This is a genomic window from Methylobacterium sp. P3_A11, from assembly GCF_056403155.1.
In genome coordinates, this window is the sequence record NZ_JBFUGA010000013.1 from 1 (window position 1) to 83,079 (window position 83,079).

General features: G+C 69.9%; 86 protein-coding genes and 2 pseudogenes. 41 read left to right on the top strand and 47 right to left on the bottom strand.

Annotated features, from left to right (window positions below):
• Positions 1 to 212 (top strand): annotated as a pseudogene (locus AC1DXK_RS06220) (IS481 family transposase); the annotation flags it as partial.
• Here the strand turns inward: AC1DXK_RS06220 and AC1DXK_RS06225 are convergent.
• On the bottom strand, positions 209 to 5,053 hold the full coding sequence (locus AC1DXK_RS06225; RefSeq protein WP_477297193.1) for an NAD-glutamate dehydrogenase: 4,845 nt from the start codon (positions 5,051 to 5,053) through the stop codon (positions 209 to 211). The pseudogene AC1DXK_RS06220 and the gene AC1DXK_RS06225 overlap by 4 nt on opposite strands.
• A gap of 242 nt (positions 5,054 to 5,295) precedes the next feature.
• Here AC1DXK_RS06225 and AC1DXK_RS06230 point away from each other — a divergent pair, with 242 nt between their 5' ends.
• The 4 genes from AC1DXK_RS06230 to AC1DXK_RS06245 all read left to right on the top strand — a co-directional run bounded on the left by AC1DXK_RS06230 (position 5,296) and on the right by AC1DXK_RS06245 (position 8,934).
• A complete protein-coding gene (locus tag AC1DXK_RS06230; RefSeq protein WP_457105082.1) occupies positions 5,296 to 5,652 on the top strand; it encodes a MarR family winged helix-turn-helix transcriptional regulator in 357 nt (118 codons plus the stop codon).
• Between the two features lie 37 nt (positions 5,653 to 5,689).
• Positions 5,690 to 6,976, top strand: coding sequence for an MFS transporter (locus tag AC1DXK_RS06235; protein ID WP_457105081.1), 1,287 nt, complete (start codon positions 5,690 to 5,692; stop codon positions 6,974 to 6,976).
• A 192-nt stretch (positions 6,977 to 7,168) separates the two neighbouring features.
• Complete coding sequence (locus AC1DXK_RS06240) at positions 7,169 to 8,335, top strand: multidrug effflux MFS transporter (protein ID WP_457105093.1); 1,167 nt, start codon at positions 7,169 to 7,171, stop codon at positions 8,333 to 8,335.
• A gap of 74 nt (positions 8,336 to 8,409) precedes the next feature.
• Positions 8,410 to 8,934 (top strand): DoxX family membrane protein, encoded by a 525-nt coding sequence (locus tag AC1DXK_RS06245; RefSeq protein WP_457105080.1) that lies wholly within the window; start codon positions 8,410 to 8,412, stop codon positions 8,932 to 8,934.
• Here the strand turns inward: AC1DXK_RS06245 and AC1DXK_RS06250 are convergent, their stop codons facing one another.
• Positions 8,935 to 10,380, bottom strand: coding sequence for an MFS transporter (locus AC1DXK_RS06250; RefSeq protein ID WP_457105079.1), 1,446 nt, complete (start codon positions 10,378 to 10,380; stop codon positions 8,935 to 8,937).
• Between the two features lie 207 nt (positions 10,381 to 10,587).
• On the opposite strand from AC1DXK_RS06250, the gene AC1DXK_RS06255 reads away from it, so the two are divergent.
• From AC1DXK_RS06255 to panE, 3 genes are all read left to right on the top strand, one after another.
• A complete protein-coding gene (locus AC1DXK_RS06255) occupies positions 10,588 to 11,478 on the top strand; it encodes a DUF3313 domain-containing protein (protein ID WP_477297196.1) in 891 nt (296 codons plus the stop codon).
• 192 nt (positions 11,479 to 11,670) lie between these two features.
• Positions 11,671 to 13,164 (top strand): IMP dehydrogenase, encoded by a 1,494-nt coding sequence (gene guaB, locus AC1DXK_RS06260; protein WP_457105077.1) that lies wholly within the window; start codon positions 11,671 to 11,673, stop codon positions 13,162 to 13,164.
• 8 nt (positions 13,165 to 13,172) lie between these two features.
• Positions 13,173 to 14,117, top strand: a complete 945-nt coding sequence (gene panE / locus AC1DXK_RS06265) for a 2-dehydropantoate 2-reductase (RefSeq protein WP_457105076.1) — start codon at positions 13,173 to 13,175, stop codon at positions 14,115 to 14,117.
• A 22-nt stretch (positions 14,118 to 14,139) separates the two neighbouring features.
• Here panE and AC1DXK_RS06270 read toward each other — a convergent pair whose 3' ends face one another.
• Entirely contained in the window at positions 14,140 to 14,316 is a 177-nt protein-coding gene (locus AC1DXK_RS06270; RefSeq protein WP_457105075.1) for a hypothetical protein, read from the bottom strand.
• A 213-nt stretch (positions 14,317 to 14,529) separates the two neighbouring features.
• Between AC1DXK_RS06270 and AC1DXK_RS06275 the strand changes: the two genes are divergently transcribed.
• Positions 14,530 to 15,831 carry an RsmB/NOP family class I SAM-dependent RNA methyltransferase gene (locus AC1DXK_RS06275; RefSeq protein WP_457105092.1) on the top strand — a complete coding sequence of 434 codons (1,302 nt, stop codon included), beginning with the start codon at positions 14,530 to 14,532 and terminating at the stop codon, positions 15,829 to 15,831.
• Positions 15,832 to 15,947: 116 nt separating this feature from the next.
• Positions 15,948 to 16,960 (top strand): annotated as a pseudogene (locus tag AC1DXK_RS06280) (alpha/beta hydrolase).
• A gap of 4 nt (positions 16,961 to 16,964) precedes the next feature.
• On the opposite strand, the gene AC1DXK_RS06285 reads toward AC1DXK_RS06280, so the two are convergent.
• The 4 genes from AC1DXK_RS06285 to AC1DXK_RS06300 all read right to left on the bottom strand — a co-directional run bounded on the left by AC1DXK_RS06285 (position 16,965) and on the right by AC1DXK_RS06300 (position 20,598).
• Positions 16,965 to 18,203, bottom strand: coding sequence for a peptide ABC transporter permease (locus AC1DXK_RS06285; protein ID WP_457105074.1), 1,239 nt, complete (start codon positions 18,201 to 18,203; stop codon positions 16,965 to 16,967).
• Between the two features lie 107 nt (positions 18,204 to 18,310).
• Positions 18,311 to 18,835, bottom strand: a complete 525-nt coding sequence (locus AC1DXK_RS06290; protein ID WP_457105073.1) for a DUF2937 family protein — start codon at positions 18,833 to 18,835, stop codon at positions 18,311 to 18,313.
• A gap of 78 nt (positions 18,836 to 18,913) precedes the next feature.
• Positions 18,914 to 19,927, bottom strand: coding sequence for a WD40 repeat domain-containing protein (locus AC1DXK_RS06295; protein WP_457105072.1), 1,014 nt, complete (start codon positions 19,925 to 19,927; stop codon positions 18,914 to 18,916).
• Entirely contained in the window at positions 19,924 to 20,598 is a 675-nt protein-coding gene (locus tag AC1DXK_RS06300; protein ID WP_457105071.1) for a YoaK family protein, read from the bottom strand. Before AC1DXK_RS06300 ends, AC1DXK_RS06295 begins: the two co-directional genes overlap by 4 nt.
• 207 nt (positions 20,599 to 20,805) lie before the next feature.
• On the opposite strand from AC1DXK_RS06300, the gene AC1DXK_RS06305 reads away from it, so the two are divergent.
• Together AC1DXK_RS06305 and AC1DXK_RS06310 are read left to right on the top strand one after the other, a co-directional pair.
• Positions 20,806 to 21,237, top strand: a complete 432-nt coding sequence (locus tag AC1DXK_RS06305) for a response regulator (protein WP_457105070.1) — start codon at positions 20,806 to 20,808, stop codon at positions 21,235 to 21,237.
• 25 nt (positions 21,238 to 21,262) lie between these two features.
• Positions 21,263 to 21,628 (top strand): photosystem reaction center subunit H, encoded by a 366-nt coding sequence (locus tag AC1DXK_RS06310; RefSeq protein ID WP_457105069.1) that lies wholly within the window; start codon positions 21,263 to 21,265, stop codon positions 21,626 to 21,628.
• 84 nt (positions 21,629 to 21,712) lie between these two features.
• On the opposite strand, the gene AC1DXK_RS06315 is transcribed toward AC1DXK_RS06310, so the two are convergent.
• The 17 genes from AC1DXK_RS06315 to AC1DXK_RS06395 all read right to left on the bottom strand — a co-directional run bounded on the left by AC1DXK_RS06315 (position 21,713) and on the right by AC1DXK_RS06395 (position 36,360).
• Complete coding sequence (locus AC1DXK_RS06315) at positions 21,713 to 22,342, bottom strand: DUF2939 domain-containing protein (protein WP_457105068.1); 630 nt, start codon at positions 22,340 to 22,342, stop codon at positions 21,713 to 21,715.
• Positions 22,343 to 22,366: 24 nt separating this feature from the next.
• On the bottom strand, positions 22,367 to 22,921 hold the full coding sequence (locus AC1DXK_RS06320; RefSeq protein ID WP_457105067.1) for an RNA pyrophosphohydrolase: 555 nt from the start codon (positions 22,919 to 22,921) through the stop codon (positions 22,367 to 22,369).
• Positions 22,922 to 23,015: 94 nt separating this feature from the next.
• Positions 23,016 to 24,254: a divergent polysaccharide deacetylase family protein gene (locus tag AC1DXK_RS06325; RefSeq protein ID WP_457105066.1), complete on the bottom strand. Its 1,239-nt coding sequence runs from the start codon at positions 24,252 to 24,254 to the stop codon at positions 23,016 to 23,018.
• A gap of 173 nt (positions 24,255 to 24,427) precedes the next feature.
• Positions 24,428 to 25,768 carry a S41 family peptidase gene (locus AC1DXK_RS06330; protein WP_457105065.1) on the bottom strand — a complete coding sequence of 447 codons (1,341 nt, stop codon included), beginning with the start codon at positions 25,766 to 25,768 and terminating at the stop codon, positions 24,428 to 24,430.
• On the bottom strand, positions 25,768 to 27,135 hold the full coding sequence (locus AC1DXK_RS06335; protein ID WP_457105064.1) for a murein hydrolase activator EnvC family protein: 1,368 nt from the start codon (positions 27,133 to 27,135) through the stop codon (positions 25,768 to 25,770). Before AC1DXK_RS06335 ends, AC1DXK_RS06330 begins: the two co-directional genes overlap by 1 nt.
• A gap of 6 nt (positions 27,136 to 27,141) precedes the next feature.
• Complete coding sequence (gene rlmH, locus AC1DXK_RS06340; RefSeq protein ID WP_457105063.1) at positions 27,142 to 27,636, bottom strand: 23S rRNA (pseudouridine(1915)-N(3))-methyltransferase RlmH; 495 nt, start codon at positions 27,634 to 27,636, stop codon at positions 27,142 to 27,144.
• 13 nt (positions 27,637 to 27,649) lie between these two features.
• The gene (gene rsfS / locus AC1DXK_RS06345; RefSeq protein WP_457105091.1) at positions 27,650 to 28,036 is read right to left on the bottom strand and encodes a ribosome silencing factor; all 387 of its coding nucleotides are present in this window, start codon (positions 28,034 to 28,036) and stop codon (positions 27,650 to 27,652) included.
• Between the two features lie 59 nt (positions 28,037 to 28,095).
• Positions 28,096 to 28,770 carry a nicotinate-nucleotide adenylyltransferase gene (locus AC1DXK_RS06350; RefSeq protein WP_457105062.1) on the bottom strand — a complete coding sequence of 225 codons (675 nt, stop codon included), beginning with the start codon at positions 28,768 to 28,770 and terminating at the stop codon, positions 28,096 to 28,098.
• 19 nt (positions 28,771 to 28,789) lie between these two features.
• Positions 28,790 to 30,088, bottom strand: a complete 1,299-nt coding sequence (locus AC1DXK_RS06355; RefSeq protein ID WP_457105061.1) for a glutamate-5-semialdehyde dehydrogenase — start codon at positions 30,086 to 30,088, stop codon at positions 28,790 to 28,792.
• 159 nt (positions 30,089 to 30,247) lie between these two features.
• Positions 30,248 to 31,363 carry a glutamate 5-kinase gene (proB, locus tag AC1DXK_RS06360; RefSeq protein ID WP_457105060.1) on the bottom strand — a complete coding sequence of 372 codons (1,116 nt, stop codon included), beginning with the start codon at positions 31,361 to 31,363 and terminating at the stop codon, positions 30,248 to 30,250.
• A 169-nt stretch (positions 31,364 to 31,532) separates the two neighbouring features.
• Complete coding sequence (gene obgE / locus AC1DXK_RS06365; protein ID WP_457105059.1) at positions 31,533 to 32,561, bottom strand: GTPase ObgE; 1,029 nt, start codon at positions 32,559 to 32,561, stop codon at positions 31,533 to 31,535.
• An 89-nt stretch (positions 32,562 to 32,650) separates the two neighbouring features.
• Positions 32,651 to 33,271, bottom strand: a complete 621-nt coding sequence (locus AC1DXK_RS06370; protein WP_457105058.1) for a GNAT family N-acetyltransferase — start codon at positions 33,269 to 33,271, stop codon at positions 32,651 to 32,653.
• Between the two features lie 185 nt (positions 33,272 to 33,456).
• On the bottom strand, positions 33,457 to 33,723 hold the full coding sequence (rpmA, locus tag AC1DXK_RS06375; RefSeq protein ID WP_457105057.1) for a 50S ribosomal protein L27: 267 nt from the start codon (positions 33,721 to 33,723) through the stop codon (positions 33,457 to 33,459).
• Positions 33,724 to 33,808: 85 nt separating this feature from the next.
• Positions 33,809 to 34,123, bottom strand: a complete 315-nt coding sequence (gene rplU, locus AC1DXK_RS06380) for a 50S ribosomal protein L21 (protein ID WP_238286425.1) — start codon at positions 34,121 to 34,123, stop codon at positions 33,809 to 33,811.
• A gap of 209 nt (positions 34,124 to 34,332) precedes the next feature.
• Complete coding sequence (locus AC1DXK_RS06385) at positions 34,333 to 34,731, bottom strand: hypothetical protein (RefSeq protein ID WP_457105056.1); 399 nt, start codon at positions 34,729 to 34,731, stop codon at positions 34,333 to 34,335.
• A gap of 3 nt (positions 34,732 to 34,734) precedes the next feature.
• Positions 34,735 to 35,661 carry an N-carbamoyl-D-amino-acid hydrolase gene (locus AC1DXK_RS06390; RefSeq protein ID WP_457105055.1) on the bottom strand — a complete coding sequence of 309 codons (927 nt, stop codon included), beginning with the start codon at positions 35,659 to 35,661 and terminating at the stop codon, positions 34,735 to 34,737.
• A 75-nt stretch (positions 35,662 to 35,736) separates the two neighbouring features.
• Positions 35,737 to 36,360, bottom strand: coding sequence for a YceI family protein (locus AC1DXK_RS06395; RefSeq protein ID WP_457105054.1), 624 nt, complete (start codon positions 36,358 to 36,360; stop codon positions 35,737 to 35,739).
• Between the two features lie 133 nt (positions 36,361 to 36,493).
• On the opposite strand from AC1DXK_RS06395, the gene ruvA reads away from it, so the two are divergent.
• The 8 genes from ruvA (at position 36,494) to AC1DXK_RS06435 (ending at position 41,643) form a co-directional block, all read left to right on the top strand.
• Complete coding sequence (gene ruvA, locus AC1DXK_RS06400; protein WP_457105053.1) at positions 36,494 to 37,111, top strand: Holliday junction branch migration protein RuvA; 618 nt, start codon at positions 36,494 to 36,496, stop codon at positions 37,109 to 37,111.
• A gap of 192 nt (positions 37,112 to 37,303) precedes the next feature.
• Positions 37,304 to 37,576, top strand: coding sequence for a (2Fe-2S)-binding protein (locus AC1DXK_RS06405; protein ID WP_457105090.1), 273 nt, complete (start codon positions 37,304 to 37,306; stop codon positions 37,574 to 37,576).
• A 44-nt stretch (positions 37,577 to 37,620) separates the two neighbouring features.
• Positions 37,621 to 38,118 carry a bacterioferritin gene (gene bfr / locus AC1DXK_RS06410; RefSeq protein ID WP_043380322.1) on the top strand — a complete coding sequence of 166 codons (498 nt, stop codon included), beginning with the start codon at positions 37,621 to 37,623 and terminating at the stop codon, positions 38,116 to 38,118.
• 113 nt (positions 38,119 to 38,231) lie between these two features.
• Positions 38,232 to 39,029, top strand: coding sequence for a 4-hydroxy-tetrahydrodipicolinate reductase (gene dapB / locus AC1DXK_RS06415; protein WP_457105089.1), 798 nt, complete (start codon positions 38,232 to 38,234; stop codon positions 39,027 to 39,029).
• Positions 39,030 to 39,037: 8 nt separating this feature from the next.
• Complete coding sequence (locus tag AC1DXK_RS06420) at positions 39,038 to 39,685, top strand: 2,3-bisphosphoglycerate-dependent phosphoglycerate mutase (protein ID WP_457105088.1); 648 nt, start codon at positions 39,038 to 39,040, stop codon at positions 39,683 to 39,685.
• Positions 39,686 to 40,333 carry an alpha-ketoglutarate-dependent dioxygenase AlkB gene (locus tag AC1DXK_RS06425; protein ID WP_477297205.1) on the top strand — a complete coding sequence of 216 codons (648 nt, stop codon included), beginning with the start codon at positions 39,686 to 39,688 and terminating at the stop codon, positions 40,331 to 40,333.
• Complete coding sequence (locus tag AC1DXK_RS06430; protein ID WP_457105051.1) at positions 40,330 to 40,599, top strand: DUF2809 domain-containing protein; 270 nt, start codon at positions 40,330 to 40,332, stop codon at positions 40,597 to 40,599. Before AC1DXK_RS06425 ends, AC1DXK_RS06430 begins: the two co-directional genes overlap by 4 nt.
• A gap of 75 nt (positions 40,600 to 40,674) precedes the next feature.
• A complete protein-coding gene (locus AC1DXK_RS06435) occupies positions 40,675 to 41,643 on the top strand; it encodes a hypothetical protein (protein WP_457105050.1) in 969 nt (322 codons plus the stop codon).
• Between the two features lie 4 nt (positions 41,644 to 41,647).
• On the opposite strand, the gene AC1DXK_RS06440 is transcribed toward AC1DXK_RS06435, so the two are convergent.
• From AC1DXK_RS06440 to AC1DXK_RS06450, 3 genes are all read right to left on the bottom strand, one after another.
• Complete coding sequence (locus AC1DXK_RS06440; RefSeq protein WP_457105049.1) at positions 41,648 to 43,267, bottom strand: gamma-glutamyltransferase family protein; 1,620 nt, start codon at positions 43,265 to 43,267, stop codon at positions 41,648 to 41,650.
• A gap of 156 nt (positions 43,268 to 43,423) precedes the next feature.
• Positions 43,424 to 43,846, bottom strand: a complete 423-nt coding sequence (locus tag AC1DXK_RS06445; protein ID WP_457105048.1) for a hypothetical protein — start codon at positions 43,844 to 43,846, stop codon at positions 43,424 to 43,426.
• 136 nt (positions 43,847 to 43,982) lie between these two features.
• The gene (locus tag AC1DXK_RS06450; protein WP_477297208.1) at positions 43,983 to 44,804 is read right to left on the bottom strand and encodes a hypothetical protein; all 822 of its coding nucleotides are present in this window, start codon (positions 44,802 to 44,804) and stop codon (positions 43,983 to 43,985) included.
• 320 nt (positions 44,805 to 45,124) lie between these two features.
• Between AC1DXK_RS06450 and AC1DXK_RS06455 the strand changes: the two genes are divergently transcribed.
• Together AC1DXK_RS06455 and AC1DXK_RS06460 are read left to right on the top strand one after the other, a co-directional pair.
• Positions 45,125 to 46,162 (top strand): aspartate-semialdehyde dehydrogenase, encoded by a 1,038-nt coding sequence (locus AC1DXK_RS06455; RefSeq protein WP_457105046.1) that lies wholly within the window; start codon positions 45,125 to 45,127, stop codon positions 46,160 to 46,162.
• 121 nt (positions 46,163 to 46,283) lie between these two features.
• Positions 46,284 to 48,116, top strand: a complete 1,833-nt coding sequence (locus AC1DXK_RS06460; protein ID WP_457105045.1) for an alkaline phosphatase family protein — start codon at positions 46,284 to 46,286, stop codon at positions 48,114 to 48,116.
• A 221-nt stretch (positions 48,117 to 48,337) separates the two neighbouring features.
• On the opposite strand, the gene AC1DXK_RS06465 is transcribed toward AC1DXK_RS06460, so the two are convergent.
• From AC1DXK_RS06465 to AC1DXK_RS06475, 3 genes are all read right to left on the bottom strand, one after another.
• Complete coding sequence (locus tag AC1DXK_RS06465; protein WP_091714535.1) at positions 48,338 to 48,619, bottom strand: DUF2312 domain-containing protein; 282 nt, start codon at positions 48,617 to 48,619, stop codon at positions 48,338 to 48,340.
• Positions 48,620 to 48,733: 114 nt separating this feature from the next.
• Positions 48,734 to 49,042, bottom strand: coding sequence for a DUF1244 domain-containing protein (locus AC1DXK_RS06470; RefSeq protein WP_457105044.1), 309 nt, complete (start codon positions 49,040 to 49,042; stop codon positions 48,734 to 48,736).
• Positions 49,043 to 49,104: 62 nt separating this feature from the next.
• Positions 49,105 to 49,869: an N-formylglutamate amidohydrolase gene (locus AC1DXK_RS06475; protein WP_477297210.1), complete on the bottom strand. Its 765-nt coding sequence runs from the start codon at positions 49,867 to 49,869 to the stop codon at positions 49,105 to 49,107.
• A 178-nt stretch (positions 49,870 to 50,047) separates the two neighbouring features.
• Between AC1DXK_RS06475 and AC1DXK_RS06480 the strand changes: the two genes are divergently transcribed.
• From AC1DXK_RS06480 to pyk, 3 genes are all read left to right on the top strand, one after another.
• Positions 50,048 to 51,379: a glycerate kinase type-2 family protein gene (locus tag AC1DXK_RS06480; RefSeq protein WP_457105042.1), complete on the top strand. Its 1,332-nt coding sequence runs from the start codon at positions 50,048 to 50,050 to the stop codon at positions 51,377 to 51,379.
• Positions 51,345 to 51,827, top strand: coding sequence for a DUF1036 domain-containing protein (locus tag AC1DXK_RS06485; RefSeq protein WP_457105041.1), 483 nt, complete (start codon positions 51,345 to 51,347; stop codon positions 51,825 to 51,827). The genes AC1DXK_RS06480 and AC1DXK_RS06485 overlap by 35 nt, the downstream gene beginning before the upstream one ends.
• A 113-nt stretch (positions 51,828 to 51,940) precedes the next feature.
• On the top strand, positions 51,941 to 53,377 hold the full coding sequence (pyk, locus tag AC1DXK_RS06490) for a pyruvate kinase (RefSeq protein ID WP_457105040.1): 1,437 nt from the start codon (positions 51,941 to 51,943) through the stop codon (positions 53,375 to 53,377).
• 59 nt (positions 53,378 to 53,436) lie between these two features.
• Here the strand turns inward: pyk and AC1DXK_RS06495 are convergent, their stop codons facing one another.
• The 6 genes from AC1DXK_RS06495 to ubiG form a co-directional block, all read right to left on the bottom strand.
• Positions 53,437 to 54,456 (bottom strand): alpha/beta fold hydrolase, encoded by a 1,020-nt coding sequence (locus AC1DXK_RS06495; protein ID WP_477297213.1) that lies wholly within the window; start codon positions 54,454 to 54,456, stop codon positions 53,437 to 53,439.
• Positions 54,453 to 55,064 carry a tetratricopeptide repeat protein gene (locus tag AC1DXK_RS06500; protein ID WP_457105038.1) on the bottom strand — a complete coding sequence of 204 codons (612 nt, stop codon included), beginning with the start codon at positions 55,062 to 55,064 and terminating at the stop codon, positions 54,453 to 54,455. Before AC1DXK_RS06500 ends, AC1DXK_RS06495 begins: the two co-directional genes overlap by 4 nt.
• A gap of 141 nt (positions 55,065 to 55,205) precedes the next feature.
• Positions 55,206 to 55,331, bottom strand: a complete 126-nt coding sequence (gene ykgO, locus AC1DXK_RS06505) for a type B 50S ribosomal protein L36 (RefSeq protein WP_003601867.1) — start codon at positions 55,329 to 55,331, stop codon at positions 55,206 to 55,208.
• A gap of 165 nt (positions 55,332 to 55,496) precedes the next feature.
• Positions 55,497 to 56,156 (bottom strand): PAS domain-containing protein, encoded by a 660-nt coding sequence (locus AC1DXK_RS06510; RefSeq protein WP_477297219.1) that lies wholly within the window; start codon positions 56,154 to 56,156, stop codon positions 55,497 to 55,499.
• A gap of 94 nt (positions 56,157 to 56,250) precedes the next feature.
• A complete protein-coding gene (locus AC1DXK_RS06515; RefSeq protein WP_457105036.1) occupies positions 56,251 to 56,823 on the bottom strand; it encodes a YbhB/YbcL family Raf kinase inhibitor-like protein in 573 nt (190 codons plus the stop codon).
• Positions 56,824 to 56,869: 46 nt separating this feature from the next.
• On the bottom strand, positions 56,870 to 57,631 hold the full coding sequence (gene ubiG, locus AC1DXK_RS06520; RefSeq protein ID WP_457105035.1) for a bifunctional 2-polyprenyl-6-hydroxyphenol methylase/3-demethylubiquinol 3-O-methyltransferase UbiG: 762 nt from the start codon (positions 57,629 to 57,631) through the stop codon (positions 56,870 to 56,872).
• Positions 57,632 to 57,821: 190 nt separating this feature from the next.
• Between ubiG and AC1DXK_RS06525 the strand changes: the two genes are divergently transcribed.
• The 5 genes from AC1DXK_RS06525 (at position 57,822) to AC1DXK_RS06545 (ending at position 65,227) form a co-directional block, all read left to right on the top strand.
• Positions 57,822 to 59,057, top strand: a complete 1,236-nt coding sequence (locus AC1DXK_RS06525; RefSeq protein ID WP_457105034.1) for an aspartate kinase — start codon at positions 57,822 to 57,824, stop codon at positions 59,055 to 59,057.
• A 189-nt stretch (positions 59,058 to 59,246) separates the two neighbouring features.
• A complete protein-coding gene (gene ptsP / locus AC1DXK_RS06530) occupies positions 59,247 to 61,508 on the top strand; it encodes a phosphoenolpyruvate--protein phosphotransferase (protein WP_457105033.1) in 2,262 nt (753 codons plus the stop codon).
• Positions 61,509 to 61,724: 216 nt separating this feature from the next.
• Positions 61,725 to 62,810, top strand: a complete 1,086-nt coding sequence (prfA, locus tag AC1DXK_RS06535) for a peptide chain release factor 1 (protein WP_457105032.1) — start codon at positions 61,725 to 61,727, stop codon at positions 62,808 to 62,810.
• A gap of 8 nt (positions 62,811 to 62,818) precedes the next feature.
• A complete protein-coding gene (gene prmC / locus AC1DXK_RS06540) occupies positions 62,819 to 63,724 on the top strand; it encodes a peptide chain release factor N(5)-glutamine methyltransferase (RefSeq protein ID WP_457105031.1) in 906 nt (301 codons plus the stop codon).
• 420 nt (positions 63,725 to 64,144) lie between these two features.
• The gene (locus AC1DXK_RS06545) at positions 64,145 to 65,227 is read left to right on the top strand and encodes a DUF4167 domain-containing protein (RefSeq protein WP_457105030.1); all 1,083 of its coding nucleotides are present in this window, start codon (positions 64,145 to 64,147) and stop codon (positions 65,225 to 65,227) included.
• A 73-nt stretch (positions 65,228 to 65,300) separates the two neighbouring features.
• On the opposite strand, the gene AC1DXK_RS06550 is transcribed toward AC1DXK_RS06545, so the two are convergent.
• The 4 genes from AC1DXK_RS06550 to AC1DXK_RS06565 form a co-directional block, all read right to left on the bottom strand.
• Positions 65,301 to 66,053 carry a hypothetical protein gene (locus tag AC1DXK_RS06550; RefSeq protein WP_457105029.1) on the bottom strand — a complete coding sequence of 251 codons (753 nt, stop codon included), beginning with the start codon at positions 66,051 to 66,053 and terminating at the stop codon, positions 65,301 to 65,303.
• Positions 66,054 to 66,064: 11 nt separating this feature from the next.
• Complete coding sequence (locus AC1DXK_RS06555; protein ID WP_477297224.1) at positions 66,065 to 66,790, bottom strand: RlmE family RNA methyltransferase; 726 nt, start codon at positions 66,788 to 66,790, stop codon at positions 66,065 to 66,067.
• Between the two features lie 10 nt (positions 66,791 to 66,800).
• Entirely contained in the window at positions 66,801 to 67,883 is a 1,083-nt protein-coding gene (locus AC1DXK_RS06560) for a Ppx/GppA phosphatase family protein (protein ID WP_457105027.1), read from the bottom strand.
• Between the two features lie 110 nt (positions 67,884 to 67,993).
• The gene (locus AC1DXK_RS06565) at positions 67,994 to 68,467 is read right to left on the bottom strand and encodes a response regulator (protein WP_012317168.1); all 474 of its coding nucleotides are present in this window, start codon (positions 68,465 to 68,467) and stop codon (positions 67,994 to 67,996) included.
• 314 nt (positions 68,468 to 68,781) lie between these two features.
• Here AC1DXK_RS06565 and AC1DXK_RS06570 point away from each other — a divergent pair, with 314 nt between their 5' ends.
• The 6 genes from AC1DXK_RS06570 (at position 68,782) to adh (ending at position 74,163) form a co-directional block, all read left to right on the top strand.
• Positions 68,782 to 69,600 carry a cold-shock protein gene (locus AC1DXK_RS06570; RefSeq protein ID WP_457105026.1) on the top strand — a complete coding sequence of 273 codons (819 nt, stop codon included), beginning with the start codon at positions 68,782 to 68,784 and terminating at the stop codon, positions 69,598 to 69,600.
• Between the two features lie 99 nt (positions 69,601 to 69,699).
• Positions 69,700 to 69,963 carry a hypothetical protein gene (locus tag AC1DXK_RS06575; RefSeq protein WP_457105025.1) on the top strand — a complete coding sequence of 88 codons (264 nt, stop codon included), beginning with the start codon at positions 69,700 to 69,702 and terminating at the stop codon, positions 69,961 to 69,963.
• Between the two features lie 159 nt (positions 69,964 to 70,122).
• The gene (locus AC1DXK_RS06580; protein WP_457105024.1) at positions 70,123 to 70,434 is read left to right on the top strand and encodes an iron transporter; all 312 of its coding nucleotides are present in this window, start codon (positions 70,123 to 70,125) and stop codon (positions 70,432 to 70,434) included.
• 26 nt (positions 70,435 to 70,460) lie between these two features.
• Positions 70,461 to 71,954, top strand: a complete 1,494-nt coding sequence (locus tag AC1DXK_RS06585; protein WP_477297237.1) for a PepSY-associated TM helix domain-containing protein — start codon at positions 70,461 to 70,463, stop codon at positions 71,952 to 71,954.
• Complete coding sequence (locus AC1DXK_RS06590) at positions 71,951 to 72,295, top strand: DUF3325 domain-containing protein (protein ID WP_457105023.1); 345 nt, start codon at positions 71,951 to 71,953, stop codon at positions 72,293 to 72,295. The genes AC1DXK_RS06585 and AC1DXK_RS06590 overlap by 4 nt, the downstream gene beginning before the upstream one ends.
• Before the next feature lie 344 nt (positions 72,296 to 72,639).
• On the top strand, positions 72,640 to 74,163 hold the full coding sequence (adh, locus tag AC1DXK_RS06595; RefSeq protein ID WP_457105022.1) for an aldehyde dehydrogenase: 1,524 nt from the start codon (positions 72,640 to 72,642) through the stop codon (positions 74,161 to 74,163).
• Between the two features lie 84 nt (positions 74,164 to 74,247).
• Here the strand turns inward: adh and AC1DXK_RS06600 are convergent, their stop codons facing one another.
• The gene (locus AC1DXK_RS06600; protein ID WP_457105021.1) at positions 74,248 to 74,535 is read right to left on the bottom strand and encodes a hypothetical protein; all 288 of its coding nucleotides are present in this window, start codon (positions 74,533 to 74,535) and stop codon (positions 74,248 to 74,250) included.
• A 152-nt stretch (positions 74,536 to 74,687) separates the two neighbouring features.
• Here AC1DXK_RS06600 and AC1DXK_RS06605 point away from each other — a divergent pair, with 152 nt between their 5' ends.
• Genes AC1DXK_RS06605 through AC1DXK_RS06615 form a run of 3 tightly spaced genes read left to right on the top strand, consistent with a single transcriptional unit; the run spans position 74,688 to position 75,977 of the window.
• Complete coding sequence (locus AC1DXK_RS06605; RefSeq protein ID WP_457105020.1) at positions 74,688 to 75,113, top strand: DUF779 domain-containing protein; 426 nt, start codon at positions 74,688 to 74,690, stop codon at positions 75,111 to 75,113.
• A 13-nt stretch (positions 75,114 to 75,126) separates the two neighbouring features.
• Positions 75,127 to 75,540 carry a carboxymuconolactone decarboxylase family protein gene (locus tag AC1DXK_RS06610; RefSeq protein ID WP_457105019.1) on the top strand — a complete coding sequence of 138 codons (414 nt, stop codon included), beginning with the start codon at positions 75,127 to 75,129 and terminating at the stop codon, positions 75,538 to 75,540.
• Entirely contained in the window at positions 75,537 to 75,977 is a 441-nt protein-coding gene (locus AC1DXK_RS06615) for a cupin domain-containing protein (RefSeq protein ID WP_457105018.1), read from the top strand. Before AC1DXK_RS06610 ends, AC1DXK_RS06615 begins: the two co-directional genes overlap by 4 nt.
• A gap of 239 nt (positions 75,978 to 76,216) precedes the next feature.
• On the opposite strand, the gene AC1DXK_RS06620 is transcribed toward AC1DXK_RS06615, so the two are convergent.
• The 6 genes from AC1DXK_RS06620 to gap all read right to left on the bottom strand — a co-directional run bounded on the left by AC1DXK_RS06620 (position 76,217) and on the right by gap (position 82,072).
• Positions 76,217 to 77,254, bottom strand: a complete 1,038-nt coding sequence (locus AC1DXK_RS06620) for a tetratricopeptide repeat protein (protein ID WP_457105017.1) — start codon at positions 77,252 to 77,254, stop codon at positions 76,217 to 76,219.
• Positions 77,251 to 77,895 (bottom strand): thiamine phosphate synthase, encoded by a 645-nt coding sequence (locus tag AC1DXK_RS06625; protein WP_477297229.1) that lies wholly within the window; start codon positions 77,893 to 77,895, stop codon positions 77,251 to 77,253. Before AC1DXK_RS06625 ends, AC1DXK_RS06620 begins: the two co-directional genes overlap by 4 nt.
• Positions 77,896 to 77,914: 19 nt before the next feature.
• A complete protein-coding gene (gene fba / locus AC1DXK_RS06630; protein WP_457105015.1) occupies positions 77,915 to 78,985 on the bottom strand; it encodes a class II fructose-bisphosphate aldolase in 1,071 nt (356 codons plus the stop codon).
• 297 nt (positions 78,986 to 79,282) lie between these two features.
• Positions 79,283 to 80,485: a phosphoglycerate kinase gene (locus tag AC1DXK_RS06635; protein WP_457105014.1), complete on the bottom strand. Its 1,203-nt coding sequence runs from the start codon at positions 80,483 to 80,485 to the stop codon at positions 79,283 to 79,285.
• A gap of 25 nt (positions 80,486 to 80,510) precedes the next feature.
• Complete coding sequence (locus AC1DXK_RS06640; protein ID WP_457105013.1) at positions 80,511 to 80,978, bottom strand: hypothetical protein; 468 nt, start codon at positions 80,976 to 80,978, stop codon at positions 80,511 to 80,513.
• A gap of 89 nt (positions 80,979 to 81,067) precedes the next feature.
• Positions 81,068 to 82,072, bottom strand: coding sequence for a type I glyceraldehyde-3-phosphate dehydrogenase (gene gap / locus AC1DXK_RS06645; RefSeq protein WP_457105012.1), 1,005 nt, complete (start codon positions 82,070 to 82,072; stop codon positions 81,068 to 81,070).
• Between the two features lie 442 nt (positions 82,073 to 82,514).
• Here gap and AC1DXK_RS06650 point away from each other — a divergent pair, with 442 nt between their 5' ends.
• The gene (locus tag AC1DXK_RS06650; protein WP_457105011.1) at positions 82,515 to 82,799 is read left to right on the top strand and encodes a DUF4164 family protein; all 285 of its coding nucleotides are present in this window, start codon (positions 82,515 to 82,517) and stop codon (positions 82,797 to 82,799) included.
• 42 nt (positions 82,800 to 82,841) lie between these two features.
• A partial coding sequence (locus AC1DXK_RS06655; protein WP_477297233.1) for a cell division protein ZapA occupies positions 82,842 to 83,079 on the top strand: 238 nt, incomplete at its 3' end.

Here is an 83,079-nt window from a genome sequence, read left to right on the forward strand (position 1 = left end):
TCAAGGACGCGACCGTCAAGCGCTACCACTACGACAGCCACGACCAACTGCGGGAACACCTCGCCGCTTTCCTGGATGCCTACAACTTCGCCCGGCGGCTCAAGACCCTACGCGGCCTCACGCCATACGAAGCGACCTGCCGAGCCTGGGCAGACGACCCAGGCCGGTTCAGATACGACCCAACCCATCTCACCTCGGGACTGAACACCTAGTCGGCCCGGACCAGATCCCCCAGCAGGCTCGCCGCCACAGTGACCTTCGAGACCGTCAGGCTCGACGCGCCGATGGCATCCACCGCCTCGCGAATCCGGACGAGCGACGCACCGCGGGCCTTCGCCCAAGCCTCCACCGCCTCCGGGCCGGCGCCCAGGTCGGCCACCACCTCGGCGGTCAACTTGCGATGCGCCGCCGCAATACCGGCGACGGCGCGCTCCAGCGCGACGCGGTCGAACGTATCGGTCACCGGAACGGTCCGCGCTGCAGCGGCGAGGGCGTCGAGGTTGAAGGCGTGCTCCAGGGCGAAATGCGTGGCCGCCACGTCCTCGATCGGACGACCGCTGGCCTCGGCGACCCGGACGATGTCCGGGGCGGAGACGAGCGCGGACAGCGAGGCCAGACGCCGCGCCTGGGCAGCGGCCATGCCGAGGGCGGTGAGTTCCGCCGTGCGCTCCCCGATCGCCGCCAATGCCTCGTCGCCGAGGACCTTCGGCAACGCCGCCTCGACGGCAGCGACGCCGTCCCGGTAGCGGGCGACGACCGGGCCGAGACTGCCGCTCAGGTCGAGGTTGCGGATGAACCAGACGATGCGGTTCGTCAGCAGATCCTGCACCTCCGCATAGAGGCCGAGCTGCCCTTGGCCCGAGATGCGGCCTGCGAGCCCGTCGATGGCGAGGTTGAGCTCCATCAGCCCGAAGGCGTCGCGGGTCACCGCGTAGGCCTTGGCGATGGTCGCGCCGTCGGCGCCGGTGCCGTCGACGAGGCTAGTCACGAGGGATGGGCCGCCGCGGTTGACGATGATGTTGGCGAGCGCCGTGGCGATGATCTCGCGGCGGAGGCGGTGCGTTTTCACCGCGTCCGGGAATCGGTCCCGGAGGGCCTTCGGAAAGTAGCGCTGCAATTCCCGGTCGAAATAGGCGTCGTTCGGCACGGCGCTGTCGAGGATCGCGTCATGGAGCGACAGCTTCGCATAGGCGAGGAGGACCGCGTATTCCGGCCGTGTCAGGCCCTCGTTCCGGCGCATGCGCTCGGAGAGCGTCCCGTCGTCGGGCAGGAACTCCACCGCGCGGTCGAGGCGACCCTCGGCCTCCAGAGCCTGCATGGTCCGCATGGCGAAGCCGGTCTCGCCGAGGCCGCCGCGCTGGGCGAGTGAGAGGGCGAGAGTCTGCAACGCGTTGTTGCGGAGAACCAAGTGGCCCACCTCGTCGGTCATGGCGGCGAGGAGGGCGTTGCGTGCCTCGTAGCTCAGACGTCCGTCCCGCTCCGGCGTCATCAGGGCGATCTTGATGTTCACCTCGACGTCCGAGGTGTTCACGCCCGCCGAATTGTCGATGGCGTCGGTATTGAGCCGAACGCCTGCGCGCGCCGCCTCGATGCGACCGCGTTGCGTCAGGCCGAGGTTGGCACCCTCTCCGACCACCTTGGCGCGCAGCTCCGGCCCGGTGATGCGGACGGCGTCGTTGGCGCGGTCGCCGGCATCCTCGTCGGTCTCGGTGGTGGCGCGGACATAGGTGCCGATGCCGCCGAACCAGAGCAGGTCGGCGGGTGCCTTCAGGATCGCCTGCATGAGCTCGGTGGGCGTCGCCTCGTGGCGGTCGAAGCCCAGGGCGGCGCGGACCGGCCCGGAGAGCGGCACGGTCTTCAGGCTGCGGGAGAAGATGCCGCCGCCCTCCGAGATCAGCGACCGGTCGTAATCGGCCCACGAGGAACGGCCGAGATCGAACAACCGTCGCCGCTCGACGAAGCTCGCGGCCGCATCCGGGTTCGGATCGAGGAAGATGTCCCGATGGTCGAAGGCGGCGATCAGCCGGATGCTCTCCGATAGCAACATGCCGTTGCCGAAGACGTCGCCCGACATGTCGCCGACCCCGACCGTCGTGATCGGGTCCCGCTGCACGTCGACGTCGATCTCGCGGAAATGCCGCCGGACCGCCTCCCAGGCGCCGCGGGCGGTGATGCCCATGCCCTTGTGGTCGTAGCCCTGGCTGCCGCCCGACGCGAAGGCGTCGCCGAGCCAGTGGCCCTTCTCGAGGGACAGCGCGTTGGCGATGTCCGAGAAGGTGGCAGTACCCTTGTCGGCGGCGACCACGAGATAGGCGTCGTCCGGGTCGTGCCGCACCGTGTCGGGCGGCGGCACGATGGCGTCGTCGACGATGTTGTCAGTCAGTTCCAGAAGCGTGCGGATGAAGATCCGGTAGCTCTCGGTGCCCTCCTGCATCCAGGCGGCGCGGTCGGAGGCCGGCGGCAGGCGCTTGGGAAAGAAGCCGCCCTTGGCGCCSACCGGRACGATCACGGCGTTCTTGACCTGTTGGGCCTTCACSAGGCCCAGGATCTCGGTGCGGAAATCCTCKGSCCGGTCSGACCAGCGCAGGCCGCCGCGGGCGACGTAGCCGAAGCGCAGGTGGACGCCCTCGACCCGGGGCGAATACACGAAGATCTCGAAGAACGGCCGCGGCAGCGGCATCGCCGTCACCTTGGCGCAGGCGAACTTGAAGCTGATCGTCTCCCGCGGTTGCCCGTCCGCGCCGGTCTGAAAGAAATTCGTCCGCACTGCCGCTTCGACGAGATTGACGAACCGGCGCAGAATCCGGTCGTCGTCGAGGCTGATGACGTCGGCGAGCGCGGTCTCGATTCCGGCGCGGATCTCTGCCTCTCGGGCGGTCCGGTCCCCCGTCAGCGCCGGATCGAACCGGGCGCGGAACAGGGCGACGACGCTTCGGGCGATGCCGGCATGCCGGCTCAGCGTGCCGGCGAGGTAATCCTGCCCGTAGCGGATGCGCAGCTGGCGCAGATAGCGCCCGAGCGCCCGGAGCAGGGCCGCCTCCCGCCAGGGGAGGGCGGCCTCCAGGACGAGCCGATTGTAGCCGTCGGATTCGGCGACACCGTCCGCGATAGCCAGCATCGCGGATTCCAGCGGGCGCTCCAAGGCGTTCAGGTCGATCGGAGCGCCGGTTGCGCGTTCGATCAGCATGTCGTGCACCCAGATCCGGGCCGCCTCGTCCGCCCCCGCAGGCACGATCCGGTAGGTGCGCTCGTTGATGACGCGGAAGCCGAGATTCTCCAGCCCCGGAACCCGGTCCGACAAGCTGATGGCAGTGCCGCGGGAGAAGACCTTCAGGCGGACCTGAGCCGCCGCATCACTCTGCCGGCGCCCGAGATGGACGGCGCGCGGCTGGCTGTCGTCGAGGCGGTCGAGGATCGCTACGTCGGCGACGGCCATCTCGGGCTGGAATGCGTCCCGGTAGGCGGCCGAGAACGCGTCGCCGTAGCGGGTGGCGAGCTGGCGCGCCCGGTCGCCGCCCTGGGTCTCGGTCAGGGCAGCCCGCAGGGCGTCGCCCCAGGTGCGGACCAGGGCGGCGATGCCGGCTTCCAGGAGCGACGGGTCCTGCTCCGGGCTGCCCTGGTCGGGCAGGCCGATGATGTAGTGGATGCGGGCGAGGGGGCCGTCCGGATAATCGGGATAGGCGGCGCTCAGCCGTCCGCCATAGGTCTCTGCGAGGTAGGCGCCGATCCGGCCGCGCACCGTGGAATCGTAGCGGTCCTTGGGAACGTAGACGAGGAGCGAGACGAAGCGGCCGAACCGGTCCGGGCGCGAGAGCACGCGCACCCGCGGCCGGTCGGCCAGGGCGGCGATGGCCAGGGTAAACCGGTAGAGCCGCTCGATGCCGATCTGGAACAGTTCGTCGCGCGGATAGCTCTCCAGGACCGCGAGGAGGCTGCGGCCGGCATGGCTCGTCGGGTCCAGACCCGCGCGCTGGACGACGGCCTCGACCTTGCGGCGCAGAACCGGCACCTCGCGGGCGGGGCTTGTATACGCCGAGGCCGTGAACAGGCCGACGATCCGCACCTCACCCGAAAGCTTGCCGAGGCCGGAGAACAGCTTCACGCCAATATAGTCGAGGTAGGCCGATCGGTGGACCCGGGACTTCACGCTCGCCTTGGTGATGATCAGCGGCTGCGGCTCCTCCAGGAAGGCGAGGATCTCCGGCGTGTAGTCCACCGGGGTCCGTCCCCGGCGCAGGGGTGTGGCGCCGGGATCGCGCAGTACGCCGAGGCTCGACCCGTCGACCAGGGGATGGGCCTCGCCGTCGATGCCGTGCTGCTGCATGCCGAGGAGCAGAAACTGGCCGTCCTTCAGCCACCCGAGGAAGGCGCGTGCTTCCTCGGTCTCGCTCTCTGGCACCGGGGTAGGCGCCCGGCCGAGATCCTCGGCGAGGTCGGTGAGGCGCGCCAGCATGGCGTCGTGATCGTCGCTCGCCAGGGCGACGTCGCGATAGACCGCCGCGAGGGAGTCCAGCAACCGCGCGCCGACCTCGTCCGAGAGGCGGTCGAGATGGATGTGAATGAAGCTCTCGCGCGCCAGGCTGCCATGGGCATCCGCGGTCGTCTCACCGACCACGCGGATCAGCCCACCCCCGCCATCCCGTTCCACGCCCAGGATCGGATGGGCGACGAGGTGCGGGGAGAGGCCCTGCTCGGTGAGTTCGGCGAGGGTGGAGTCCAGCAGGAACGGCCGGTTGTCGTTGACGACCTCGAGGATCGTCACCTCGCGCGCCCGTCCGTCGCGGAACAGCTCGCCTTCGCCGAGGCGCATTCGGGCCGGGTCGCTGGGCCGGCGCGGTTCGGAGAGGAAGGCACGGGCGCGGGCGGCGAGGTCGGCCAGGATCGCGGCGTCGTAGGAGGCCAGATCCTCCGGGGTGACGCGCCCGAACAGGTCGCGGACGAAGCCGCCGGGTCCACCCTGGTCGGTCACGATGTCGGCGGCCGCCTCGATCAGCCCGGTGCGGGCCGTCTTCTGCTCCGAGGAGGACAACGCCGTCGCGGTTTCGAGTGTCATCGCGCTTCTCCCGAACCGGGTCACTCGCCCAACCGATAGCAGCGTGATCCGCCGTGTCGATGACACCCCCGACCGTTTGCCCGTCCGCGAGTATCGATCGGGGCGAAGCGTCAGGCGCACGCCCCGCTTGGGTTGCTCAGGCCGAGAAACGTGCATATACACGCATCGTGCCCGACGATCCTGCCGTTCCCGCTCCCGAAGAGCCCTGCACCTGCTCCGCGCTGCGCCGGGCGACGCGCGCCGTGACGACGGCCTATGATTCGGCCCTGCGCCCGACGGGCCTGCGGGTGACGCAGTTCGCGATCCTGCGCCTTCTGGAGCGGCTGGGTCCGACGCCCGTGACGCGGCTCGCCGCCGAGGCTGCGCTCGAGCGCACCACGATGGCGCGCAACCTCGATCCGCTGGAGCGGCGCGGCCTCGTCCGGATCGCCGCCGACGCCGACGATGCCCGCACGCGCATGGTCATCCTGACCGACGCCGGCCGCGGTGCCATGGCCACCGCGATGCCCTACTGGCGGGACGCGCAGACCCGCATCAACGCCCAAGTCGAGCCCGGGGCCGTGGCGGCCCTGGCGAACGCCCTGATTTCCGCCACCTGAGCATCGCCTCAGGCCCGCCCGCCGCCGGAGACCGTTCATGCCCGCCATCACCGAGACGCGCCCCGGGGCGCGCCTGCATTATGCCTGGGTCATCGCGGCCGTCACGTTCCTGGTGCTCCTCGTGGGGGCCGGCGTTCGCGCGACCCCGAGCGTGCTGATCGTACCCTGGGAGCGGGAATTCGGCTGGACCGCGGCCACGATCGGCGTCGGCATCGCCCTCAACATCTTCCTGTACGGCATGATCGGACCCTTCGCGGTGGCGATCATCGAGCGGTTCGGCCTCCGGCGCTCCGTCTGCGCGGCGCTCCTGATCCTGGCGATCGGCACCGCCGCCACGAGCCTGATGACAGCGCCGTGGCAGATGGTGCTGCTCTGGGGCATCGTCGTCGGCTCCGGCTCCGGCATGGTCGCCAACGTCCTCGGGGCGACCGTAGCGGGGCGCTGGTTCGCCAAGCGCCGCGGGCTCGTCCTCGGCCTGTTGACCGCGAGCAGCGCCACCGGTCAGCTCGTCTTCCTGCCGATGCTGGCCTCCCTGGCGGTCGGGCAGGGATGGCGCTCGGTCTCCCTCGTGGTGGCGGCGGCGACCCTCGCGTTGATCCCGTTGGCCGCCCTGCTGTTGCGCGACCGCCCGGCCGATATCGGTCTGCCGCGTTATGGCGAGGATGCGGTCACGCCGACGCCGGTCCTGACCGAGAACCCCGCCGTGCGGGCGCTGCGCGGCCTGCGCATCGGCCTGCGCTCCCGCGACTTCTGGCTGCTCGCCGGCACCTTCTTCATCTGCGGCGCCTCCACCAACGGACTGATCGGGACGCACCTGATCCCGGCCTGCATCGACCACGGCATCGCCGAGGTGACCGCCGCGGGCCTGCTCGCGCTGATGGGCATCTGCGACCTGATCGGCACCACCGCGTCGGGGTGGCTGACGGACCGGTTCGACTCGCGCAAGCTCCTCGCGTGGTATTACGGCCTGCGCGGGCTCTCGCTGATCTTCCTGCCCTATTCGTTCGACTACAGCTTCTACGGCCTGTCGCTGTTCGCGGTGTTCTACGGGCTCGACTGGATCGCCACGGTGCCGCCCACCGTCCAGCTCGCCGGAAAAACCTTCGGCGAGGAGAACGCCGCGCTGATGTTCGGCTGGATCGCGGCCGCCCACCAGATCGGTGCGGCCTCGGCGGCGTGGCTCGCCGGCATGGTCCGGACCGACACCGGAACCTATCTCGGCGCCTTCGTCTCGGCCGGCCTGCTCTGCCTCGTGGCGGCACTCATGGCGGCCTTCGTGGGCCGCAACCCCGCCGAGCCCGCCCTGCGCCCGCTGCCGGCCTGAACTGCGCGCGGCGGGCGCGGTCGTCACACGTGTGCCGCGAAGGACGAGCCCTCATCTGCCCGTCCCCGCGCATCCCGAGAGCCCGCCTTGACCATCGCGATCCGGCCCGAGCCGCCGGTCCAGAACGTTCCCGCCCCACGGCCCTGGTCGGGTCCGGGCTTCGTCGAGTTCGTCGCCATCATCGCCCTGATGATGGCGGTGACGGCGATCTCCATCGACAACCTGCTGCCGGCCTTCCCGGCGATCGAGGCGCGATTCGCCGTGGCCGATCCGAACCGGCTGCAGCTCCTCGTCTACGTCTACATGATCGGCTTCGGCTTCGCGCAGATCGTCTACGGACCGGTCTCCGACGCCCTTGGACGGCGCCCGGTCCTGCTCGCCAGCCTCGCCATCTACGTTGTCGGCTGCGGCCTTGCCATGGTGGCGCCGAGCTTCGGCTGGCTGCTGGCCGCGCGGATCATCCAGGGCATGGGCGCCGCCGGCGGGCGCGTGCTCTCGGTGGCGATCGTGCGCGACCGCTTCGCCGGCCGCGAGATGGCGAGCGTCATGTCGCTCACCATGATGGTGTTCCTGATCGTTCCGATGATCGCGCCGGCGATCGGCGGCCTGATGCTGGCGCTGGGCTCCTGGGTCTACGTCTTCGTCTCGATGCTGGTCCTGGCCTTCTGGCTGGCCCTCTGGTTCTCCCTGCGGATGCCCGAGACGCTGCACCCGGAATACCGCCGGCCGCTCTCGCCCGCCGCGACCTGGGAGGCGATCCGCCTGACCCTCCGGACCCGCGTCGCCGTCGGCTACGCCACGGCGCTCGGCCTGATGACCGGCTGCATCATGGGCTATGTGGGCTCGGCCCAGCAGGTATTCGACACCGGCCTCTACCACCTCGGCCCGCTCTTCTCCCTGGCCTTCGGGCTGGTAGCGGGCGCGATGGGCGCGGCGACGCTGATCAACGCCCGGGTGGTCCGCCGGCTCGGGATGCGGGCGCTGTCGCACAGCGGCGTCATCGCGTTCACGCTGGTCGGGTTGGTGCAGGTCGGGGCCGGGCTTGCCTATCACGGCCATCCGCCCCTCGCCCTGTTCCTGGCGATCCTGGCGATGAACCAGTTCCTGATCAGCTTCGCGATGCCGAACTTCAACGCGCTGGCGCTGGAGCCCCTCGGCGCCATCGCCGGCACGGCCTCGTCGTTCCTCGGGTTCTACACGACGATCCTGGGCGCGTTCTGCGGCTTCCTGATCGGCCAAGCCTTCGACGGCACCGTGCTGCCCGTGGCGATCGGCTATGCGAGCCTCGGCGCGATGGCGCTCCTCGTCGTGGCCTGGACGGAGCGTGGCCGGCTGTTCCGGGGCGGCGTCGGCGGCTGAGCGCGGCGGCTTAACGCGGTCTTCAGCGAGACCCCTCAAGCTCGGGTCTTCATCCCAGCCGACCGGACCCGCCCATGATCGCCCGCGCCCAGGACGGAACCCTCTTCGCTGCGCGTCTTCTGCTCGCCGCCGCGCTCCTGCCCACCGGGATCGCCCGGGCGCTCAACGTTTCGGGCTTCGCCCTCACCCTGGCCGGCAACGGCATGCCGTTCCCCAACAGCGTCGCAACCGCGGCGGTGGTGGTTCAGGTATTCGGCCCGCTGGCGCTGATCCTCGGCGTGCTGCCGCGGCTGACCGGGCTGGCTCTGGCCGCCTTCGCCGCCGTGACGGCCTTCGTGCTGCACCCGTTCTGGCACTATGTCGGCCCGGCTGCGGTCGCCGAGCGTACGCTGATGCTGGCCGATCTCGGCCTGGCCGGCGGATTTCTCATGTATGCCTTGGCCGGTCCGGGCGCCCTGAGCTGGCAGGGCTGGCGCGCCGGCACGATGGGGGCGGCCCCCGCTGCCAAGCCGATCGCCGCGAAGGGCTCGGGCAAGGGCGCCGCGCGGGGCGGAAGCAAGCGGCCCGCCGGACGGGCGCCCGCCCGCGCGGCCGCCTGATCAGCCGTGCCGCGGCCTCATTTCGGCGGCCGGCGGCGAGGCCTTGACCATCGCGCGGCCGGAGATCTCCGACCCGGCATCCAGCGACAGGCGGCGGAAGGCCAGGACGGAAGCCGCCGAGATCACCGCCACCGCGAAGAAGGCCGGTCCGAAATCGCCGGCCGCGATCTGCGTCCGTCCGTGCCATCCGGCCGTTCCCTCCAGGGCCAGAGCCCCGAGCGTCACGCCGAGGCTCAGCGACAGCTGCTGGCAGACGCTGGCGAAGCTCGTGGCCGCGCTCATCTCGCGGGATTCGAGATCGGCATACGCAATGGCGTTGACGCAGGTGAACTGGATCGAGCGCGAGCAGCCGCCGACGAACAGCAGGGCCACCATGATCCAGTGCGGGGTCTCCCCGGTGTAGAAGCCATTCACCGCCAGGAAGGCCGAGGCGAGCAACGCATTCCAGACCATCAACGTCCGGAACCCGGTGCGGCGCAGGATCTTGGGCGCCAGCGTCTTCACGAACATCGCCCCGGCCGCCGCCGCGAAGGTGATGAGCCCGGAATGCAGGGCATCCAGGCCGAAGCCGACCTGCAGCATCAGCGGCAGCAGGAATGGGATCGCTCCGGTACCGATCCGGAACAGGCTGCCGCCGATCACGGCGACCCTGAAGGTCGGCCGCTCCATCAGGTCGAGCCGCACGATCGGGTGGGCGGCCCGGCGGGCATGCGCCCAATAGAGCGGCAGGAGGAAAGCGCCCGCGGCGAGGCAGCCCCAGGACACAGCAGCCGGCAGCAGGTGGCGGCCCAGGGAGGCGAGGCCGAGCATCAGCGCCGCCAACCCGGTGCCGAGCAGCACGAATCCGACGAGGTCGAGGGGCGGCCGCTCCGGCTCGCGCACGTCCTCGAAGTACAGGCTGGCCAGCACGATCCCCGCGCATCCGATCGGCAGGTTGATGAAGAAGATCCACCGCCAGTCGAACCACGTCGTGATCAGTCCGCCAACAGGCGGACCCATCACCGGGCCGACGAGGGCCGGGAAGGTCAGGTAGGCGAGCGCGGTCACGAGCTGCGACTTCGGCACGCTGCGCAGCACCACGAGACGCCCGACCGGCACCATCATGGCGCCGCCCATGCCCTGGAGGAACCGCGCGGCGACGAACCATGCGAGGCCGTTGGCGGCCGCGCAGGCCAGCGAGCCGGCCATGAACACCACCAGGGCGGCGCGGAACACCGTGCGCGAGCCGTAGCGGTCGGCCATCCAGCCGCTGACCGGGATGAAGATCGCGAGGCTGACCAGATAGGAGGTCAGCGCAAGCTTCAGCGCGATCGGGTCCTCGTTCAGGCTGGCCGCGATGCTCGGCAGCGCCGTGGCGATCACCGTCGAGTCGGTGTTCTCCATGAACAGAGCGGTGGCGACCGTCAGGGGGACGATCCAGAACGGTCTTTGCTGAGTTGCGGCCATCGGACAGCAGACGCGTGTCGCGCCGGGGCGGTTGCACGGCGGCGTGGCCACCTCGCACCCTCGTGTTTCGCGCATGTATCCATCCTGCAACAGAGGTTGAGCGCCGACGCGAAGCCACCTTTTTTACGGGTGCTCCCATGGCTACGTTTCCCTCACGCGCCCGTGAGGTCGCCCAAGCCGGCCAGGGGCCGGCCCACGAGGAACCCGATGCACCCCAGCCCCAGCAAGGTCCGCTCCCTGCCGCGGATCGCCGCCGGTGTCGCCCTTCTCTCGATGGTGGCCGCCTGCGGCACCGTCCTGCTAAACGATCGCGGATCCCTGACGCGCTATGACCGCTTGAAGTCCAGCGACCAGGTCGCTTCGGCCTCGCGGATCTACGTGGACCGGCCGGCCCTCGCCAAAGCGCAGACGGTCCGCATCATTCCGACCGCCTTCCACGCCGATGTGGCGGGAGCCGCGCCGCTGACCCAGGCCGAGCGGCGCCTCATCGCCAACGCCGCCGACCGGGCGCTGTGCTACGATCTGTCGCTGAAATACGACATCGTGACGAGCCGCGATGCCGACCTGACCGTGCGGGCGCAGGTCACCCGCGTCGACCCCACGGACCTCCTCGGCGCCGGCGCCACCATCGCGGGTTCGGCCGGCGTGACGGTCGCCTCGCAGCTGGGCCTGAGCGTCGCCGAGGGCGTCGGCCGCGTTCCGATCCCGCGCGTGCCGATCGGGCTCGGGAGCCTCACGGTGGAGGCCGAGGCGCTGGACCGGCGGCGCGAGCAGCGGGCCGCCATGGTCTGGGGCGGGGCGRCCAATTCCTTCACCAGCCAGCCGCGCTTCTCCAAGGCCAGCGACGCCTACGATCTCGCGGGCGAGTTCGGGCAGGATTTCGGCTACATGGTGGCGACCGGCGACGACCCGTTCACCGCCCCCAACACGCTCCCGACCTGGGACCGCATCCGCATCACCACCCTCGGCGAGGCCCCGCTCGACCCCGATTGCGAGGCCTTCGGCCGGGCGCCGGGCATCGACGGCATGCTGGGCGACTATATCGGCCTGCCGCCCGAATACACCGACAAGGGTCCCCGCGCGCCGGCGATGCGGTAGGGCTGCGGCTGGGCCGCGACGCGACAAGGCAGGGAGCCGCGGCCGTGGACAAGCCGCGAGCCATGCGCGTTTTCGCGTTGCGACGCATCACGGGTGCATTGGCGCCGTCGTAGAGCCCGTGATACTGGCACTTGCCAACCCGATCCCGCAGCGCGCTCCCCCCGCGCGCCGCCGTCCGAGGAAAGTTGGCACATGGCCCGAGTAGAAACCGCATCGATCATCGAGGGCCTCACCTTCGACGATGTGCTCCTGCGGCCCGCCGCCTCCTCGGTGATGCCCACCGAAGTGAACGTCGCCTCCCGGCTGACCCGCACGATCCCCCTGAACCTGCCGATCGTGGCCTCGGCCATGGACACGGTGACCGAGGCCCCGATGGCCATCGCCATGGCGGCCAACGGCGGTATGGGCGTCATCCACCGCAACCTCGAGCCGCCGGAGCAGGCCGAGCAGGTCCGCCTCGTCAAGAAGTACGAGTCCGGCATGGTGATGAACCCGATCACCATCCACCCGGACGAGACGCTGGCCGACGCCTTCGAGGTGATGAAGCGCAACCGGATCTCCGGGATCCCGGTGGTGGAGCGCGGCCCCAACGGCTCCCGCGGCAAGCTCGTCGGCATCCTGACCAACCGCGACGTGCGCTTCGCCACCAACTCCGCCCAGCCGGTCGCCGAGCTGATGACCCGCGACCGCCTGATCACGGTCCGCGAGGGCGTGACCCAGGACGAGGCCAAGCGGCTGCTCCACCAGTTCCGGATCGAGAAGCTGCTCGTGGTCGACGACCATTACCGCTGCATCGGCCTGATCACCGTCAAGGACATCGAGAAGCGCGTCGCCTACCCGAACGCCGTCAAGGACGAGCAGGGTCGCCTGCGCGTCGCCGCCGCCACGACGACGGGTGACAGCGGCTTCGAGCGGGCCGAGCGCCTGATCGATGCCGGCTGCGACGTGATCGTGGTCGACACGGCCCACGGCCACTCCATCAAGGTGCTCGACGCGGTCGCCCGCGTGAAGCAGCTCTCGAACGCCGTGCAGGTCATCGCCGGCAACGTCGCGACCCGGGACGGTGCGCGGGCGTTGATCGATGCCGGTGCCGACGCCATCAAGGTCGGCATCGGCCCGGGCTCGATCTGCACGACCCGCATCGTGGCGGGCGTCGGCGTGCCGCAGCTGACCGCGCTGATGGAGGCCGTCGAGGCCGCCGGGGAGGCCGGCATCCCGGTCATCGCCGACGGCGGCATCAAGTATTCCGGCGATCTCGCCAAGGCGATCGCGGCGGGCGCCTCGGTGGCGATGCTCGGCTCGCTCCTCGCCGGCACCGACGAGGCCCCCGGTGATGTGTTCCTCTACCAGGGCCGCTCGTACAAGTCGTACCGCGGTATGGGCTCGGTGGGCGCCATGGCCCGCGGCTCGGCTGACCGCTACTTCCAGGCTGAGGTGAACGACACCCACAAGCTCGTGCCGGAGGGCATCGAGGGTCAGGTGCCGTACAAGGGTCCGGTGGGCAACGTCCTGCACCAGCTCGCCGGCGGTCTGCGCGCCGCCATGGGCTACGTCGGCGGCGCCACGATCCCCGAGTTCCAAGAGCGGGCGCAGTTCATCCGCATCACCAATGCCGGCCTGCGCGAGAGTCACGTGCACGACGTGACGATCACCCGCGAGAGCCCGAACTATCCCTCGCGAACCTGAGGAAGCTCATGCGCACGCTGATCGTCGGGGCCGGCGCGACCGGTGGCTATTACGGGGCGCGCCTCGCCGAGGCCGGCGCCGATGTCACGTTCTTGGTCCGGCCGGCCCGCGCGGCCAAGCTGGCCGCGGCGGGATTGAACGTCAGAAGCCCCCTCGGCGACCTGCATCTGCCCGATCCGCCCACCGTGACGGCCGACCGTCTGGCCGGGGCGGGGCGGTTCGACCTGATCATTCTGTCCTGCAAGGCCTACGACCTCGACAGCGCCATCGCCGATCTGGCGCCAGCGGTGGACGAGGGCACTGCGATCCTGCCGGTGCTGAACGGGATGTCGCATCTCGACGCCCTCGACGCCCGGTTCGGGGCCGAGCGCGTGCTCGGCGGAGCCTGCGCGATCGCCGCAACGCTCGCGCCGGACGGCGCCATCCGCCACATGAGCGAGCTGTGCAGCATCACCTATGGCGAGCGCGACGGTTCACGCTCCGCCCGGATCGAGGCGGTCGACGACTTGATGCGCGGCCTCAAGTTCCAGCCGCGGCTGAGCGACGTGATTCTGCAGGAGATGTGGGAGAAGTGGGTGTTCCTCGCGACCCTCGCCGGGGCGACCACGCTGATGCGGGCTGCGGTCGGCGACATCGTGGCGGCGCCCGGCGGGACCGCGCTCGTCGCGGCACTTCATGCCGAATGCACCGCCGTGGCCGCCGCGAGCGGGTTCGAGCCGCGGCCGGTCGTGGCCGAGCGGGCGCGGGCACAATTGACGGCCGCGGGCTCCACCTTCACGGCCTCGATGCTGCGTGACATCGAGAACAAGGGCCGGATCGAGGCCGATCACGTGATCGGCGACCTGATCGCCCGGGGCGAGCGGCTTGCGCCCGAGACGACCTTCCCGGTCCTGACCGCGGTCTATGCCGGGCTGAAGGCCTACGAGGCCCGGCGGGCGCGGGAGACGGCCTGAACCGTCCCCCCGCGCCGACGTCTCAGTAGCGGGCGGGCGGCGGCGGCGGGGGCGGGTTGCCGTATTCGAGCTGCGTCTTGGCATCGACCGGCCGGCGGGGCGGCGGGGAGAAGTCAGGCTGGGCTGCGGGAGCACTGGCGCAGGCGGCGAGCGAGGCCGCGACGAGGGCCGCGAGGGCGACGCGAACGGTTGACGTCATGAACTGAGGTACTCCCGGGATGCGACCGGCGACGGACCGCTCTGGTCCGGAACGGGCGGATGCCATACGACACGCGACGGCCCGCATTGCGGACCATCCGCGTGACGGTCTGCGCCGCGAACGTGCAGGAAGCTCGGCCGTATCGTGGCGGCATCGTGGGCCAAGCGTGGCCGTTTCACGTCGTCGTTGACGCTTTCCGAAAGGATCCGACCGCTGACCCCCGCCGCTCGCTGCTCCGCCGCCATCGAAGTCTTGACCGATATCGCCGTGCATCGCCGGCCCGCCGCCGACGCCCTGAAGGATTGGGGTCTCGCCCATCGCTTCGCCGGGTCCGGTGACCGGGCAGGCATCGCCAGCCTCGTGTACGACGCCCTGCGGCGGCGGGCCTCGGCGGCCTGGATCATGGGCTCGGACACGCCGCGCGCCATCCTGATCGGCGCGTTGCGCCTCCAACAGGGGCTCGCGGCCGGCTCGGTGGCCGCGCTGTTCTCGGGCGAGCGCTTCGCACCGGAACCGCTCAGCGACGACGAGCGCGCGCGCCTCGAAGGCGGCACGCTGGAGGATGCCCCGCCCGAAGTCGCCGGGGACGCGCCCGCCTTCGTGCTTGCTGACCTCGCCGCGACGCTCGGCGACGACCTCGTTCCGGAACTGAAGGCGCTCGCCCGACGGGCGCCCCTCGATATCCGGGTCAACGCCCTGCGCGGCAGCCGCGACGCGGTGATGCCGGCGCTCGCCGCCTTCGACGCCGCCCCGACGCCCCACGCCCCCTTCGGCCTGCGCATCCCGATCGGCGCCGACGGACGCGGGCCGGCGCTCCATGTCGAGTCCGAGTTCCTGGAGGGCTGGTACGAGATCCAGGACGAGGGCTCGCAGCTCGCCGCGCTCCTAGCGGCGCCGCGCGCCGGGGAGACCATCGTCGACCTCTGCGCCGGTGGCGGCGGCAAGACCCTGGCCCTCGCAGCCGAGACCGGAAATCAGGCCCGCCTGATCGCTACCGACGGCGACCCGCGTCGCCTCGCGCCGATCCACGAACGCCTGCGCCGCTCCGGCGCCGAGGCCGAGGTGCGGACTCCGCGCAGCGGCAAGGCACGGGCCGACGTGCTGGAGGATCTCGACGGCAAGGTCGATCGGGTGGTGGTCGACGCGCCGTGCACGGGGTCCGGAACCTGGCGACGCAATCCCGACGCGAAATGGCGGCTGCGGCCCGGGAGTCTCGCGCTCCGCACGGCCGAGCAGGTCCAGGTCCTCGATCGGGCGGCCAAGCTGGTGAAACCCGGGGGCCGGATCGTCTACATCACCTGCTCGCTCCTGTCCGCGGAGAACGACGCGGCCGTGGCCGGATTGCTCTCGCGCTGGCGGGGCCGGTTCGACGTGGTCGCCCCGCAGGACGTGCTCGCGGCGGGACCGGATTCCCTCCGCACGGCGGTGCGCACCACCGTCCATGGGGTGCAGATGAGCCCGCTCCGCACCGGTACCGACGGGTTCTACGTGTCCGTCATCGCGCGACGCGGCTGAGGCTCACCGCCGAGACGGAACCCGCATCGCCACCCGCGGCGTTGGACCGGCGCTCCCGTGGGAGCCGGGACGGGCCGCAGGCGGTTCCGAGATCAGCTCCAGTCCGGGAGATGCCGTTGCGCCTCGACCGCCGCTTCCTGCTTGCCGGTCTCGGCACCGCTATCGGGCTTCGCAGGGCTCAGGCGGAGATCGATGTGCCCACGGCACCGGCTCCGGCCCCGCACGAGGCGGTCCACGCTCTGCCGCGCTCCCTGCCCGGTGCGGAGCTGCAGGTCATCGACCTCTGGCCGGACGAGCCGCCCGGCGGCGGCACCGGGCCGGCCGCGGACGGCTATCGGTACGTCGAGGGCATGTTCGGCGATGTCACCCGGGTTGCGCGGCCCTGTCTCCTGGTCATGCGGCCGGCCCATCCCAACGGTGCAGCGATGATCGTCGCCGCCGGGGCGGGTATGAGTTCATCGCCCTCGGCAACGAGGGCGTCCCCGTCGGCCGTGTGCTGAACGCGGCCGGCGTCACGGTCTTCCTGCTGGTCTACCGTCTGCCCGCCGAGGGCTGGGGCTCCGGGCCGGATGCTCCCCGGCAGGACGCGCAGCGTGCCCTGAGGCTGATTCGGTCGCGCGGTCCGGAATTCGGCATCGATCCCCTTCGCGTCGGCGTCCTCGGCTTCTCGGCCGGCGGCCATCTAATGGGTGAGACCGCGGTCGGCAGCGCCCGCGATCTCTACGCGGCCGTCGATGCCGCCGACGCCCAGCCCATCCGGCCGGGGCTCGCCGGGCTGATCTACCCGGTCATCACCATGTGCAAGCCGTTCGACCGGACCCACACGCGCCGCATCCTGGTGGGCGACGAGGTGACGCCCGACGAGATGAAGACCTATTCGGTCGATCTCCAGGTCGGGCCGGAGACGCCACCCACGTTTCTGGTCCAGGCGATCGACGATCCCGTCGCCGTAGCGGATCATCCGTTGCTGATGTTCTCGGCCCTGCGCAAGGCGCATGTCCCGGCCGAGCTGCATCTGTTCGAGCGCGGCGGTCACGGTTTCGGCCTCGGCGCGCCCGGAACGCCCGCGGCGGCCTGGCCCGGTCTGTTCCTGGCCTGGATCCGCCTGCACGGCTTCCTGCGGTCCTGACCGCTCAGCCTTCGCGGGTCTGCAGGCGGTGCAGTTTGGCCACCTTCGGCCGGCTGGTGCGGAACTGGCCGCGCTCCACCGCCACGAAGACCACGATGGCGATCGCGACGGTCGAGAGCCACCATATCGCGGTGAGCCCGACGCTGAGGCAGGCCACCGTGAAGGTGGCGGCGAAACAGCCCATCGCACCCGGAACCAGCGCCGGTCCGTCCCGCCCGGCCCGGCGGACCGAGGCGTAGAGCGCGAAGGCGGCAGCGAGCGCTCCGACGATGCCGAGTTCGTACCAGAATTCGAACAGCGCAGTGGTCGGCGCATTCACCGGTAGCAGCCCGACGAGGCGGCCTCGCAGGGCCGTCTCGAAACCGTGACCGGTGATGAGCCGCACCGGGTCGGCGGTCACCACCTTCTGCCAGCTCTTCAGCGACAGCACTGCCGGCGCGAGGGGTCCCAGGATGGCGGCGCCTACAGGCCGCGCGAGAAAGGGCAGCAGCGGCGCGACAGCGAGTAGGCCGGCCGACAGGGTGGCGGTGAGCATCACGCCGAGGCGCGTGCGGTAGCTCGTCACCGCGAAGGCGAGGGCGCCGACGGACAGCGCGGCGATCTGGGTTCCGTCGGGCTGGACCGTGAGGGCGAGGGCGACCAGAAGGGCGAGCCCGAGGGCTTCGCGGTCGCGGCGCCGGGACCGGAGCCACGCGAGCGCCGGCCAGAGCAGCAGGATCAGGAGCACCAGGCCGCGATCCAGCGCGCCGTCATCCGCGGTCCCGGAGGACGCCATGTGGGCACCGAACAGCCCGAGCATGATCGCCACGATGGCCCCCGCCACGACACCGAGGGGCAGCAGGTAGAGATTCGCCGAGCGCATTCGATCGGGAAGGGCGAGATAGCCGAGAAGCGCCAGCCCAATCGTGGCGCCCAGGTTGGCCAACCGCTCCAGGGCCGGGCCCAGGAACGGCGTCCAGGTCAGCGACAGGGCCGACCACAGCACCACCAGCATGCTGGCCAGGAAGGCCGGCGATGTGAGCAGCCGCTGGGTTGCCGGGCGAACCGGACGCTGGCGACGATCGATGACGCTGGCGATGATCAGCAGGATGACGGCGATCGGGGCGAGTATCACGGAGGCGCGGCGGGCGACCTGCGCCAGAACCGGCAGCACCACGAACAGGCCGAAGAAGCCGATGCGCCGCAGGAGCGCGGCGGCGTCGAGCGCCGGATCGATGGTGGTTGAGTTCGACGCGCGCGGCATCTTGCGCTTTCTCCCGGACCGGGACGGCCGGATCCCTGCTCGATACGCAAGGCTCGCGCAAGCCGCTGTAGACGTTGCGCCACACTCCCGGCCGCGTTGAACTGGTCTCAGGCCACGGTGGCGGTCTCGCGGGGCCGCCGGCGCACGGCCCGCCGGCCGACATCCGATGCGACCCGCCACCCGCCCCAGGCCACGAAGAACCCGATCAGACCCGCGGCGAGTCCATCGGCGCTGGTGGGAACGGCCGGGCTGAATTCGCGATAGGCGGCCTCCGCGACGGGCAGATCGGGATCGTGTAGCATGGCGACGACTCGCCCCAGGGGGCTCGTCGCCGTCGCCAGAGCCTCCTGCTGGGCATTCAGCCGGGCGAGGCGCGCGATATCGGCTCGGGCGGCCTCGCCGCGGCGGGCCACCAGCTGGTCTGGATTTGTGCGCAGCCGATCGACAGCGCCGTCACGGGTGGTCCCCGACGCCTCGGCGTCCGATTGCAGCACCGCCACTTGGCGGCGCAGTTCGTCCGCGGCGCCGCCGAGCCGCTGGGCATATTGCTGGGCGAATTCGGGGGCCTGGGCGGCGACCACGCCGCCGAGCAGGCCGAGCGCGAGACCGAAGGTGCGGAACACGCGGAACATGTCAGGCCTCCGGTATGGGAATCGACCACCGACAAAGAGCACGCGGCCGGACGGGGTTCCAGCCAGGCTCGACGGGGCTCAGCCCGGCAGGGTCAGCAGGCCGGCCTTGCCGTCGGTGCAGCCGAACAGCAGCCGGCCGCCGCGACCATCCCAGGCGAGCGCCGTCACGCCGCTGCCCTGAACGGCCGGACGAACGAGCAATTCCGCCGCGTCGTTGAAGCGGACGAGCAGGATGCAGCCGTCCTCGTAGCCCATGGCCAGCACCGGCGCCTTCGGGTGGAAAGCCACGCGTGAGACCCGGGCCGGGCGGACGCCGCATTCCCGCGGCGCCTTCCCGGTCGGCCCTTCCTTCGTGTCGAACGGCCACACGATGGCCGCCTCGGCGCCGCTGGTGGCGAGCCAGTGCCCGTCTGAGGACCACGACATCGAGCGGACCTTGCCGGGATACCCCGACATCCGCATGTGGCCGCGATCGGGCTGCAGGCGCCAGCCGTGCAGGGAATTCTCCTGCATGGTCGAGACCACGAAACGCCCGTCCGGTGACCACGTCACGTCGATATGCGAACCCTTCCAGCTGACGACCTCGGCGGGCGTTTCCAGGTTCGGGTACCAAAGGCTGACGCCGTTGTAGTGAGCGACGCCGAGCCGGTAACCCTTGGGTGCGAAGACGAGGCCCCGGGCGGTCGAGGGCGCCTCGAACGCCTTCTCGCGGCCCTTGGCATCCCGCGCCACGACGGTGCGGCCCGCCGACCACGCCACGGCCCCATCCGGGTGGATCGCGAGGGCATCGATCCAGGCGCCGCCCTTCGCGAGGCCCAGCTGCGCCACGCTTCCGTCGGCGCGGATGGCGACGACACGGCCATCGTCACCGCCGGCGAGCAGGTGATCGCCGCCGCCGGCCGCGACGAGGATGCCGCCGTCCGGATGGGCCGTGATCCGGGTCAGGGCCGGCTCATGGGCGAGGACGACGGTCCCGTCGCTGAGGGCCAGCACCGGGACGTCCTTCAGGAAGTGCGCTGCCACGACGTGGGCGCCGGGCTCCAGGGCGGCGACGTGGCTGGTGAGGGACGGATTGCTGACGGGGCTGTTCATGTCGGGGGAACCTTCGCGGCGGGCTGACCCGCGCGCAAGACCAGAAAGGCTGTAAATAGCGCCAGGCCGCCGGAGATCGCGGCGGGTACGATCAGCGCGTACAGGGCGACGCGCTGATAGGCATGCGCGCCCAGAAAGGCACCGACCAGCAGCGACACCCAAACCAGGCCGTCGCCGATCCAGCCCAGGGGGGCCCCGGTGCGGGTCAGCGCCTGCGCGATCTTCTGCCCGAGGCTGAACAGGGCACCGGTCACGAACGTGGTGCCGGCCCTGAACCCCCTCACCTGGGCCAGAACAGCGTTCTGGGAACCCATCGCCACCGCGACGAAGAAGGCCGCAAGGCCGAGTTCGGGCGATTCGAGGCCGAGGCCCATCCCGCCCAGGATCAGCAAGGATTCGTAGCCGAGCACCGCGGGCGTCGTCCATGGACTCGGCACGAGGATCGCCAGGCCGCTGCCGAGAACCGACCCGGTGAGGAAGGCGAAGAGCAGGATCGCCGGAAGGATCATGCGGTGCGGATCGGCCTCGGCGCCGAAGACGGCCAGCTGCGTGGTGTTGCCGCTCATGAACGACGTGTAGAGGCCACCGAGGCGGACGAAGCCGAGGGCATCGACATATCCGGCGAGGCCGGTGAGGAGGAGCCCGACGCCGAGCTGCCAGCGGCGGTTCATGCTTCGGCCCCCGCGCCGGATCGCGGTAACCCTCTGTTAACCATTCGGGCGACTTCGTTCAGGGCAGCCGGGCCGCGGTTAACGCACCGCTCACCAAACCCGAGCAATTCGATGCAATCACGGTGAACGCCGCGTCGGGAGGGGCCGTTGCCCCTACGATCCGGTCCGGGGCCGTCGGGCCCCCGCCGGGTGAGTGGGAGTTGCGTCATGGTTCCGTTCGCCGCCGCTTTCGTCTGCCCGTCCATCCCCGTCCCGGACCAGGCCTTGGCCACGATCCTCGTGGTCGAGGATGAGCCTACCGTGTGCGAGCTGGCTGCCGAGGCGCTGCTCGGCGAAGGCTATCGGGTGCTCACCGCGGCCGATGCCTGGGAGGCCGAGACGATCCTGGTCCGGGAGAGCGTCGATCTGCTCTTCACCGATATCGATCTGGCCCGCAACACGGACGGCCTGTCCCTGGCGCGTCGGGCGCGCCGGCTCTGTCCCGAACTCCCGGTGGTTTACACCTCCGGCGGTCGGGCCTGTCTTCCGGCGTGCGAGGCCGTTCCGGGCTCGGTGTTCGTGCCGAAGCCCTATCGCCCGAGCCAGCTCGTGTCCCTCGCGCAGGATGTCCTGCGCGCCACCCTCCTGCACGCCGTCTGAACCGGAACTCCGAGGACAATTCGCCATGTGGCGCACCCTTCCAGCAATCGCCCTGGCTCTTGCCGTCGCGGCCGCAGCATCGCCCGCCCGGGCCGCCTGTGACGTGAAGGGCGCGCAGATCGAGGAGGCGATCGCCAAGAAGAGCGCGCTGCGCGAGGATGCCAACGCCCAGATGGTGCGCGACCTGCGGACTCTCCGGGATGCCGCGATCGTTCTCGAGACGTACAAGTTCCCCGGCGAGTGCGAAGTCCTTCTCGGGATCGTGCGGTCGCTTCTGGCCAACCCGAGCAAGACCATCGAGCAGGGCGGGGACACCGACGAGGAGAAGGCCGAGGACCTGATCGAGGCGCGCGAGCCCAAGGACGCCGCCGGCAGCCCGAAGGCCAAGTGACCCGCGACGCACGACCCGCGCACGCGGCTGCCGGCCCGGCGCCGAAGCGGTCGGTCGCGCGCCTGCGCGCCGGCGCCGTGCCCGTCAGCGCTCCTCGCCGGCACTCGCCCCGATCTTGGCGCGCGCCAGTGCCCGGCTGAGCTTGGCGGCGATCTGGTCGCGCAGCACATCGGCCATCTCGATATCCACGAGGCGCCAGCTCAGGCCGCGCAGACGCAGCCGGATGCGCGTGCGCTCGGCCCGTGAGCCCTCGGGCGGGATCGGGATCACCACGGCGCGGAACCCGCGCATCTCCAGTGCGCCGTAATAGGGCATGAGCCGTGCGAGGCTGCGGATCGCCAGTCCTTCCGGGCGCGCGCCAGCGGGCCGCTCCACGTCGAGCTTGTCGGGCCAACCGTTGGCGAGGAGATCCATCACCGTGTCGGGCGTCACCATCGTCTCGGCCAGGGCCAGGGCGAGGCCGTAGGCGGCGTCGTTGAGGCGCTGGCGGTCGCGGGGTTCCAGATCCGGATCGGTCTCGGATGCGATGCGCATCGCTGCCGTGATCTGACGGACCAGAGAGAGACGCAGCGTCCGAAAGTTGACGTGGCTCTCGACATAGGCGGCGTCGTGACGGCGCACCGCCTGCGCGAGGTCGTAGAGCGACCAGAGCGGGCTCATCGTGAAGACGAGCCACGCGAGGGCGAGGGCGAGGGGGACCGCGAGCCAGCGCACGGCCTCAGAGCCCCGTCCGCGCGCTCATGGCCGGGTCGCCCACCGATCGAGGTCGGAGAACGCCGCAACCACGCCCTCGTAGACCGGCCGCTTGAACGGGACGATGAGATCGGGGAGTTCCGAGAACCGCGCCCAGCGCCACGCGTCGAATTCCGCCTTGTGGGCGCCGCCGCCGGGGCTGAGCACGTCGATCAGGTCTTCGCTGCCCAGAAAGCCGTAGGCGAACCATTTCTGCGTCTGCCCGCGATACCGGCCCTTCCAGGCCTGCTTCATCACCGCGGGCGGCAGGTCGTAGGCGAGCCAGTCCGGAAGTTCGGCGAGGAGCTTCACCGCCTCGGGGGGCACGTTGGTCTCTTCGTAGAGTTCGCGGCGCGCAGCCGCCTCGGCCTCCTCGCCGGGATCGATGCCACCCTGTGGCATCTGCCACATGTGCGGCCCGGCAACGTGCTCGGGGCCGGCATCCTTGCTGCGACGCCCGACGAACACGCCGCCGGACGGCGCGATCAGGGTGATGCCCACGCAGGGCCGATAGGGCAGGGTGCCGTCCGGATCCGAATCCATCGTCATCGGAACGACCATAGGTCAGCCCTGGTCGATGCGGCAACGGCGCGCAAGTCTTCGGCGGTCAGGCCGCCCTCGGATCGACTCGGACGAACTCCAGGCACGCCTGCTCTCAATCCGCCGTTGAAACCCGCTTGTCGCGGGCGCCGCGGAGCGCCACGCTCGCCGGCACGAGGCGAAGACCGCGCCCGTCGATCTCCTTCGCCCAACGCGCGATCCGGTCGACGCTGAGCATCGTGCCGCTCGCCGAGACGAGGACGAAGCCGCTGGCGCGTGCTTTCGACTCCGCCTGCGCGAGGGCCGCGTCGATGGCATCCGCGCGCGGCGTCGCGTCGAGGACGATCTCGGCGCGGGCGATGGGCGTCCGGCTCTTGTTGGCCGGAGCCGTCGCGGCTTTCGGCGCCGTGCCGTCGTCGAGGAAACCCAGGCCCCGTGCGCCGATCTCGCGCAGGATCGGCTCGAAGGCGGCATCGGCCATCAGCTTGGAGCCCATGAAATTCGCGACGCCGACATAGCCCGGAAAGCGGGTCATCGCCCAGGCGAGGCGATCGGAATTCTCCGGACCCTTGAGGGCCGTCAGCAGGGTTTGCGGCCCCGGATCGCTATCCGGATAGTCGAACGGCTCCATCGGCAGCTGCAGGAAAATCTCGTGGCCGGCATCCCGGGCGCGCGCAGCCGCGCGCTCGGCCTCTCCGCCGTAGGGGAGGAAGGCGAGGCTCACGGCGGCGGGCAGGCGTGCGGTGGCGCCGGCGGTGGCAGACTGGCCAACACCCAGGCCGGTTACGACGATGGCAATGCGTGGGCCGGAGCCGGTCTCCTCGGGTCGGGCGTAGACGTCGAGGGCGCGCACGCGGCCTTCGCCGAGCTTCGGCATGAGACCGTGACGACCCGTTTCGCTGATACGCGGGTCCGGAGCGGGCGCGAGACGGGGTGCGGTGGGCCGCGGCACGCGGATCACGACCGCCTCGCTCGGTCCGCTGCCGGGCGGCCGTACCACCGTCACGCCGGATGCGGTTTCGATCTCCTCGGCGCTGCGTTGAAGCGCTGCCGTGCCCGGTGTTGTGGTGACGATCTGCGCCTGCGGGGCGGGCGGCGCCTGAACGGTCGGCCGCATCGCGGGCTCGCGCACCGCGATCGCGACTTGAACCCGGGGCTCGCCGCCCTGGGGATCGCCGAGGACAAGGACCAAACCGGTGGCCGCCGCAAAGCCGGCGGCGATCGCGGCGGCCGCCACCCGGGGCCGCCGGACAGTCGCGATCAGCCGCCCGAACCGGCCCTTGGGCTGCTCCGGCGCCTCCGCCTCCGGCACCCCGAGGGGGCGCGTGAGGATATCGTCGGTGGACTCGGTCAAGCGGATCTCGATGCGGGATCACGGCTGCCGCGCCTCCTGACGCGGCGCCGTCTCCCGGGACCATTGCTGGCCGGTATGGTTAACGTTCCGCTAACGCCCGGACCGGGAAAGAAAAATCCCGCCCGGTGGGAGGCCGGACGGGATCGGGTCGCATCTGCCGCGCGTCCGCGCGATCAGTTCGGAAGGCTGGGCTTCTGCTGCTGCGCGGCGGGCGACCCGTTGGCGGCGCCCTTCTGGATGCCGTGCAGGAAGTCGACGGCCGAGATCAACTGCTTGTCCTTGGCCGGATCCGGCGGGACGTAGGCGGAGGAACCGCCGCGCTCGTCGGTGTCCTTCTGCTTCAGGTGGCCCTTCAACCCGGCCTCGCCCTTGGTCTCGTCCTTGCCCTTCAGCTCGTCGGGAACGTCCTGCATTACCTCAACGTCCGGCTCGATGCCCTTCGCCTGGATCGAGCGGCCCGACGGGGTGTAGTAGCGCGCCGTGGTGAGCCGAAGCGCACCGGAGCCGCCGAGCGGGATGATCGACTGCACCGAGCCCTTGCCGAAGGAGCGCGTCCCCATGATGGTCGCGCGCTTGTGATCCTGCAGGGCGCCGGCCACGATCTCCGAGGCCGAGGCCGAGCCGCCGTTCACCAGAACCACGACCGGCTTGCCCTTGGTCAGGTCGCCGGCCTTGGCCGAGAAGCGCTGCGTCTCGTCCGGATTGCGGCCGCGGGTGGATACGATCTCGCCGCGGTCGAGGAACGCGTCCGACACCATCACGGCTTGGTCGAGCAGGCCGCCCGGGTTGTTGCGCAGGTCGATGACGTAGCCCTTGATCTTGTCGGCGCCGATGTCGCTCGACAGCTTGTCGATCGCCGCCCGCATGCCGTCGAAGGTCTGCTCGTTGAACTGGGTCAGGCGGATGTAGGCGACATCGCCACCCTCCACCTTCGAGCGCACCGGCTTGATCTTGATCACGTCACGGGTGAGCGTGACGTCGATCGGATCCTTCGACTCCTTGCGGGAGATCTTGAGCTTCACGCTCGAGTTCACTGGGCCGCGCATCTTGTCGACCGCCTGGTTCAGGGTCAGGCCCTGCACTTGGTCGTCGTCGATCTGCGTGATGACGTCGTTGGCGAGCAGGCCGGCCTTGGCGGCCGGCGTGTCGTCAATCGGCGTGACGACCTTGATCAGGCCGTCCTCCATGGTGACCTCGATGCCGAGCCCGCCGAACTCGCCGCGGGTGGTGGTCTGCATGTCGCGGAACGCCTTGGCGTCCATGTAGCTCGAATGCGGATCGAGGGAGGTCAGCATGCCGTTGACGGCCGCCTCGATCATCTTCGATTCGTCCGGCTTCTCCACGTAGTCGGTGCGGACCTTCTCGAAGACGTCGCCGAACAGGCTGAGCTGGCGATAGGTCTCGGCCGACGCGGCGACGGCCCGCGAACCCGACAGGAAGTCGGTCTGGGTGGCCACCATGGAAGTGCCGGCACCCAGGAAGGCGCCGAGCATGATCAGGGAAGTCTTGCGCATCAGCCGCGAACCTTCTCGCCAAGTACCGTATTGTTCGGGCTCTTCGCCCACCACGGCTCCGGATCGATGGAGCCGCCGTCCTTCTTGAACTCGACGTACAGGGTTGGATCGCCCTCGGACCCCGCGGAGCCCGCGCCCTTGTCGCCCATGCCGCCGACCGGTTCGCCCGCAAGCACGAACTGGCCGACCTCGACGCTGATCTGATCCATCCCCGCCAGCAAAAGATAGTAGCCGTCGCCAGCGTTGATGATCAAGAGTTGCCCGTAGGACCGGAACGGCCCCGCGAACTGCACCCACCCGTCCGCCGGCGAGGACACGGACGCCTTCGGACGGGTCGTAAACGACACCCCGCGGGTCGTCCCGCCATTGCCGTCGGGCTGATTGAAGCCGCGCGCCACGCGTCCGCTCACCGGGCGCGGCACTTCGCCCCGCGCCTCGGCAAAATGCACTTTCGGGGCCAGACGGGCCGGATCGCGGAACCCGGCCGCGGCGAAGCGTTCCTGGGTGACCCGTGCTTCCCGCTCGGCCGCCGCCTTGGCCTCCTCGGCGCTGCGCTTGGCGGCGACGACCTCGGCTTCCGTCCGGTCGAGCAGGTCCTTCAGGCTCTTGGCCTGCGCGCCGAGTTCGGCGGCGCGGCGGCGCTCGGCGGTGAGCCCGCTCTCGACCTCGGCCTGCCGCGCCCGGCGGGCCGCGACCAGCGCCTGGAGCCGCTGCTGCTCCCGCGCCCAGCCCGCGAGGTCGTTGGACAGGCCTTCCTTGTCCTGCGCGATCAAACCGCGCAGCCTGATCATTTCCGCGAGATCAGCCGCCAGCGTGTCCACCTCGCCGCGCAGTTCCGGCACCACCGCACCGAGCAGCATCGAGGTCCGGATCGCGGCGAGCACGTCCTCGGGGCTCACCAGCACGGCCGGCGGCGGCCGCCGGCCCATGCGCTGGAGAGCGGCCAGGATCTCCGCGACGATTCCACGCCGGCCTTGGAGCGAGTGGCGGATCGCGGCTTCGCTCTCACTCATCGCCTTCAGGCGCTCTTCCAGGCGGCTGAGCCGGTCCTCCGTGGCCTGCGCCTGCCGGCCGGCATCCAGAAGCGCGGCGTCGAGCTTGGCCCGGTCGGACCCGATGGCGGCGATTTCGGCCTCGAACTGGGTCCGCTGGCCGGCGCTGGCGGCGAGCGCATCCTGCACTCGTTTCAGGTTCTCGGCCCGCCGCACCCGTTCCTCGTCGGCGCGCTGGATGGCTGCGGCATCCGTCGGCGGCGGGGTTTCGGCCCGCGCGACCGAACCGAACGCGACGAGGGTCAGCAGGGCGAGGGCCGGGAGCGCCCGCCGGGGCGCCGGGTCCGCGGCGGAACCGATGTCGAGGATCGCCACGGCGGCTCAGCCCGCTTCGCCGCGATGATACGGGTGCCCGGCCAGGATCGTCAGAGAGCGGTAGAGCTGTTCGAAGGCGAGCACGCGCACGAGTCCGTGGGGCAGGGTGGCGGCCCCGAACGACAGGATCAGCTCCGCCTTCGTCCGAATTGAGGCGTCCAGACCGTCCGGGCCACCGATCATCACCACCAGCGCCGGACGGGCGGCATCGCGCCACGTCGCGATCCGGTCTGCGAGCGCCTCGCTCCCCAGGTCGGCGCGACCGCGCTCGTCGTAGGCGATCAGGACGCCGCCGGGCGCCAGGTGAGCCGTGATCGCGGCCGCCTCCTCGGCGCACCGGTCGACGGCCCGGCGCGCGCGGGATTCCGGGACTTCGACGCTGTCGCAGGCCGGAAAGCCGAGGCCGCGTCCGAGTTGTGCGGCGCGGTCGCGATAACGTGACGCGAGTTCGCGCTCCGGTCCGGCCTTCAGTCGCCCGACCGCCGCGAGGATCAGGCGCACGGGCGGCTCGAACCTAGCTCGCCGCGATCCCCACCGGGCGATCGGCGCCCCACATCTTCTCGAGATTGTAGAAGCCGCGAACCTCGGGGCGGAAGATGTGAACGAGCACGTCGCCGGCATCGATCAGCACCCAGTCGCAGGCCGGAAGGCCCTCGACCCGCGCGTTGCCGAAGCCGCGCGTCTTCATCTCCTGGACGATCTTGTCGGCGATCGAGCCGACGTGTCGCTGCGAGCGGCCCGACGTAATGATCATCGTATCGGCGAGCGACGTCTTGCCGGCCAGATCGATCGCGATCGTCTCCTCGGCCTTCATGTCGTCGAGGCATCCGAGGGCGAGCGCCTTCAGGTCGTCCGAACGCGCCTGACCGGGTTCGGCCGGGGTGTGGACTGGAGTGCGGATCGTCTCCGTGCGGCTGGTCTCGGGCAGAGTCCTGGTTCCTCGTTTGCCGCGCAGCGACGTCAGGCCTCGCGGGAGACCATGAAATTGGCGGTATCGGGCCTCGATTGCAACCGCGCCGCCGCGGGTCGACCCATGCTTCCGCGCATGCCCTCGCGAATCTGGGTCGACGACAGCGGCGAGCGGGGACCGTGCAGGAATACCCAGGCGGGCGGCGGCCGCAGCGCGAGGGTCGGGGCCGCCACCTCAGGAATCCGGGCGCCGACGAGGCGTCGTGCGGCCCGCGCGCTCAGCGGCGTCATGGTGAAGCCGGGCCGGTCGATGACGGCGATCGGCATCAGCCGCGCGATCTCGGAGAAGCCCTTCCAGCGGTGGAAGGTGGCGAGCGAATCGGCTCCCATGATCCAGACGAAGTGAACGCCCGGGTGCCGGCGCGTGAGGAAGCGCAGGGTCTGGACCGTGAAGCGGACGCCCAGGACCGCCTCGAAGCCGGTCACGGCGATCCGCGGATGCCGGGCGAGGCGCCGCGCCTGGGCGCAGCGCTCCGCCACGGAGGGAAGGGCGTTCCGGCTCTTCAGCGGGTTTCCGGGACTGACCAGCCACCAGACCCTATCGAGGCCGAGCCGACGCAGCGCCGAGAGGGTGACGTGCCGGTGTCCGAGATGGGCGGGGTTGAAGGATCCGCCGTAGAGGCCGATCCGCATGCCGGCGGCGGACGGCGGCAGGATCAGCCGCACGCCGGACCTTCAGCGCGGTTCACGGGCGGATCTGACCGTTGCCGTGGACGCGGTACTTGAACGTGGTCAGCTGCTCGACGCCCACCGGCCCGCGCGCGTGCATCCGCCCGGTGGCGATGCCGATCTCGGCGCCGAAACCGAATTCGCCGCCATCGGCGAACTGCGTGGAGGCGTTGTGGGTCACGATCGCCGAATCGACTTCGGCCAGGAAGCGGGTCGCCTCGGCATCGTCCTCGGTGATGATCGCGTCGGTGTGATGCGAGCCGTAGGTCTCGATATGCTCGATCGCCGCAGCGATCCCGTCGACCACGCGCACCGCAATGATCGCGTCGAGATACTCGGTATGCCAATCCTCCTCGGAGGCGGCGGTCACCCGCGGGTCGACGGCGCGCGTCTCGGCATCGCCGCGGACGGCGCAGCCGGCGTCGAGCAGCGCGTGGACCAGCGGCGCAAGATGCGTCGCCGCGCAGGCGCGGTCGACCAGCAGGGTCTCGGCGGCGCCGCAGACGCTGGTGCGCCGCATCTTGCTGTTCAGCAGAACGGTGCGCGCCATGTCGAGGTCGGCCGCCGCGGCGACGTAGACGTGGTTGATGCCGTCCAGATGGGCGAAGACCGGCACGCGCGCTTCCGCCTGGACGCGCTCCACGAGGCCACGGCCGCCCCGGGGCACGATCACGTCGACGCATCCATCGAGGCCGGCGAGCATCAGCCCGACGGCAGCGCGGTCACGGGTCGGAACCAGCTGGATCGCGTCCTCCGGAAGGCCGGCATCTGCGAGGCCGCGGCTCATGGCCCGCGCGATCGCCATGGCGCTGCGATGGCTGTCGGAGCCGGCCCGCAGGATCGCGGCATTGCCGGCCTTGAGGCACAGCGCGCCGGCATCGGCGGTCACGTTTGGGCGCGCCTCGAAGATCACGCCCACGACGCCGAGCGGCACGGCGATGCGCTCGATCAGCAATCCGTTGGGGCGCTCGATCGCGGCGAGCTGGCGCCCGACCGGATCGGCCAGCGAGCCGACCTTCTCCACCGCATCCGCGATCCCGGCGAGGCGCCCGGCATCGAGGGTGAGGCGGTCGATCAGCGCGGCGCTCTGGCCGGCGGCGCGAGCGGCGGCGACGTCCCGGGCGTTCTCGCTCAGGATCTCCTCACGGCTCGCCCGGATTCGTTCGGCGATCAGCTTGAGGGCCACGTCCTTTGTTCGCGCCGAGGCGAGCGCCATCCGGCGGGCCGCAGCGCGGGCGCGGCGGCCGATGGCGGCCATCTGCTCCGGCAGTGCGTCGGCCTCGGCGAAGTCCGATCTCAGGTTCAGGACGGGCACGCTGGCGTCCTCGCTTCGCGGCGGCCTCGACAGAGCCGCCATGGGTTCAGCGCCGTCTTTGCATATCGGGCGCCGTCCCGACAAGGGTGCCGAAGCACCGGTGGGGACAATGCTCGGATCTATGAAGATTGTAGATCCGCATAAACAGGAGGATGATTTCTAGAACAATGCCAAATCATCCCGGTGCACCATCCAGGCGCGGCCGGGATAGTTCAACAGTTCCGGGATGCGCGCGCTCGGATGACCGATGATCAGTGCGGCTTCGGCGCTGTCATACGCGACCAGACCGCGCCCGAGGATCCGCCCCTCAGGATCCCGGATCATCACGGCGTCGCCGCGCGAGAAGTTGCCCTCGATCGCCCGGACACCGACCGGGAGCAGGCTGGCTCCGCTGCGCAGGGCCTGCAGGGCGCCCGTGTCGATCGTGAGGGTGCCCCGCGGCTCCAGCGAGCCCGCGATCCAGGTCTTCCGGGCCGCTGTGGGGGTGGAGCCGGACAGGAACCACGTGCAGCGCGCGCCCTCCCGCACGGCCTTCAGCGGGTTCTTTCCGCGTCCGTCGGCGATCACGAGGTGCGTGCCTCCGGAGGCCGCGATCTTGGCCGCCTCGACCTTGGTGCGCATGCCACCCCGCGACAGCTCGGAGGCCGGGCCGCCGGCCATGGCCTCGATCTCGGGCGTGATGCGCTCGACTACGGCGAGGTGGCGGGCCTCCGGATCGCTCTGAGGCGGCGCTGTGTAAAGTCCGTCGATGTCCGAGAAAAGGACCAGTACGTCGGCGTCGATCATGGTGGCGACCCGCGCGGCGAGCCGGTCGTTGTCGCCGTAGCGGATCTCGGAGGTCGCCACCGTGTCGTTCTCGTTGACCACCGGCACTGCGCGCATCTCGAGGAGCTTCAGGACGGTCGCCCGGGCGTTGAGGTAGCGGCGGCGCTCTTCGGTGTCCTGGGGCGTCACCAGGATCTGCCCGGCGACGATCCCGTGATGGCCTAGCGCTTCGGCCCAGTGTCGCGCCAGGGTGATCTGACCCACCGAGGCCGCGCCCTGGCTCTCCTCCAGGCGCAGGGCGCCGGGCGGCAGCCCGAGCACCGTCCGGCCCAGGGCGATGCTTCCCGATGACACGACGAGAACATCGACGCCGCGCGCGTGCAGCTCGGCGATGTCTTCGGCCAGGGCCGCGAGCCAGGCGTGCCGCAAGCGGCCGGCGGCTCGGTCCACCAAGAGGGCCGAGCCGACCTTGATGACCACGCGGCGGAATTCTTCGAGGGCAGGGATCATGTTTCTAGCAGAGGCGCGCCGACAGGAGCGGTTTGAACGAAGAGCAGACCCTTGAACAGCCGCCCGGACACACGGGTGCAGGCCGCGATCTCGCGCCGGCCGGCCTCGAAGCCGCGGACGTCTCAGCGACCTCGAACGCGCGCCTGACGCCCCGGCAGAGGCATCCTGGTCACGGTTGCCAAGCCGCCACCGGCTGCCGCTCCGCCTCCGCGCTGGCGTCGATTTCGGCCTGGAGCGCCCGAAGCGCCTCTGGCACGCCCTTGCGGCTCGCCGAGGACAGGACCAGCGGCGCGCGACCGGCCGCGCGCTTCAGCTTGGCCACCTGACTCTTGAGCGTCTCGGCATCGAGGGCATCGGCCTTGGAGAGTGCCACGACCTCGGGCTTCTCGGCGAGACCGTTGCCGTAGGCCTCGATCTCGCCGCGGACCAGCTTGTAGGTCTTGCCGGAATGCTCGCTCGTGCCGTCCACGAGATGCAGCAGCACGCGGCAGCGCTCGACATGGGCGAGGAATCGGTCTCCGAGCCCGACGCCCTCATGGGCGCCCTCGATCAGACCGGGGATATCGGCGAGTACGAATTCGCGCCCATCCGAGCGCACGACCCCGAGGCCGGGGTGCAGGGTCGTGAACGGATAGTCGGCGATCTTGGGCTTGGCCGCCGTGACGCTCGCCAGGAAGGTCGATTTGCCGGCGTTCGGCAACCCGACAAGGCCGGCATCGGCGATCAGCTTGAGCCGCAGCCAGATCCACATCTCCTGGCCTTCCAGGCCGGGATTGGCGTGCTTCGGGGCGCGGTTGGTCGAGGTCGTGAAATAGGCGTTGCCGAAGCCGCCGTTGCCGCCCTTCGCGAGGCGGATCCTCTGTCCGACCTCGGTCAGGTCGGCGAGCAGGGTCTCGCCATCTTCGGCGAAGATCTGCGTGCCGGCAGGAACCTTCAAAACCGTGTCGGAGCCGTTGGCGCCGTGGCAGTTCGAGCCCATGCCGTGCTCGCCCTTCTTGGCCTTGAAGTGCTGCTGGTAGCGGTAGTCGATCAGGGTGTTGAGCCCCTCGACGCACTCCACCCAGACATCGCCGCCGCGTCCGCCGTCGCCGCCGTTCGGGCCGCCGAACTCGATGAACTTTTCCCGCCGGAACGAGACGCAGCCGGGACCGCCGTCACCGGAGCGGACATAGACCTTGGCTTCGTCGAGGAACTTCACGGCTCGAATCCCTAATCGGGTGCGGATCCGCGACCCGCACCATCATCCAGTCGGCGGTCGCCGGCAACCGCCGGCCCCGCCTGACCGCCTCAGGCGGCCCGTGTCATGGCTTCTGTCATGGCCGGCGTCTCAGCCGGCTCGGAAACCGACATCAGCCACTGTCGCCGCTCCAGTCGGAACAGATCCACGGGCAATGCCTCGCCTCGCGCCGGAAAATCCCGGGTCCCCGTGCCGGACTGCTGGAAACCGCACGCCTCCAGAACGCGCCGGGATGCCGGATTGACGGTCCGCGCCGACGCGGCGAGCTCCTCTCCGCCGGCGTATGCGAAGAACGCGTGGCAGAGCGCTGAGACCCCCTCGCGCATCAGCCCGTTGCCCCAGAAGGGCTGACCGAGCCAATAGCCGAGTTCGGGCACCGCGCCGATCCCATCGTGGATGCTGACGATTCCGATCAACTTCGCCGGCGCTGCGCGCAGCGCCAGGGCGAGGGTCAGGCCGGTTCCGGCGGCGTTCCCGGCACGGGCCTGGAGCAGGAAGGCATCCACAACCGGGGCTGGGAGCGGGTTCGGAACCCGTGCCAGCATCGCGGCGACGGAGGGATCGCCGGCGAGATTCAGGATCGCGGCCCGGTCCTTGGCAGTGGGCCAACGCAGCCACAGCCGCCGGGTCTCGATGCGGAAGACGTCATCACGGGTCAGATCGGGGAACATCGTGCCCTCGCAGGGCGGCGTTCCCGGCTCCGGGGCACCGCCTCAAGACGACGAAGGGGAGGATGGCGTCCCATCCTCCCCGGTGTTCCGTCCGAACCGGCCCGTCAGGGGCTCGGGAACGACGTCTCCGGTCCGGTGTGGGACACCGGGCGGGACGCCAGCTTCGCCGCTTGGGCGCCCGCCTGTTATTCCGCGGCCTCGGCCAGCGGCGCTACGGCCACGAAGGCGCGCCCGCGGCGCGTCTCGAAGCGGACATGGCCCGGTACCAGCGCGAAGAGCGTGTGGTCCTTACCCATGCCGACATTGGCGCCGGGATGCCATTTGGTGCCGCGCTGACGCACGATAATGTTGCCCGGAATCACAGCTTCCGCGCCGAACTTCTTAACGCCGAGGCGCCGGCCTTCCGAATCGCGACCGTTGCGGGACGAGCCGCCTGCCTTTTTGTGTGCCATGGGATGAACTCCGAATTCTGATGGGTTTGATGCGGTCGCGGATCAGGTCCTCAGGGACCCTGACGCGCCCAGCGTCTGACGTGCGTCAGGCCGAAATGCCGGTGATGCGCACGACCGTGTGGTCCTGCCGGTGGCCGCGCTTCCGGCGCGAGTTCTGCCGGCGGCGCTTCTTGAAGGCGATGACCTTCTTGTCGCGGCCGTGGCGCACGATCTCGCCGGTGACGCTGATGCCCGACAGGGTCGGGGCACCGACCTGGGTCGCGCCTGCGCCGTCGGCGAACAGGAGGACCTCGCCGAAGGTCACGGCCTCGCCGGCCTCGCCCGCCAGAGTGGCGATGGTGATGGTGTCGTTGGCGGCGACGCGGTACTGCTTACCACCCGTCTTAATGACTGCGAACATCGTTCTCTCGTGTTCTCGAACGGCCTCCGGGGCGGCTGCCCCTGGACCGGCTTCTTGTTTGAAGTCATTGCACGGGCTGGAGCCCGGACAACGCGAAACGCGCGGACCCCGAATGAGGCCGCGCGCCATGCGGGGTCACTACGGGGGTGGCTGCATCCTGTCAATCCTTGAGGCCGTGCGGCGCGGGCGAGCAGTGGTGCGCGGCCGGATCATCGGATCGGCGCGCCGGTCGCCAGGATTCCCTTGGCGACGGTACCCTCCGGGCCGAACGACGCCAGCGCCGCGGTGCACCAGGCCTCGCGGCCGTCCGCCGCGAGCTGCTGGCGCACCTGCGTGGCGCGGGTCCGCAGCTTCTCCTGCAACATGGGTTCCTGGCTGGCATTCACGCGCGCGGCGAGACGGAGCGTGGTGAGCTGTCCGGCCCGCACCTGGACGCCGGGACACGCCTGCTCGGCGATGATGGTGGTGGCCGCCGCCGCCGCGTAATTGTCCAGGGGCGAGGTCGCGGCCGCAGGCGCGGTCGGCTGGGCCGGCGCCGGAGCCTGGGCGCAGACCGACCCGGTGACGGCCAGGGCCAGGATCGTCCCGAGGACACTGGGCTTCCGCACGGCTCAAACCTCCACGGTGGTGCCGACCTGCGCGGTGATGCGCCCGTAATGCTCGGGGCGGCGATGCCGGGCGAAGTCGAAGATCGTGCTCTTGCCGAATGCGCAGGCGGCAAAGTCGCAGGACGCCGTGATCAGCTCGTCGTCCTCCGTCTCGGCCCTGGCGATCACGACGCCGTCGGGATCGACGATGATCGAGCCCCCCATCAGCGGATGTCCGTCCTCGAGGCCGGCCTTCGCGACCCCGATCACGTAGGTCGCGTTCTGGTAGGCGCCCGCCTGGAGCGACAGGTCGGAGTGAAACAGGCGTTTCGCCAGCCCCTCGGCGCCGTTCTGGCTGTTCACCGACGGAGTGTTGTAGCCGATCATGACCAGCTCGACGCCCTGCAGACCGAGGCACCGATAGGTCTCGGGCCAGCGCCGATCGTTGCAGATCGCCATGCCCATCACGACGCCCTCGTTGCGCCAGACCGGGAAGCCGAGATCGCCGGGCTCGAAGTAGCGCTTCTCCAGGTGCTGGTGCGTCCGCTCCGGATCGTAGTCGCTGTGCCCCGGCAGGTGGATCTTCCGGTAGGTGCCGATGATCCGGCCCGCCCGGTCGGTCAGGATCGCGGTGTTGAAGCGCCGGCCCTCCGGCGTCAGCTCGGCGTAGCCGAAGGAGATCGCGATCCGCAGGTCCCGTGCCCGGTCGAAGAGGGGAGCCGTGGCGGCATTCGGCATGGCGCGCTCGAAGTACCGGTCGGCCTCGGCGAGATCCGCCATGTACCAGCGCGGGAAGAAGGTGGTCAGCGCCAGCTCGGGATACACCAGCATCTCGACGCCCGCGGCCGCGGCCCGCTCAAGCAGGGCGATCATCCGGGCGACGACGGCGTCGCGGCCGTCGCCCCGCTGGATCGGACCCATCTGGGCGCCGCCGACGACGAGCTTGGTCATGCCTGGCCATCCTTCTGCTGCGGTGCCGCGACGGCGGCTGGCGACACCCGGCTTTGCAGGGCGTCACCGGTTCGGTCAGGGCGCGGCCTTGAACTCGCCCTCGATGCGCAGGCTCACCTCGTCACCGAGCTGCGGCAGATAGGCGTTGATGCCGAATTCGGAGCGCTTGATGACCGCCCGTCCGTCAAAGCCCACCGTATAGCGCTGATCCACCGGATGGATGCCGGCCTGATTGAAGGTCGCGTCGATCGCGAAGGGCCGGACGGCGCCGCGCAGGTTCAGATCGCCCGTGATCCGAGCCGTGGTCGGGCTGGTGGGTTCGACCTTGGTGGCCGTGAACGTAGCGGTCGGAAACTTGACCGTATCGAAGAAGTCGGGCGCCGCAAGGTGCTCGTTCAGCCGCTGGCTGCCGGTGATCACGCCGCCCAGGGGCACGCTCACCTCCAGTCGGCTCTTCTCGGGGGCCTTCGGATCGAGCTCGAGTTTGCCCGCCACGCCGGTGAACTGACCGTAATAGGTCGAGTAGCCGAGATGCGAGACCGACCACGTGATCTTCCCGTGATCCGGATCGAGCACGTAGGTGCCCGGCCGCACCTGGGTCGGGTCTGCACTGGGCGCCACCGAAGCGGCCGGATCGTCCGCCGCCCGGGCTGAACCGACGCTCAGCAGGCCGATCAGGGCGAGAAGTGGCGCGCGCATGGTCATCCCCCAAGGCCCGGCCAAGCTCGGCCGACGCAGCGCCCGTAGTTTCATGAACGTCCCGCGCGCTCAAGCATGTCTGGCGGAGGGCGCCGCGCTTCTGTAGGCATCCCGCGACAGCGGCAGGCGTGGCATGATCGGCAAGCTCAGGGGCGTCGTGGATTCGTTCGGCGAGGACTTCGTGATCCTCGACGTCTCCGGGGTCGGCTACATCGCGCATTGCTCGGCGCGGACGCTGCAGCGCATGCCCAAGGTCGGCGAGCCCGCAGAGCTGTCGATCGAGACGCATGTCCGCGAGGATATGATCCGGCTCTACGGTTTCCGCTCGGATGCCGAGCGGGAGTGGTTCCGCCTGCTCCAGACCGTGCAGGGCGTCGGCGCACGGGTCGCGCTCGGCGTGCTGTCGGTGCTGGAACCCGACGCCTTGGCGGGCGCGATCGCCACCGGCGACAAGGGCGCGATCAGCCGGGCTCCCGGCGTCGGACCGCGGCTGGCGGCTCGGCTGGCGGCCGAGCTGAAGGACAAGGCTCCGGCCTTCGCGCCGCTCGATCCGGCGCTGGTCGCGCTGGCGGGCGCCGTCGCAGAGGGCGCGGCGCCTCAGCCAGTGGCCGACGCCGTCTCGGCCCTGATCAATCTCGGCTACCCGCAGGTCCAGGCGGCCGCCGCCATCACCGCGGCCGTCAAGGCCGCAGGGGAGGGCGCCGAGGCCAAAGTGCTGATCCGGCTCGGCCTGCGCGAACTCGCCCGCTGACACCCAACAAAACAGTTGGGGCACGGTTGAATCGGCTGCCCTTGACCCGCGAAGGCCGCGGTGCCATGTCGACCGCGGCCAATAAAGCATTGAAAAGCCAGCTAGTTTTCAATTCTTCTAAACTGCCGCGAGTACCCAGAGGGGTCATAGACGACCCTTCTGGACGCGGGGATGACGGGATTTGCGGCGCGCATGATCGTCTGTTCTTGTAACGTCTTATCGGACGGCGCTGTCCGCAGCTGCCTTGCGCCCGGTCCCGGATGCCCCAGGACCCCCGCCCAGGTTTATGCTTGCCTGGGCTGCAGCCCGAAATGCGGGCGCTGCGCCCGGACGATCCGTTCGATCATGCAGAATGCCCTGGGCGAAGCGTCGCATGTGGAGGGCAGCCATGCCTGCACGACGACTTGCGCGAGCGCCTGCAGTTTGGTGAAGTTCCAGATTGCGGATGAGGGAGTCGCGGCCTGATGCTTCTGCCCCCCGCCTGAAAACACGGTAAGGAGTACGGGGGCATGAAGGGCGACACCAAGGTCATCGAGTATCTCAACCGCGGCTTGCGCAGCGAGTTGACGGCGGTCAGCCAGTACTGGCTGCATTTCCGCATGCTCAATGACTGGGGCTACGTCGAGCTGGCGAAGTTCTGGCGCAAGGAATCGATCGAGGAGATGAACCACGCCGACCGGTTCATCGACCGGATCCTGTTCCTCGACGGGTTCCCGAACCTGCAGGAGCTCGACCCGCTGCGGATCGGCCAGAACGTGCAGGAGATCCTCGATTCCGATCTCGCCGCCGAGAACGAGGCCCGCAGCCTCTACCTCGAGGCCGCGAAGTACTGCGATTCGATCAACGACCGCGTCTCGAAGCGCCTGTTCGAGGATCTGGCCGAGGACGAGGAAGGTCACATCGATTTCCTCGAGACGCAGCTTGAACTGATCAAGCAGATCGGCCTGCCGCTCTACGCCCAGAAGCACATCGGTGGCCTTGAGCAGATTGCTCCGGAGAAGGAGTAACGTCGATCGGGCTCCCGCCTCCCCGGCGGACCGGGAGCCCGGCAGGCAGCGTGGACGAGCCCGGCCGTCGCGGCCGGGTATTCACTGACAGCGGGATGGGACTGGGAACCGGAATGCGGCTGGTCGTGGTCGGCGCTGACGGGCGCATGGGGCGGATGCTGATCCGCGCGGTGGCGCAATCCGAAGGCTGTACGCTCTCCGCGGCGATCGAGCGCGCGGGCTCGCCGGCCCTCGGACAGGATGCCGGCACGCTCGCCGGTCTGTCGCCCCTCGACGTGCCGGTGACCGACGATGCGCTCACGGCCTTCGCGGCTGCCGACGGCGTCCTCGATTTCACGGCGCCGGCTGCAACGGTGGCGTTTGCGGAACTCGCCGCTCAGGCCCGCATCGTTCACGTCGTCGGCACGACCGGCCTGTCCGAGGAGGATTTCGCGAAGCTGAAAGCCGCCTCCTACCACGCGCGGATCGTGCAGTCGGGCAACATGTCCCTCGGCATCAACCTGATGAGCGAACTGGTCCGACGGGTCGCCAAGTCCCTCGGCGACGAGTTCGACATCGAGATCTGCGAGATGCACCACCGCATGAAGGTGGATGCCCCGTCCGGCACGGCGCTGATGCTGGGCGAGGCGGCCGCGGAGGGCCGCGGTGTCGACCTCAAGACGGTCCGCGTCTCGACCCGTGACGGTCACACCGGCGCCCGCCGGCCCGGTGACATCGGCTTCGCCACGCTCCGGGGCGGCAGCGTCGTCGGCGATCACAGCGTCATCTTCGCCGGTGCCGGTGAGAGCCTGACGATCACCCATCACGCCGCCGACCGCGGCCTGTTCGCCGCGGGCGCCGTCAAGGCGGCGTTGTGGGCCCATCCCAAGCCGCCGGGGCTCTACGCCATGGCGGACGTGCTCGGCCTGTGAGCGCCCCGATGGGGACCCGGGAGCGCCTCTTGGTGCTCGTTCGGCACGGCCAGAGCGAATGGAACCTGAAGAACGTCTTCACGGGCTGGCGCGACCCGGACCTGACCGACCAGGGTGTGGCCGAGGCCCGCGCGGCCGGCCGGGGCCTCAAGGGGAAGGGCTACGGCTTCGACGCGGCGTTCACGTCGGAACTCGTTCGGGCGCAGCGGACCTGCTCGCTGATCCTGGAGGAGATTGGCGGCGAGGCCATTCCGGTCCTTCGCGATCGCGCGCTCAACGAGCGTGACTACGGTGACCTCTCGGGGCTCAACAAGGACGATGCCCGCGCCCGCTGGGGGGATGCGCAGGTCCACGCTTGGCGGCGGTCCTACGACGTGCGGCCGCCCGGCGGCGAGAGCCTGAAGGATACCGCCGCGCGGGTGCTCCCCTTCTTCATCACGGCGATCCTGCCCCGGGTGATGGCCGGCCAGCGGGTCCTGGTGGCCGCGCACGGGAATTCGCTGCGCGCCCTGGTGATGGTTCTCGACCGTCTCGACGAGACGCAGGTGCCGGATCTCCAGATCCGTACCGGAGTGCCGCTGGTCTACCGCCTGAACGACGAGACCACGGTCGCGTCGAAGACCGTACTGGAGCAGGATGCCGACGGGGCACGCTGAGTGGCGACGGAACTCGCCCCGGGGCTGATCCACCATCCCGGCTTCCTCGACGCGGCCGCCCGTACCCGGCTCGCCGGCGAGATCGCTGCGGTCCTCGCCGAGGCGCCGCCCGTCACGCCGAAGATGCCCCGCACCAACAAGCCGTTCTCGGTGCGGATGTCCAATGCCGGATCCCTGGGCTGGGTCTCGGACGTCGCGGGCTACCGCTACCAGCCGGACCATCCCGAGACCGGGCGGCCCTGGCCGGCCCTGCCGCCGACCGCCCGTGCGGCCTGGGCGGCGCTCGCGGCCTATTCGGCGCCGCCGGAAGCCTGCCTCATCAACCTCTACGCGCCGGGCACCCGCATGGGCCTCCACCAGGATCGCGACGAGGCGGATCTGACCGCGCCGGTGCTGTCGCTGTCCCTCGGCGCGGCGGCCCTGTTCCGTTATGGCGGCCTGAGCCGGTCGGACCCGACCCGCTCGGTCCGGCTGCAGCCCGGCGACGCCCTGGTGATGGGTGGCGCCTCGCGACTGATCTTCCACGGCATCGACCGGCTCTACCCGGACGGCGACCTTCTGGCGGCGGCGGACGAACCCGCTTTCCTGCCGCCGGGCGGCCGCTGCAATCTCACGCTGCGGCGCGTCACGGTGCCGGCCTCGCCATGACGCCCGAACGGGACCCGGACCGGGATCCGGCCGCGTTCTTGGACGAGCGCGGCGGCGCAGTGGCGATCCCCGGCTTCGTTGCGGCCGCCGCGCTCATCGTGGGCAGCCGGCTCGTCCACACCCGGGATCTGGACGCCTTCCGGACGACCCTGCCGGGCCAAGACTTCCTCGGCTCCACCGTCTCGTTGTGGAATCTCCGCGCCTACGCCGCCGGGCTCGCGGCTTCCCTTCATCGTGAACGCAGGCGCGCCGCGTTACCGGCTTGACAGAACAGGTCGCCGGGCAGACCCATCGCGTTCGCGCCAACCCCAAGTTGGGGCCACGAGGAGAACCGGTTTTCGATGCTGATGCGCACCCTGACGCCGCGTCTCGGACGGGTTCTCTGCGCAGCCGCGCTGGTGGCCAGCCTCGGTTCCTTCGCCCGTGCCGACGATCCCGTCTTCCCCCCGGGCTCGCGTTTCGGCTTCGATCCGCCCGCCGACATGTCGGTGTCCCGCCGCTTCTCGGGCTTCGAACGGAAGGAGGGCGGTGCGACGCTGTCGGTGGTGGAGCTGCCGCCCAATGCCTTCGCGGAACTGGTCAGCGGATTCACCGACGCCAACCTTCTGAGCCAGGGCTTCGCGGTCGAGAAGCGTGAGGAGATCAAGATCGGCGACAACGAGGGCATGCTCTTCACCGGCGAGCAGCCCGCCGATCCCAACACTTCCGCCCCGGCCGTTCGGAAGTGGATCCTGGTGGTCGGCGCGCCGAGCGTGACCGGGCTGATCATTGCCCAGGCTCTGCCCGACGCGGAGACCGAGGCGACGATGCGCAAGATGGTGACCGGCGTCACCCTCCGCCCCGCCCTGAGCCTGACCGAGCAGGTGGACGCCCTGCCGTTCCGCATCGCCGACATGGCCGGCTTCCGGCCGGTGCGCGTCCTGGCCGGCAACTCGGTCCTGCTCACCAAAGGCCCTAAGGACCAGATGCAGAATCTGGAGCAGCCGATCCTCGTGCTCGCGCAGGCGGTGCAGCAGCCGCCCTCGGCCGATCAACGCGACGGTTTCGCCCGCGCCGCCCTCGCGTCGAACCAGACGTTGAAGGACTTCGTCATCGAGCGGGCACAGAGCTATCGGTCGAACGGCGTCGACTGGCACGAGATCGTGGCCCGCGCCGTCGATCAGCCGACCAACGTGCCGGTGGTGGTCTCGCAGACCATCCGCTTCGCGCCGGACGGCTATCTGCGCGCCCTGGGTGTCGTCCGCCAGGATCAGCGGGAGGGCGTCCTGTCCAAGTTCCGCTCGATCGTGGACAGCATCCAGGTAAAGTAGCGTCTCACCACACGACCGCCTGTCCGTCGCGGCGCGGATCGCTGGCCGCGACGTAGCCCTCGATGGCGGGGTCGCCCATCCGCCAGATGAACTGGCCGGCGCCGAAATCCTGGTAGCTGTCCTCGATCACGTCCAGCTGGTGGCCGAGCGCCTTCAGCCGATCGACGGTGGCGGCAGGCATCGACGCCTCGACGTTGATGTCGAGGCCCTCGTTGACCCGCCACCGCGGCGCATCGCAGGCCGCCTGCGGATTCTGCCCGTGATCGAGCATCCGGACGAGCGTCTGGACATGCCCCTGCGGCTGCATGTTGCCGCCCATCACCCCGAAGCTCATCACGGGCGCGCCGTCCTTCGTGAGGAAGCCCGGAATGATGGTGTGGAACGGGCGCTTGCCCGGCGCGACGACGTTGGGGCTCTCCGGATCGAGCACGAAGCCGTAGCCGCGGTTCTGCAGGGAGATCCCCCAACCCGGCACGACGACGCCCGAGCCGAAGCCCATGAAGTTCGATTGGATGAAGCTCACCATCATGCCGGATTCGTCGGCCGCGGTGAGGTAGATCGTGCCGCCGGCGGGCGGCTTGCCGGGGCCGAAGACCTGGGCACGGTTCGGGTCGATCAGCCTGGCGCGATCCGCGAGGTAGGCGGGATCGAGCATCGACTCCGGCGTTACCGCCATGCCGCGGGGGTCAGCCACGTAACGGTAGGTGTCACTGAAGGCCAGCTTCATCGCCTCGATCTGGAGGTGCTGCGCCTCCGGCCCGTCCACCGGCAGGTTGCCGAGGTCGAACTGCTCCAGGATGCCCAGGGCGATCTGCGCCGCGATGCCCTGCCCGTTCGGCGGGATCTCGTGCAGCGTATAGCCGTGATAGTCCTTGGCGGTCGGCGTCACCCATTCGGGGCGGTATGCGGCGAGGTCGGCCGCCGTCATGGCGCCGCCATGGGCCTGCGCGTGGGCGGCGATCGCCTCGGCGATCTCGCCCCGGTAGAAGGCCTCGCCTTTGGTCTCGCCGATCAGCCGCAGGGTCTTCTCGGCACCCCGGAAGGTCACCAGTTCGCCGACGTCGGGTGCTCGGCCTCGGGGCAGGAAGAAGTCCGCGAAGCCCGGCTGGCGCGTGATCGCTTCGATGCGGGCGGCAGCCGCCCATTTCTGCTGCACGACCACCGGCGCGAGATACCCCCGCTCGGCGATGCGGATGGCCGGCTGCATCAGGTCGGCGAAGGGAAGGCGGCCGAAGCGTTCGCTCAGCGCGGCCCACGCGGCGACGGCGCCGGGCACGGTGACGGAATCCCAGCCGCGCATCGGCGGCCGCTCGGCCGGGCCGTATTTCCGGAGGAAGTAGTCCGGCGTCCAGGCGACGGGTGCTCCGCCCGAGGCGTTGAGGCCGTGCAGTGCCTTACCGTCCCACAGGATGCAGAACGCGTCCGAGCCCAGGCCGTTGCTGCACGGTTCGGTCACCGTCTTGGCGGCCGCCGTGGCGATCGCCGCATCCACCGCGTTTCCGCCCGCCTGGAGCATCTGGATGCCAGCCTGGGCCGCCAGCGCGTGCGAGGTCGCCACGCAGTTGCGTCCGAACATCGGCATGCGCAGCGACGGATAACCGGTGACCCAGTCGAACGACGTCATGGAACAGAGCCCGGCCTCGGCAGCCCGCGCGCCACCGCGTCGCTTGGCATACAGGATTACGCACGCGGGTGAAGGTCGGGGCAGGACGCCGGGCAAACGAAAAGCGCGGACCCGAAGGCCCGCGTTCTACGACGGTCTCGCATTCGAAAGTGGCGCTTAGTAGGGGCGCCCGTACAGCGGCGACGTCGGATCCAGTCGGTCGACGAAGGAGAGATCGACGTTGCGGATCGCCGACGAGCGGGCGCCAATGAATGGTCCGTTCGTGATCGGGTCCGGGAGGATCCCGCGGCCGTAGCGATCGGACGGGCCGTAGGGCGGGGTCAGCTGGTTGGAGGCGGCGATCATGTAGGGGTTCAGGGCCGGATTGCGCGAGCCGCCGGCGCCCGGAACATTCGAGGTCAGCGGCACGTTGCCGGCGTCCAGCCAGCTGCGCGGGCGAACGCGGATCGGCAGGGGACGGCTGACCCGGTAGATCGGGCCGGGGACGTAGCCATCCTGCGCCACGGCAGGCGCGGAAGCCAGAGCGCCGAGACCGGTTGCGGCGACGATGCCGAGAAGGGCGATCTTAAGCGAGCGCATGACCAACCTTGTCTGTGAGTGCCATCAGTATGGCGACCGAAACTTAACAGTTCGCCGCCTTTGACGAGAAGACGCTTGGGCGAGGCTGTTGTTCCGCCCTTATGGCTGAGCTTGTGCGATTTGCCACACTGTGGCCTCATTTTTTATTTCGCGATCGTGGGATTACCGATCCTGTCCGGCCGGAGGTCTCGACCCTGCCGGTCGACGACGGGCATGCGTTCGCCTGGCTCGGGGGATCCGCGAACGCCGCCGTCGTATCCGGGTCGGCCAGGTCGACGAGTCTCAGTCCGTCGAGCATGCACCCCAGAGTCTGGGCTTCCGGCGGGTGCCCCAGGGGGGCGCAGAGCCAGCCATCGAGCCGGTACGGTGCGTCCCGGGTGACGAAACCCAGACAGGTCCGCGGCGTCTGGCCGCCGAACGTCACTTCCAGGGTCTCGACCGCGCCGAGCTTGGTGCGGATCTGGCCGCGTGATCCGGTCCGCACGATCGAGAGAGCCGGTCGGTCGAGTGCCGGGCCGTTCGCGGCGCGCCGGGCCATCAGGACGAAGAGCGTTGGCTCCACGCCCGAGATGGTCCCGCGCGTAAGGGTCACGCGCAGCGCGGGTGCCTCGATCGCCGCGACGTCGCCGCGGCTCAGCGTATCTTCCCGCAGACCTGTGCGGGCATCGACATGAGCGGCGGCGTGGACCGGCTCGGGTCCGCCCGTCGAAAGATCGAACAGGGCAATGTGAGCCGCTGGCGCCGCCGGCGAGGCCGGCATCGAAGGCACGAAGGCGGCTTCGGCGGCGACGCCGGTTCCGGGGATCTTGGCCGGCAGACGGGCGCAGACACACAGCAGCGCGATCACGGCCGAGGCGAGCGCAAGGCGCAGGCCGAGGGCGCCGGGCGACCGGGCCAGCCGGCCGATCGGCATGTCGGCTCCGATCCGATCAACGGCGTGTGCGGTTCCGGTCAGCATCGTGCTCCATCTGGACGGCGAACCTCGAAGGGGCTCTGCCATCGTCGCGGAGGAGGATTGAATTCCCTTATCCCGTCGGCGGTTCGCCCGCGGATTCCACCGCGCAGGGTGAATCGATCGTTGCGCCGCCGCCGGCCTTGACAGCACGCGCCCAGGCGCGCCTTGCTCGACGCGGCCGCCATGCCCACCTCCGGTGAGGACGGGTTCTGAGGCCGCGCCCGTCCGTCGGGCGCAGTCCGGTACGAAGGATCCTTCGGCCGATTTTGCTGGCAGGAGCGCGGCACCCGGATCGGTCGGGGTTTTCCGCGCGGAGACGAGAGATGGGTTACAAGGTCGCCGTCGTCGGCGCCACGGGCAACGTGGGCCGCGAAATGCTCGATATCCTGGCCGAGCGGGCATTCCCCGCCGACGAGGTCGTGGCGCTGGCTTCGCGCCGCAGCCAGGGTCAGGAAGTGTCCTACGGCGACAAGACGCTCAAGGTCAAAACGCTCGACACCTACGACTTCTCCGACACCGACATCTGCCTGATGTCGGCCGGCGGCGAGGCGTCGAAGGAGTGGTCGCCGCGCATCGCCCAGCAGGGCTGCGTCGTGATCGATAACTCGTCGGCGTTCCGCTACGACGCCGACGTGCCGCTGATCGTGCCTGAAGTGAATGCCGACGCGGTCGTGGGCTTCACCAAGCGCAACATCATCGCCAACCCGAACTGCTCGACCGCGCAGCTGGTCGTCGCGCTGAAGCCGCTCCACGAGGCGGCGACCATCAAGCGCGTCGTGGTCTCGACCTACCAGTCGGTCTCCGGCGCCGGCAAGGAGGCAATGGACGAGCTGTTCCAGCAGACCCGCGCGGTCTTCACCGCCGGTGAGATCAAGCAGGGCGGCAAGTTCACCAAGCGCATCGCCTTCAATGTCATCCCCCACATCGACGTGTTCATGGAGGATGGCTACACGAAGGAAGAATGGAAGATGGTCGCCGAGACCAAGAAGATGCTCGATCCAAAGATCAAGCTGACCGCCACTGCCGTGCGCGTTCCGGTGTTCATCGGGCATGCGGAGGCGGTCAACGTCGAGTTCGAGCGTCCGCTCTCAGCGGAGAAGGCCACCGAGATCCTGCGCTCCGCACCGGGCGTGCTGGTGATCGATAAGCGGGAGAACGGCGGCTACATGACGCCCCACGAGGCCGCCGGCGAGGACGCGACCTACATCTCGCGCATCCGTGAGGACGCGACCATCGAGAACGGCCTGAACTTCTGGTGCGTGTCGGACAATCTGCGCAAGGGCGCCGCGCTGAATGCCGTGCAGATCGCCGAGGTTCTCGTGAACCGGAAGCTCCTGAACCGGTCCAAGCGCGCCGCCTGAAATCCTGCGCCGCTCCGCATCGGAGAGGCGCAGGTTGCCACGGGGCGACTACGTTCGTCGCCATCACACGATTGTAACGTTCCAGGTTCACGCCGCGTCTTGGATCACTTGGAGATTCGGGATGCGGCGTCTCATTGTTTCCTGTCTGGTCGGGTTCGTCCTCGCCAGCTCGGCCAAGGCCGAGCCGCGACCGCGCAACGTCGTCCTGTTCGTGGCCGACGGCCTGCGCGACGGGATGGTGAACGCGGCGAACGCGCCCGCCATGGATCGGCTCATGAAGGCCGGCGTGCGCTTCACCAACACGCATTCCCTGTTCCCGACCTTCACGATGCCCAACGCCACCGCGATGGCCACCGGGCATCTGCTCGGCGACACCGGCCAGTTCGGCAACACGATCTACACCGCGTTCCCCGTGCCGGGCGCGGGCGAGAGCCTGACCCCGTTTCTCGAGAGCGACCCGGTCCTCGGCGACGTCGATGCGCACTTCGCCGGCAACTACCTCAACGAGGAGACGATTCTGCGCGCGGCCCACGCCAAGGGGTTGTCTACGGCAAGCATCGGCAAGCTGGGGCCGTCGCTGGTCTTCGACCACACGGCACGATCGGGCCTGGACACCATCCTGATCGACGACAGCACGGGACGGGCGGGCGGCGTGCCGCTCGACGACGGCCTTCGTGCCCGCCTATCCGAAGCGGGGCTTCCGGCTCAGGCGCCGAGCCGCGGCGCCAATGGACAGGCCGGGACCGCGGCCACGGCGGGCACGGTCGTGGCCAACGTCGAGCAACAGACCTACTTCACGGCCGTGGCGACCCGGGCCGTGCTGCCGCTGTTCAAAGCCCGCGGGAAGCCGTTCGTGCTGGTGTTCTGGTCGCGAGACCCGGATGGGACGCAGCATAACCAGGGCGACAGCCTCGGCCAGCTGGTTCCCGGCATCAACGGGCCGACGAGCCTTGCGGCCATCCGCAATGCCGATGCGAACCTCGCGGCCCTGCTCGCCGCCCTTCAGGAGCAGGGACTGGCGGACACGACCGACGTGATCCTCACGTCGGATCATGGCTTCTCCACCATCTCGAAGGAGAGCGCGACGAGCTTCTCGGCGAAGCAGGCCTACAAGGGCGTCCCGAGCCGCCAGCTGCCGCCGGGCTTCCTCGCCATCGACCTCGCCCACGACCTCGGCCTGAGCCTGTTCGATCCGGACGCGAAGGGCGCCAAGCTCGGTCCCGACGACGTCCCGAGCCGGGCCAACGGCCTGATCGGTTCGGATCCGGCGAGGCCCGACGTGGTGGTGGCAGCCAATGGCGGCTCCGACCTCGTCTATCTGCCGAGTGGCGACCCGGCCCTGGCGCGGAAGGTGGTGGGAGCCCTCGCCCGCCAGGATTATGTCAGCGGCCTGTTCGTCAGCGCGGCCCTGGGATCGATCCCCGGCACCCTGCCGCTCTCCAGCATTGCCCTCGACGGATCGGCCCTGACGCCGATGCCGGCGATCGTGGTGAATTTCCGGAGCTTCTCCACCGGGTGCGTGGATCCGACCACCTGCGGGGTCGAGGTCGCCGACACAGGGCTGCAGCAGGGGCAGGGCATGCACGGCAGCTTCTCCCGCGCCGACACCCGCAACGTCATGGGTGCCGCCGGTCCCAGCTTCCGCGCCGGACTTGAGAGCCCGGTGCCCGCGAGCAATGCCGATCTCGGTCAAACGATCGCGCGAGTTCTCGACCTGACCATTCCGGCCAAGGGCAAGCTCGTCGGCCGCGTCCTGACCGAGGCGCTGGCGAATGGCAGCACGCCGGCCTTCGAGGTCCGGATGGAGCGGTCGGAACCGGATTCGGCCGGACAGGTCACGGTCTTGAGATATCAGACCGTCGAAGGCGCCCGCTATTTCGACGCCGCCGGCTATCCCGGACGCACCCTCGGCCTGACCGACCCGAACCGATCGGCCTCGGCCGAGCCGCACTGAAGGCGCGGCGGGCCGGGGCGCGTGACCCCGGCCAAGCTGCGACGGTCGACCCTGCAGGCGGGCGGGGCGTCGTGAAAAGAAACGATCCCACGCGCCCCCGCTATGTGCGCCCTTGTCCGCACGGGGAGGGGCGCGCCAAGGCGCGGCACGGTCGGAGGCTGTCCCGGGGGCCGCGACCGGAGCGGAGGTCCTCAACCGCGCGACGTCGCGCGGCTTGGGGCCTACGCCATGCCGAGGGCCTGCATGTAGAGCTCGAGGATCGCCTCCTGCTCCTGCCGCTCGCTGTGATCCTGCTTGCGGATCCGCAGGATCGTCCGAACCGCCTTGGCGTCGAAGCCCCGGCCCTTCAGTTCGGCGAACACCTCCTTGATGTCGCCCATGATGCCGGCCTTCTCCTCCTCCAGGCGCTCCAGGCGCTCGATGAACTGTTTCAGTTCGTCGGCGGCCACGCCTTCGGCCGACGAAACGTCGCCGCCGGGCCGCTGGGCTGCGGCGGTGGGCATCGAGTGGGCGTTCATGGGGCTCTCCGGATTGCACGGCGCGGTCGCGCCCTGGCCCGTGGTTAAGGGGCCGGCCTTACTGGAAGCTTAGCCGATTCTCCCGGCGTCGGCGGACGCTCAGTGATCCTTGGCCTGCGCGGCCGCGAAGTCCGCCACCTGAGCCGGGCTGGCTTCGGTCTGGTAGCGGTCCTTCCAGGTCGCGTACGGCATCCCGTAGACGCTCTCGCGGCTCTCGTCCTTGGTCAGCGGCACGCCCTTTTCGTCGGCCGCGTCCTTCAGCCAGTTCGACAGGCAGTTCCGGCAAAACCCCGCGAGGTTCATCAGGTCGATGTTCTGAACATCGGTCCGGTTGCGCAGATGCGCCACCAGCCGTCGGAAGACCGCGGCTTCGAGTTCGGTCTGGGTTCGCGGATCGATCTCGCTCATCGGTGGCAACTCACTTCGGGTCGGGCGGCGCGATACCGATTTCGGGTCTGGGCGGACGGAGATCAAGCCGCGAGCAGCGGGCGCAGGATGCGGGCGAAGCGCGCGGCCCACTCGGCCTGGCCATCCTCGCCGGCGATCAGGTCCTGGCGGATCTCCACCAGGGCGTTGGCGAGGCCCCGCGCCGTGGCGTGTCGGTCGATCGTGTCGCCCGGCAGACCGCCGCCGTAGGGCTCGTTGTCGCCGACAATCAGCCCGGCGGGATCGTCCGCCAGGGCGCGGATGAGGGGACGGGCGAAGCGCTCGTCTCGGTCGTACAGGATCCCGACCTGCCAGGGCCGCGCGATGCCGCGCCAGTAGGGCGTGAAGCTGTGCAGGGTCAGGAGAACGGGGGGCCGGCCTGCCGTCCGGGCGGCGTCGATCGCGGCGTCGATGGCCGCGTCGAACGGTGCGTAGAAGCGGGCGATCCGGGCCTGCTTGCCGGCCTCGTCGATCCGGGCGTTGCCCGGCACCACGGCGCCGTCCGACAGGCGCATCACCAGGGTCGGGTCGGCGCGGCCGCGGTTGGGGTCGATGATGAGCCGGGAGAAATTCGTGAGGATCGCGGGCGCGTCGAGCTGCGCCGCGAGGCGGCGCGTCACGGCGGCCGCGCCGATATCGTAGGCGATGTGCCGCGCGAATTCGGAGGCCGGGACGCCGAGGTCCATGTCCGGCGGGACGTAGTTCGAGGCGTGGTCGCAAGCGATGACGAGGCCGCAGGCGGGATCACCGGGCAGGATCTCGCAGGGATGAGCGGGCTGGGCGGCCGTTTCTGTCTCCGGACGGGTCACGGGACTCCGAGGTCTTCAGATCTGTGCGGGGGCACCGATGGCGCTTGCCGTCGCGCGGCCGCTCGGGCAGATCACCTATCAAGGATCGTGCGCTCACGGCAAGAAACGGGCCCGCCGCCCACGGAAGAAACGGGCGGGGACCGCACGACGCGATCGAGAGAGGAGCCCGTTCGACGCCATGACTGAAACCGTCCCGCCCGTCGCCGAGTCGGCCATCCGCGAGCAGCGGGCGCTGCTCGATACGATCCTCACGGCCGCGATCCGGGCCGCCCACCCTGACCTCGCCCTGCCGCCGCACCTGCCGCCGCACCTGCCGCCGCCGAGTTCGGGCCGGCTGATCATCCTGGCCGCCGGCAAGGCCGCAGGCAGCATGAGCGCGGTGGCGAGCCGGTTCTACCGCCAGCAGCACGGGCTGGGCGACGACCGGATCGTCGGCCTCGCGGTCGCCCGGCACGGGTACGGTCAGGAGGCGCCGGGAATCCACATGGTGGAAGCGGGACATCCCGTTCCCGACGAAGCCGGCATCGCGGCCACCAAGGAGGCCCTGCGCCTCGCCACCGAGGCCGGACCGGAGGACGAGGTTCTGGTTCTGCTCTCGGGTGGCGGATCGGCCAACTGGATCGCCCCGGCCGGCGACCTGACGCTCGTCGAGAAACAGGCGATCACCCGGGCGATGCTGCGTTCCGGCGCGCCGATCGGTGAAATCAACACGGTCCGCAAGCACATCTCGCGGATCAAAGGGGGCCGACTCGCGCTCGCCGCCCGCAACGCCCGGCGCATCCTGACGCTGGCGATCTCGGACGTGCCCTTCGACGATCCGGCCGTGATCGCCTCGGGCCCGACGGTCCCCGATCCGTCGACGCTGGCCGAGGCCCGCGCGATCTGCGAGCGCCGCGGCATCCCGCTGCCCGAGGAGGCGGTGCGTCTGCTCAACGATCCCAACAACGAGACGCCGAAGGCCGGCGATCCCGCCTTCGCCCGGGCCGAGTACCGGATCATCGCCCGGCCGATCGATGCCCTGAATGCTGCGGCCGAGGCGGCCCGCGCCGCCGGCTACGAGCCGGTCATGCTGGGCGCCGATCTGGAGGGCGAGGCCCGAGAGGTGGCGGCCGAGCACGCAGTGGAGGCGAAGCGCCACAAGGCGGCGGGGCGGCGCGTCGCCCTCATCTCGGGGGGCGAACTCACCGTCACCATCCGGGGCGAGGGCAATGGCGGCCCGAATCAGGAATACGCGATGGCGCTTGCCGTGGCGCTCGCGGGAGAGCCCGGCATCTCGGGCATCAGCGCCGACACCGACGGCACCGACGGCGGCCGGGGCCTCGCCACCGATCCGGCCGGCGGCCTGATCGACCCCACGACCCTGGAGCGGGCGCGGGCTGCCGGCCTCGACCCGGCCGCGATGCTGGAGCAGAACGACTCCACCGCGTTCTTCGCGGCCCTCGGCGACCTCGTGAACCCCGGTCCGACCTGTACCAATGTCAACGATTGCCGCATCATCCTCGTCAATTAGGTTTCGCGTCTCGGCGGCTCAGCGCATCGCGGCTCTCACGGTACTCGGCCTCGCGCTGTTCGGTGCGAGCCCCGCGAAGGCGGATCTGCGGCTCTGCAATCAGACTGGCAGCAAGGTCGGAATCTCCCTGGGCTACCGCGACCCGCAGGGCTGGGTCACGGAAGGCTGGTGGGATCTGGCGCCGAAAGCCTGCGAGACCCTGCTGAAGGGAGCGCTGGCGGCACGGTTCTATTATGTCTTCGCGGTCGACTACACCCGCGGCGGCGAATGGAGCGGGCGCTCGCTGATGTGCACGCGCGATTCGGAGTTCACCATCCGGGGGATCGAGGACTGCCTCGCCCGCGGCTACGACCGCAACGGCTTCTTCGAGGTCGATACCGGCGAGCAGAAGAGCTGGACCATCCAGCTCACCGATTCCAACCGGGCGGATGCACCGGCGAAACCGTAACGTGAAGGGCATGCCCTTGACGCTGTTGGGCGCCGGATGCTCACACCCGTTGCCAAGCCCCTGAACCGACGTCGCCTGAAGCGATGCGGCCCAAAAGACCCGGAGGATCCCGCTTGAAACGCTCGCGCCGCACGAAGATCGTCGCCACCCTGGGCCCGGCCTCCGACTCGCCGGAGATGATCGAGCGGCTGTTCCGGGCGGGCGTGGACGTGTTCCGGCTCAACATGAGCCATCTCCCGCGCGAGAAGCTGCCGGAGAAGGTCGAGGCGATCCGGACGATCGAGCGCGAGGCCAAGCGGCCGATCGGCATCCTCGTCGACCTCCAGGGGCCGAAGCTCCGGCTCGGGACCTTTGCCGAGGGTGCCGTGATGATCGCGACCGGCGCGACCTTCGTGCTCGACGGCGATCCGACGCCCGGCGATGCCAGCCGCTGCCACCTGCCGCATCCGGAGATCCTGGAAGCCCTTGAGGCCGGCCACGCGATCCTGCTGGACGACGGCAAGCTGCGGCTCTCCGTGCTCGAAACCTCGGCGGACCGGGCTGTGACTCGGGTCGAGGTCGGCGGAAAGATCTCGAATCGCAAGGGCGTGTCGCTGCCCCATACGGTGATCCCGGTGCCGGCGATGACCGAGAAGGACCGCGCCGACCTCGATGCGGGCCTCAACGCCGGCGCCGACTGGATCGCCGTGTCGTTCGTCCAGCGGCCGGAGGACGTGGCCGAGGTCAAGAAGGTCTGCGCCGGCCGTGCCCTGGTGATGGCCAAGATCGAGAAGCCGCAGGCCCTGACCCGCCTCGACGAGATCATCGAGATCTCGGACGGCCTGATGGTCGCCCGCGGCGATCTCGGTGTGGAGATGCCGCTGGAGCAGGTTCCCGGCGTGCAGAAGCGGATCACCCGCAGCGCGCGCCGGTTCGGCAAGCCCGTGGTGGTGGCGACCCAGATGCTCGAATCGATGATCACCGCGCCGGTCCCGACCCGCGCCGAGGTCTCCGACGTCGCCACCGCGGTCTACGAGGGCGCGGATGCCGTGATGCTCTCGGCCGAGAGCGCGTCGGGCGCCTTTCCGGTCGGCGCCGTGGAGACCATGAACCGTATCGCCGAGCAGGTGGAGCGCGATGCGCTCTACTGGTCGATCATCCGGGCGCAGCACGCGACCCCGGACGAGACCGCCGCCGATGCCATCGCGGCGGCGGCCCACCAGATGGTCGATGCCCTGAACCTCGATGCGATCATGGCCTGGACCAATTCCGGCTCGACCGCCCTGCGCCTCTCGCGCGAGCGCCCGAACGCCACGGTGATCGCTCTGACACCTCGGCGCGAGACCGCGCGGCGCCTCGCCATGGCCTGGGGCACGCACCCGATCGTCACCAAGGACGCCAGCGACGTGGACGACATGTCGTTCCGCGCCGCCAAGTTCGCGGTGCGCGAGAAGTTCGCCGCCGTGGGCGACCGGGTGATCGTCGTGGCCGGCCTGCCCTTCGGGACGCCCGGCGCCACCAACCTCGTCCGCCTGGCCTTCATCACCCGCGAGCACGCCGAGAAGGCGTGACGGACCGCGGCAAGGAACCCCGATAGGCGCCGGTCGGATCGGCGCCGTCGTCCCGGTGTTCAGCGCGTGACGGCCGGCAACGGCATCGCCCGCGCCCGCGCTTCAGTCGAGAGCCGGGCGATCTCCGCCGTCACCCGTTCAACGGCCACGTACTGGAGCATGTGCCCCATGCCGGGCAGGAGCACGAGGCGGGCTCCGGGGATCGCACGCGCGAGCGGCACGGCCTGCAGATCGCTGCGCACGATCGGATCCGCCTCGCCCGAGATCACGAGAGTCGGGACGCGGATATCACCGTAGCGCGGCCCCTGCTCGGCGAGGGCGCGCGAGAGACCGAGGAGGTCCTGCACGTTGGCGAGCAGGGTCCCGGGCCGCAGGACCAGATCGGACCGCGCCAGGGCCGGGTAGTCTGGTCGCGCTGGCTGCGGCTGGAACACCCGGCGCGCCGCCTCGGGCAGGAAATGCTGCGCCAACGGCGGTCCGATGGTCCAGCTGAGCAGCCATGTGACGGGCGGGGTCGCCGCGATGCGCCAATACCACGGCAGGTCCGGGATCCGGTCCGGCATCGGCATCGCCACGGGCGCGGCCAGGGCGAGGGCGGAAACTCGGTCCGGATGATCCAGGGCCAGGGCGAGGGCGAGGGCGCCAGCCCAGGAATGGCCGAACACGAGTGCCGGACCGACGCCCATGCGTTGAAGCGCCTGGGCGATCAGCCGGGCCTGGACCGCGGGCGCCGCGGCCTCGGCGCCGGCAATCCGGTCGCTCCAGCCGAAGCCGGGCCGGTCGAAGGCGATGACCCGGAAGCCCTGCGCAGCCAGCCGTCGACCGATGCCCTCCATCGGGTCCGACGCGTTGGCCGAGGCCCCGTGCAGGAGCACGATGGGGGGGCCGTCGGCCGGTCCGTCCTGCAGGGTCGCAAGGCGTCCGCCGGGAATATCGACGAAGGGGCCGGCGGGCGGGTCGGCGGCGGCGACACGGAGGGAGATCACGAGGCTCGACGCCGCGCCGACTGCCAGGACGAGCCCGGCGATGGCGAGGGGCAGCGCCAGGATCGTCAGCAGAACGGCGATCACCCGGATCACAGGTCGCGGCCGTCGACCTCCGGAGCCAGGCGGTCGATCGCCTCTCCGATCTTCTCCATCTGCGGATAGAGCGTCCGCGCCCGCCGGAAGGCCGCCAGGGCATGTGGCTTGTCGTCGAGCGATTCGTAGATCCGGCCCATGGCGGCCCAGGCCTCGAAGTGGCGCGGCTCCAGGACCAGCGCCCGCTGCAGGTCCGCCAGCGCGTCGTCCTTGTCGGAAAGGAGCCAGAACACGGTCGCCCGCCGGTTCCAGCCCTCAGGCCAGTTCGGTTCCAGCACGGTGACGCGGTCCATCAATTCGGCCGCGAGGGGAAAGTCGTGGCTGGTAACGGCCTGCCGGGCGCGGTCGGTGAGCAGATCGGCGGTCGGGCTGCCCGACCCGGCGAAGCGTCGCTCGATCAGACGGGCAATGCCCTTGGCCTCGGCCGGGTCTTCGCTGGCACGCAGGCGCGCGAACAGGTCGTCGAGGCTCGGCGGCTTCGGCGCCGCCTTCGCGTCAGGCGCAGCACGGCCGGCACGGTTGGCATCCGGACGCGCCAGCGCCGCCGGCGATCCGACGGCGACGGCCGACAGGCAGACCAGGGCGGCGAGGAGACGGGTCGGCATCATGCCGGCAGACTGTGCGTCACCCCCGCATCCGTCAACGTGCCGCGGTGCCGCGCATGCGGAAACGGCCGCATCCGGGTGGATACGGCCGTTTCCCGATCAACTAAGCGCGTTCGTGACCGGTTTGGACCGGGCAGAACAGCCTCAGCCCTGACGGGCTTTGAAGCGCTTCTGGGTCTTGTTGATGACGTAGACCCGGCCCTTGCGGCGAACCAGCTGGTTGTCGCGGTGGCGGCCGCGCAGGGACTTGAGCGAATTGCGGATTTTCATCGGTCTCTCGAGCCCGGAGGGCCGTCCATCGGTAAGGTATCGGGAATGTGACCACGATGCAGGACGCGCCGTCGCGTCCGGCGATCACGGTTCACGCATCGCAAGATGGCGCGGCCATATCAGGATTCGCCCTCACTAGGCAAGGCGCTCCCGAGAGGGTGCCGATCAGTGGACGCTGTCGAGATCCGGCACCGGCGGTGCAACCGCGAGCTGCCGCCCGATCTCCCGCAACAGCAGGTCGAGCTGGGGCTTCAAGCGCTCGAAACCCGGCCGCGGGAGGCCTGCTTCGGCCGCCGCGTACAGGGCCAGGGCCATCTCAGCGACCCTGTCGATACTGGCGGCAGCCACATCCGTGGCGCAGAAGGTGGATTCGTCCAGGGATCCGTCCCGGCTGCTCTCGGTCACGTCGACGACGATCCCGTGGGCCTCGCTCACGAGACCCGACGTGTCCCGGTTGAACCGCCCACGCGCCAGAACCCAGCGGATTTCGCCGGTTTCCAAAACCGTCCGATACTGCGCGACGTAGAGCCCGCCCCGCCGGCGGAGGTCGTCGATGATCGCGCCGATCCGGCGTCGATCCTCAGGATGGATGCATTCCAGGAACACCGCGAAGGTCGTCGCACGATCCCGTGGCGCCCACGGGAGCCCCAGCATGGACGCCGCGACGCCGTCGCATCGGAGAACATCGTCCGCGACCTGCCAAGCCCAGGTCCCGACCTCCGAGGCTGCAAGCGCCCGTGCCGCATCCGCGTCCCCCCGCCGCTTCGTCCGCGCATCGACGCCCACAGGCCCGGTCTCCAGTCCGATCCGGCCGTTCCAGCGCACAGCCCCTCTGGTCGACACAATACGGAGCCGAGGGAGGGGGCACAACGCGCGGTGTCGACGTTTCGGGGCCGATGTCCGGCTCCGCGGCCTCGCATCAGGACCGATGATAGGTTCCGGTCAGCACGCCCTTCGCGAGAACTTGCCCGCGCATGGCGTCGAGAAGAGCGCCGCGGCCCGGCGACTCCGACAAGGCCAGGGCCTTCCGGAGCGCATAGATCTGGAAGACGTATTCGTGCGAACCGTGTCCGGTCGGCGGGTCCGGCGGCAGCCACGCCGCGCGGAGGAAGCTGTTCCGGCCGAGTGCCGTGTCGTTCCCGGGATGTCCGGGGCTCGGCAGCGCGCCTTCCCCGATCTCCGAAATATCCGCCGGCACGGACCAGAGGATCAGGTGGACGAGGGGTTGCGGGGTCGGGCTTCCGGCATCCTCCACGAGGACGACGAGGGCAGTGGTGCCGGCGGGGAGGTTGCTCCACGCCAGGGGCGGGGAGAGCCCTTCGCCATCGGCCGTGAAGCGCGCAGGCAGCTCCGCCCCTTCGGCGAAAGCTGGACTGGTCAGGACCAGGCTCGCCGGAACGTCGGCAAATGTCGCGTGGCAGGCCGTCTTCTCGCGTCCGGCCTTCAACCCGGAGAGGGCCTCGCCGACCGCACCGGGGATCTTCTCGAGCATCGCCGCACCCTCCGCCGCGACCTCAACGACCCCGGTCGCATCCGGTTCAGGCCGGGCGCTCGGCCGCGACCATATAGTTCACCGCCGTGTCGCGGCCGGTGCGCCAGCCGTCGGTCAACGGATTGTAGACGACGCCCACGGTGTCGGTGACATCGAGCCCCCCGGCGCGGATCGCGCGGGCCAGCTCGTCGGGCGTGACGAACTTCTCCCAGTCATGCGTGCCCCTCGGCAGCCAGCCCAGCACGTATTCGGCTCCGACGATGGCCAGCGCGAAGGAGCGCAGCGTCCGGTTGAGGGTGGCGGCGAACAGCGAACCGCCCGGCTTCACGGCCGCGCCGGCGGTGCGCACGAAGGCCGGCATGTCCGACACGTGCTCCACCACCTCCATGATCAGCACGGCATCGAAGCGCTCGCCGGCAGCGACCACCGCCTCGATGGTCGCACCGCGATAATCGACCGGTACGCCGGCCGACTCGGCATGGGCGCGCGCCACGGCGATGTTCTGGGCGGCCGGATCGAGCCCCGTCACCCGGGCGCCGAGCCGGGCGATCGGCTCGGAGAGCACGCCGCCGCCGCAGCCGACGTCGCAGATCGTCAGCCCGTCGAGCGGGAAGGGCGCGCGCGGGTCGCGCCCGAACCGCCGGCAGAGCGCGTCACGGATATAGGCGACCCGCACGGGGTTGAATCGGTGCAGGACCCGCATCGGGCCGCTCTCGTCCCACCAAGTGGCGGCGAGCGCGTCGAAGCGCGCAACCTCGCCCTGGTCGACAAAACCCTCCGTGACCCGGTCCGTGGCTGCCCTGTCCATGCGCGTTCCGTCCTCGCGGTTTCAGCGCGCGCCTTAGCATGGCGATCCCGCGTAAGTCGCCGCGGCGCGCGGGCGCCATGCTTGGCCGGTTGTTGACACTCTACCGAGCCGCTTGTACCCGCCGGGCACCGTCCGGACCGGGCTGCAGCGGTCCGTCCAATCGCCACCGGGAACCCGCGACCGAGAGACCATGCCCCGTCTGGTGATGAAATTCGGCGGCACCTCCGTCGCCAACGTCGACCGCATCCGCAACGTCGCGCGCCACGTCGCCCGCGAGGCCGCAGCCGGTTACGACGTGGCGGTCGTCGTCTCGGCCATGTCGGGGAAGACCAACGAGCTGGTCGACTGGGTCAAGGACGCCAATCCGCTCTACGATCCGCGGGAATACGATGCCGTGGTCGCCTCGGGCGAGTTGATCACCGCCGGCCTTCTGGCGATCGCTCTGCAGAAGGACGGGGTCAAGGCCAGGTCCTGGCAGGGCTGGCAGATTCCGGTCGTGACCTCGGACGCGCACGGCTCGGCCCGCATCGCCGAGATCGATCCGAAGAATCTCGAGGCGAGCTTCGCCAAGGGCGAGGTCGCGGTCATCGCCGGCTTCCAAGGCATCCACGCCGAGACCGGCCGGGTGACCACGCTGGGTCGCGGAGGGTCCGACACCTCGGCGGTGGCCGTGGCTGCGGCCATCGGCGCCGAGCGGTGCGACATCTACACGGACGTGGACGGCGTCTACACCACCGACCCGCGCATCGTCCCGAAGGCCCGCCGCATGGAGCGGGTGACCTTCGAGGAGATGCTGGAGATGGCCTCGCTGGGCGCCAAGGTGCTGCAGGTCCGGTCGGTGGAACTCGCCATGGTCCACCGGGTCCCGACCACGGTCCGGTCCTCCTTCGATCCGCCGGACGCCGCGCGTCCGGGCACCCTCATCTGCGACGAGGACGACATCGTGGAACAGCAGATCATTACCGGGATCGCCTTCTCGCGGGACGAGGCGCAGATCACCCTGCGCAAGGTCAAGGACAGCCCCGGCGTGGCCGCCGCCATCTTCGGGCCGCTGGCCGATGCCAACATCAACGTCGACATGATCATCCAGACCGTGTCGGGCGACCAGTCGACCACCGACATGACCTTCACGGTTCCGGCCGCGGAGTATCAGCGCTCCCGCGCGATCCTCGACGAGGCCCGCACCCAGATCGGCTATGCCCAGATCGAGGGCGCCACCGACGTCGTGAAGGTGTCGGCGATCGGCGTCGGGATGCGCAGCCATGCCGGCGTGGCGGCCAAGGCGTTTCGGGCGCTGGCCGAGAAGGGAATCAACATCCGGGCGATCACCACCTCGGAGATCAAGTTCTCCGTCCTGATCGACGCTGCCTATACGGAGCTTGCCGTGCGCACGCTTCACTCGCTATACGGCCTGGATCAGGCCTGAGCCTGGGACGACGCGGGTTCGAGCGGGTCGCGTGGTGTGAACTGAACGGTCACGGGCCGATCCGCCGATCCCAGAGCGATTCTGGGACGAGTGGCGCGGCCCATCCGACGCCTGCCACCCCCGGTTTGGCGTCAAGGTTGCAGGGTGGTCGACGCCACGGCCACTCACCGACGCTGGAACGACGAACCGATGCCCGCTGCGCCCGGAGGCCCGCGCCTGCTGCTGCGCCGCCTCCGCGAAGCGATGGCGGAGCCGGTCAGCCCTCAGGCGCGACTCGACCGCATCGTCGTTCTGATCGCCGCCAACGTGGTGGCCGAGGTCTGCTCGGTCTACGTGCTTCGGGATGACAACACCCTCGAACTGTTTGCGACCGAAGGCCTGAACCGCGAGGCGGTGCACCAGACCCGCATGCGGACCGATGAGGGCCTCGTCGGCCTCATCGCCCGTACCGCCGAGCCGCTCTCCCTTTCGGACGCCCAGAACCACCCGGCCTTCTCGTACCGGCCGGAGACCGGCGAAGAGGCCTACCACGCCTTCCTGGGCGTGCCGTTGCTCCGGGCCGGCAACACCCTCGGCGTCCTGACCGTCCAGAACAAGACCTACCGCGTCTACTCCGAAGAGGAGATCGAGGCGCTCCAGACCACCGCCATGGTGCTCTCGGAGATGATCGCGTCGGGCGAGCTGGAAGGCTTGGCGCCGGATGCCGGCACAGCGGCCCGCCGCCCCGTCCTGGTCCGGGGCATCGCCCTCGCGGACGGGATCGGCCTCGGCTACGTCGTGCTTCACGAGCCCCGCGTCGTGGTGAAGACGCTGATCGCCGAGAACGTCGAGCGCGAGGTCGCGCGCCTCGACGCGGCGATCGAGGAGGTCCGCTCGGCGATCGACGCCCTCGTGGAGCGCGGCGACCGGATCGGTACCGCGGAATCGCGCGAGGTCCTCGAGACCGTCCGGATGTTCGCCCACGACAAGGGCTGGCTCCGGCGGATGCGCGAGGCCGTGGGCTCGGGCCTCACTGCCGAGGCGGCCGTGGAGAGGGTCCAGTCGGACAATCGCGCCCGGATGATGCGGCAGGCCGATCCCTACCTCCGCGAGCGGCTGCACGATCTCGACGACCTCACCAACCGCGTTCTGCGCACGTTGATCGGCCCCGAGGCGGCAGGCGCCCTGGTGCTGCCCGAGAACGCGATCCTCGTGGCGCGCACGATGGGGCCGGCGGCGCTCCTCGATTACGAGGCCTCGACCCTGCGCGGCATCGTCTTGGAGGAGGGGGGGCCGACGAGCCACGTGGCGATCGTGGCCCGAGCCCTCGGCATCCCGGCCGTGGGCGAGGTCGAGAATGCCACTGCCCTGTGCGATGCGGGCGATGCCATCATCGTCGATGGCGTGGCCGGCGAGATCCACGTCCGGCCCGGCCCCGAGGTCGAGGCCGCCTATGCCGAGATGGTGCGGCTGCGCGCCCGGCGGCAGGAGCAGTACCGGGCGCTGCGCGACGTCCCGGCCCAGACCAGCGACGGCGTGCGCGTCGGCCTGCACCTCAATGCCGGCCTGCTGGTGGATTTCAGCCATCTGCAGGAAACCGGAGCCGAGGGTGTCGGGCTGTTCCGCACCGAGCTGCAGTTCATGGTGGCGCAGCGCATGCCTTCCGCGGCGGAGCAGGAGGAGCTGTACCGGAAGGTGTTCGCCGCCTCTGCGGGGAAGTCCGTCACGGTCCGCACCCTCGACATCGGCGGCGACAAGATCCTGCCCTACATGGCCAAGCTCGAGGAGGAGAACCCGGCCCTCGGCTGGCGGGCGATCCGCATCGGCCTCGACCGGCCGGCGCTGCTGCGCATGCAGCTGCGCGCGCTGCTCAAGGCCGCCGACGGCGATCCGCTGAAGATCATGTTCCCGATGGTCGCCACAGTGGACGAGTTCGTCCGCGCCCGGGGCATCGTCGAGCGGGAGAAGGCCTATCTGAAGCGGCACGGCTACCGGCTGCCCGGCGAATGCCGCCTCGGCGCGATGATCGAGGTGCCGTCGCTGCTGTTCCAGATCGACGAGATCGCCCAGGAAGCCGACTTCCTGTCCGTGGGCTCGAACGACCTGATGCAGTTCCTGTTCGCGGTGGATCGCGAGAACCGCCGCGTCGCCGACCGGTTCGATCCGCTCAGCGTCGCGGCGCTCAGAGCCTTCCGCCTGATCGCCGAGCGGGCCAACGCGGCCTCCTGCCCGGTGACGGTCTGCGGCGAGATCGGCGGCCGCCCCCTCGACGCCATGGCGCTGATCGGGCTCGGCTACCGCGACCTGTCGATGTCGCCGGCCGCCATCGGCCCGGTGAAGGCCATGGTGCTGAGCCTTGATGCCCGCGCGGTGACCGAACTGATGCACGCCGAGATGGCGCGGATGCACGACGGCGATTCCCTGCGCCCGGCGCTCACGGCCTTCGCGCACGCCAACGGCGTCCCTATCTAAGCGCTTGCGCAGCCCTTGCCGAACATTCGGCCGGGGTTGTACGGCAACGCCGCGACGATTTCGGTCGACGCGCCGCGGCTTCCGTTCTCGAACGGGACGGGTCTGGATCTGGGGGGAGCCTGACGGGTCCGACACCCTCCGAGCCACGCGTCTCCCCCGAGACGAAACCCCAGCCCGGCCTGGAACGGCACGCGCAGACCTGCAGAAACACGGGCGATGATCCCCTTTCCCACCGAGCGCCTCGACGCCATTCTGGCGCGGCACGATTTCGTCACCGCCCAGCTCGCCACCGGGGAGGGCGAGCCGGACACCGTGGTGCAGCTGTCGCGCGAGCTGTCCGATCTGGATCCCGTCGTGTCGGCCATCCGGACCTATCGGGCGGCCCTGGACAACCTCGCGGGCGTCGAGGCCCTGATCGACGAGCCCGGCACGGACCCCGAGATGCGGGCGCTCGCCGCCGAGGAGAAGCCGGCGGCCCTGGAGACGCTGGAATCCACCCACCGTGCGCTCCAGCTCCTGCTCCTGCCGAAGGACGCCGCGGACGAGAAGAGCGCGATCCTGGAAGTCCGCGCCGGGACCGGCGGCGACGAGGCGGCCCTCTTCGCCGGCGACCTGTTCCGCATGTACGCGAAATACGCGGAGTCGAAGGGCTGGCGGGTCGAGGTGATCTCCGAGAGCGAGGGCACGGTCGGCGGGTTCCGCGAGGTCGTGGCCGAGGTGAAGGGGCGCGGCGTGTTCGCGCGCCTCAAGTACGAGAGCGGCGCCCACCGGGTGCAGCGCGTGCCCGACACCGAGACCCAGGGCCGGATCCACACCTCGGCGGCCACCGTGGCGGTGCTGCCCGAGGCCGAGGAAGTCGACATCCACGTCAACGACGCGGACCTGAAGATCGACACGATGCGCGCCCAGGGCGCGGGCGGCCAGCATGTGAACAAGACGGAATCGGCGATCCGCATCACCCACCTGCCCACCGGGATCGTGGTGTTCGTGCAGGAGGAGCGGTCCCAGCACAAGAATCGCGCCCGCGCCATGACCCTCCTGCGCTCGCGCCTCTACGAGGCCGAGCGCAGCGCCAAGGATTCCGCCCGGGCCGCCGACCGCAAGGCCCAGGTGGGCTCCGGCGACCGCAGCGAGCGGATCCGGACCTACAATTTCCCGCAGGGACGGGTGACCGATCACCGGATCAACCTCACCCTCTACAAGCTGGAAGAGGTGATGGCCGGCACCGCCCTCGACGAGGTGGTCGATGCCCTGATCACCGAGCACCAGGCGGAACTCCTGGCCGCCGAGGGGATGGCCTGAGCGGCGCCGTGGCAGAGGGTTCGAGCCAGGGCCGTACCCTTCGGGAGGCCCTACGGCACGGCACGGCGCGCCTGCAGGCGGCGGGTCTCGGCGCGGCGGCGGTCGATGCGCGCTTCCTCCTCCTCGGGATCCTCGGGCTGGCGACCCGCGACCTCGTCCTCCGGGGCGACCGGCCCCTCGCAACGGACGAGGCTGCGGCCCTCGATGCAGCGCTGGCGCGGCGACTGGCCGGCGAGCCGGTCGCCCGCATCCTCGGCGCCTGGGAGTTCTGGGGTCTGCCGTTCCGGCTCGGACCCGACACCCTGGTGCCACGTCCGGATACGGAGATCCTGGTTGAGGTCGCCCTGGCGGCGATACCCGACCGGACGACGCCGATCCGGTGCCTGGACCTCGGCACCGGATCGGGCTGCATCCTGACGGCGCTCCTCTCCGAGCTGTCCAACGCCACCGGTGTGGGGCTGGACCGTTCGGAGGCCGCCCTGCGCGTGGCCCGTGACAACGCCCTGGCGAACGGGATCGGCGACCGGGCAGCCTTCGTCGCCGGAAACTGGTGTGCGGCCCTGCGGGGCGCGTTCGATCTCGTGGTCTCGAACCCCCCCTACATCGCCCGTGCCGTGATCGAGACCCTGGACCTCGAGGTTCGCGCATACGATCCGCCGGCCGCCCTCGACGGCGGTCCGGACGGACTCGACGCCTACCGGCGGATCCTCGACGCCGTGCGTGACCATGCGCTGCTGTCCGCGGGCGGGACGTTGGTCCTGGAGATCGGCTACGATCAGGCGATCCCGGTCCGGGAGCTCGCGCAGGCGGCGGGCTACCGTGATCGAGGACTGACCCGGGATCTGGCGGGTCACGACAGGGTCTTGCAGTTCGGTCGGCCGGAGGGGCTTTTCTCCGGCCACAGGGATGCCTAAGTCAGGGTCGACGATCCCGGCACCGAAAAATTGCTTGTTGCATCAGCCGGGGAACGCTAAAGTCGCCTTGAAGATCGCGAACCGTCCGTTAAGACGGACGGCTGTAAGGTCGGTGGTGACCCTAGGTCGCCGATCGGTTCGCAGATCCCCCTAGAACGTCGAACCAGAGCGCGCAGGTGTTGGCGCGGAGGGTCGACACACTTGAACCTGACAATCGACTGAGGACCGGCGGCTGGATCCGGACGCATGGTTCGAGGGATGGTCAGAGAGACGCGCGGGCCGGCTAGCGGTCACGCACGCGGCGCCGCCGGATGCGCTTGGCCGGACTGCGCCACGAGATCCTGCTGGGCGCCCCCGTAGACAGTCGTTTGCGTGAACGAGGGTCATTACAGACCGATGAGACCAAACCAGAATCGACGGATGCGCGGCCGGAACCGGCCGAAGGGTCCGAATCCGCTGACGCGCTCGTACGAATCCAACGGTCCCGACGTCAAAATCCGCGGCACCCCGCAGCACATCGCCGACAAGTACGCGCAGCTTGCGCGCGATGCTCTGGCGGCCGGTGATCCGGTTGCTGCTGAGAATTACTTTCAGCACGGCGAGCACTACTTCCGGATCGTGTCCGGCGCCCAGGATCAGACCCGGCCGGCCAACACCGGTGGCTATGCCAGTCGTCCCTACGATGACGACATGGAAGAGGGCGACGACGACGGCCAGGGCAACGGCGGGGGCCAGAACGGCCACGCCTATAACGGCTACGACGACGGCGATCCCGGCCAGCAGCCGCAGCCCTACGAGAACCGTCAGGACGTGAACCAGGACGGCCGCCAGGGTCGGGACCGGTTCCAGAACCGCGATCAACGCCGGTTCGACAACAATGGCCGCCCGGATTACCGGCGGCAGGACCAGCCACGTCAGGACTATCAGCGCCAGGATTACCAGCGGCCGGATTATCGCCAAGAAAACCGGCAGGACAATCGGCAAGAGAACCGGCAGGAGAACCGGCAGGATCGTCAGGACTACGGTCGGCCGGACTACCGGCAGGACCGTCAGGACGGCCGCCAGGATCGTCCGGACAATCGCCAGGATGCACGTCCGGAATCTCGCCAGGATCCCCGCCAAGACAACCGTCAAGATAGCCGCAGCGATCAGGGCCGTTACGAGAGCGGACGTGGTGAGAACCCGCGCTCCGAGACACGGCAGGAGGCCCGTCCCGAGGGCCGGCCGGAGCGGGCGCCCCGCAGCGAGGCCGCGCCCCGTCGCGAGCGACGTCGCGAGGCCGCGCCCGCAGTGGAGGCCGAGGATCCGACCGGCCTGCCGGCGTTCCTGATGGCGCCCGTCCGTCCGGCGCAGACAGCCGAACCGGCGGCAGCGCCCGAGCCCGAGGCCACGAGCGAGGACGCGCCGGCGGCCAAGCCGCGTCGCCGTCGGCGCCCGCGTTTCGAGGGCACCACGGACGAGGGTGGCGCGCCGACGCCAGCGGCCGACGTGCCGACCGAATAAGCAACCGCCGCTTGAATGCCGCACCAAGGTCAGGCCGTCCCGGGAAACCGGGGCGGCCTTTGTCATGGACCCCTCAGCCCCGAGCGGCTTGCCAGTCCGGGTAGGCGTGGACCCGGTGGATCAGCCGGCGCCCCCGACCGATCTCGCCGAACGGAGCGATCTCCCAATCCCAGCGGCCCTCGGCCGGCGGCAGCACGACGCCGAAGAGCAGATCGAGGCTGTCGGTGATCCGCCCGTCCCGGTCCTCCTCACGCTGCACGGTGTCGGTGATCAGGCAGACGCGCTCCACGTGGCGTGCGAGCGTGTCGAGGGCGGCGAGATGGGTTTCCACGAGCTGCGCACCCAGCCGGGGCGGCGCCTCCCGGCCCCGGGCCTCGTGGGCATCCATCGGGACGATGGGGAGCTGCGAAAGCAGGTTCGCCGAGACGATCAGGTCGGCGTCTCCGCACAGGTCCGCCCACGCACCATCGAGGCCGGCGCTGATCTCCGCGGTCTCCAACGTGACGTTCGGGTAGCGTCGGGCCGCGAGCCGCGCCGGCCACGGGTGCACCGCGTCCACGAGGGTCACCCGGTCGAACAGGCCGGCGAGGTGGTGGAGCGGCACGTCGTCGAGGAGGCCGGAGCCGAGGACGATGGCGTGGCGCCGCTGCCGCGTCGCCTCGGCGGCCGCGCCAATGACGCGCCGCGCCTGCGCCAGGTGCGGCGCCCAGGCCGCCCGGCAGCGGCGCGACCGGGCATGGAGCAACCCACTCTGTCGCACATAGCCGAGCCGGCGCAGGCGCAGGGGCGCGGGATTGACGAGCGACAGCGCCCAGGCGAGCAGCATCGCCGACCGTCTCAGTCCTCGCTAGCCGGCACGACTTCGACCGGCGTACCGCGATAGCCGGTCGCCAGAACGTAGAGTTCGCTGGAATCGGCACGGCTCGCCGCCGGCTTCACGTGGCGGACCGTGGCGAAGTCACGCTTCAGGTCGGTCAGCAGCGCGCCCTCGGTGCCGCCCTGAAGGACCTTGGCGAGGTAGGCGCCGCCCGGTCCGAGAATCTCACGGGCGAACTCCGCCGCGGTCTCGGCCAGGCCGATGATGCGCAGATGATCGGTCTTCTTGTGGCCGGTGGCGTTGGCGGCCATGTCCGACATGACGAGGTCGGCCGGGCCGCCGAGCATGCCGGTGAGCCGGGCGGGCGCATCCGGATCGAGGAAGTCCAGGGTGATGAACTCGACCCCCGCCATCGGCTCGATCTCCAGGAGATCGATGCCCACGATCCGGCCCGACGGGCCGACCACGCGGGCGGCGACCTGCGACCAGCCCCCCGGCGCAGCACCCAGGTCGACGATCTTCTGGCCGGGCTTGAGCAGCTTGTAGCGCTCGTCGATCTCCAGGAGCTTGTAGGCCGCCCGCGACCGGTACCCTTCGCGCTTGGCCCGCGCCACGTAGGGATCGTTGAGCTGGCGCTCCAGCCAGCGCTTCTGCGACAGGGTCCGTCCCCGGCCGGTCTTGACCCGCTGCTTCAGCTCCCCGCGGACGCCGCCGCCGGAACTCGCGCCGCCCCGCCGGTCGCTCATCGTGCCGCCCTCATCGGACCGCCTTCCGATTCCAGACCCCGTCCTCGCGCATCATGTTCATCAGCAATCCTTCGCGCAGGCCGCGATCGGCGATGCGCAGGCGCTCGGACGGGAAGGCGCGGCGGATCGCTTCCAGGATCGCGCAGCCCGCCAGAACGAGATCGGCGCGGTCGCGACCGATACAGGGATTCTCCGCGCGCTGCTCGAGCCGCGTGTCGAGCAGATCGTCGATGGCCGTCGAGACGGACTCGTCGCTCATCCAGAGACCGTCGACGCGGCGACGCTCGTAGCGGGCGAGCCGCAGATGCATCGCGGCGATGGTCGTAACGGTGCCGGACGTCCCGAGGAGGTGGAAGTGCGGCGCCGTCGCCGCGGCGGCCGCGCGCAGGGCGAAGGCCGAGAGCTTCTCGGCGACTTCCTCGACCATGCCCTCGAACATCCGCCGGGTGACTTCGGCCCCGCCGTGTCGCTCGGCCAGGGTCACCACGCCCACTGGCAGGGAATCCCAGGCGCGGATCCGCAGGGTCGGATCCGTGGACGGGTTGGCGGCCGCACCGTCGAGCCACGCGATCTCGGTCGAGCCACCGCCGATATCGAAGATGATCACCGATTCCGCGAGCGGATCCGCAAGGGCCGCGCAGCCCGTGACCGCGAGATAGGCCTCGGTCTGCCGGTCGACGATCTCGAGGTCGAGGCCGACGCCGCGGCGGACGCGCTCCACGAAGGCGGCCCCGTTCACTGCGAGCCGGCACGCCTCCGTGGCGATTACCTTGGCGCGCTGCACGCCGCGGGCCTGCATCTTGGACCGGCAGATGCGCAAGGCCTCGACGGTCCGCTCGATCGCGGGCTCGCTCAGGCGGTCTGATGTCCCGAGTCCTTCGCCGAGCCGGACGATGCGCGAGAACGCATCGATCACGCGGAAGCCGCTGAAGGTCGGCTCCGCGACGAGCAGTCGGCAATTGTTGGTGCCGAGATCGAGCGCCGCGTAGGCGGCACGCCGACGCTCACGGCCCGGCAGCGGGGCTGACGTCTGAAGCGGCACCGCGCCGGTCTGAATTCGGGACGGCGCGGCCGCGGCGGTCTCGTCCCTCATCGGCGCGGCCGTCGATCCTTCGGGTCGGCCTTGAGCATCGCGCCCGGCCATTGTTGCTCCGCGACCCTACAGGCTCGGCGGGGAACTGCAACGTCCCATCGTGCTCGCGCTCAGGCGACCGCCTTCATGGCGCTGGCCCGACGCGGGATCGGGCGCAGGAGACTCTTCACCTGCGAGTACGGCCGCGGCCGGTTGATTACCTCGTCGAGGCGCGACCATAGGGTCTTTGGCGAGAACGGCTTGGCGATGATCTCGTTGACGCCGAGCGCCACGGCACGGTCGACGACGTTCCGCCGCGGCTGGGCCAGCATCAGGATGATCGGGATGGTCGGGCAGGGTGAAGTGGTGGGGGTCCGTGCCAGCCTGATGAACTCCTCGCCTGAGAGGATCGACAGATCCCAGTCGATGATGCTGATGTCCGGCTTGCTCTCCGCCAGCACTCCAAGCGCCTCGGCCCCGTCCGGCGCCTCCAGCACCCGCTTGATGCCAACCCGCATGAGCATGTCGCGCACGATTCGGCGAATGTAGAGGCTCTCGTCGACGACGAGGGCCGAAAGGTCGGGAAAAGTCGGAGTCGCGATCATGGCCGGGTGGCTCAGCGGGGCACGACGCCGAGTCTAGGCAGACAGCCTTTGCGTTTCGCTAACGCTTTCCCTCGAAAGAGAAAGGACCGACCGGGGGTTCGCGACCACCTCCGCTGTTTGCCGCAAGAAAGTAACGAAACGGGCGCGTCTGGGCCAAGAAGGTCCTTGCGGTCAAGGCCCGATTGCGTCAGGACTGGGGCGTTATTCTTGGTTACCGCGACCTGGGGTAATGATAGTGCGGGGCGTGGGCTGTCTGGGATGGCGCGCACGCGGTATTCGAGACAAGGGCGGCGGACGGTTTTTGCGAGCTTTCTATGGGACGTGGTCGTGATTTCAGGGGGCCGCAGAAGCGCGGCTTCGACGAGAGTGGCGAGCCGAGATGGCCTGATCAGGCTCCCCCCAGCGGCGGATACGGCGGCGGCGGTGGTGGTGGTTTCGGTGGTGGCGGCGGCGGCTTCGGCGGCGGCGGTTTCGACCGTGGTCCGTCGCGCGGCGCGGCGCCGGTCGCGTCCGGTCCGGAGCGCGATGCGACGGTCAAATGGTTCAACAAGGAGAAGGGCTTCGGCTTCGTCGAACTCGGCGACGGTTCGGGCGATGCCTTCCTCCACATCCGCGCCGTCGAGGCGGCTGGCCACGATGACCTGATGCCGGGCACCCGGCTGACGGTGACGACCGCGCAGGGCCAGAAAGGTCCGCAGGTCACCAGCGTCACCAGCGTTGACACCTCCACGGCCGAGGCGCCCGCGCCCCGGCGCGAGTTCCGTCCGCGCACCGGCGGCTTCGGCGGCGGCGCTCCCGCCGGCGGTGGCGGCTACGGCGGCGGCGGTGGTGGCGGCTACGGCGGTGGCGGTGGCGGCTACAGCGGCGGCGGTGGTGGATACGGCGGCGGCGGCGGTGGTGGCCGCTCCGCCGGTGGTCCGTCCGTCGAGATGAGCGGGACCGTGAAGTGGTACGATCCCGCGAAGGGCTTCGGCTTCGTCTCGGTCAACGACGGCGGCAAGGACGTGTTCGTTCACCGCTCCGCCCTGTCCCGCGCAGGCCTCGACTCGCTCGCCGAAGGCCAGCAGGTCACCCTGGGCGTGGTCGAGGGCCAGAAGGGCCGCGAGGCGCAGAGCATCAACGTCGAGGATTGAGTGTCTCGCGTCGGCCGCAAGGTCGCCGCGATCTCCTGCCAAACGCAAAGGCGGCGGTTCTCGGAAGAGCCGCCGCCTTCGTTGTTTCGGAGTGTGCCGATGGGCCGCCTGTTGTCGATGGTCCTGCTCGTACTCGCGGGCAGCGCGCGGGCGGCGGACTTCACCGGCTTCTACGCGGGCATCAACGCCGGCTACGGCCGGGGCTCCGCGCACGACCGCCGTGTCAGCGCACCGGCCACGGGAGGTGCGTCGACCTTTGCCGGGGCGCAGTCCGGTCCCGATCTTCCACCGAGCGCCAGGGACGCGGCCGCAACGCTCCGGACCGTCAAGACGGCCAGAGCGCCCGGGACGCTCGGTCGCTGAGGCCGATTCGCGACCGCCGCATCGCGATCGCGATCTCCCGCGCCGCCCGGCCTAACCCTCTCTTTTCATACTGGAATCATTCCGGAACATAGCCGTTGCGTCCCGGCCTGGGCCGCTGCTACGTCGCGGCATGGGCTCACGGGAACGAGAGGCGGCGCGATGAACCCGCGTGCAACGCCGCTGGCGGTGTATCGACTCGCCGTCGCCGGTCGGGTGCTCCTGGCGGCGCTGGGCGGCTACGGGGTCGCCGCGCTCGCGAGCGGTTTGCTGGCGCTGATCCTGCCGGGCTCCCGCGCCGAGGCGGTGTCCACGGCGACGCTGGCGAGCTTCGCCATCATGGCGGCCGCGGTGATCTGGGTGTTCGCCGCCCCGACGCTGGCACGGGCGGCCCTGGTCCTGGGCCTCACGTCGGCCGTGATGGCCGGGGGCCTCTGGTTCGCGCTCGCCATCGCCCGTGGGGGCGCGGCTTGAGCCCGTCGCGGGGCCTGCGCCAGTCGATGGCTTGGCTGCACACGTGGTCCGGCCTCGTCATCGGATGGGTGCTGTTCGCGATCTTCGTCACCGGAACGGCCAGCTATTACCGCACCGACATCTCACACTGGATGCGGCCCGAGCTGTCCGATTCGGCAGTCGATCCGGTCGCGGCGGCGACACGCGCCGGCACGTTCCTGCGCCGGACGATGCCGGAGGCCGCCGGATGGTCCGTAAGACTGCCGGATTCCGAGAACCCGGCGGTCGAAGTCTACTGGTGGCCGCATCTGGACGGACCCTACCACCACGCGCTTCTCGACCCTGCCACGGGAGAGGCCGCACATGTCCGCGACACGCGCGGCGGCGACTTCCTGTACCGGTTCCACTTCGAATTGAGCTTGCCGCCGGTCTGGGGGCGCTGGATCGTCTCGGCCTGCGCGATGGTCCTACTGATCGCGCTGATGTCCGGGATCGTCACCCATCAACGCATCTTCGCCGACTTCTTCACCTTCCGGCGCGACCGTTCGGCCCAGCGCGGCTGGCTCGACGCCCACAACGTGATGGGCGTCCTTGCGCTGCCCTTCCACCTGATGATCGTCTACACGGGCCTCGTCACCTTGGCGCCGATGCTGATGCCGTGGGGGATCAAGGCCGTCTACGGCGAGGACGTGCTCCGCTACTACGCCGAGGCTGGCCTGATGACGCCGGGGCGCATGCCCACCGGGCAGCCCGGCACGCCGCTGCCGCTCGGCGAGATCGTGTCGCGGGCCATGACGGCCGGGGGCGAGGCGCCCGAGATGCTGGTGATCACCGCGCCGGGGGATGCCGGCGCCACCGCGACGGCGTATTTCGCCGAGCCGCACGGGCTTGCGCATCTCCACCCGCAGATCGCCTACGCGGCCGATTCCGGCGTGGAGATCGGCCGTGTCGGCGAAGCCGGCGCGGCGACGCGGACGGGGGCGGTCATGACCGGGCTCCACGAGGCGCATTTCGCCGCCGCGCCGCTGCGCCTCCTGTTCTTCCTCTGCGGTGTCATGGGCGCGGCCACGGTCGCCAGCGGCCTCGTCCTCTGGACGGTGAAGCGTGCGCCCAAGGGCGCCGATCCCGAAGGTTTCGGCCTGCGGATCGTCCGGTTGCTCAATCTCGGGACCATCACAGGGTTGCCGGTGGGGTTGGCCGCCTACTTCCTTGCCAACCGGCTTCTTCCGATCGGACTGGAAGCGCGGGCCGACTGGGAGGTGCGCGGTTTCTTCGCAGCCTGGATCGCCGCCGCGATCGCCGCATCCCTCTACCCGCGGCGACGGGCCTGGTCGGCCGCCCTCGCAGTGGCGGCCTGCGCCTTCCTGGCGATTCCGCTCGTCGATGCCGTGCTGGTGGGCCAGCCGGGCTACATGATTTTCGACACCGCCATGGCAGCCCTCGGTCTGGTCCTCCTTGCCGGATCGCGGCTCGCGGCGCGAGGTCGGGCGGCAGCGCCGCGCACGCCCGAGGGCGGATTGTCCCGGACGGTCGAAGCGTGACGCCCGCCGCGCTCATCCTCAGCCTGCTCCTGAGCTTCGCGGGCTTCGCAGCCCTGGCCCTGAGCCTCGACCGGCATCACCGAGCCGCTTTCCATGTGTCTCGGCCGCGGCAGCGCGTCGGGAGCCTGCGCGCTGCCGGATGGTGCGGCCTTAGCCTGTCATTCGCGGCAGCGGTGGCGGCGGCCGGCTGGAGCTTCGGACCGGTTCAGTGGATCGGCTCGCTGACCGGTTCCGCCCTCGCCGTGGTGGTGCTGATCGCCTATCGGCCGGCGTGGCTGCGGAATGCCGCGCTGTCGGCGCTGCCGCTCGCGGTCCTCGCCCTGCCTCTGGCACTGGCGTGATCCGCGACGTCGGTCGCGCTGATCGTGCGGGGGGCATCGGACAGCCCGTCGGTCTCTCCCCTCGTTCGTCTCGGGCAGCCGCGGGCGCGAGAACCACGTCGGAAAGCGGCCGAGCCGGAGGCGCGGCGCTGAGGAGATTTGTCCGCTCGCGGTAACGTCCGGAAGCGCGTAGGATCGGTGCACTCGCGCACTGGCCAAAAGTCCATCTTGATTCGACAGGCCAAAAGCCATTGGCTGCGAACAGAGCGGAAGCGGATGCGGCCCCGACGATAGGTCGCCCGAACGCCAGCTTAAGCCCAAGAGCCGCGGTTCGCGAGGCCGGGGCCTATGGAGGGAACACTGCGATGAACAAGCCGGAATTCCTCGGCGACGCCAAGGTCAAGTCGCCCTTCTCGGCTCGCTACGAGAACTTCATCGGCGGCCAGTGGGTCGCCCCCGCGGCCGGCCGTTACTTCGAGAACACGTCGCCGATCACCGGCAAGGTGATCTGCGAGGTCGCACGCTCCGACGCCCAGGATGTCGAGAAGGCGCTGGACGCCGCCCACGCGGCCAAAGAGGCTTGGGGCCAGACGGCGCCGGCCGAGCGCGCCCGAATCCTACTCAAGATGGCCGACCGGATGGAGGAGAACCTCGATCTGATCGCGCTGGCCGAGACCTGGGACAACGGCAAGCCGATCCGCGAGACGACCCACGCCGACATCCCCCTCGCCATCGACCATTTCCGCTACTTCGCCGGCTGCGTGCGGGCGCAGGAAGGCTCGATCTCCGAGATCGACCACGACACGGTCGCCTACCACTTCCACGAGCCGCTGGGCGTGGTCGGTCAGATCATCCCGTGGAACTTCCCGATCCTGATGGCGGTGTGGAAGCTCGCCCCGGCGCTCGCCGCCGGCAACTGCGTGGTCCTCAAGCCCGCCGAGCAGACCCCGGCCTCCGTGCTGGTGCTGATGGAGATCATCGGCGACCTGCTGCCGCCGGGCGTGCTCAACGTGATCAACGGCTTCGGGCTCGAGGCCGGCAAGCCGCTTGCCTCGTCGCCGCGGATCGCCAAGATCGCCTTCACGGGTGAGACGACCACCGGCCGCCTCATCATGCAGTACGCCTCGCAGAACCTGATCCCGGTGACGTTGGAGCTCGGCGGCAAGTCGCCGAACATCTTCTTTGCCGACGTGGCCAACGAGGACGACGACTTCTTCGACAAGGCCCTCGAAGGCTTCACGATGTTCGCCCTCAACCAGGGCGAGGTCTGCACCTGTCCGAGCCGCGCCCTCGTGCACGAGTCGATCTACGACCGATTCATGGAACGCGCCGTGAAGCGCGTCGAGGCGATCACGCAGGGCTCGCCGCTGGATCCGGCCACGATGATCGGCGCCCAGGCCTCGGGCGAGCAGATGGAGAAGATCCTCAGCTACATCGACATCGGCAAGCAGGAGGGCGCGCAGCTGCTCACCGGCGGCGAGCGCAACGTCAAGGACGGCGAGTTCGCGGAGGGCTTCTACGTGAAGCCGACCGTGTTCCGCGGCCACAACAAGATGCGCATCTTCCAGGAGGAGATCTTCGGCCCCGTCCTGTCGGTCACGACCTTCAAGGACGATGCCGAAGCGCTCTCCATCGCCAACGACACGCTCTACGGCCTCGGTGCCGGAATCTGGACTCGCGACGGGACCCGTGCCTACCGCTTCGGCCGGGCGATCCAGGCCGGCCGCGTCTGGACGAACTGCTACCACGCCTACCCGGCCCACGCGGCCTTCGGCGGGTACAAGCAGTCCGGCATCGGCCGAGAGACCCACAAGATGATGCTCGACCACTACCAGCAGACCAAGAACATGCTGGTCAGCTACTCGGCCAAGAAGCTCGGGTTCTTCTGAGTTTCTTCCCGGGTTAACCCCCCGAGACAACTTCAGCCCCGGCCTCACGGCCGGGGCTTTTTCGATCCCGGATCGCCACCGCGCTCAATACGCGCCGTAGCCGTATCCCTCGAGGGGAGGATTGGCGATCGAGCCGGGGGCCATGGGACCGGCGTCGGCGCTGACGCCGCGGACGTCGTCCGGCGGACCGTCCCAGCCGACCACGCCCATAGGGTTGTCGGGCGTGACGTTGGGATTTCCGGCGACCTGCCAAGCGTGCTGCAAGAACAGCGGCTGTTCGCGGGGCTGCACGCGGAGGGCGAGCGGTTCGGCGGCGGCAGGCCCAGCGAGGGCGAGCAGGCCGAGGCAGGCGGCACTGAGGCGAACAATCATGGCGGGCATTCCCGGTCCGTTGTGGCGGCAGAGGCCGCGCTGCACTGACACAACGCGTCACCCCGCATCCGGAGCCGGCGCGAGCGCGAACGAATGGCCGTGGAAAACCGCGGGTCACCACGCATATTCAGTCATCGATCCGGGAGGACGGCATGAATTTGGACCAGACTTTGGACGCCAATGTCGCGGAGCAGGTCGGCGCTGACGGGACGCCGTTGCGGGTCACCGCCACCCCGGCGGCCCTCGCGCTGATCGACGAGTTGCGGAGCGAGTACGGACCGGTGATGTTCCACCAGTCGGGCGGCTGCTGCGACGGGTCCTCGCCCATGTGCTACCCCGTCGGCGATTTCGTCGTCGGAGACGGGGACGTCCGTCTCGGCACGGTCGGCGGCGCGGACTTCTTCATCAGCCGGTCGCAGTTCCAGGTGTGGAAGCACACGCATCTGATCCTCGACGTCGTGCCGGGCCGTGGCGGCATGTTCTCCCTGGAGAACGGACGCGAGAAGCGCTTCCATATCCGGTCGCGGATGTTCTCCGAGGCCGAGAACCGGGCGCTCGAGGGCGCGTGCAAACTCTGAGGGAGGGGCCGCGATGGCGACCGTGAAGCTCTGGTCCGATGCCGAGGCCGAGGCCGAGCCGCGCGTCCACGCTGTCTTCGCCGACATCCGGACGACCCGGGGTTCCGATGTCATCAACAATTTCTGGCGCGGCCTCGCCAACGATCCGGCCTTGCTCGAACGCACGTGGTCCACGCTGAAGACCGTCATGGGGGCGGGAAGCCTGGATCCGCTGACGAAGGAACTGGTCTACATTGCGGTTTCGATCGCCAATGGCTGCCCGTACTGCATCCACTCCCACACGGCCGCCGCGCGCGCTAAGGGCTTGACGGCCGAGCAGCACGGCGAGTTCCTGGCCGTGGTCGGGATGGCCAACCAGACCAACGCCTTGGTCAACGGCATGCAGATCCCCATCGATCCCGCCTTCAGAGTGGAGGAAGGTTCATGAGTTCCGGGTCCGGCACGGTGAAACAGGGGCTGCGGGTGGTGCACGAGAGTGCGCCGTTCCGCGGCAAGCAGGGTCACATCTATCGACCCGCTATCTCCGCCGAGGCGGTGGGATCGAAGGCGCTGCACATGCAGCTCCTGGAGATCCCGCCCGGCGAACGCGCGCATGCCCACAAGCACGAATCGCACGAGACGGCGATCTACGTCCTGTCCGGCGTGTCGGGCTGCTTCTGGGGTGACCGCCTGGAGAACCACGCGATCGCAGGGGCGGGCGAGTTCGTCTACATCGCCGCCGACGTGCCGCACCTGCCCTACAATCGGAGCCGGACCGAGCCCGTCACGGCCGTGATCGCCCGGACGGACCCGAACGAGCAGGAGAGCGTCGTCCTGCTGCCGGACCTTGAGGCCGGTGTCGACTGGTCGAAGGCCGACGTCTAGAGCCGTTCCCGAGCGGGTCGGGGGAGGGGGGCGGTAGCCGAGCCCGTGCCGCACACGGCGAGGTCCCCTCACCGATTTGGCCTGCGACGGTCACACATCCGGGCCGAACACGAGAGCGGGCGGCAGCTCGCGACGCGCCCCCACTCCCATGCGGGATTGGGGAACGGGGCGCGGCTGTCTTGACCAGGGTCGCCGTCCTTCCAAACCGTTGCAACACGATCGGGGACGGCTCTATCCGGTCAGCGCTGCTCGATCCGCTCGTTGGCGAGACGCTCGGCGCGCGTGCGCTCGTCGGCGGAGAGGCCGGACAGGGTCTGGTCCAGCCAGGCATCGGACAGGCCCTGTCCGGCCGCGGCGAGGTTCCAGGCCGCGGCCTCGACAAGATTCTTGGCTACGCCACGGCCGACGGCGTAGAGCCGCGCGACCCGGTTCTGCGCGATGGCGTTTCCGCGTGACGCGGCGTGGAGGAAGTAGCGTGCGGCCGCGCGCTCGTCCTTGTTGACGCCGGTGCCGTTGAAGAGAAGGATCGCGTACTCGACCTCGCTGGCGAGATCGCCGTTGTCGGCGCCGCGACGAAACCACTCCGCCGCCTTGGACGGGTCCTTCGGTACGCCGCGTCCCTGCAGATAGAGCACGCCCAGATCGTGCTGCGCGGGGCCGATCTCGGCCTCGGCGGCCTTGCGGAACTGCGTGGCCGCAGCGGCCTCATCGGCGGTGGCACCCGTGCCGATCAAAATCAGTCCGAGATTGTAGGCAGCCGTAGGCGAGCCTTGGCCGGCAGCCTGCTCCAGCCAGCGGCGACCCGCTTTCGGGTCCTTGGGCATGCCGCGACCATCGAGTGCCATGAGTCCGAGGGACGCCATGGCGGATGCATCGTTCTGGGCGGCCGCCAGGCGGTACCAGTCGGCTGCCTTCACGGCATCCTGCTTCACGCCGAGGCCCTGGTTGTACAGTTCCCCGAGCAGCGTCATCGCGGCCGCATCTTTCGGATTCGTCTCGATACGCTTGGTCGCCTCTCGGAAGGCCGTGACGTACTGGCCACGCTGATACGCGCCGTAGGCGATGTCCGCCGGCTGTCCGCCCGCCGGCGGCACGGCACCGCGGGTGTAGTTCGGCGTGTACGGGCTCGGCAGTTCCGGCATCGGGGCCTTGCCGGAGCGGGCGGTGGTCGAGCCCGGCGCCGCGGGACCGGCAAGTTCCGACGCCGACCGCGCCGGGAGTGGGAAGGCCGCCGCTGCGGTAAAACCCAGGATGACCAGAGGAACGCCGCGCCTCACGCGGCCGCCTCTTGAACGGCGCGTCGGGCTCGCTCGACGGCCGCCGGATCGGTCAGCCACAGGCCGCTCTCCAGCCCGACGAACTCGGCGCCGGTGGCAGCGAGCGGGGCGATCTCCTCATGGGTGGTCGCGACGGCGATGCAGGGCGTCTCGAAGATCTCGGCCCACCACGAGACCCTGGCCAGCACGGTTGCGGCGTCCGGCGCGACCCCGTCCGGATACAGGCCGCCGAACATCAGGTAGTCGATCCCGGCCTCCCCCGCCTCCATCGCCGCGTGCTTGGTTTCGAGGCCGCCGGCGCCGAGGATGCGCCCGTCCCGCAACCGTCCGCGCAAGTCCTTCAGGTCGCGCGGCTTGTCGACGTGGATCCCGTCGGCCCCGCCGCGCACCGCCACCGTGGCGAGATCGCCGGTGAAGCCCGGGCAGGCCACGACCAGGGCCGCGCCCCGCTCCTGCGCCACCGGGGCGACAGCCTTGATGCGGGCGGTCAGCCCGCGCTCGTCGGCAGCGGCGAGCCGCAGGATCACGGCGGCGACCGCGCCGGTTTCGCAGGCGGCCTTCAGGGCCGCCGCGAAATCCGCGATACCGTCCGCGTCGAGGCCGTGCGGCCCGAGCAGGGCGAGGCGGGAATTGTTGCTCATCGACGCCGCCTATCCGGCCCTACCGGGCGCCGATCTTCGGATCGAGGGCGCCACTGGCGTAGCGCTTGGCCATCTCGGCGACGGAGATCGGCCGGATCGTCGAGCCCTTTCCGGCGGTGCCGAATTCCTCGAACCGCTGCCGGCAGAGCTTCGTCATCGCCTCCATGGCGGGCTTCAGATACTTGCGCGGGTCGAACTCGGAGGGGTTCTCGTTGAGCACCTTCCGGATCTGGCCGGTCATCGCCATGCGGTTGTCGGTGTCGATGTTGATCTTGCGCACGCCGTGCTTGATGCCGCGCTGGATCTCCTCGACCGGGACGCCCCAGGTCGGCTTCATCTGACCGCCGTACTGGTTGATGATGTCCTGGAGATCCTGCGGCACCGACGACGAGCCGTGCATCACGAGGTGGGTCGTCGGCAGGCGACGGTGGATCTCCTCGATCACGTTCATCGCCAGCACTTCGCCGTCGGGCTTGCGGGTGAACTTGTAGGCGCCGTGGCTCGTGCCCATCGCAACCGCCAAGGCATCAACCTTGGTGGCCTCCACGAACTTCACCGCCTCGTCCGGATCGGTCAGGAGCTGGTCGTGGCTGAGGGTGCCCTCGGCGCCGTGGCCGTCCTCGGCCTCGCCCTGGCCGCTTTCGAGGGAGCCGAGCACGCCCAGCTCGCCCTCGACCGAGACACCGGCCCAGTGGGCCATCTTGGTGACGTTGCGGGTGATCTCGACGTTGTAATTGTAGTCGGCGGGCGTCTTGCCGTCGGCCTTGAGCGACCCGTCCATCATTACCGAGGTGAAGCCGTACTGGATCGCCGTGGCGCAGGTGGCCTCGTTGTTGCCGTGGTCGAGATGCATGCACACCGGAATGTGCGGGTAGATCTCGACGAGGCCGTCGATCAGCTTGGCCAGCACGACGTCGTTGGCGTAGGCGCGGGCGCCGCGGCTCGCCTGGAGGATCACCGGCGAGTCGGTGGCGTCGGCCGCCGCCATGATCGCCAGCCCCTGTTCCATGTTGTTCAGGTTGAAGGCGGGCACGCCGTACTCGTGCTCGGCGGCGTGATCGAGGAGCTGCCGGAGGGTGATGCGTGCCATCGTGCCTGTCTTCCCGTTTCCGTGTGGTCGTCTGCCCGATCGCCGGTGGCGCCGTGAAGCCCTCAGCCGAGCCCTCTCGTGCCGATCTGCCGGGAGCCTCGCATCCGGTCAATCTCCGAAGCGAAACAGAGCACGCATTCGGCAAACGATCCTCACCGGCTTCCGCTCTCCAGCGCCGCCACGCGTAGCTTGACCTCGCTGACCCACCTTTCGAACTCGCCTGCCGTGCTCCGTACCATCACGCGCATGCTGGTCGCGCTCCTGAAAACCGTGCGCGGACTCCGATCGGGCGCCGCCTCAGCCCTTCGCGCGCAGCGCCTCCACGCCCGGCAGGGCCTTGCCCTCGAGCCATTCGAGGAAGGCACCGCCCGCGGTCGAGACGTAGGTGAAATCCTGAGCCACGCCAGCGTGGTTCAGCGCGGCCACGGTATCGCCGCCGCCCGCAACGGAGACAAGCTGGCCGTCCTTCGTCCGCGCGGCTGCATGCCTGGCGGCGGCCACCGTCGCAGCGTCGAACGGAGCCAGCTCGAATGCGCCCAGGGGACCGTTCCAGACCAGGGTCTTGGCCCCGTCGATCGCGGCGTTGATCTCGGTGACGGACTGCGGGCCAGCGTCGAGGATCATGCTGGCCTCGGGCACCGCATCCACCGGGACGGTCTGGTGCGGTGCCTGCGCCTTGAATTCCGTAGCCGCGACCGCGTCGACCGGCAGGATGATCCGGCAGCCCGCCTTCGCGGCCGCAGCCAGGATGCGCTTGGCGGTCTCGGCGAGATCCTTCTCGCACAGGGACTTGCCCACGGCCTTCCCTTGCGCGTGCAGGAAGGTGTTGGCCATGCCGCCGCCGATCACCAGCATGTCGACCTTGGCGACCAGATTTTCGAGAAGGTCGATCTTGGACGACACCTTGGCGCCGCCCACCAGGGCGATGACAGGGCGCTGGGGCGACTCGAGGCCCTTGGTCAGGGCATCCAGTTCAGCCTGCATCTCGCGACCGGCATAGGCCGGCAGCCGGTGCGCCAGCCCTTCCGTCGACGCGTGGGCGCGGTGGGCCGCCGAGAAGGCCTCGTTGACGTAGACGTCGCCGTTCGCCGCCAGCGCATCCGCGAAGTACGGGTCGTTCTTCTCCTCGCCCGGATGGTATCGGGTATTCTCCAGGAGCAGCACGTCGCCATCCTGCAGCGCCGCCACGGCCTTCGCGGCCGCGTCACCGACGCAATCCGACGCGAAGCCGACGGAGCGCTCGAGGGCGGCTCCAAGGGCCGGGACGACCGGTTCCAGGGAATCCTTCGGCTCGCGCTTGCCCTTCGGACGGCCGAAATGAGCGAGCAAGACGACCCTGGCGCCCTGTGCGGCGACCTCGCGGATCGTCGGAACGACGCGGTCGATGCGCGTGGTGTCGGTGACGCGTCCGTTCTCCATCGGCACATTCAGGTCGACGCGCATCAGAACGCGCTTGCCCTTCAGCGGGCCGGCGTCGTCGAGGGTGCGGAAGGCGCTCATGCGGTCCTGTGCGGGTGAGTCAGGTTTACTGGACGGTCGTGCCGACGGCGGCGCGCTGCGGCAGCAGATGGTCGAGGTTGAGCCGTTGGACGGCGATCATCAGCACCACGGTGAGGATCGCGGTGATCACCGCGGTCAGGACCAGGGCGCCGGTGCCGGGCAGCCGGCGCGTGCGCTCGGCGAGCCCCCGCATCTCCGTGCGCAGGGCGGCGAGATCGGATTGACGAGCCGCCTCGTTCATCCGGGTCGAAGCGTTCTCGACCTTGTCCTCGACCCGCGAGAGCAGCGCCTCGGAGCGGGCGTACTTATCCTCGATGCGCGAGCACTTGTCCTCGATCCGCGCGAGCTGATCGAAGAGTTGATTGGCCGGCAACGCATGAGACGGTGCGGAAGCTGCGGGCGCGCCCGCAGCGACGGGCGGGGGCGGAGCCGGCCGGGGGGGGGGCGGCACAACAGCTGGCCCGCTCGACGTGCCCTGCGAAGCGTCGGTCATCCCTGGAGAGTCCCTGGTTCGAAGAAAGGCCGTCCGATGAAAGGCGCGGCCGCCGGCCCCTCAGGAGGCGACGGCCGCGGGCACGAGGCTCAGATGAGCTTTGCCATCGCCACGGCCGTGTCGGCCATGCGGTTCGAGAAGCCCCACTCGTTATCGTACCACGTCAGGATGCGCACGAGCACGCCGTCCATGACCTTGGTCTGGTCGAGGTGGAAGGTCGACGAGTGGGGATCGTGGTTGAAGTCGATTGAGACGTTCGGGCGATCGGTGACGCCGAGCACGCCCTTCAGCGGGCCGGCGGCCGCGGCCTTGATCGCGTCGTTGATCTCCTGGACCGAGGTCGCGCGCTTGGCCGTGAACACGAGGTCGACCGCCGAGACGTTCGGAGTCGGCACGCGGATCGCGGTCCCGTCGAGCTTGCCCTTGAGTTCCGGCAGGACGAGGCCGACGGCCTTCGCGGCACCGGTCGAGGTCGGGATCATCGAGAGCGCCGCGGCGCGCGCCCGATAGAGGTCCTTGTGCATCTGGTCCAGCGAGGGCTGGTCGTTGGTGTAGGAATGGATCGTGGTCATGAAGCCGCGCTCGATGCCGACGGCGGCGTCCAGCACCTGCGCCACGGGCGCGAGGCAGTTCGTGGTGCAGGATGCGTTCGACACCACGAGGTGCTCACGGGTGAGCTTGTCGTGGTTCACGCCGTAGACCACCGTCAGGTCGGCACCGTCGGCCGGCGCCGAGACGAGGACGCGCTTGGCGCCGGCATCGAGGTGGGCCTTCGCCTTGTCCTTCGAGGTGAAGATGCCGGTGCATTCCAGCGCGATGTCGACACCGAGGTCGCGGTGCGGCAGCTCGGCCGGGTTGCGCACGGCCGTGACCTTGATGCGCTTGCCGTTCACGACGAGGAACTCGCCGTCGACCGCGACGTCGCCGGGGAAGCGGCCGTGCACGGAATCGAAGCGGAGCAGATGGGCGTTGGTCTCCACCGGGCCGAGATCGTTGATCGCCACGACCTCGATGTCGCTGCGGCCGGCTTCCGCGATCGCGCGCAGGACGTTGCGGCCGATGCGTCCGAACCCGTTGATGGCAACCTTCGTCACGGCGTGACTCCTTCGTGATGCGGCTCACCGCGCGCCGGACCTCGGGGCGCGGTCCGCGGAGCGGTCTCGGCGGCCCGCCATGCCGTCCGGGCCGGGCGGATCTGGGCGGGCGGGTTTGAACCTGCGATGAACCGGGCCGGGAGAGGCCGGGCTTCGATGCCCGTGACCGTCGGATCGGACGGCGCCGGCTGAGGCCTCGGAACTGTCGCGGACCAGCCCCCAGCAGGTCTCGCGCGGTCCCTCTCGGGAGCGCGCGGCTGTCTAACATGGCGCCTCAACCTGTCAAACGCATCGCCGTGACAAAGACCTTCGATCCACCGACCAATAAACAAGGGTCGCGGTTATCCATTGGCCGGCCGTCCGCTGGGGATCGAACGCGATTCCCTGCTGGAATTTCGCCCGGATTCGACGGAAAGCTGCCCGTCGAGGCAGACGAGGACCTATGGCCGACGAGACCGAGACCCGCTCCATCGACGACGCCCTCGGCCGGCTCGAAGTGGCGATCAATCGCCTCGATGCCGTCGTCCAGCATCGCCTCGACACCGCGGCACAGCCGGACGACCGGGACGCGGAACTCGCCCTGATGGAAGAGGATCGCGCCCGCCTGGCTGCGGCCCTCGACGCGGCGAGCGCCCGCCTCGCCGCGGTCACGGCCGCGACCGGGGAGGTCGGCCATCGGCTCGACCGGGCGATCGAGACCGTTCAGGATGTGCTCGGACGCGCCTGACCCCAACATCCGCGCCCGACGGAGCGCCGAGCGGAGCCGCCCTTGCCGCAGATCAACGTGACCATCGACGGCCGCAGCTATCGCATGGCCTGCGGGGAGGGGGAGGAAGCCCACCTCACTGGGCTCGCCACGACCCTGGATGGGCGCATCGCCGAGATGCGCAAGAGCTTCGGTGAAATCGGCGATATGCGCCTCCAGGTCATGGCGGCGCTGACCATCGCCGACGAGCTGGCGGAACTGCGGGGTCGGCTCGCGACGCTGGAAACGAATGTCGCGGAGC

What these genes read in the sequence shown, in the direction of transcription:
- AC1DXK_RS06420 (WP_457105088.1), top strand. Translation starts at nt 39,038, where the DNA reads ATGGGGACCCGGGAGCGCCTCTTGGTGCTCGTTCGGCACGGCCAGAGC.
- AC1DXK_RS06305 (WP_457105070.1), top strand. Translation starts at nt 20,806, where the DNA reads ATGGTTCCGTTCGCCGCCGCTTTCGTCTGCCCGTCCATCCCCGTCCCG.
- AC1DXK_RS06480 (WP_457105042.1), top strand. Translation starts at nt 50,048, where the DNA reads ATGACTGAAACCGTCCCGCCCGTCGCCGAGTCGGCCATCCGCGAGCAG.
- AC1DXK_RS06320 (WP_457105067.1), bottom strand. Translation starts at nt 22,921, where the DNA reads ATGGTCGTTCCGATGACGATGGATTCGGATCCGGACGGCACCCTGCCC.
- AC1DXK_RS06650 (WP_457105011.1), top strand. Translation starts at nt 82,515, where the DNA reads ATGGCCGACGAGACCGAGACCCGCTCCATCGACGACGCCCTCGGCCGG.
- AC1DXK_RS06235 (WP_457105081.1), top strand. Translation starts at nt 5,690, where the DNA reads ATGCCCGCCATCACCGAGACGCGCCCCGGGGCGCGCCTGCATTATGCC.
- AC1DXK_RS06610 (WP_457105019.1), top strand. Translation starts at nt 75,127, where the DNA reads ATGGCGACCGTGAAGCTCTGGTCCGATGCCGAGGCCGAGGCCGAGCCG.
- AC1DXK_RS06395 (WP_457105054.1), bottom strand. Translation starts at nt 36,360, where the DNA reads ATGCGCGCGCCACTTCTCGCCCTGATCGGCCTGCTGAGCGTCGGTTCA.
- AC1DXK_RS06585 (WP_477297237.1), top strand. Translation starts at nt 70,461, where the DNA reads ATGGCTTGGCTGCACACGTGGTCCGGCCTCGTCATCGGATGGGTGCTG.
- rplU (WP_238286425.1), bottom strand. Translation starts at nt 34,123, where the DNA reads ATGTTCGCAGTCATTAAGACGGGTGGTAAGCAGTACCGCGTCGCCGCC.
- AC1DXK_RS06430 (WP_457105051.1), top strand. Translation starts at nt 40,330, where the DNA reads ATGACGCCCGAACGGGACCCGGACCGGGATCCGGCCGCGTTCTTGGAC.
- panE (WP_457105076.1), top strand. Translation starts at nt 13,173, where the DNA reads ATGCGCACGCTGATCGTCGGGGCCGGCGCGACCGGTGGCTATTACGGG.
- AC1DXK_RS06500 (WP_457105038.1), bottom strand. Translation starts at nt 55,064, where the DNA reads ATGATGCCGACCCGTCTCCTCGCCGCCCTGGTCTGCCTGTCGGCCGTC.
- guaB (WP_457105077.1), top strand. Translation starts at nt 11,671, where the DNA reads ATGGCCCGAGTAGAAACCGCATCGATCATCGAGGGCCTCACCTTCGAC.
- AC1DXK_RS06240 (WP_457105093.1), top strand. Translation starts at nt 7,169, where the DNA reads ATGGCGGTGACGGCGATCTCCATCGACAACCTGCTGCCGGCCTTCCCG.
- AC1DXK_RS06300 (WP_457105071.1), bottom strand. Translation starts at nt 20,598, where the DNA reads ATGAACCGCCGCTGGCAGCTCGGCGTCGGGCTCCTCCTCACCGGCCTC.
- AC1DXK_RS06440 (WP_457105049.1), bottom strand. Translation starts at nt 43,267, where the DNA reads ATGACGTCGTTCGACTGGGTCACCGGTTATCCGTCGCTGCGCATGCCG.
- AC1DXK_RS06605 (WP_457105020.1), top strand. Translation starts at nt 74,688, where the DNA reads ATGAATTTGGACCAGACTTTGGACGCCAATGTCGCGGAGCAGGTCGGC.
- AC1DXK_RS06310 (WP_457105069.1), top strand. Translation starts at nt 21,263, where the DNA reads ATGTGGCGCACCCTTCCAGCAATCGCCCTGGCTCTTGCCGTCGCGGCC.
- ubiG (WP_457105035.1), bottom strand. Translation starts at nt 57,631, where the DNA reads ATGGACAGGGCAGCCACGGACCGGGTCACGGAGGGTTTTGTCGACCAG.
- AC1DXK_RS06285 (WP_457105074.1), bottom strand. Translation starts at nt 18,203, where the DNA reads ATGCCGCGCGCGTCGAACTCAACCACCATCGATCCGGCGCTCGACGCC.
- AC1DXK_RS06435 (WP_457105050.1), top strand. Translation starts at nt 40,675, where the DNA reads ATGCTGATGCGCACCCTGACGCCGCGTCTCGGACGGGTTCTCTGCGCA.
- rpmA (WP_457105057.1), bottom strand. Translation starts at nt 33,723, where the DNA reads ATGGCACACAAAAAGGCAGGCGGCTCGTCCCGCAACGGTCGCGATTCG.
- AC1DXK_RS06370 (WP_457105058.1), bottom strand. Translation starts at nt 33,271, where the DNA reads ATGTTCCCCGATCTGACCCGTGATGACGTCTTCCGCATCGAGACCCGG.
- AC1DXK_RS06405 (WP_457105090.1), top strand. Translation starts at nt 37,304, where the DNA reads ATGATCGTCTGTTCTTGTAACGTCTTATCGGACGGCGCTGTCCGCAGC.
- AC1DXK_RS06270 (WP_457105075.1), bottom strand. Translation starts at nt 14,316, where the DNA reads ATGACGTCAACCGTTCGCGTCGCCCTCGCGGCCCTCGTCGCGGCCTCG.
- AC1DXK_RS06460 (WP_457105045.1), top strand. Translation starts at nt 46,284, where the DNA reads ATGCGGCGTCTCATTGTTTCCTGTCTGGTCGGGTTCGTCCTCGCCAGC.
- ruvA (WP_457105053.1), top strand. Translation starts at nt 36,494, where the DNA reads ATGATCGGCAAGCTCAGGGGCGTCGTGGATTCGTTCGGCGAGGACTTC.
- AC1DXK_RS06570 (WP_457105026.1), top strand. Translation starts at nt 68,782, where the DNA reads ATGGGACGTGGTCGTGATTTCAGGGGGCCGCAGAAGCGCGGCTTCGAC.
- AC1DXK_RS06290 (WP_457105073.1), bottom strand. Translation starts at nt 18,835, where the DNA reads ATGTTCCGCGTGTTCCGCACCTTCGGTCTCGCGCTCGGCCTGCTCGGC.
- prfA (WP_457105032.1), top strand. Translation starts at nt 61,725, where the DNA reads ATGATCCCCTTTCCCACCGAGCGCCTCGACGCCATTCTGGCGCGGCAC.
- ptsP (WP_457105033.1), top strand. Translation starts at nt 59,247, where the DNA reads ATGCCCGCTGCGCCCGGAGGCCCGCGCCTGCTGCTGCGCCGCCTCCGC.
- AC1DXK_RS06555 (WP_477297224.1), bottom strand. Translation starts at nt 66,790, where the DNA reads ATGAGCGACCGGCGGGGCGGCGCGAGTTCCGGCGGCGGCGTCCGCGGG.
- AC1DXK_RS06455 (WP_457105046.1), top strand. Translation starts at nt 45,125, where the DNA reads ATGGGTTACAAGGTCGCCGTCGTCGGCGCCACGGGCAACGTGGGCCGC.
- AC1DXK_RS06515 (WP_457105036.1), bottom strand. Translation starts at nt 56,823, where the DNA reads ATGCTCGAGAAGATCCCCGGTGCGGTCGGCGAGGCCCTCTCCGGGTTG.
- proB (WP_457105060.1), bottom strand. Translation starts at nt 31,363, where the DNA reads ATGATCCCTGCCCTCGAAGAATTCCGCCGCGTGGTCATCAAGGTCGGC.
- AC1DXK_RS06635 (WP_457105014.1), bottom strand. Translation starts at nt 80,485, where the DNA reads ATGAGCGCCTTCCGCACCCTCGACGACGCCGGCCCGCTGAAGGGCAAG.
- AC1DXK_RS06470 (WP_457105044.1), bottom strand. Translation starts at nt 49,042, where the DNA reads ATGAGCGAGATCGATCCGCGAACCCAGACCGAACTCGAAGCCGCGGTC.
- bfr (WP_043380322.1), top strand. Translation starts at nt 37,621, where the DNA reads ATGAAGGGCGACACCAAGGTCATCGAGTATCTCAACCGCGGCTTGCGC.
- AC1DXK_RS06250 (WP_457105079.1), bottom strand. Translation starts at nt 10,380, where the DNA reads ATGGCCGCAACTCAGCAAAGACCGTTCTGGATCGTCCCCCTGACGGTC.
- AC1DXK_RS06390 (WP_457105055.1), bottom strand. Translation starts at nt 35,661, where the DNA reads ATGACCAAGCTCGTCGTCGGCGGCGCCCAGATGGGTCCGATCCAGCGG.
- ykgO (WP_003601867.1), bottom strand. Translation starts at nt 55,331, where the DNA reads ATGAAAATCCGCAATTCGCTCAAGTCCCTGCGCGGCCGCCACCGCGAC.
- AC1DXK_RS06465 (WP_091714535.1), bottom strand. Translation starts at nt 48,619, where the DNA reads ATGCCCACCGCCGCAGCCCAGCGGCCCGGCGGCGACGTTTCGTCGGCC.
- AC1DXK_RS06640 (WP_457105013.1), bottom strand. Translation starts at nt 80,978, where the DNA reads ATGACCGACGCTTCGCAGGGCACGTCGAGCGGGCCAGCTGTTGTGCCG.
- AC1DXK_RS06600 (WP_457105021.1), bottom strand. Translation starts at nt 74,535, where the DNA reads ATGATTGTTCGCCTCAGTGCCGCCTGCCTCGGCCTGCTCGCCCTCGCT.
- AC1DXK_RS06450 (WP_477297208.1), bottom strand. Translation starts at nt 44,804, where the DNA reads ATGCTGACCGGAACCGCACACGCCGTTGATCGGATCGGAGCCGACATG.
- AC1DXK_RS06615 (WP_457105018.1), top strand. Translation starts at nt 75,537, where the DNA reads ATGAGTTCCGGGTCCGGCACGGTGAAACAGGGGCTGCGGGTGGTGCAC.
- AC1DXK_RS06525 (WP_457105034.1), top strand. Translation starts at nt 57,822, where the DNA reads ATGCCCCGTCTGGTGATGAAATTCGGCGGCACCTCCGTCGCCAACGTC.
- AC1DXK_RS06625 (WP_477297229.1), bottom strand. Translation starts at nt 77,895, where the DNA reads ATGAGCAACAATTCCCGCCTCGCCCTGCTCGGGCCGCACGGCCTCGAC.
- adh (WP_457105022.1), top strand. Translation starts at nt 72,640, where the DNA reads ATGAACAAGCCGGAATTCCTCGGCGACGCCAAGGTCAAGTCGCCCTTC.
- AC1DXK_RS06445 (WP_457105048.1), bottom strand. Translation starts at nt 43,846, where the DNA reads ATGCGCTCGCTTAAGATCGCCCTTCTCGGCATCGTCGCCGCAACCGGT.
- AC1DXK_RS06565 (WP_012317168.1), bottom strand. Translation starts at nt 68,467, where the DNA reads ATGATCGCGACTCCGACTTTTCCCGACCTTTCGGCCCTCGTCGTCGAC.
- AC1DXK_RS06560 (WP_457105027.1), bottom strand. Translation starts at nt 67,883, where the DNA reads ATGAGGGACGAGACCGCCGCGGCCGCGCCGTCCCGAATTCAGACCGGC.
- AC1DXK_RS06545 (WP_457105030.1), top strand. Translation starts at nt 64,145, where the DNA reads ATGCGCGGCCGGAACCGGCCGAAGGGTCCGAATCCGCTGACGCGCTCG.
- dapB (WP_457105089.1), top strand. Translation starts at nt 38,232, where the DNA reads ATGCGGCTGGTCGTGGTCGGCGCTGACGGGCGCATGGGGCGGATGCTG.
- AC1DXK_RS06245 (WP_457105080.1), top strand. Translation starts at nt 8,410, where the DNA reads ATGATCGCCCGCGCCCAGGACGGAACCCTCTTCGCTGCGCGTCTTCTG.
- AC1DXK_RS06575 (WP_457105025.1), top strand. Translation starts at nt 69,700, where the DNA reads ATGGGCCGCCTGTTGTCGATGGTCCTGCTCGTACTCGCGGGCAGCGCG.
- AC1DXK_RS06295 (WP_457105072.1), bottom strand. Translation starts at nt 19,927, where the DNA reads ATGAACAGCCCCGTCAGCAATCCGTCCCTCACCAGCCACGTCGCCGCC.
- AC1DXK_RS06330 (WP_457105065.1), bottom strand. Translation starts at nt 25,768, where the DNA reads ATGCGCAAGACTTCCCTGATCATGCTCGGCGCCTTCCTGGGTGCCGGC.
- AC1DXK_RS06550 (WP_457105029.1), bottom strand. Translation starts at nt 66,053, where the DNA reads ATGCTGCTCGCCTGGGCGCTGTCGCTCGTCAATCCCGCGCCCCTGCGC.
- AC1DXK_RS06485 (WP_457105041.1), top strand. Translation starts at nt 51,345, where the DNA reads ATGTCAACGATTGCCGCATCATCCTCGTCAATTAGGTTTCGCGTCTCG.
- AC1DXK_RS06580 (WP_457105024.1), top strand. Translation starts at nt 70,123, where the DNA reads ATGAACCCGCGTGCAACGCCGCTGGCGGTGTATCGACTCGCCGTCGCC.
- fba (WP_457105015.1), bottom strand. Translation starts at nt 78,985, where the DNA reads ATGGCACGCATCACCCTCCGGCAGCTCCTCGATCACGCCGCCGAGCAC.